Raw genomic sequence first — 89,787 nt, 5'->3', positions numbered from 1 at the left:
ACCTGCCGTAACTTCGAGACAATCTCTTCGGGCTTCGGTCGCTTGTTTGCCATTCGTGGTCCTCCGTTTCCTAAACATAGCGGTGGACCAGTTCAGTTGGGGAGGCTCAATGAACCATTCACCTTGATGTAAGTTTCGTCCATCCGCCAGGAGCGGTCACACGGTCCCTTGCGCCTGCGCGCGACTTCGGCGATTGCACTAGCGTATTTTGTCACCCACCGGTTCAGCGTCGTGTGATCTACCGCAACGCCACGCTCAGACATGATTTCTTCTAGATCACGATACGACACGCCATATCGGGCGTAGAAGAATACAGCAAAGAGGATCACATCCTTGGGGTATTGCGCGCCTTTGAAGGAGATCATGAGCCGGCTTTCGACTAGTTGGGACTGAAAGCCATCCACATGCTAATCTCAAGCGCGTCAACAGCCAAAACTTTGCAACAGATCCCCTTTCGGATCATGTGCGACATCTCGATGCCAGCAAGTGTTGCTGCAGCTGAGGCAAAGCTCTTGAAACCGAGCATCGGGCGAGTTCGCCTTTTGATGAAACGATGGTCTTGTTCTACGATGTTGTTCAGATATTTCCGCCTGACCATCTCGATCGGGATGGGGCAGCCAAAACCCGCAAGCATCTTGTTGATTGCCTCAACGCAGATCAAACAGAATAACCACAAGATGAAGGGGCTCGCCTAGCAATTGTTCCGGACAACTTAGCCTAAGTCGAAACCACTAGAGCTTCACCAAGCAGAGTGAGCAGCATGGAAAGTTCAGACGACGCTCTCATGAGGCCCATGAGATCATCTGGTCTTTCCTCGCGGTTTTGAATGCGTGTCGCAGCGTCTTTGGCTGCAACTGCTCGCTGCTCCATTGCCAGCAAGATGTCCTTGACTTCTTCTGGTGGACTGTCGAACAGATGTTGCATTGTATCGAGGCCAGGGGTGCTCGGGTCCAATTTCATTCCATCAAAGGCCGAGCTTTCACGCAAGCTCTGCAAACGCCCTGCCGCTGCACCGTACTGTTGGATAACGCCTCCCAACTGCTCCCTGGCAGCGTCGGAATTATTCGCCAGCGCGTTGGAAATAACCAAATTTGCGTTGCAAGCACCCTCAGCAATTTCTTTCGACGCCTCCGGCAATTGCTTGTCCGGATCATAGGGCTCGAGATTAAGTTTGCCCACACTGTCCAAACCGGCCTGACTTGACCCAGCGACAAGCGCGAGCAGCGCTGCAAAGATGAGCGTTCGAAGAGTGCCACGATGGATTTCTTTAGCCATAGTATCTTGTACCTCCTCAATTGGTGTTCTTTGGCTTCAAGCCCTTCGGTTTATTCTTGGGTTGAATTCCTACCGAGCCCAGTCACCCGCAGCTAAAGCCCGTTCGCACATCGCTTTGAAGGATTTGAACAAATCTTCTGCCCGGTCGTGGTAATTGGCCGCGTCCATCGGCTTACAAAGTGCTGATACAGTTGTAGTCCAATCGCTACCAACAATGATTCCGGCACTATTCAGCAGGTCAAGCAACTGTACCTGTGTGTCGAGATCTTCGGCATAAATCTCTGCCATTGCGCTAAGTCTCGCACGCTCGACCGGGTCTTCGGTTTTAGCGGCATTTGCCGACGCGATGCGAGAGTCCACAATCCGCCCTGAGATAGTCGAAAGCACTTCGTAATTACTGCGCGCTGACATGGCGTCTTCAGAAGCTTCCATCGACAGAAAGGCCACAATAGCTGCTGCCGCAGCAGCCACTGCAGTGATGCCGGTCAGGAAAGATGCCCCGAGCCCGGTTGTCAACTTACCAACCGCTTCCTCGACCCTAGCAAGTCCAGCCGCAAGGGGGTTCTGGCGCTGATTGAGTCCGCGCGCGGCAATAACCTTTTCAAGCGCTGCTCGGTCAAACGTCACCGTCGCCGGGCTCCCGTTTGTTTCAGCAACTTCATTCCGGTCAATGTCAAAATCTCTGACCGTTTCTTCTATCTGTTCGAGGCTATAAGGAAGCTCGGAAGCAGCCGCCGTCGCCGTAATTCGTGGCATAATCTCAAATCCTAACTGCATAACTAAATTTCTTATCAACGATCAAAGTGTGCGGCGGATCGTCTTTAAAGTCAAAGTTAAGCGGTGATGGTTCTGAAGGTGTAGACGCCCCGGTTGGCGTCTACACCTTCAAAGCCATCTCAAGGCAGTATGACATCTCCAGGATCTAAAATGGCATCAATCCCTGGAGGTGGGTCACTCTCGTCATCACCCGCACCTTCGGACACCGGGTTTCCGACAATAACCAAGGTTTTCACCACTTCACATCGGTTGAATACCGGGTTGTCCCCGGCTCTGCGAATAACCTCAAAGATTTCTCGCATATTGGCCTCCGAAACCCGAAGACACCCATGCGTGACACGCAGTTTCCCATCGCGCATCGCGCCAGAATGGATCAACAAACCCGTGCGTCCATTTTGTTTAGCTGTAAGAGCTTCACCGCCAATTGGATCAAGGACCAGCGCCCCTGCTCCTCCATAGCTGTGTTGTGAATAAATCGTCCCATCCCCAGTGGATATTGCTCTCGGGACAGCATATTCTCCTTCCGGGGTGTCACCATAAGGCAAGGTGGGTTGCCGGGTCGGATTACCTTCTGCAGCGGCCCTTTGGTTGTCTGATTTTCCCACCACGTCCACATCTGATAGCAGCAATTGTCCAGACGTGGTACTGACACTCAAAGTTCCGGTTTCCGTTCGATCCAAAGGCAAGTTCACCTTGATGATCAACTCATTTTGCTGTGCAAACGCGCGAGCACCGAACAGGCCTGCCAACATCGCTAAAATTGAAGATCTTCGTGTTAGTGTCATAACACCACCATTTTGTCGGTTGACTTTTGAAGCTACTCTAAGTCGCCCAAAGCAAATGCCACAAAGAACGTCAGGCCTGATTTAACTCGACCGCGGCATTTGTTAACGGCGGCTACCATTAGCAGCTCCTCTGGGTAACTTGCGAGCCGGAAATACTCGATTTCTTCCACCAGCAATTTCAGTTCCCCTTCAAGGCGTCGATTTTGTCGCCCCAAGCGAATATGAACGATCCCAGCAATTTACTTGCTATCGAGCACCCAGGTGAAGTCGACGGCGGTTTCGTGTTGCCTGCCGGTCCCGATGTCGCCCTTATTCGATGCTCCCGTTAACCCATCCAGCACAGCCACAACCGTGCTTCCTGTCTTTGGCACCAAGGTCGTGCCGATTGTGGGGATCACGTGATGGTCGTATTTGCCGAGTTTGGTCTTGAAAAGACGCGCCGCAGCGGGGCCGCCCACCGTCCAGGTATCATTGTCAGTATCCAAAGTGAGCCCAAAGTTCTTGGGCGAACCCGACTTCGCTGTACATAAAACCGTCCAGAATGCCATGATGAACTCTCCTATTCCGTCAACAATCCAACCATCTTTTTCAGATCCAGCCGCGTCGAGAACCGCGGCCCCGTTTTTTGCCAATACTCTTTTTTGAAATCCTCGAGCCGCTTCCTCGTCAGCGGTTCCTCGTCAAATTCTGCTGGCAAAAAATACTCGACCTCTTCAACCAGAAGGTTCAGATCGGACGACACAAGCGACATTGGAACCTCGGTGCGCCATACTCCTTGCCCAAATGGATCGACTTCAGCGTTTACCTCAATACTGAAAGATCCATCTGCGCCGAGCGGCACCGTGTCACGTGTTGCGACCCCTGCCGGGCTTTTACCCTCTGTAAACGCAGTGATCCGCATGACGGGGGCGATGCGACTGGCTTCACGTTGTTTTTCTGCATATTTTTCAATGCCTTCACCTTCGATTGCGCGCCCTTTTGACGCCGGACCCGTAACCGTCAAAACCGCTGTGTCGCCTCCAGGGGTAACGGCCAGTTCGACCTTCCGCTCCGGCAGAGTTTGCGCCCATTGCGTCACCGGTTGTGAGCATCTCAGATCGGGGCGTGTATGCGGCTGGTAGCGAACCAACCCGAACCGTACAAAGGGATCGGACGATTTTCCGGGCTGCAACAAGACGTCGGCGTACCATTCTTCGCGTTCCGGATCGAAACGCGGACGATAAGTAACAAGGGCGACCGACAGAGGCGGTGTGGCCTCCTCATCAACTTCCCCCGGCAAAGTGTTTTCCGTCTTGGCAAGGGGCATCTCGGCATGCGGTACGAATTCCGCCCGACCTGCAGTCCCTTCTGGCAGCCAAAGGTCCGAAAAGGTTTCCTTGGAAAGAAACACCTGCGTTTCATCGGCAAACGGTGTCTCACCCCGGCGCACAGGGTCGCCACCCCGCCGGGTAACAAATGCACCCCCCGGTCCAAGATCTTCGTCCGAGAATTGCGGGAGGTCCGCGATGCGTGTCGGCGATTCCGCCTGCCCGGGCTTGCCGAGCTCGCTCACTGCCGCAAAGCCACCTGGGTTCACGACAGGACCACATGCATCGCGGTCGCGCAATGGCACTCGATTGATCGCCAGCCACGCTTTGTCGGCGAGCATCTGGTCAGGCGGCCAAAGTACGACGCCTAGACGCTCATCCTCGCCGCTTGAATACCAGCCGCGCCCAAGAGGAATGCGCGTGCGTGCGCGTCGCACTGATGTCAGAATGACCTGGTCACCACGTCTTTCCAGCTTCTGCTCAGTCTCGAAGACAGGCACGGGTGCGCGCGCGTCCGGCACCGCTGGCCGTAATGTAGCGGGTAGGATGACCTCGACCACGTTACTCAGGCGACGCATCGCCGCTGGGCTAAGGGGTTCTGACGGGATAAGCTCACCATTTTCATAGACGACACCGGAACCGCCCGCCCAAGGATCGCCTCTTTTCATCTCGCGTGCTGCGGATTTCATCTCTTCCGCTGTCCGTGCCATGCCGTTGACCCAAACCTGCATTCGCCGCGCCTTGCCGTCGGGGAACGCGTGCCGTCGAGAGGTCACGCCTTCATCATGTGCCCGGCCGGTAACACTATTGTCCCCGAAGGCTTCCAGGAAGTAATCGTCCAGCAGAAAGTCCGATGCCCCTGACGTTTCCGGATAGGGCAAACCGTCAATTCGAAGCAGCGATACGGTTGCCTTCGGCAGTTCCGTTGTTCCATCGCGGTTCACCTTGAACCCAAAGATATCGGACGCCTTGCGGAAGGCGCCTGTATCACTGCCGGTCTGTTTGGGCCATGTACCAGCAATTCGATGAGCAAGGCTGCGCCCGCGTCTGAGATCATCGAAACGGTCCGCATCCGGCGACACGGTTCGCGCCATGATCTCAAGTGTGTCGATCCGCTCGCGATTTATCCTCACAGCGCCTTTCATCGCAAATAGTGTCGAACCCTCTGAAATGGCCTTCTGGTCTGAATAGTTGAATATCGGCTCGCCGAGCTCCGCTGGGCGGACTGCGCGCAGAACCGCCTGATCCTCGGGCACTATGCAAGCCGGATCGGGAAACGGTTCCTGGTTTTTGTCCAGAGCACGGATTTTAGGTTTGTTTGCCCTGGCGGGTACATTGACCGCGTGCGTCGCCGCAAGCGTACGCATCCCGGAAATCTCGGCAACCGGGTGCTCCAGCATGAACTTGTGAAGCGCATCGGCTACCGCGCGCAAGAACCCAGTGTCGGGCGTATGCGTGCCCTGGAGACCGATATACTTCACGCCGGTATTTGCCCCGCAGTTCAACGTTTCGGCCAGATAGGCGGCGAAGGCATCCGGTAGACCGGTTCGATCCACTGCATCAGCAACCTCAGCCGCTGTCGCCGGACGCCCGAAACGGGTCAATCTTGCAGCCAGTGACTGTACCGCTGCAAAATCATGGGCAAGGCGCCAGCCCGACGGAACATACCAGCATTCAATATCAAACTGGTCCCCCGGTTCGAGATGAAGCTCGACGTTATGTGCCTGCACACGTTTGTGTTCATCGACAATGATGTCTTGCGTGGATCTAGTATTCAGAAATCGGACACCATCATTTTTGATGATTTGCTCTTGTTGGGGTGCTACGCCACCGGATCGCGTACTACGATTGCGCAAGGTGAAAAGAACATTTGTTGCATTGGGATAGACGGATCCCACATCAATTTGGATGGGTTTTCCTGGCAAGATCGCCCGTGTTTTGTCATCGCTGGCGCGACGTGCCCGGATAATCAGCTTGTCCGCCGCTGGATCGGGATAATAGGTGTAAATCTTGGTCTGCGTTCCTCTTATGCGCTTGAACACCAGATCAGAAAGCGACTCGCCCTGCCGTGTTTCGCGCTCGTTCGCAGTGGCGACAATTTTCCTCGAAACCAGATGCGCCTCGCCGTTGAACCCGGGTCTCGTTCGCGTTTTGACTGCCGGAAAACCCAATTCGTTGTCGTAAACCAGCAGCCGGTGTGCGCCTTTCGGCGGACCATCCTCCGTACAATCGTCGAAGACCGCCTTGCTGCTTCGGGGCCCAACAAGGTGGCGCGCCGCCAATGCCTGGGGCAGGTTTGGCACCATCAGAATGCGTTGAGCAATCGTCGGCAGCGCCCGCGATGTATCTCGATCGTCTTCACTTTCACCGTTCTTCAGATCGGGAGTACGCCATGACCTGACAACCATCTTGCCAGCATGCTCATACCCCATCGGGCCATTTTTTCTTTTCGAGTGCCCCTCGGGGAGCATCACCGAGGGAGCGCCGATCCGAGATTGCCGCAGCGCGCGGAAATAGGGCTTGGCCGGTCCCTCGTTGTCTTTGCCCTTCGCTAATAGCGCCGACGGATAATAGAGCCTTTCGCGAATCCCTACATTATCGGATGCGTTGTTTGTCGGTATAGGGTCCGGCAGCAACGCACCGGGAGCCAGCGAATGACCACCCGCGTAAGCTACCGACATGGCAATGCGATAGGGCAATCCGTTTCTGAGGGGGAACACCTTGTAGCGCGAGGATCCCGTCGGCACGCGGTTGATCCGACCAAACGGCATGATGTCTTCCATATCCTGACTTTGGCCGCGTACCGCCGTGCAGTCCACACCGCCAGGCGACCCGTCCCAGATACCCACGGTTTCGTCAACGATGGTTTCAATATTTTCGCCTGTGTCATTCGGATCAGGGGCCTTCAAATCGCGTGTTGGCAATGCCTGAAATGCACTTTCCAAAGCGATACGCGGGTCGCTGCCGTTCTTTCCCACCGCGCTGCGCAGCACCCGCTCAATCGTCGGCCCGCCTTTGCCTGAGCCACCGTATTTCACAGAACGAGCCGTTAGCGGTCGCCAGTTGGTTTGCCAGGCCGACCCGGTGTTGCCCCCCTTCGGCATTCCGATCATCAGGCGGAACCCGAGGCTTAGGTCTTCGGCGTCGTGAATCACATATGTGCTCCCGTCGCCGCCGCATTCTTTGACGCAGCTTCCATTGACGCCGCATTTGGCATCGACCGCAGCAAGCCGCCGGATAGCATCGGACTGCGCGGATCGGCACAAAAGCGCAAGACCCAACGACTGGAAATCCGGTCCCGTTTCAACGCTCTCACGTTGAATAGCCTTCGTCGTCCTACTGTCCTCGCTTCCCACGCCGTCGGTCTGCATCGCGCGCAACCGCTGATCTTCAGCCTCAAGTGCCGCGCGAACATCCATCGTCGTCAGTTCATAGCGCGGGGCAACACCGACGCGGTCCCCATCCTTGAACACTCCCTCATTGTCGGCCCCCATAACGCACAGGCCGTCAAATTGACCGATGCAATGTTGGCTTTCCGGTGGCAGTTCGCCTTGGGCCTTATCTGCCAATAGGTACTCGGCCATGGTCACAGGCCAGCCGAACGGGTCCCCGTCAGCACCGGTCCTTAACTTGGTCAGCGACCAGGGCCTCGGCAACCCAGTGGCAGAGTCGCTCAATTCGGCCGAAAGGATGCCATAACGTGCATTGGCAGGCAGTTTTTCGATCTCAAGATAGACGTCAGCTGCCAATCCAAAGGCACGCGCCAGTGTGGGATTTCCTTCGATGCTGAAATACGCCTGGGCTGCACAGTCCAGAAGACCTTGTTCAGGAGCAATTTCTTCGCGAATACCGGTTTCGGTATGCTGCGGCCAATGCCCGTATTCAGAAGCGTCAGTTGCCCGCTGAATCTGTTCGGTCTGTGCTGCGTCCCGCTCAAGCTCACCTTCGTCATAGGCTCGGTACCGACACACGACGGTCGCTTTACCATTTGCAAGCGACGTCTTGGCCAATTCAAAGTTTTCGACGGCATCCTCTCGTTGGTCCATGAGTTTATCGGTCGATAGCGTTTTATGCCGCTTGACCTTCGTGGCTCTCCGAACTTCTCCAAAGTTGCCCTTGCGGGCTTCACTCAACTCTTGGGCAAACAAATCACGATACTTTTTGAGCGAATGAGACGCCTTCGTATCGGCCAAATCGATCTTCTTTTCTTCGTCCAACGCGGCCTCAAGGGTCGCATTGGCGTATTTCCACAGAACGACCCGATCGAACGCGCGGGTTTGTTTGTTTTCCTCGCTCTCACCGTCGGAATCTTCCGATACCGGAAACGAGCCTTGCATTTTGGGCGGTTCAGGCACGGTCACCTGCGTCGCTGCAAACCCGGTGAACTGCCCAATATAGGCAAACTGTTTTTCAACAGTATCTAGGCTCTGAAATTCAGCCTCGGCGCCAATAGCCGCGCCGGTTTTTTCCTCCACCATGACGTCTTCGAAAGGCGAGTCCGGCAAGGAAGGCAACTCTTTCTCTCCACCCAACGCCTTCTTGATCGACCCAATAAGAGCGTTTGTGCGCCGCTGGTCCAGTGCGATCGCAGTGTCTGCGTAGGGCACCGACAAAATGGAATCGACGGTTCGCGTATCTTTTGCCGGGCCTTTCACAAGTTGGCCTGACTTGCCAAAGTTGTCGTCTTCGAGCGGCGTGGCTGTAGGGTCACCGTCGATCTTACCAACCTTCGAGCGGTCGCCGTCTAGGCTGTTGCGGATGCAAACCAAAAGTGCGTTCCAGACCTGCGTCTTTTGGGTATCCGTAACCTTGGTACCCTGCCAGAATTCAGGGATCAGCGCCTTCTTCCAGTACCCTGTCAAGGCAGCTGCCTGACCCTCAAAAACGTCGGGGAAATCTTTCTCTGCGCCAAGCTGCGCGGATGTGAACGTGATTTCGGTGCCGTTGTCTGGACCGACACACTCGCCACTATCATCACCATGGGCCACAAGTCGAAACTTCAGCTTTTCACCGCTGAAAATTCCGGACACATTCGCCGGCCAATTCGACAAACGCAGTTGCGACGTCCCAGATGGATCGGGGATTGGCGAAAACAAAAGTGAGGCCCTCAATTCCAGCTTGCCATTTTTCAGACGCCGGATCCCTGCCGGTACAAGCCGCAAATAGGGGACAATCGGCGTTTCCGGATCATTCCCGTTCAAGTCGAAATTCAGCGCCATCAGATGTAGTCCTCCGGCAAAGTGATGTCAGTGAAATATGTATTGTAGGTTGCGCAGTCCTCGCTTTGGCAAACCGCGTCGACCTTGATCCGCGCATCCTTCAAGGTGCGCTGCGAACGACTGTCCTCACGCTGTAGGAAAGCAAAGCGGCGAAGGCCTTCCGGCCCCATGATGTTTGCCTGGCTTTGGCCGTTGAACCCTTTTTCTTCCTGCTTCCAGATGTCGACGCTGTACTCAAAATCAGCAAGGCCCATCGAGAACGAGAAGCTGAATGTGGCCTGACCCGACATGTTGCCATCTACCATGCCAAGATTGACCAAAAGCGAGGCCGCGAAATGGAAGATCCAGATTGATGCTGATCCGCCTGCAAAGAAGGTCATCGAAATTTCGGTGACCTTCATTTGGCCCATTTTGAACTGCCGGACATACACGCCCGACATCAAGCGACCCTTCCCTGATAGCGGACCAAATGCGAAAACGGCAGAGCCACCGAACTCAAACAGCGCTTCAAATCCAATAATCCCGCTTCCAGGTGTGGCTAATATGGCGAAAAAGCCCGACCCACCGTAGGGAGCGTAGGTCAGCGTGAAAGGGCTGGCGCGGCTTGAAAGGCTTGCACGGAACACAGCTTCTTGGTCCGAGAACGGCAAAACCGCCGATGTCTCTAGCCCGACGTTGGAGAAGGCCAAAGCGCCAACCGAGAAATCACCAAGTTGCAACCGGTATCCTGCTTCGACCCCCGGTTGAGAGGGGTCAAAGCGAACGAACGCGCCCGACCCTTCCTTGGGCGATAGGAAGGATTGCAGGTCTTCAAGGAAATCGAGCTCGGGCCCGATTTCATAGTCAAGATACTCGATATCAAAGCGTGGCTTCTGCTCTGATTTCGATTCGAACCGTGCCGAGGCGAATTTAAGCGTGAGCGCGTCGAACATGTCGCCCACCAGTTTGATATCAAAAGGCCCGAGTGTCCCGACCGACGCATAGTCGATGCTGGCGGACCCATCATCGAGGTTCAGCGCGACATTGATGTTCATTGCTACGTTCAATGCGGTGCCGGGCCCCGGCGTGAAAATCCCGCGCGTCGCCGAAGCAACTTCGCTGCCCAGTTCGATATCGAAATCGTAGCCCATACGGATGCTGGTCGGAACAAGCGACAGCAGGTAATCTTCGAACTCTTCACGTAATCGGTTGAAGTCGATCGCGCGGAAAAACTCGCCCTTCAATACGTCTTCGATTACATCCTGCAGGTTGAGCAGAATACGAACCGGTGTAGCCTCCCCGTTGACCCACTCCGTGACGAAAGCGCTGAGAAAGACAAAGCGCTGTGGGTCCGTCAGGGGGCCATGCGGGCCAGGTGCCTCGTTGATTGGTGTGTCTTGCGCAACCGTCGAAAGCCACGCGACATCGCCCGCCAGTTGGTCGTCCTTAGGTCCCGCATGATCATCGTTGCCGGTTGATTTGAACGGCACATAAACCGGCCGGGATTGGTCATTTCCTGGTCTTGCGGCGTTCGGTGAAATGAAAATCTTGCCTTTCACCTCATCGAGGAACGGAATGCCGCCCAATTGCTCACCCAAGGCGTCGCGGCCGTTCTTAAGTCTTTGGTACAAATCCGCCAGCGTATCGTCTGCCGCCTCAAGAAGCTGCAACGCATATGGATCAAGCACCACCATTACGCCGTCGCGCGGCCCCTTTTCGGCAATCGGTCGTAAAACGGATGCCACGGGTGAGAGAGTTTGGGCGACGCCGCGAACGCCATCGGCCACGCGCGACAACGCGCTATCGGGCGCGCCGATGTAATCCAGACCACTCTCATTGCCGATCTTGATGTCGGCCAATGCATCGATTGTCGGAAACTCGGGCGGGTCGGTTGGCGGGCAATATTTGTCGCGCAATTCGATGATCCGCACGACGTCGTCCCCAATCGCGCTGATCTGACGCAAAAGCCGCTCGGTATCAACGTTCTTGGAAAGGAAATCCGCAATCTGTTCTGAATAATTTCCAGATTGCTGCAAAGTGCTCAGCAGGTCTTGAAACCGGTCGAGGTGAACCTGCAAATCGTCAAGAACTGCCGCGTAACTGCAGACGGTCTTGGCGTATTGCGTCAGCATTTCTGTTATCTGAGCACCCGCATCGCGGATCTCCTCGAAGTACCCTTTGACCTCGTCAGCCACATCCGACAAACCGGCATCGACCGTGATCATGTTGTCTTCGGCCACAGTTCCCAGCCCGAGATCCTCAATGAACGGTTTCAAACCAACCACAATCGGGATGCCGCGCCAGCATCCGCTATCGTCCTGAAGCATTTGGACAATCTCGACAAAGAAGCTGTTGATCCGTTTCAACACGCGTTCGCGTGCATCCAGGAACGCTTCAAAGTCGCGCGGCAAATTAGCCAGAGCCTTTATCTGATCGAATGCCTCTTGGACGTCCTCAAAGTCATCCATAGCGCAGAAGTCGATGCTTGACGCAGCCTTCAGATCCCGTGCCAGCGTATTCAATCGCGCTGTATCGGCCTGAATATCGCAATAAACGGCCTCACTGCGCGCTCGGATCAAACCCAGGCATCTGCTGGCTTCATCCATGTCTCGAAGGGCCGCGTTGATGCGCCGCAATGCTTCCTGGTGTTTAGGCGTCGCAGGCGGCAGATCCCTTAACTCATTGCGCAAATCTATCAGCTTTGGCTTAGCCTCCTGATCGAGAACCCCGCGCAACTCATGTGCACTGGTTGCAAAGCGCAGTGCCTCGGTACACAGACTGACATCCTCGGCAGGAAGGGCGATCGTCCCATCGGCAAGATTATCATAGATCTCATAGCTGAGAGGGCAACTCGGAAGCGTTGAGCTTTCCAGGCAAAGAGCGCCCCCCTCAGCCACCGCGCTCAGTTCGGACATGAACGTTCGGGCGACCTCCCATGTCGGGCAGAAATATGCCTTGAAGGATTCGAGATTGATATTAGTAGTCGGCAGACTTATCGGTGATCCGATCTGTTTCAGGAACCCCCTGACCGCGGAAAGGAACCGACCGACATCAATGTCCGGTATCAGCGACGCCTGCACCTCTCCGATCGCTCCAAGCAAACGTCCAAGAGGGTCGAATAGCCGCGATAGATCGGGTAGGAAATCGCTCCAGAAATCCGTCGGACTGGCCACAAGCCGCGGCAGAAACTTCAATAGATCAATCCGGAATTGCCGTAACTCGATCGGCTGCAGAGAGCCAACCTTGTCAGAGCCATCAGGGAAGGCGATGATCAGACAAACAATGTAATGATTGCGGATCCTTTCGCCGACTGTACCCTGATTCAGAACCTCAGATCCCGCATCACCAACCGATATCTCGTCTAAGGCGCTGGACACGTCATCAATGATGCGTTCGACATCCGCCTCAAGCGCGCCACCCAATCCCCAGCCGGAGGATGCAGCTTTGATCTCATCTAAACGGTCCTTCAAGTCCTGCGTGAGTGCTTCGGCTGCTCCAGTCTTGTAGGCCACGTCCAATTGGACATGTTTGTCGCGAATGCAGGACAAATAGCCACTTAAATTGTCCGGGGTCAGAGGGCATTCCTGTGGCGGTTCAACGGGTTCATAGCTCAGAAACTGCCCAACCAAAGCGTCCAGATTTGGCACCTGGCCTGTCGACAAAACCTCGGTTGCGGTGAAAGCGACAAAAGCCTCAACTGTTTTCTTGACCAGCTCTTCGCTAGGTAACAGCAAGTCAAGGCATTCCAACAGAGTGTCATCTTTGTCCGGATCGAAAGTACCATCGCTTGCATACCAATAGGACCCGCGCGGCAAGGCAATCATCTCGCGACGACGATGCAGGCCGGTCCCGGCGATTAACTCTGGAAGTTCGGCCAGAAGATAGTCCTCAATAAGGGCTTTACGGGCTTTTTCCAGGCTGTTTTCAAGCTCAAATTCAAGCTTAAGCTCATCCAGCAAGGCCGCCAGCACATCGATACGTCCAGACAGGGCACCTTGGAACAGACCTAGCAGTTGACCGAATTGCGCACTAAAGGCAGCTTCGATCCGCTCGCCCGGGTTCGCGGCGGCGCGCTGTATTTCGGTCAGGAAACGTTGCCCCGCTGTGTAGCAGACACTCAACTCGAAACCGAATTCTATTGGGTCGGTGGTGGCCTCGGCACGTGTCAGAGCCTGGGAAAGATTGGTCAGCGCCTTGTCCAGTTCCGGGAACACATCGCGGATCTGAATCGAGGAACCGACGCCGACCTGAGATTGCGCGACCCGAATGGTTTCTTCGATCCGGTCCCACCCGCTGCGCACCTCGCGTGCACCCGCAGCCAGAGGCGAGATGACTTCCTCACGAACAGTATTTGCAATGTCCGTTGCGCCCTCCGCAACATTTGCTCCGAATTCCTGAGCTTCTGACAGAGCGGGCAACCCTTCGCCCGGAGAAGACAGCGCCTGATCCTTGATCAGTTCGATCAAATCCCGCATTTTCACGATGCCCAGTATTTTGGCATCTCCGCTAAAGAAGTTGCGATAGATTGCACGGACCTTGTCGATCAGTTCCTGGGTTTTTTGATCGCTGGCTTGGGAAACGCTCGCAACCTCACCAGCGCTCACACCAAGTGTTTTGTATGCCTCTTCGTCGAATGCAAAAAGTGACGACATTCCATAAAGGATGTCGTTGTCGTGTCTGGGCAGTTGCATGTCGACGTTTTCAGTCAACGTCATCAGGCCTTTTTTGCGAGACAATGCAACGACATGACCGGAGGGCCGATAAACCCCACCCGACTGATCACCCTTCTGACCCATGTCCAACCGACGTTGATCGCGGACCGCTAGGAAGATTTCATTAGGGTTGAGCGTGTCCAGCGGTTCTGCCACTGCGCTTTCAGAGGGTTCCAACCCGTGAAGAACATATCGCGCATCAAAGTGCACACGCACAGGCCCCAACGGTCTTGCCGCAAGACGCTCAGCCTGAGTCAGCCGGATTCGTGCTGTTTCAATCGCGGGATAGAACGGTGGCTGATCGGCCCCGGTCCGAATTGGACCAAAGACGAAATCATGGTTCAAAACGCTCAGCTTTTCGCGCAGATTGATTTCGGCGGCCATGCTGGGACCATCAACTTCCCGTGTCACATCACCGTAGCCATCCGGCCCGCCGGTTGCCCGCAAGGTCCAGTGATAAGTCTGGAACGTCGCGCTTCCGGCTTCCAATTCCGGCGCATAGCGACGGTTCTCACCCCGGAAATTGATCGTCCGTAGATGCCGAACGGGATTCAGCTGTTTCAACTCCCTGAGCCGCTCCTGCCCCTCTGTCAATTGCTCTACGTCATTGTCCGGCGAAGGTATGCCAGCGCCCGACACGCCGGGCATATCCGTATCTCTGTTGTAGTAATCAATCAGTTCGCGCAACGTGTCCTGATCGTTCACGGCCGTGTTGTCGACGAAAATCAATGGCAGGTCCGTCTTGACACCGTCAATTTCCAGTTCGAAACGGATATTGCCTTCGGCTGCCTGTACGAAACGCGGCCAAAAGGCCAGCCCTGTTGCAGACGCGGTATCGATCCGGCCATTTGCGGCAACACGCGTTTCAGATACAGCAGCACGCGCTGGCGACTGAGGATCCACGATATCCGGTGTCGTCGTCGTCAGCACCCGAAGCCGGTCCACCGGGAACCGCCGGCCCGCATGTGGGTGTTTGATACCAGGATAACTTCGCTCGGGGTTGGCGACGCGAATGAACATCCGCTGGCGCAAAGTGGCCGTGATCGCACCGGTGCCCTGTTCGATCAGGAACGTACGTTCGGTGACCTGAACAAGCGACGCACGGATACCCAGAGGAAACAGGTAGCCCTTGAAAACGATCTCCGTGTGGATGTCGCGCCCAAGATTTGTCCATTGCTGCCAGCGTTCGATCGCAAGCGCATCGAAAAGCGACTTGTTGTCCAACCAGAACAATGCTCCAGCGGGCGGTTCAAAGCCGGTGTCGTGGCGTAGGATACCACCAAGCGACGATAGCCCCAATTCACTGACGTCCATAGCACGCGGCCGGTACATCGCCGTACCCGGCATAACATCGGTCAACTTGTGGCGCTCATCCGGCTCAAACTGGCTGGCGCGCTCCTGATAATCACCGTTTTCGTTTGTCGCCCCTACGACGGGCAATCCCCAGGCTGAACTCAGCAACACCAGTTCGTGCCGCATATAAGCATCCAACCCGCTTCTAAAGCCAGTGGGCATGCCGCTGCCGGGCGCGTTCAGTTTGAATATCCGACACAGATCGGCAACGATCTTGGGATAGCGTTTACGCACAATTGGATCGCTCAACAAACCTTCGCAGGTGGTCGTTGTATCGTATTTCAACAACGCATCTGCCCGTTTGATTGCGTCCTCGCCGTTCATCAATGGTCGTTGAGTTTCAAGCCGCGACATCAGCCAAGGGGCAACCGGGCCGCGTACGGGTGCTCCATTGCCGGGACTTCGCTGATCATTTGACAAGCTAACCCGTTGCAACAGCGCCTCGGGGCGCAGGTCAGGCGAATGCACCGCACGTAGACCTGGGTCCATGCCGACGTCGTTCTTGCTTGTCAGAAACGACGTCACCCAAAGCCGCGAAGCGCCTTGCTTTTCAGGGACTGCGATACCCGGCACATGGTCGTCATAAACAGACGCTTCAACCTGACCAGGTGTCAGAACAATCGCATCCTGATGCGGTGAGAGTGTCAACCGCGACGGGATTTCGATTGCGGTCTCAAGTGGGGTCGGAGGAACCAGGGATACCGCCACTTCTGCAAGTCGCCGCGCGGCCGTTACACCAGGCCCAGACGTGAATCCCAGATGGTCCAGCATTGCGCCTGGCCGCCGATCGGGAACCCTCGGGTGGCGCGTGTCGATCAAGCCCAACCGTCCGCCGTCATAAACTGTTTCCGCACGCGCGGTCACGGCCAACTCATAATCCTTGAAATTCGTCAGTTCCCCAAGGCTGAACTCCAAAACCTTGCGCGGGAAACGTGCACCGGCATCTTCATCAAGGTCGAGATCTTCTCTGAACCGGATCTCTGCCTCATCTATCCCATCGGGGCAATTGATCCGGAACGCAAGCCGAGACGGCTTAGCCAGACGACCACGCAGTGGCCCGACGCCATCATCCCGCCCACGCAGCTCGCTTGGAAACAGTGCTTCGACGGCCTCAGAACGCCTTTTCAGAATATCGCGTCGGCCTGCTTCAACCCAAACAGGGCCAGCGCCACGGCTGGCCTCGAAAAATTCGATCTCCGCGGGTTCAAGGCTTTTTGCAGCTCGAACATTGATTGAATTCGGATCGAAGTAGGATGCAATCATCACTTCGCGATAGAATGTTCGGAAGAGTTGATAAGTTGGAATCGCGCTCTCAAGACGGCGCTCTTGACGAAGTGCGGCCTGCATGTTGTCCGGCGGTGTCGCACTACTATGGCGCGCTACAGCCGTGAACATATCAGCGGCAAGACCCTTCAGGATGTCATCGAAGTTAGCCTCGTGGACAAGGCGCACGGCCTGCATCGCATCGGCATCCAATGCAAAAGGCCCTATGTAGATGTGCTGGTCCTTGGGCAGTTTGGATGTTTTGCCCAGCTTTTCGAGAGCCTTCTTCGCGGTGCTATTGCGGCCCGGGCCTTCGACAAAATCTTTCAGTTCCCGGCGTTTTCGAAGGGCGAAGGCCTGATCCTCAGGCGGCGGGTTTGGTACCCAGCATTTCAGCTTATAAAGCGCATCGCGAAGTGCCACACGCCCATCCTCATCCAGCAGCGCCAACGCTTCGACAACATGCACACGGTTGTTCGCATCTAGCGTGATACCGTCCTCAGTGACGGCGAAGTCAGGCTGATCCTTGATCCCGTCTTCCATCCCGTCATAGTCACTAAGAATCGCATCAGCCTCGTAGAGAAACTGCCTACGGACTGAGCCGTCCATCCTCTTGATCTCAAATCCAACCGGAATTTTCACATCTGCCATCGGTGGTGGATTTGGCAGAAAACGTGCTTCTTCGAACAGGTGCTGCCCAGGGTATTCGACCACGACGACGGGCCGTGTGTCATGAGGTGTCAAATGACCCGTCGCATCCGGTCGTGTGCTCAGATCGCACAGCGCATTCAGCTTGATGACCACGGCTTTCTCGCGGCTGAACGACAATGCAAGATCGGAAAACCGGAAAGCCAGCGATACCAGATCGTGTGACCTGCTGGCCCTCAACGTGGCGCGAGACAGATCAAATCGCGCCATTTCACCTGCGGCCGGTGCAGAAAGATCAATGTAGCTTCCCAAAGGTGGCGAGGCCAACCCATCATTTTCATAGAAAAACCGCAGTTCCGAAGGCTCAAAGAAAAGACGACTGAAGTCAGCTTCGCGAAGCTCGACACCCGATTCCAGCATGGCGACGCGGGCGTCGATCCAGCGTGTCACAGGCGCGCTACGTGTCCCTGCACCGTTACGCGCCCAACTGAAAAGCGCTTTGACCGGCCAGCCCACACGCTCGGGGAAATCCGGGTGACGCTCTGCCAGGACCTTTTGTTTTTCCGGTGTCACGGCGGTTGCCACGATCTTGCCAACGACCGTTTCCATCGAAATTGGTGCAAATGCGTTTTCGGAATCGCCGTTGTCGCGATAACCATAGCTGCCCTGAAAACTGATTGTGCCTGCTCGGTCACTATAGTTCGTACCGTTCAACGATACGGGCGCTTCGACACGCTCCAAGATTGCGCCATAGAGCCGGGGAAACGGTCCGGTCGCACTGCCCGTGCCTGTTCCAGACAGGTTTAGATTGGTGAACGCGCCGGATAAGACAGCTTCGGCCCGCACCCGTCCTGTGGGTTGGTCCTCCTTGCCTCGCAGCCGCTGCATCCGCAGCTTTACGGTTCTATCTTCACCCTCTGGCCCTGGAAGGCGGCTAACCGACAATCCCGGCCCGTTCCGCCCGCCGATGCGATATGTTCGTTCGGGTGCATTCTCTTCGGGTCGACAGATGCCGAGCAGCGGGGTTTCTCCATCTGCATCGCCTTCGCCGCCGCTCTGAGGTGGTTGCCAGTACGCTTCCAGCGATGTAATCGCGTCGCGCCCACCAAACACTGTGAACGGCTCGGTCGAACTGTCATTGACCGGCTCGACTGTCCACTTGCCGTCGCGATCAAAGCGAACCCACACCTTTCGCCGACTTTGGCCGGGGCCAAGCCCCAATAGTCCGTTGAACATCAACTTGTAGGTGTTCGTTACCGACCTCGCCGTCGTATCGCGCGCCAAGGCTCTTTCGCCGGAACCAAATTGCCGTAAGTCAAGCGACGCCCGGGCTGAGCCTGGCTTACCGTTTGGCGTTTCATCCTCAAGTGTAAACTTGTGGGTAACCGTAGTGCTGGCTGCAGTGCTCCAAACACCGTCCTGCAAGGCTATGCCGTAGAAAAAGAACGGTTGAGCCCGTTGTTTCTTGCGTGTCAGGCGATAGAATTTGAATGTCAGTTCACGGTCGCGCACCCTGCCATAACCGACATTGGACAGACGCAATTCGTGATTGTGACCGTCCACGGGTTTGTAGGTGACAACAGTGTCCGGGCCAAAGGTTTCGGGTCGCAACCGCCAAACCGCCTCGCGTCTTTCGACCCTGTCTTGCCTGGTCTCGCGGCGCAGGCTCCGCGCTTCAGCCCCTTCCGGCTCCGAAAGCGCCTCTTTCCGTGTCCCTACAACAGCGACAACTGTCAGATAGCGCCCAAATTCATCATCGCTCCAGACAAATTCAAGCGCCAGATCGTCTTTCTCATCGGCCTCCTCTGCGAGCGCTCCCGAAGCTGTAGCTGCAATTGCCGCAGCGCTGCCAATGAACTCGCGGCGGTTTATAAGAAAGTCATCATTAGCCGCGGGTAATTCTTCGTCTTCATCAAATGGAACCATGCTCTCCCTCAAAAGCTTGGTTCACAGATCAGTTAATCTGAACGCGCGTTTGCCTGCCCAAATGGCCGGATAATGTTCGTTTCAAATGCACTTACTGCGAAAAATTCATACAACATAATCACCAAGTTGATGTATCGAAATGCGTTCTGTCAAGAAATTACTGACGCGCCGATCGCACCGTAGGCCAAACCCGCTGCATGTTCTGCGACTGCAATTCAGGCGCATATCCATCGGCAAGACCGGCCCATGTCAAAGCCCCCATCGGCACGATCCACTGCTCTTGCACAACGGGCGTCATAGGAATGTCCGACATAGCGTGACCATAAGCCTCGACGACAAATCCTTCATGCTCGGAGCTAAGCGTAGATTTGCTCGCGGCTGCTTCTAGCGCGTCGGAAAAAGCTTCGGCCGCTGCTCCCGACCATTGAACGTCGCCGTTTTGCAAATACGCAAGATGTGGAACAACAGAAACGACATCATCGCAAGATGGTGCCGCCAGATAAGCGGAAAACTCGCCCCGCTTCATTCGATTAGAAATGTGTTCCGGTGCTTCGCTATCAACCTTTGAAAAGATACCAGCCCGGCAAAGCTGCCGACTGATCGTGCGTGCGGCCAGAATCGTGCGTGGTCCCCTCTCGTTCACCAAAATGGGAAACTCCAGAATTTCCGGTGTACCGCCGAAACTGCATTGGTAGAGCGGAATTTGCTCCATCCCGTAAAACCCGCCACACACCGGCATTTCGGCATCACGACAGGTGGCAAGCGGCACGTCCTCACATGACTGATCCCCGGCTGCGCACTGCAACGCACTGACACAAGACTGGTTCCCACCCACAGGGATTTCGACACACCCGGCATCCTCAAGTATCGCTTGGGCCGCAGCAATGTCACCCGCCACAGGTGCAGTCAGTCCGCGCAAGGCCGCCGCAAGGCTCAGGTTTTTTGGATGCGTCCGAAACAGGTGACCAGAGGCCAGGTTAGGATCTGTAAAAAGGGAATGTGCCACTGCCTGCCGGTGGGTCGCCTGATGCACGGCAAGACGCACTGCAAGCGGTACCGGTGAGGCTTCTCCGAGATCGAATTCAAGGGTAAGAGGACATGCTCCTGTCGCACTTTCTACCGGCTCGGCCATCGACCACAAAAAGAGATCTGGGCGGGCAGCAACGACACCGTGAAATGCCGCGCGACTGATCGGCGCGGACGCATCCAACGCTCCGCTGGCAAGGTGCGTCAGGCGCTCTTCTTCCGTGCCCACCGGAACCCAACTCAGACGTTTAGGGCGGCTGAGGTTGACACGATGCCAACGCAGGTTTCGCATCCAGACCGTCTTTTCCCCGGGTGCGAGCTTATATGGTCCAGTACCGATTGGAGACGGGTTGTCGAAATCAACAGGGTCCACAGCGCTCCAGACATGTTCAGGCACAATCGAAAAGGAACCTCCGTCCGACGCTGCGAAAGCCTCGAGGATCAGGTTGGGGTCGGGCTTGTTCAGTATCAATTTGACGGAATACAGATTTACCCACTCAACCTCCTTAATAGAATGGCGCAGCCGTTTTGCATACTTCCCGTCAAGATCAGTGTTTGAAATCGCCGTTTGGATGCTAAACACCACGTCGTAAGCATCAAACCGTCGATTGTCAGACCAACGTACCCCGCGTTTCAACTTAATCGTTATGGCATCCCCTGCAGGGGAATACTCATAACTATCGGCCAACCAAGGGGCGACAGTACGACTCTCGGCCTGCCACATGAATAGCGGCTCCAACATTGCCTGGTATGCGCCACGATTGAAGTCGGCCCCCGTACGGAACCAATTGAAATGGCTATGTGTTGCCGCCGGCGCCTCGATCACCAGCGTATCGGAACGTTCCTCAGCATTGAGTTCGAGTGCATTTGCCGTGCTAAAGGTGACGGTCAGAATAAGTATCGAAAAAAAATTGCGAAACTGCATGGCTTCTCCCACCACTTACGTCAGAATCGTAGCTTACAAATAAGGATCTGCCAATTCTGGTATTTTCTATGGCGCTCAGCACGCCGCCAACGATCCAAATTTTTCGGGCGGCAATTCTCAAAGATCAAGAAGGATATGGGGCTTTGTTGCAAAGTTTTGAGCTTACCGAATTGTCTTGGCGATCAGAACGAAGTTAGGCTGCCAGTTCAGCGAATTGTTTAAACGGACAGAGTCCGGGCGCGAATTGGCCCTTTCGGATCATGTGCGACATCTCGATGCCAGCAAGTGTTGCTGCAGCTGAGGCAAAGCTCTTGAAACCGAGCATCGGGCGCTGCGTGGCCGGTTTCAGCGACGTGACATTCGGAGAAAAGAAACCCATTGCGACGGCCAACGTGCCGACACAGCAGGGTAAAGCGCGGGTGCAGGTCGTGATTCCGCCTGCAACAACCGGCGTGGGGTCCGTGGCGATCCGCCTGCTCCGCGTGAAAACCGTCGATCTGGGCGCGTTCAGCTTCGCCAGCAGAGAGGCGGCGTTGGCAGAAAGCAACGATCACAGCGCGCTTGAGAATGCACGGCAGGCTCTCGCAGCAGGCACAATGAGCTTTGACGAGCTGGCCAACCTTGCGATGCTTAGCAAATGGAACGTGATCATTGCCGGGGGCACGTCGTCCGGCAAAACCACTGTTCTCAATGCAATGTTGAAGCGCGTCGATCCAGGCGAACGGATCGTGACGATTGAAGAAGTGGCCGAGCTGGACATCGAGCAACCCAATTCTGTTGATCTGCTTGCCGACCGTTCAGAAGAAGATGGCCCTCGATCACCAACAAAGCTGCTTGAATCGGCGCTGCGTTTGCGGCCCGACAGGCTCATCTGCGGTGAAATCCGGGGCGATGACGCAAATATGTTCCTGGAACTGGTGAACACCGGCCACGATGGATCTGTGTGCACCATGCACGCCAACTCACCCGTTGATGCCATTGGACGGATGAGCAAAATGGTGCGGCGCGGATCTCCAACCGTCCAAAAGTCAGAGGTGGTCGATGACATCCGAGCGACCATTCACATGATCCTTCACATGAAGAAAATCGGGGACGAACGGAAGGTCAACGGAGTGATCTTCCCACCCCTGTTGGCCGCTGATCAACTTATCTGAAGGAGTACAAAGATGAAGAAATTCGAGTATCGAGACGTGCCTTTTCGGAACGCGACGACGCCGGCGAGAAATTCGCAAAGCTGGGCAGAGAAGGTTGGGAATTGGTCGGTGTCGCCCGCGCTGAATTTGGCATCGTGTGCTTTTTCAAGCGTGAGCTGACGGATGGCTGAGTTTCAAGATCTACCAAAAGGCAAGAAGGTAGCGATAGCCGGTACTATGGGCTTTATCGCTACCTCGACTTGCGCGGTATTGGTGGTCGGTCTGGCTCTCGAATACATCAACACCAGGGGCTTTCGCGGGCTGGACATCTGGGCGATCCCAGAGAAGTTCATGGCACAGCCTGCAGAGACGCAGCAGATCATGGGTCTGGTGGCGGTGGTCGCGGTGGGACTTTTGACCTTTGCATTCGTGGCGGCTGCACTGCGAGGCCCCTCAACGAAATACGGTGATGCAACCTTTGCAAAGGCCCCTCAACTCGTCCAGGAGGGCTATGCTTCGATGCTGAAGCTCAAAGACCAACTGGATAGTGAAATCGTGTTTGCCAAATTTGGTCAGCCTAAAGAGAAAAGCGCGATCTACTATAAGCCCGGCCCCGGTGTCCAAAAGCCACACGCGATGTTCATTGCCCCGTCAGGTTCGGGTAAAACCAGCGGCTTTGTGATCCCCAATATTCTGCGGTTCAACGGCTCCTGTGTTGTTCTGGACATCAAGGGCGAGATCTTCCAGACAACCGGCGCACGGCGGGCGGCCATGGGTGATGAGGTCTTTGTGTTCGACCCTGAGAACCCGGAAAAAAGCCACAGCTATAACCCGCTGAGGCGCGCAGCTCGCGCAGACAATCTGGATCGGCGATGGGAAGAAGTGATTCAGGTTGCAACCCAGATGTTCGACACGCCCAGCTCGTCCGCACAGGGCTTTATGGGTGGTGTCTGAGCCTCCCCAACTGATCTGGTTGACCTGCCCCCCGAAATCTCCCTCACCGTGATGTAGAGTCTGCCCAACCTTTGAAGGAGCAGACGAATGCGAAAGAGCCGTTTCACCGAGGCCCAAATCATCGGGATGATCAAGGAACAGGAAGCCGGGATGCCGACTGCGGAGGTGTGCCGCAAGCACGGCCTCAGCCAGGGCACGTTCTACAAGTGCAAATCGAAATACGGCGGCATGGAGGTGTCGGATGTCGCCAAGCTGAGGGCGATGGAAGACGAGAACACGAGGCTCAAGCGCCTTCTGGCGGACACGATGCTGGACAATGCTGTTTTGAAGGACTTGCTGGGAAAGAGCTGACGACGCCAACCGAACGGCGGGATGCAGCGCTGAGGGCGATGCGGGATCACGACATCTCGCAACGCCGAGCGTGCAGGCTCGTTGGTGTCGATCCCAAAACCGTTAGGCGTGAACGCCCGCCCGACAATCCTGAGATACGCAAGGCGATGAAGGCCGTCGCGGCCAAGCGGCGCAGGTTCGGCTATCGGCGGATCGGCGTGATGCTGGAGCGCAAGGGGATGATCATGAACCACAAGAAGCTCTATCGGCTGTACACTGAGGAGAAGCTGGGCGTCAGGCGACGACGGGGCCGGAAACGGGCGCGGGGATCGCGGACGCCTATGCCAGAGGCTCTGCGGCCAGGTGAGCGCTGGTCGCTGGACTTCCTGTCCGACACGTTCGGGGTGTCGCGCCGGTTCCGCATCCTGGCCGTGAACGATGATTGCTGCCGCGAGAACCTCTGCCTGATGGCCGACACCAGCATCTCAGGGGCTCGGGCTGCGCGGGAACTCGATGCCCTGGTCCGGCTCTATGGCAAGCCGTCCAGCATCGTCAGCGATAACGGCACCGAGTTCACCAGCCGGGCGATCCTGAAATGGGCAAACGACAACGGCGTGGACTGGCACTACATCGATCCGGGCAAGCCGCAGCAAAATGCCTTCATTGAGTCGTTCAACGGCAGCCTGCGTGACGAGCTTTTGAACGAGGAGTTGTTCGACAGCCTCGAGGACGCAAGGCGAAAGCTGGCGCTATGGCGATACGACTACAACAACGTCAGGCCGCACTCATCGCTTGCGAACATGACGCCCGCAGAAGCGCGCCGGACGCTTGAGCAAAATGAGGGCTCCGCGCCCGACGCGCTTGCCCAGCCCGAAGCCGAAGACTATGAAATCCAGACCCGCAGACTCTCGTGATGAATGAGGGAGCATCGGGGAGCAGGTCAAAGGCGTTCAAGCGCCGCGCCGGCGTCGTGGGGAAGCCGTCAATTGCTAATCGAGTTAACTTGCGGCAATAGTTCTGGAAAGTCGTCTAAGACCCTGATCCTTGAAGTGGCCTTGCCAAAGACAACTTCAACGCCGCTCAATCGAAATTAAGCGTCTTTTTGTCCTCAGTATAGTGGGGGCCAATTACATAGTCTTCTAACTCAAGTTCCGGGTTCATCATTGAAGTCGTGAATATGACCTGGTTGGGCACTGGGGTTTCCGTTGTGAGCTTTACAATGAGCTCCTGAAATCGGTGGCTCCGTGATGGCGTCATACCCTTGTCTTCAATGTTGTCAAAAAGTGCGAACCTAGGGTGGAAGAAGTCTTTGTCTGTACATGCCGCAAGGTGAAGACCAAGTATGGCTGAGTTCTTAAGGAAGACGTTGCTGCTCTCAGAGAAATTTGCCAAACCGTCCAGCAAGATCGCATCATCTTCAAAACTTAGATCGACATGATCTGCGACTTTAAACTCTTCCTGTGCACCACTGTCATCCATTCTAAGAATGGCTGCAGATTTAGAAGATACGAGGCGCAAAGCACTGCCTCGACGCCTTGCCGCTGCTTTCTGCAACGCCGTTCTTTGATCTTTCGCGCGAGTAATATCTGCATTCAAGCGTTCTTTTTCTGCTGAAAGTTCGTCTAGCTCCGTCGCTCGCTGAATGCTGCGCCGTAGCTGTTCGAGCTCTTTATCGATCCGGCCAATCGCACTGTACCGTTCTGCCAAGAACGCTTCGCGGGGAGAATTACTCATTTCGAACTTCAACGCGAATTCCGCGGTAAGCTGCTCATAATCTCGTTGCAGTCTACTGTAGTGCCGCTTCGCGTCGCTAAAGCCTTGAAGCTCCTGCGCCAAAAGTTGGCGCGATTCTTTGATCTGAAGCTCAATATCGACTCGGATGTAGTTGTAGCGGCTAGCCGATTCCTCCTGATCAATCTCTTGTCCGCACAAATGGCAGGTGTCGTCATCCACTTCGCTCGGAAGGGTTTGTAGGCATGATGGACAATGAGAAAATTCTATACTGCCAAGCACCTGTGCGGTGCGCTCCGCACTTTCAAGTATCGAGAGTGATTGGTTGAGGTGATCGATGAACCTATTCAACTCCATCTGTTCAAGCTTGCTGCTCTCCACTTTGCGCGAAGTGGTCGTCAAGTTCTGGCGGAGTTTTTGTAGTCTTGCTACGGCCTGTTTTCTGTCTTTGAGAAAGCTCGCATTCTGGTCGCTGCTCACCGCATCATCAACACTTTCGATTTCTGCAGTAAGCTCGCGCTTCTTTTTCTCCAGCCCGTCTATCTCGCTCTGGATCGCCGCTACGGTAACTCCAATCTGATCGGGGAAGGAGTTCAGCAACGCAGTCCATTTGCTATCAACCGCAGCAAACTCGGTCTCAAGTTCTCGAATTAGAAGCTCAACTTCAAACAGGTCAAAGCTTCGAATGCCACAGACGAGGTCTCCTACTGCGGTTCTGATCGTAGCTTTGTCAAAACTTTCAAAGCGAAACAATCGCGGCGCGGGAGTGCGTTGATCGGAATATAACAAGCGCAGAAGTTGGTGGCTTGTGATGTTTGAAGCACCATCGCTCTGAGCTTCGGGCAAAAGCATTGAGCGGAAAAGAACTTCCGTGAAACTCAAATTGCTTTGTCCGCGATAGATCGGGTACTTCTCCCAACCTTCAATACCGTGCTCACCGCCAGCTTCAATGTCTCCAAAGTACACCCAGACCGGAGGGCGTCCTTCGATCTTTTCTCGCCTTAATGACAACTTTCCACGGGGTGTCGATATCTGTGCTTGAACTTCTTCTACACGTGCTGTCGCAGGCTTCCATTCCTTAAACTCACCACCAAGGATAAAGAAAATGAAGTCAGCAATGGTAGATTTGCCAACACTATTATCTCCTCGAATAATATTGACCCCGGCATGAAACTTTTGGTCGTAAACGGGCTTACCGCGCGCCATTATGCGAAGCCTGTCCAACCTCAAAAAACTATGATCGAAGTCAGTCATAGTAACGCAGCCCTGTTCTACTTCTAAGGTCAGATTTTGACGCAAATTCGTCTGTCACCATTAGACTGGCTATAAAATCCAGAGCGATGGTTTCCGCCTCTCCTTCGTATACATTTGACAAATCGCTCGCGGTTTGTTGGCCAAATTCTGTCAACGCAACAACGCCAGCATCATAGCTTTCCTTACTCAAGACTTTCTTTGCGACGAGAGAAAGGAGCGCGCGTTTTTGAATGGGAGTCATCGAGTGAAAAAGCAAAGTTGCAGGGGGAAAAACAACAAATTCATCCTTCTTCTTCGGAAGGCCGAGTTCACCATATCTCTTGCGATAGGTATTTGTCATTTTGATGTCACCGATCAAAGCTGGTGTCGCAACAAAATAGTCAAACACAAACAACCGTTCGACGGAGAGCGCGTCGCCTTGCCAGCGATCAAGAATTCTAACGAACCTTCTTGCCGCTGATGCAACATCCAATTGAGGGTACCAAAGTCGGGACTTCATTGTTCGGCATCCCAACGTATATGGCACTGCTCTGTGAGGAAATAGATAGCACTTTGGATGTTGGTCGCACCAAAAGTCGTAACCCCTATCTTTTTGTTGGCAAGGGGCTCGATAACCTTCTCTTGAACCGCATTATCGATTTCCTCTTCTGTCGCCCCTTTGCATACCAATGGGAAATAAACCTGCGCCTGAAAGCGTTGCTCAACTTCACTCAAGAGGAGATCGTAGTCGGCGCGCGTGCCTGGCTGCAAACCAAGACTCATATACTTGCGCGCAAAACCATTCTGACGGCTGTTCGCATAAGTGTATCTATTTTCGCGGTCCGCGGCGTTCATTTTTTCCCACAAGTCTCGGCGGTCATACTCCGCTTTGTCAGAATAACCTTCCGCAGCGATCTGGGTATCGTGATCGCTGAGCTCCGGTGTGTTCGATGCGAGTTTCTTGGCCTGTTCGATGTGCCTATTCACGCTGGTGTAAATGGCGCTTTCCTTGGATTGAGGTTTACAAATGTTGATGTGATCAGCCTCAATCGGAATTGGATCAGTGCCGCTGATCCCTGGATTAGCGCAGTTCATGGGAACCACCTGAACGACACCAGAAAGCTTCTGCGACTCATAATATGCAACGTTCTTTAAGTGCTCGTTGCTCGCCACATACTTACCGTAGGCCTCGCGGATGTTCTCAAGGACAGTGGTCTCGCCCGACAACGCAGTTATGTGAGACGAAGACCAGCCAGGGAGTTCTTTCTTAACAACGCTCGGTAACGGGGGAGCTGAATGCGGTGTTGCCAAAAACATTACGCGCAACGTCCGAGCAGCAAGAGCGGCGGCTTGCTCATCGCTAGAGCCATGGCAATGGTTCAGCAACAGTTTTGTGATGATTCCGCCAAGACTGTGCGCGACAAAGATGACGGGTCTTTTGCAAACGCCGTTCCCACACAAAAATTCTGTTGCCAGTTTGGCGAGCTCAAAGATATCGAGTTCCTTTTTGATCCATTTCTTGAGCTTGCTGGCAGGGTAACCAAATGTGCACACACGGATGTCAGGGTGATCTTCTGCCATCCAGTCTGGCCAGTAGCCTTGCTTCGAAGTCCAAGTCTTTTCCGGGTCTCCGGTCAGCCCGTGAACGAATATCACGTCGAGCAGTGCTTGTTCCGGGTTATAGACTATCTTGAACGAAACTTCTTCTGGCACTGGAAAATCTATCTCGAATATTTTCCTCACTCTCGCACAACATATAGTAGAGTGCCAACCCTCCAACTGCCCTTTTTCGAAGTTCGTTAGCGTGGTTCACGGTAAGCTAGCAGCCAGAACATCAAAGAAATGCGAACAGCAGATGTCAGCTTATTCAAGTACGCCATGTTTATATCGTGTTTGCAGCGAATGTCTGCTTCCCGCCCATTCTGTTGAAAAACAACGGTTGCTGACGCAGAAAGTGGTGCTTTGAACAGAGCGCGAGTGCGTTTCCATTCAGGCTTTGCGCATTTGCTGCGGTGCAGGGAATATCTTGGCCAGTTTGCGGAGGTTTTGGGCTGTGGCGGCGAGGAGAAATTCGTCATTTGCACCGCATGGGCCACGTAATCGGAGCCGTCCCATCCCGAGGATGCGTTTGAGGTGGGCGAAAAGCATCTCGACCTTCTTTCTGAGTTTCATCGAGATCTCGTATTGCTTGGTCTTGGCGATGTCGCGTGCGACCTGACGGGCGTCTTCGTGCTCCTCACGGGTGATCTTGCGAGCTTCGGTGTTTGGACAGCATTTGGCTTTGGATGGACAGATCTGACAGACCTCTTTCAAGGCGCGATAACGTGCAGTGCCCTTGCCAGTCGGCCCCCTGTTCGGGTCTGAGTAGTTACGGCGGAACTGCTTCAGGGCGTGACCTTCTGGACAGACATATTGATCGTTTTCTGCGTCCCACTCAAAGTCGGCGCGGGTCCAGGTGCCATCGTTGCGGCCGGACTTATCGAAGACCGGGATATGTGGTGCGATCTTGCGGTCGACAAGCCAACCCAGGAGCGGCCCGGTGCCATAGGCGGTGTCCGCGATCAGCCGTTCGGGATGCAGATCGAACTTATCCTCTACCCGGTCCAGCATGGTTTTGGTTGATCCGACCTCGGCTTGTCGGATCGAACGGGTCGCCTCGACATCCACGATGACGCCATGGTCGGTGTCGATCAGATAATTGTCAGAATAGCTAAAGAATGCTGGCCCTTTACGCGCTGCCGTCCACTGGCTGGCAGGATCGGAATGGGATGTGAACTTGGGCTGGACTTCGCTGGCGGCACCGAATGCAGCTTCATCTAACGTATCGAGATACTCGCGAACGGCGCGAGGCGCATCTGCCGGGTCGATGTCGGAGACGCACCAATCTTCTTTGGGTGTCGAATTCTGCTTGTTGGCATCCGCCTCGATCAGGCTGGCATCAATTGCCAGGCGCTGGCCGCTGACCAAACCTTCCGCGATGCAACGCGCAACAGTCGTCTCGAACAGATGACGCAGCAGCTCACTCTCACGGAACCGACCATGTCGGTTCTTGGAAAACGTCGAATGATCAGACACGCAGTCAGTCAGATCGAGGCGACAAAACCAACGATAGGCCAGGTTCAAATGCACCTCTTCACAAAGCCGCCGTTCAGATCGGATGCCGAAGCAATATCCCACCAGCAGCATCCGGATCAGCAGCTCAGGATCGACGGATGGCCGACCGGTGTGGCTGTAGAAATCTGCGAGATAGGCGCGGATGCCACCCAGATCGACAAAGCGATCAATCGAGCGCAGCAGGTGGTCTTGGGGAATATGATTCTCAAGAGAAAATTCGTAGAACAACGCCGCCTGCGCTTCCTGCTTCGGTCCCATCATGGCTGGTCCTCCCCCCCCCCACTAAAGGAATTGAATCAGCAGTTCAGCCCTCGATCAAGGAAGAGTTTTTCAACAAAATACGCCGTTCGGACCCAATGACCAAGGTTTCGCTGGGCGGTTCTAGGCCGACTACCGGCCTCGAACTTTGGTTTCTGTTCTACCGCCGTCTGATCCGCTCGCGACGGCGCTCGCGACGTTCGATGTTTATCTGATGATCATGGCCTAGCGCGCGGTAGAATCCCAATCCCTTGGACCAGTTCAGAAAGTGGGCAAAGCTGTCGACCTGATCGTCATTGCGACCGCGTGGAAAGGACTGCAGTTCCCGTTTGAACGCCGCCAGCCAGGGCGCGTCTGCAGGCAGATACACCTTGCCCTCTTCGATAGGACCGCACGCGGACTGGAACCGGGTTTCCTTGTCCTTGTCAGGTCTAATGCGTTCATAGCGCCGACGGTCATCACGAAACAATTCGTCCAAAAGCGGTTTGCCAGAAGCGGCATCCTCGATCAGAACTCGATCCGGATCCCAGCGACTGACAAGCTGCAGTGCCTTGGCTTTCAGGTCTGGGTAGTCCACCTGCCCACGCCAGACGTCGAGAAGGTACCACGCATTTTCTCGGAACCCCCAGGTTGTACAGACCGAGAAGTCGGACCGGGGATCCGCAGACATCCCCGTATCCCAGCTTTGAACGACAAGCTGATACCAGCGGCGATCTTGGATAGTCTTGTAGGTACCAAACCACTCCCAGCGCAGGGGTGACCCGTCGGGAGCAATGGGGTTCTGCTGATACTGGCAATTGAACACGGCTGCGCCCATTTCACGACGCTTGGTATCCAGCGTGTCCTGATCCAAACGGGACGGGCAAAGGAGATCACCCGGTTTGCGGCACATGACCCTTCCACGCCCAAGAGGCACTGTCTCATGGTCTTCGGCGATGGCAGGCAGGTTCAGGTGCCGATAGGTACCGCGGTCCAGCAGATAACCCGGCGGATCCATCTCGTGCAACCGCTGTGCAACCATAACCACACGCCCTTCGGACGGGTTGTCAAAGCGCGACAGCAAGGTCCCCTCAATGAACTCCTGTGCCTTGACCAGTTCAGCTTCGGAGCCCGCATCGCCGGCTTTCAGCAGGTCATCGATGATGATGTAGTCAGCGCCATGTCCAGTCACAGAACTTCCGATGGAGACAGCCTTACGGCTGCCTCCCTTTGTGGTGCGGATTTCTTCTGAGGTGTTGCCCTTTTTAGCCAAGACCGTTTCAGGGAACATTCCCCGGTACCAGCGCGCAGACATGATCCGACGACAATCCTCGGAATGTTTGCGTGCCAGATCCAGCCCGTAGCTGGCAACAATAATCTTGGCGCTGGGGTTATGACCGAGAAGATAAGCGACATAGGCAACGGCCACGGTGACCGATTTCAGGCACCGGGGCGGAATGTTGATAATCAACCGCTTGTTCTCGCCGACGCGAACGTTGTCCAACTCATGGCACATGGCCCGCACATGCCAAGCCGGATCAAAACTGTGGTCAGTTCCTTGGTGCAGCGTGTCAAACACACGCCAAACAAAGGGAAAGAAATTGTCCCGGCAAACCTCGCGCGCGGCTTGCAGGACCATTTTTGGATCAGGAGCCGTCATCTTCCGCCTCCTCATCTTCCGCACCGCCGTCACCGTCCAATTGGCTGGAAAAGAAATCCCGGAGGATGTCGTAGTCGACCTTATCCGGCCCTTCCAAAGCAGCGCTGGCCTGTCCGCTCCCATCATCTGAACCGCCAAACAGATCAGAGTCGACCTTAAGAAGCGCCATCAGCAATTTCGTGTCGCCCTTCAAAGCACCTGCCATGAGCCGCTTTGCAATTGCCTCCGCCTTGGAAATTCGGGTTTCGTGGTTGCCTTCGCGGACTGTGATCTTGGTTTCCAGTTCGCGTTTCAGGCTGGCATTCACGCCTTTGGCAGCTTTCGGTCGTCCTTTCGGATTTCCGGATCGCCCTTTTTGGAACCGGGTTGCTTTGGGCGGCTTGCCGTAGCCGACCTCATACTCTTTCGTATTGTCATACATGACCCACCTCCAGCTCTGAGGTGGCATCAGTTGCCGCAGAATGCGCATCGAACGTCTGGCCTGTTACCGCGTGCACGGCGCTCTCACCGGTCATCTCCTGCCAACGGCGGATAGCGACATCGACATAAGCCGGATCGAGCTCAATCAGCCGCGCCCGGCGCCCAGTTTTCTCAGCTGCCAACAACGTCGCGCCGGATCCGCCAAAGGTATCCAGCACAACATCACCGCGGTGGCTCACATCCATGATGGCATCTGCAACCAAGGCTGTCGGCTTCACCGTGGGATGATCAGCGAGATCCGCTTCACGCCCTGCCCCAAAGCTGTTCACACCGGCATAGTCCCAGACATTGGTCCGGTTGCGCCCGTGTTTTCCCAGTTCGACATTGTTGATATGCGCCGCACCTGGTTTCTTGAAGATCGCGACCAGCTCGTGCTTGGAACGATAAAGGCTGCCCATCCCGCCGTTCGTCTTGTTCCAGACGCAAAGATTGATGAGATCAAAGCCGCCTGCCTTGCCGGCCGCAATCAGTTCTTCAATGTGACGCCAGTCCATGCAGATCATCGCGATGCCTCCGTCCGGCAGGCAGTCAATCAGCCGGTTGTTCACGTCCGAGAGAAAGCTACGGAATTCGCTGGCCGACATTTCTCCTGACGCCATGGCAAACTCGCGATGATCGCCACCGGTGCCACAGCGAACATGCCCATTGACCGCTACATTATAAGGAGGATCTGTGAACACCATCTGCGGGCGTTCGCTCTTTAGCAGAGTGTCGTAGCTCTGGGCTTGCAAGGAATCCCCACAGAAGATGCGATGATCTCCGAGAACCCAAAGGTCGCCCGGCTCCGTGACTACGGGTGCCGCAGGGTTCGGCGTCTCAACAGATTCTGCTTCGGTCTCCGTGGCCTCGCCCGTGCCGTCGATGATAATGTCGATCTCCGGTGTTTCGAACCCGGTGATGTCCAGATCAAAGTCCAGCTCGCCATCAAGGCTGAGATCCATCAGCTCGGCAAATTCAATCTGCAGAGCAGCTTCGTTCCAGTCGGACAACTCCGCCAGCTTGTTATCCGCAATGCGCAGAGCGCGCACTTCCGCGTCTGACAAGTGATCCGCGACAACAGTCGGCACCGACATCAACCCCAGAGCCTTGGCGGCTTCATAGCGGCCGTGACCCGCTATGATTGTGCCCGAACCATCCAACAGGATCGGGGTGACAAAGCCAAACTTGGCCACCGACGCCTTCAGCTTGTCGATGTTCTTGGCCGTATGCACGCGGTTGTTATTGTCGTAGAGCTTGATCTGGCTGATCTGGGATTGAATGACTTTGTCCGCCATCCAGATCGGCGTTTTGGACGCCTTGGCGTCGCTCTGTGTTTTCTTAGTAGGCATTGCCGCCTCCTTTCGTTTGACGCTCGTTAGCGTCGACAAGAAAGGATCGTGTTGGGAATTCGGAGAGAGCACGAATAGCAACTCTCCGGACCAATCGATCCGGTTCGTTGCCCCTTCGAATGCTCTCGGTCTTATCCGCTTCGAAAAATGCGGCGCCGAATGCTGCCTGGGAGATGTATTCACCTCCCCGTGGGACCTTGTCCCTTGCAGGGCTGGCTAGAATCTATGCGCGGGCTTTTGCAATTGCAGCCCCCAAGCAAAAAGTAACCAATTAAGATTGTTGACGAATAATCGGGGGTACAGCAGCAACACCCGACATAACACAGCCCTCTTCGGATTGCCCCAGAAAGAGCTGGACTGTTGCTGCGAACCACGCATCACTGAACCCACGCCCGAGCCATTCGGGCGCTCCTCGGTACGGGGGTTCGGCATTCCGCCAGCCCCAGATCAGAGGAGACAATACATGTCCAAATCCAAACCAACAAAATTGACAAGGTGCAAGCTTTGTTGCGTCGCCCGAACGGTGCCAGCCTTGAGGCGCTCTGCAAAGCAACGGGGTGGCAGCCTCATTCGGTCCGAGCGGCATTGAGTGGGTTACGGAAGAAAGGCGCGACGATTGAACGGCGGACATCCGACAAACAAAATGGATCATCCACGTATCACCTGACGGCGGGAACTGGAGAAACGTCATGACCAAGACGAGCGATGTCGCCGATCTCGCCGCCATGGGTCGATCGGATCTGGTCACGCTCTGGCAGAAACTGTTTGATCAACCAGCCCCCGCCATGCTCAGCCAACCCTTCCTGCGCCGTTTTATCGCCTTTGAGATGCAGTCCCGCTGTCATGGCGGGCTACCCCGGCAGGTCAAAGCCACGCTGGAAAAGGGTTCCGAGAAAAAACCCCGGCCAGCCTGCCCTGCTCTTAAACCCGGCGGGCGCCTGCTGCGCGAGTGGAATGGCGTGACCCATATGGTCGATGTGACAGGGGACGGCTTCACTTGGAACGGTCGGTCCTATCGCTCGCTCTCAGCCATAGCCCGAGAGATTACCGGCGCGCATTGGTCAGGGCCGCGTTTTTTCGGACTCACCCGAAAGACCGCCAAATGAGCCCGCGCCGTAAAATCCGATGCGCGATCTATACGCGCAAGTCCTCAGAAGGTGGACTGGACCAGGACTTTAATTCGCTGGACGCTCAGTATGAGGCCTGCGCGGCCTATGTCGCCAGCCAGCGGCACGAAGGTTGGACCCTTTTGCCAGACCGCTACGATGACGGTGGCCCGTCGGGCGGCACCCTAGAGCGCCCTGCCGTTCAGCGCCTTCTTGAAGAGATAGATGTCGGGCGCATCGACATGGTTGTGGTCTACAAGATCGACCGGCTGACCCGATCGCTCGCCGACTTCTCCAAGCTGGTCGAACGGCTGGAACAAGCGAACTGTTCTTTTGTGTCCGTCACACAAGCATTCAACACCTCCTCATCCATGGGTCGGTTGACCCTGAATGTACTCTTGTCCTTTGCTCAGTTTGAACGGGAAGTCACCGCGGAACGTATTCGCGACAAGATTGCAGCGTCTAAGAAAAAGGGGCTTTGGATGGGCGGCAACCTGCCGCTCGGCTATGACCGCCACCCCGACCCAAAAGCAAGAACGCTGGTCGTGAATGAGGATGAGGCCAGAACGGTCCGGCATCTCTTTGGGCTCTATGATGAGCTGGGTTGCCTGCGCAAAGTAGAAGAGCGGGCAACGGCAGAAGACCTGCGATCAAAACGGGCTGTTCGGGCGGATGGAAGCGTGAAGGGGAATTGCCCGCTGTCACGCGGCCAGATCTATTATCTGCTGCGCAACCCGGTTTACCTCGGAAAAATCCGGCACAAGGATAAGATCTGGGACGGGCAACATCCGGCGATCATCGACCAGGACATCTGGGACCGGGTGCAGGAGAAAATGCGCGAAGCGTCGCAGCGATCCCGTGCAGACCCTTCACCTGATGCGCGCCAACGCACCAATGACCCCGGCGCCTGGCTCACTGGTCTGCTGCAGGACGAAACTGGTGATCGGTTGACGCCAACCCACACCACGCGCAAAGGCCGACGGTTGCGCTATTACGTCTCCAATCGACTGATCTCGGGCGGCAAGGATACCTCCGGCTGGCGACTGCCCGGCCCGGCGCTGGAAAACGCAGTCATTGATGTCATCGCCAGACATCTTCAAGAGGCCGCCGCCGCGCACCAAGTACTGGCGCAGCCCGAGGCTGGGTCAGCCGCGGTGATCCAGACGTCAATTGCCGATTTGGTGACTCGGCTTCAACGCCAAGGCGGTTATGTGGGCGCTGCTCTTCTGGCCAGCGGCGAAATTGCACGAGGACACTTTGAACTCGAGTTAAACCCCAAGACTCTGGCAAGCGCAGTTGGTATTGCTGCGGACCATCTGCACCCGGATCTCACCCACGTCACCGCATCTTTCGATCTGCGCCGCCGCGGCGTCGAGGCCAAGGTCATCGCCGGAGATATGGCACCCCAACCTGATCCCCACCTCCGGTCCATGCTGATCCGCGCCCATGGCTGGGCCCGAGATCTGAAATCCGGAGTTCAACTGATGGAGATTGCACGCCGCGAGAGCGTTCCCTGCGCCTTCATCCGTACCCGTTCCCAGCTCGCGTTTCTCTCACCGAAGATTCAAGCCGCGATTCTCGACGGCACTCAGCCGCCCGAACTCACACTCAAGCGTCTGGTCAGCGTGACCCACCCAGTTGACTGGACCGAACAGGAACGCCAGTTCGGCTTTTTATTGCTTCAAATCCTGCGTCCCTGATATAGGGTTTGCCCTACCTGATCCGGTGGAACAATTCTCTGTTCCCGCGAGGAAGTTCCCTGTTCCACTTTTTAGGGAATTTGCAACATAAACCTCTGAAAAACATACAGTTCCGACAGGTGAAATAACGGAACTCAGACCTGTTTCGCGAAAATTCCCTGTAAATTGCAGGTTATCAGGGAAATCCAGCCCAAAGCGACCCCGCCAAAATGCGGCACTGAGACTGCGGCCGGAATTGCGCTCTGAATGTACAGTCCGCTCCGTCTCTGATTGAAAGCGCACGCGCCAACTCGCGGAAATTGCGACACAATTTCGGGTCAGAAAACACAACTGAAGTGAGACAGGTATGAGTGGCGGGGAGACAGGGATTCGAACCCTGGGGACGCTCTCACGCCCAACGGTTTTCAAGACCGCCGCATTCGACCACTCTGCCACCTCCCCGTCGAAGGCAGGGTCTAAGCGCAAGTTCGGTCAGAGGCAAGTCGAAATCGGGATTTCTTGCCGAAGCCCGCGCAGCGGTCTTTCCATGACTCTTCAGCCGCGTTATGATCCCCGAAATAGACCGAAACAGGCTGGCAAGCAGAACCAGCAGACCGGCAGCGGGGTTCCGAGAACGAGACCCCTTCAGGCAAGGGATAAGCAGATGAAGCGAGCGATCATGACACGCCCGGGACCGAAACGGTTGGCGTATCTGGCGTTGACTTTGACAGTTTTGAGCGGGTGTGAAGACATTCTTCAAGAGGCTGAAAAACCTGAAGAAAACTCAAACAAAACCGAACTCCTTCCCGAGGTAGCCTCGGGCTCGCAGCGTGACGTCGAAGCCCCCGAGGTTTTTCAGGTCACCGAAGCGGGGCTTTGGGATGGCAGGCCCTCGCTGGGCGGGATCTGGGTTGCCTATCCGGAAGTATCCCAGCCCGAGCGTGTCGTAATTACGAACACCGCAAACAACAAGTCTGTAACAGGGGCCCTGTTCCGACGTGAACGCAACCTGCCCGGCCCGGCGCTACAGGTCTCATCTGCGGCTGCGGAACAGCTCGGAATGCTGGCGGGCGCGCCGACAAAGGTCAGTGTGGTCGCTTTGCGCCGTGAAGCTGTAAAGGAATCACCACCCGAGGACGCGCCCAAACCGGAAGACGAGGCGGCAGATACGGCTGCGGTATCGGACACCGCGGCCACCGACGATCCATCCGCGGCAGATACCGAAAAACCGGCCAAGCCGAAATGGTGGCAAAAGAAGGCGCCAGCGGCAGCAGCCGGTTCGGCAGTGGTTGCGGCGGATGCGGCAAGTTCTGCCAACGCAGCGACCGAAGGTACGGACACGACCACAGCTGCGGCATCAGCCACTGAGGACCCAACAGAGCCCGCTGAAGAAAAACCCGCCAAGCGGAAGTGGTGGCAGAAAAAAGAGCCAGCAGCAGCAGCGGCTGCGGGAGCCACCGTGGCTGCGGCGGACGTCGCGACAGACAGTGTTGATGTGGCCGCAGATGTAGCGGTAGCCGCAGCTGCACCGGCGTTGTCGGACGCGCCGGTCGAAGCCCCCGCTGAAAAGCCTGCAAAACGGAAGTGGTGGCAAAAGAAAGACCCCACTGAGATCACCGAAACGCCACTGGATCCCATCGAAGGCGCTGCATCCGCGATTGACGCGACCGAAGCGGTTCCGGCCGCAGCGGCGGCAACAGGCGCTGCGTCTCCGCTGAGCAAACCATTTGTGCAGATCGGCACGTTCAGCGTCGAAGCAAATGCGAATGCCGCCGCCGAGAAAGTGCGCCGGAATGGCATGTCGACTGTTGTGCGGGAACTGAAAACCGAAAACAAAACAGTATGGCGGGTCCTGGTTGGCCCTGCCGCAACCCGGGCCGAACGCAAGGCCATTCAAAAAGATGTAAAGGACCTTGGTTTCAAAGATGCGTTCACCGTGTCCGACTGATACAAGGAGGCATAACATGCTATCCTCATTGCGAACTTCTGTTCTGGCCATTGGGCTTGCCGTTCTGGCAATCCCGGCTCAGGCTTTTGATACATCTGCCCGCGCGGCTTATGTGATCGATCAGACCACCGGTACGGTGCTTTTGGCGAAAGACGCCGATCAGCCCTTGCCTCCTGCATCCATGTCCAAGCTCATGACGCTGTATGTTGCTTTCGAAGCGCTGCGTGACGGAAGACTGACGCTGGACGAAACCCTGCCCGTGTCCGAACACGCGATGAGCTATGGCGGCTCGACCATGTTTCTGAACACGCAGGACCGGGTTCGGGTCGAGGACCTGCTGCGCGGCATCATCGTTCTGTCAGGCAACGACGCCTGCGTGGTCCTGGCCGAGGCGCTAAGCCCTGACGGGACAGAGGCCGGGTTTGCCCGCTATATGACCCAGCGCGCAAAGCAGATCGGTATGAACAACTCGAATTTCGCGAACTCGAACGGTTGGCCTGCCGCCGGACATATGATGTCGGTTCATGATCTTGCGGTTCTGGCCGACAGGCTGATTACCGACTTTCCCGAATACTACCCCCTGTTTTCAGAAGAGGTATTCGAATTCGATGGCCGTGCGCCGTCGAATGCCCGTAACCGCAATCCATTGCTGAAACTGAGCATTGGCGCGGATGGCCTGAAAACCGGCCATACGCAGGAGGCCGGATACGGCCTGGTCGGGTCTGCCAAACAAGGCGATCGCCGTGTCATCTTTGTCCTCAGCGGGCTGGACAGCACCGGTCAACGGGCAGAGGAGGCTGAGGCCGTGGTTAACTGGTCGTTTCGAAATTTTGTCGAGAGGACAGTTGCCAACGCGGAAACGCCGATAGCCGAAGCCAAGCTGTGGATGGGCGAGAAAAAGACTGTTGGTCTTGTACCTGACGGCGATCTGACGGTTCTGTTTCCGGTTCTGGGCACACAAAACGTCAAGGCTGAAGTTGTCTATCAGGGTCCTATCAATGCGCCGGTCAAGAAAGGCCAGCAACTGGCCGAACTTGTCATCAAGCCTGAAGGATTGCCGGAAATTCGACGTCCACTGGTGGCAGCGGAAGACGTTGCAATTGGTGGATTTGTCGTCCGTATGCTGACCGTTGGCGGCATAGTTCTGAAAGACGTGATCAATAACCCACTGGAGTCGATGTGACCAAGGCGGGGTTATTTCTGACTTTCGAAGGCATTGACGGATCAGGCAAGTCAACTCAGGCGCGGATGCTGGCGGATCAACTGCGGGCGCAGGGTCATGAGGTCGTTTTGACGCGTGAACCGGGCGGCTCACCCGGCGCGGAGGAAATCCGCAGCCTGGTATTGGAAGGTGATCCCGACCGCTGGTCGGCCGAAACGGAAATCCTGCTTTTCACGGCCGCCCGCCGCGACCATCTGGAACGTACGATCGAACCCGCACTTGCCGCAGGGCAAGTGGTGATCTGCGACCGCTTTGCCGACAGCACACGTATGTATCAGGGCCTGTCGCGGGGCGATCTGCGCGGCCTTGTTGATCAGCTGCACAGCCTGATGATCAAGCGCGAGCCGAACTTGACGCTGCTGATCGACATGGACCCCGATACCGGCCTGTCCCGCGCCAAAGGGCGGCAAGGCGCGGAAGAACGGTTCGAAGATTTCGGCCCGGACCTACAAAGGAAAATGCGGGCTGGCTTTCTGGCACTGGCCCATGAGTTTTCCGACCGTTTCCGCGTGGTGGACGGTAACCGGGACATGGACAGCGTTGCGCAGGATGTGACAGAAATCGTCCAGGCTGCTTTGCGATAGACGATGAATGACGAAATCCCCTCTCCGGATCAGGTGCCCGGTGCGCCGCATCCCCGCGAGACTGTCCGGCTTTTTGGTCAGGATGCGGCGGAACAGGCGTTTCTGACCGCCTACAACTCGGACCGGCTGCACCACGGCTGGTTGCTGACCGGGCCGCGTGGCGTCGGCAAGGCAACGTTGGCCTGGCGGATTGCGCGGTTCTTGCTGGCTACACCTTTGGCAAACGACGGTGGGCTGTTTGGCGCGCCGCCACCGCCAGAGACGCTCGACATTGATCGCGACCACCCGGTGTCACGTCGCATTCTGGCCGGGGCCGAGCCGGGATTGGCCGCGATAGCCCGGTCGCTGAATGATCAGGGGCGGCTGCGCAACGAAATCGTTGTGGACGACATCCGAAAGCTGGGAAAGTTCTTTGGCCTGTCCTCTGCCGATGGTGGGCGCCGGGTCGTAATCGTGGATTCGGCGGATGAGATGAATGTCAGCGCCGCCAATGCTTTGCTGAAGATGCTGGAAGAGCCTCCGGCGCGTACAACTCTTTTGCTGGTATCGCACCAACCCTCGCGCTTGTTGCCGACCATCCGCTCTCGGTGCCGGACCTTGCGTCTTGGGCCCCTGAGTGCCGGGGATATGCAGGACGCGCTGTCGCAAACCGGGACGTCCTTACCGACGCATCCCGAATATCTCGCCGCATTGGCCGCTGGCTCGGTCGGGGACGCCGTTCGCCTGATCAATCTGGGCGGGCTTGAAATCTATGCCGAACTGATTGCCATTCTGGGCACCCTGCCCCGCCTGGACCGGCAGCGCGCGCTGGCCCTGGCCGAGGCTGCGGCACAACGTGGCGCGGCCGAGCGCTTTGATCTGCTGCTGACACTGATCGATATCGCCTTGTCTCGGCTGGCCCTGACTGGGGCAACCGGAGCACCGCCGACCTCTGAGGCCGCCCCGAACGAAGCTGAAACGCTGGCCAGACTGTCAGATTCTTCGGATCAGGCCCGTCGCTGGGCCGAAGTCGCAGCGACAATCACAGCCCGCACGCGACATGGTCAGGCGGTGAACCTTGACCCTGCCGCTCTGGTCCTAGATACGGTGTTCAAGATACAGGAAACCGCCGGCCAGGTCAGATGAGCGACACCCCCCAGATCACCGACAGTCACTGCCATCTGGACTTCCCGGATTTTGACGGTCAGTTGGACGACATCATCTCGCGCGCGGCCGAGGCTGGCGTGACCCGGATGGTGACGATTTGCACCAAACTGCGCAATGAACCCGCAGTCCGTGCAATTGCCGAAGCCCATGCACCGGTATTCTACGCCGCAGGCACCCATCCGATGAGCGCCGCTGACGAGCCTATGGTCTCGGTCGATGAATTGGTTGCGCTGGCACAACATCCCAAATTTGTGGGCATCGGTGAATCAGGTCTGGATTACCACTATACCGCCGACAGCGCTGAGCTTCAGAAGCAATCCCTGCGCATTCATATCGAAGCAGCCCAGCGCACAGGGTTGCCTTTGATCATTCATGCCCGCGCGGCAGACGACGATATGGCCCAAATTCTGGCCGAAGAGTATCGCAATGCGCCCTATTCCTGCGTGATGCACTGTTTCTCGTCCTCGGCCGAGTTGGCCAAAGCCGCGCTGAATCTTGGGTTTTATCTGTCCATGTCCGGCATTGCGGCCTTTCCCAAAAGCCAGGAGTTGCGCGACATTTTCGCAAGCGCGCCGGTGGATCGCATTCTGGTGGAAACCGATGCGCCCTATCTTGCGCCGCCCCCTTATCGTGGCAAGCGAAACGAACCGGCCTATACCGCACATACAGCCCGAAAAGGGGCTGAAGTGTTCGGTCTGGAGTATCCGGCTTTTGCCGCCCAAACTCAGGCGAACTTTGACCGGCTGTTCAGCAAGGCGGCAACGAACAGGGCCGCTGCATGACCGAATTGCGATTTACCATTCTGGGCTGCGGATCGTCAGGCGGCGTACCCCGGTTGGGTGGCCACTGGGGTGCTTGCGATCCTGCTAACCCCAAGAACATTCGCCGGCGCTGTTCCCTGCTTGTCGAGCGTAACGGCCCCGGCGGCACAACCTCAGTGTTGATTGATACGACCCCGGACATGCGCAGCCAGTTGCTGGACACGGGCACCGGGCGGCTTGATGGTGTAGTCTATACACACTCTCACGCGGATCATGTCCATGGAATCGACGACCTGCGCATGATCGTGTTCAACATGAAAACCCGTGTACCGGTCTGGGCTGATGGTGATACCCAGAACGCCCTGCTGGGGCGGTTTGGATACGCCTTCATTCAACCCGAAGGGTCACCTTATCCTCCGATCCTCGACCTCAAGTCCATCGACGGACCGTTCGAAATTGATGGACCCGGCGGGCCCATTCCGTTTCGTCCATTCAAGGTCAATCACGGCTCGATAGATTCTCTAGGTTTTCGCATGGGACGGCTCGCCTATTTGCCGGATGTTGCCGAAATATACGACGACGCATGGCCTGAAATGGAAGGGTTGGAATATCTTATAATCGACGCCCTGCGCCGAAGCCCTCATCCCACACATGCACATCTGGAAAAAACGCTTGAGTGGATTGAGAAGCTGCAACCAAAACAGGCGATTCTAACCAACATGCATATCGATCTGGATTATATGACCCTCGATGCAGAAACTCCGGACAATATCACCCCCGCCTATGACGGGATGGTGATACATCACGCGTTTCAGGCCCCTGTTCCTTTTGCATAAGATATCGCAACCTGGCCGTTGCACGGGGGCCAAATGCTGCAAAGTCTGATTGACGTCATTCTTCCTGTCTTTCTTGTGATCGGTGCCGGCTACACGGCAACACGAACAGGATATTTCAAAGAAGACCATGTCGACGGGCTGATGAGATTTACGCAAGGGTTCGCGATCCCATGCCTGTTGTTTCTTGCCATCGCGCATCTGGACCTCAGCGCCAGTTTCGATCCCCGGCTTTTGGCCAGTTTCTATTCCGCCGCCGCCTTGTGTTTCATCGCTGGTCTTTTTGGTGCGCGCATCATTTTCGGCCGCGAATGGGAAGACTGCGTGGCAATCGGGTTTTGTTGCCTGTTCTCTAACTCGGTTCTGCTGGGATTGCCGATTACCGAACGCGCTTATGGTCCCGAGAACCTGACAGGCAACTATGCGATTATCGCCTTCCATTCCCCGTTTTGTTACGGCGTAGGGATCACGGTGATGGAGGTTGTCCGCAATCGCGGAAACGGTGGCGTACGCATGGCGCGTTCTGTTCTGTCGGCAATGTTCAAGAACGCGCTGATCCTTGGTATTGCACTGGGATTCGTGGTTAATCTATCCGGTTTGGACATCCCGGCTGTGGTGGACGAAGCCCTTGGTCTGATCACGCGGGCCGCCCTGCCTGGCGCCCTGTTTGCACTGGGCGGGGTACTGGTCAAATACAAACCCGAAGGCGATCTGCGCACCATCGCTTTTGTTTGCTGTATCTCGCTGATGCTGCATCCCAGCCTTGTGTGGATATTCGGCAAATCCACAGGGCTGCCTCAGGACCTGTTCCGCTCGGGCGTGTTGAACGCAGCCATGGCGCCGGGGTTCAACGCCTATATCTTTGCTAACATGTATGGCCGCGCCAAGCGGGTGGCAGCTTCGGCTGTTCTCATTGGGACAGCCACATCTATCCTGACTGTCTGGCTTTGGCTAACGGTTCTGGGCTAACAGTAGTGTTGACTTCGGTTCGCACAGAGGCACCTAACGCATTTCGTGTCAGGAGATCCAAATGCCACATGCCATCATCGTCGCACATGGTCAGCCGTCCGATCCAGAACCGGCCGAGGCTGCTTTGGCTGCGTTCGCGGCTACGGTCGACGCCCTGACCGAGCATGTAACGGTGCATGCCGCAACTCTGGCCGCGCCCGGCGCGTTCGAGGCTAAGCTGAGCAGCCTGCCGGAAAACACGGTCATTTATCCGCTTTTCATGGCAAATGGATGGTTTGTCACCAGCGCTTTGCCCAAACGATTAGGGGATCACAAAGCGCGCATTCTAGACCCGTTGGGTGTTGACCCAGAGCTACCGGAATTGACCGCACGCGCCCTGCAATCCGAATTGTCCGAAAGGAATTGGGCAGCTGCGTCGACCGACCTGGTCTTTGCAGCACATGGGTCAGGGCGTAGCCGAAACCCCTCGGTCGTGGCTCTGAACTTCGCATCGCAACTTCAAGAAATGCTGGCTTTCAAATCTGTCCGCGTTGGGTTTGTTGAAGAACCGCCATACATTTCCGAAGCCGCAACCGGCACGGGGGCTCAGGCGCTGTGCCTTCCGTTCTTTGCCTGCACCGGGGGGCACGCAGTGGACGACGTGCCCGCCGGATTGAGCCAAGCAGGGTTCAAAGGCGTTCTGCTGCCAGTGGTAGGGGAACTGCCACCCATCCGGCACCAGATTGCCAAGCAGTTAACAAAGGCCGTTCAGCTCGCTTGAAAATTCGCCTGAAATCTCCGACCCGGAAACAGGAAAAACTCAGGTTTGCGCTTTGATCAGCGTGGAATACAGGCGGTGACAGGACCGGCCGTCTCGCTTGGCCTGATAAAGGGCGACGTCGGCGGCGTGAAGGATGTCGGCGGCTTTGGGAACCTTGAACTGGGTGGACAAGGCCGTTCCGATACTTGCAGAGATACAGCACGGTTGGTCCTGAAACATCATGGGTTCATTCAACCTTGCGATCAGACGGCCGGCGATGGACTCCAGAGTTTCTTCCCGCGTCAGGCCCTTGAAAATTATGACAAACTCATCCCCTCCAACCCGCGCAACCGTATCGTCTCCACGCGTCTCTTCAAGCATGATGCGGGCCGCCTGTTGCAGAACGTAATCCCCAGCGGCATGGCCCAGCCGATCATTCACGGATTTAAAGAAGTCTAAATCCAGATGCATAAGGGCAAATGTAGAATTTGCCAGGATCAGATGCCCCAACAAATGATCCATCGCGCGGCGGTTCTTCAATCCTGTCAATGTATCGGTATATGCCTGCTCTTCCGCGGCTAGCATTGCCCCCTGAAGCCTGAGATTAAGTGAACGAGACGCTTCCATCGCGGCGGATTTGGCTTCGACCAGATACAACAGCTCGATCGCCAGGTCAGTGCCGGAAAAATCAGCGCTTGTCAGGGCGTAATCCCGAACCGCATCCAAAATCGAAATACCGAATGACAGATTGATGACTGCACCGCCCGAGTCGGGCAAGGGCGCGACCAGGCCTTTCAGGGTCGTACGCGGTTCATCGCGAAATCTCAGATGCAGTTTGGCACCGGCCATCGACATCAACGCGGGAAGGGTGGTGACTGTTCTGGGGCGGATCAGCTCGAACACGTCCAGAACCCCCAGCCCGACCAAAGGCAATTCGGGCCGCAGCTTTTGCAGTGTCGGACCCGCTTGTTGAATGCATCCGCTTCGGTCCACCAACAGGAACATCGGGCAAAGCGTTTCCAGAAGATCTGCCAGTTCCTGAGTATGTGTCATCTGTTCCGAGCCCCCAGATCAAAATGGCGCCCCTCGGCAAAGGCGCTTTCTACCAAAATGATTGAAATAATTTCACAACACTCCTGACGACCCTCATGCGACAGCATCACCAGCGCACCATAATCATCGGCCATCGCGCGCAGGACCCCGACCATAACACTGGAAAATCCTGGTAAGTCCGGAAGGCAGCACAACTGGTATTCCGTGGCTGAAAGCTCTCTCAACTCAAGCGCAGGCAAATTCAGATCAGAGACAGCCAGTCTTACACGATCCGCAAGATCATCAAGGGAATGAAGGAACTCAACATAGGTGACACCCCCAAACCTGAGCAGTCGGCGCAGCCCTTCCATGTTCGGATGGGACACCAGATATGTTCCCAGATCTTCGAGGATTTCCGCCTGTGGTCGGTTGAGGTCAATACTCAGGGCCTCGAGCAACCGGGTCGTCATGTCATCATCATAGATGAGCATGGCTTCAAACTCGACAAACCCTAGCCGCGCACCTTCGGTCACGCGAACCCAGCAGGATTGCCCGTAGGTCGCGCCGACAAAGGACTGTATCGCCCGATTGATCAGACCATGCATCGGATGCCTCAGATTGGTGTCCTTGGCACTGTGGTCTGAGAAACCTTAACAAATAGCCAAAATTCGCCCCGAGTTGCTGTGAAAGCAACGGAGTATCAAGTCGACACTACCCGCCCTGTCAGAAGTCCGTCGGCGCGCCGCCTTCAGCCTTGCGGCGTTCAACGAACTCGGCCAGTTCCTCGCGGATACCATCGTCCATCGGAGGTGCCTCAAAGCTCGAGATGATCTCTTTGAACATGTGATGCGCACGCTCAGCCGTCCAGATGCCTCCGGCGGCCTCCCAGCCCTCATAGTTCTTCCAGTCGCTCAGGAAGGGCTGGTAGAAGGCCGTGGTGTAGCGATCCTGTGTGTGTTGGATTCCAAAAAAGTGACCGTCATTGCCAACCGCGCGGATGGCATCCAAAGCAATCTCATCCGGTCCGGTCGCGGTTAGATCAGGGTTCATATAGCGCTGAATTTGCTGCAAAACCTCGCAATCCATAATGAATTTTTCCGGGCTTGCGATCAGGCCGCCTTCCAGCCAACCGGCGGCGTGGTACACCATGTTGGTGCCCGACTGCACGGCCGCCCAGAGCGAATTCGAGGTTTCCCACACGGATTGCCCGTCTGGCACATTGGCCGCACACACACCGGATGAACGCAGCGGCAGCCCATAATATCGCGCCATCTGCCCGGTCATCTGGGTCGAGCGCATGTATTCCGGCGTCCCGAAAGCGGGCGCGCCTGATTTCATGTCCACGTTCGACGTGAACGTTCCGATTACGCAGGGAATACCGGGGCGCACATATTGGAACAAAGCGATAGCGCATAAGGCTTCGGCCAGGGATTGGGCAACCGCCCCCGCCATCGTTACCGGTGCCATTGCCCCCGCCAGCGTAAAGGGGGTTACGACAATTGCCTGCCCGCGCCGCGCCAATCTCAGGCAGCCATCAATCATCGGATGGTCATGCTTCAGCGGCGAGGTCGAGTTGATGTTGGTGTACATCCGCGGCGAGGCTTCGAATTCCTCATGGCTGAGACCGCCCGCGATGCGCACCATTTCCATCACATCTTCGACACGTTCCTTACCCAACGAATAAGCGTGCATCGCCTTGTCGGTCAGGGTCAGCTTGTCATACAGCACATCCAGATGCCGGACGCTGGCATGAATATCGACGGGTTCTACAGGATATCCGCCTGCGAAGTGAATACAGTTGAAGTACTGCGTCAGTTTCAGAAGATTCTGGCACATCTCGCGATTGCCGGGCACTTTCTTTCCAATCTCCATGTCCCAGTAATTAGGCGGCGACGAAACGTTGCCGAACAGGATGTTCTTTCCACCGATCTCGATCCTGTGGTCAACATTGCGGGGCGTGATGGAAAACTGGCTGGGCGCCTTGGCGATCATCTCCATGACGAAATCACGCCCCATGCGGACGTTGTCACCATCGATCGTGCACCCCGCCTCGCGCAGGATGCCGATTGCCTCTTCATTGTAGAATTCGATCCCGATCTCTTCCAGAATACGCATGGCCCCTTCATGGATCGCTTCGATCCCGGCCTGATCCAGCGGTTCAGTCGGGCGATCTATATTGATGGGTGGGTCCCACGGCATCTGGTCAATCACCGCGCTGCCCCTGCGTGCTGCCGCACCTGCGCGTCCTCCGCCGCGGCGTTTGCGTGTGTTGGTCTCGGCCATGGTTGCCTCCGTTCTGGCTTGATACAAGCAAGACCCGAAGACGCATTTCTGGCCGCTCCATCTGCGACAGAGCTTGTCGGTTTTCTATAATTGTGCGTTGATTTTCCGGATCAACGCATCATTTTTCGGCCAGCCATGCAGGAATGTGACCGATATCCGGCAGGACCACATCCGCCATCGGTGCCAGCGCATCTGCTTCTGCCAATCCGGTCAAAACGCCAATGGTGATCATCCCGGCTGCGCGCCCCGCTTGCAGGTCATGAACACTGTCACCCACCATTGCAATGCGCGACGGCTCGACCCCGACCTGTGCGGCAAAGGCCAGCAACTGACCTGGCCCCGGTTTGAACCCATGACCACTGTCATACCCGGCGATAAAATCGAAGTGTTCGCGTATTCCAGCAGATTCCAGATGCTGCAATGCCGGATGCTCGCTGTCATTTGTCGCAACGCCCAGTTTGATCCCGGATTGCTGCAACCCTTTCAGGAATGGGCCCAACGGCACGGCAGGGGATTGAGGAGCCGCCGCGGCCTCGGCATTCATCATGTCCACAACTTCCTGCAATGTCACATCGTCAACATGCGCAATAAGCACCTCGGCGATTTCTTCGACCGTTGCGGCGATCACAATGCTATCTGTGGCATACCGCTCTTGCTCGTAGTCAAACCCGATGACGCTCCCGAGTTCCACCGCCCGGTCTACATCCCCCTTTGTCAGACGCATCAGCAACGAGCGCCCGAAGGTTCCCCAGGTTTTGGCAAAATCGAACAAAGTGCCATCCTTGTCGAAGACGATTGCTTCTATTGGCATCGCGTGCTCCTGCGGAAAAGGTGCTCAGGTCCAGTGTACATCGCCACCGCCTGACAGAACGGCCCGCGCTTGGGCCGGGTGATCATAGGCGATCGAGTTGGCGTCACAAAACGCCATGACCCACGAATCGTCAAGCACCAGAAAATCGAGAACCGAAGCCAGAAAGTCCCTATCACCGGCCCGATTGCGAACATCCCCGATCGAAGCGCCTGTCGAGCCAAGAAATACAGGCAAAAGCTCGTCATTGCTGACCAGCCACCCCAGGGCTGTCAGAGCAAGAGTCTCGGCTAAATCGGGCGATAGGGGCATAAACCGCGCTCAGAGAATGGTGTTGGAAAGAGTTTGTTAACCAGACTCATAAACAATTTGTTCACGCATGCAATCAACGGTGAACGACTATGTCTGTGCAAGGCACCATCCTTGTCCTCGACGGGGTATCAACCAACCGCATAATGCTGAAGGTTCAACTGACTGCTGCCTGGTACCACGTGGTGCAGGGTGGAAAACTTGAAGGGCTACAAGCCCTTGCCCGTCGCGTGCAGCCAGACCTTGTTCTGACGGCCCAAACATTGCCCGATGGAACAGCCGCAGATGTCAAGAAAGCCCTCACCGAAGTATCAGGCCTTGATGACGTGCCCGTTGTCGTACTGGCAGCACAGAATGACAAAAACGCGCGCCTGCGTGCCCTGAAAGACGGGCTGGACGATGTGTTGACGCACCCTTTCAAAGATACGTTGCTACTGGCACGCATTCGCAGCCTTTTGCGCGCGCGTGCAGCTACTCAAGATTTGCAGGTCAGCAACGGATCGCAACCTATTGGGTTTGGGGAACCCGCCCCTGTCATGATCAGCCCACCGAACGCGGCCCGGGTTGATATCTTGACCGATACTGTCCGAACTGGTGCCCTTTGGCACAAGGCCTTGCAAGGCCACCACCATTTCGATCTGTCCTGGCATCTTCAATCGAACCTGCAAGGCGTTTTGTCCGGGCCGATACCGGACGCGATTGTGGTCGAACTGGGCTCGCCCCCGTCCGCGCTGAATATCCTTGCAGATCTCAGGTCACGCGCAGCAACCCGGAACACTGTCCTGATTGGCATCCTGCAGGACAACGACGCCGTGCAGGCCTCGGAAGCGCTGGACAGAGGAGCGGACGCCGTATGCCTGGGGGGGTTCTGCGCGCAAGAGATCCTGTTGCGGCTGAACAATCAGATTGCGCGCAAGGCACGGCTTGATCATTTGCGCGTATCACTGAGAAAAGGGATCGCCGAGTCCTGGATTGACCCGCTGACCGGGCTGCACAATCGTCGTTACGCCATGCGGGCATTGGATCAGATCGCGCGCCAGTCTGCCCGTACCGGACGTGGCTTTGCCGTCATGCTGGCGGATCTGGACCACTTCAAGACCATCAATGACTGCCATGGCCATGGCGCCGGTGATTGTGTTCTGACGCAGGCCGCAAAACGCATGCAAAGCGCACTTGGATCCAAAGGTTTTGTCGCCCGTATCGGAGGTGAAGAGTTCATGTTTGCAGTACCTGATGTGTCACAAAAGCAAGCCAGAAAACTGGCTGAGACCATCTGTGACAGCATTTGTCGCGCCCCGTTCCGACTATCGGACCAAGGTTTGCGGGTTAACGTCACGATCAGCATTGGGCTGGAGATGCCGCAATCGGGTACGCCGGGAAAAGAACGCACACCCGTTCCTGTTGAAGATATCCTGAAAGCCGCCGACAAAGCCCTTTACGCGGCAAAAAAAGCGGGGCGCAATCAGGTGAGTATCAGGCAAAGCGCAGCCTGAACCCGTCAATCCTTTTTCTTGTGCCCATGCGGCCCGCGTTCGACGATCTTTTGCAACCTGTCCGCATAAGACTGCCGCTCTGCGTCACTCATCGCGGTGACGCGAGCCAGCCATTGTGTCTGCAATGCTAGTTGCAGTTCTGCCGTCGCCTGCGACTGTTGCTGCAACAACACTTCAACGGCGACCGGATCGAAGGGCACCCTGCGCAGCGCCAGGCTCAGGGCTTGAAAGTCCTGTTTGCGCCCCCTTAAGTCTTTTTCGCGCAGCGCAGACAGTTCCCCTCGCATCGCTTTGCGGTCATCTTTCGGCAAAGCGCGATACAGCGCAGGACCGAACCCCGGCGGTGCCTCGGTGTGATCTCCATCCTTCAGGCGCAGCACGGTTCCGACTGCAACACCGACAACCAACAGGTTCAGTGCCAATGACGAAACCAGCAAAACCGTCATCCACCGGCGTTTCGGTTTAGGGGCAGCATTCATTCAGTGCTCTCCAGAAAACTCGTGTCATACCCAAGGTCCGCCACAAAAAGGACCGTCTCCTGCGATGCCAGCAGATTGGCGGGATCAGGCAGGAACCCCGGCGCGGAAAAGCCGATCCAGAGCCCCGCCGCACTTGCGGCGATCAAGCCGCCCAACCCCTGCCAGCCACCTACGTTGTCCATCATTCGATGCCAGATCGAAGATTGAGGACGCGGTTCAGGCCTTAAGCGACTCAGGCGTAGTTTTTCAGCATCAATCTGAATGCGCACGGCCAGATCGTCGGGCAGCGCCGGTCGGTTTTGCCGAGCCTGCGCAAACAAATGATCCAGTTCCAGGTTTTCATCCGTCATCGTCATACCCCAGTTCTTCACGTCGCCCGGCCAGTATCGCGGTCAGACTTCGTTTGCCCCGCGCGGTCAAACTTTCAACCGCTTCTACTGAAATTCCCATGATCCCGGCAATTTCAGGGTTGGGCAACTCTTCGATGTGGCGCAGAATCACTGCCTGCCTCTGCCTTTCGGGCAGCTGAGACAGGGCAAGCTGCAACGCATCCACGCGGGCCTCATCCTGCAGTCGGTCGGCTACGCTGGCTTTGCCATCTTCTGGCTCAGGAATATCCGACAACCTGCCGGGGGACTTCCTGCGCCGAATGTCCACACACAGATTCAACGTCACGCGATACAGCCATGTCGACACTTTGGCCTGACCCGGCACCCATTCCGGCGCCATCTGCCACATCCGCATCATCGCCTCCTGCGTTACGTCTTCTGCCTCGGCCCGATTGCCCAACATACGCAACGCGACGGAATAACAAAGCGGCCCAAGGCGATCTGTTAAGACCCGCGCAGCCTGTGCGTCACCCTCAGCAAATTGGCCCAGCAACACATCGTCGCTGAGAGAGCTCGCGGTGCAACCCGCACCGCGAACATCGTGTAGGTGGGAGGTCAGGTCCTCCACCCTGCATCAGTTGTCGATTGCACCCGACTTGTGGTGCTTTTTCTTATGGTGCCGTCCCATCCGGTCTTTGGCATCGGCAAATTCCTGTTCCGATATTCCACCACTGTTATCTGCATCCATCCGGTCAAACATCTTGTCACCCCGGCGCGGTTTCGGCAACTCGTCCTGGCTTAGGAACCCGTCTTTGTTCGCATCGTTGTTTTCGAACATTTTGGTGACGCGGTCGTTTGCTTTTTTCTGAGCGGCGGCCTGCATCTCCTCAAGGCTGAGCTGGCCGTCCCCATCAGTATCAGCGGCCGAGAAACGCTCGGTGCGATGTGCTTCCATTTCCTGCTGTGTCACTTGACCGTCGCCATTGGCATCCAATTCCTGAAAGGACACTGGCTCACGACCACCCGGGCCAGCCGCCAGAACAGACGTGCCGGTGATTGCAACACCCGACAGGACAATCGCCGTGATGAACTTTGCGTTTTTCATTTCGGTTTTCCCTTGTTGACGCGGCCTGAGTGCCGCTGCTCATATCCATTCAAACGCGCGAGGCAGGGAATTCCGTCGCAGTGTCAGCAACTTTTTTTGAACCATCTCGGTATTTCACGACGTGGTTCACCTTAGATGCGTTGCAAAGCGACGCACCCCCCTTTAAAAACCACCCGTTCAGGCGCATTATCCGCCAAAGATTACTGCGCGAGTTATATTATGACGGATCAGACGATCGACACCACAACCCAGAGCGAGCGTGAAACCTGGCCCGCTTTGGTCAAAGGGTTTCGGTGCAAGTGCCCTAGTTGCGGCGAAGGCAAGCTGTTGCACAGCTACCTAAAAGTGAATGACACCTGCTCGAACTGTGGACAGGAACTGTTTCATCATCGCGCCGATGATGGGCCCGCCTATCTGACGATCCTGCTGGTCGGGCATTTGTTGGCCCCGGCCCTGCACGTCTCGTATGTGAACTGGCGCCCGGACCCATGGGTGATGGCCATCGGGTTTTCCATTGCTTGCGTTGCACTGTCGCTGTTTTTGCTCCCCCGTTTGAAAGGCGCTGTGGTCGCCTATCAGTGGGCGCGTCGTATGCACGGTTTTGGCAACGATTCATGAGCCGGAAGAAGCGATTGTTTTAGGCATGATGACCGACAAGACCGCCATCCGCGACGCCGCAACCGTCATCGTGCTGCGGAACAGGTGGACCAATCCGTCGATCCTGATGGGTCAACGTGGGTCCAAGGCTGTGTTCATGCCCAACAAATTCGTGTTCCCCGGTGGAGCGGTCGATCCGGCGGATGCGGATGTACCGCTTGCGACCGCACTGCCTGACCTGTGTTCTGAGAGGTTGGCGGAACAGGCGGAATCCGGAAAACAACACGCCCTTGCCGCCGCAGCAATTCGCGAGCTTTGGGAAGAAACAGGACTTGTCCTGGGCCAGACAGGACGCTGGCCGGGCAACGTTCCTGACGACTGGCAAAGCTTTTCCGCCATGGGTTACGTGCCGTCGGCCGCTGCGCTGCAATTTGTTTTTCGCGCAGTCACACCGCCCGGCCGCCCCCGCCGGTTCGATGCGCGGTTTTTTCTGGTCGATGCCGATGCGCTGCAGGGCGATCTGGATGATTTCAGCCATGCCTCGGACGAGCTGTCGCATCTGCAATGGGTGGAACTGGATCGGGCGCGCGACCTGGATTTGCCGTTTATCACCGAGGTTGTTCTGGCCGAGGTCGCAGCCCGGGTGACCTCACCCGAGCCGCCAATATCGGTTCCGTTCTATCAGAACAACGAAGAAGCCAATCTATTCCTGCGGCTCAGAGGCTATCCAATGCCCGAGCAGGATTGACCGGTCAGTTTCACCGCATCCGGCTGACAACTACCGTCACTTCGGGCTTTTTGCCGATTTCCGCTTTTGCCGTCTGACGCACGATCCGGCGCATTTCGTCTTCAAGCTTGTCGTCATCCCGTAGGGTCTTGGCTGCCGCCCGCATCAGGAACTGGTTCAGGTCTTCTTCCAACACCTCGACCAATCCGGCCCGGGACGTTCCGACCTCGGGCAGACCCATCGTATCGCACCACGGTTCGCCCAGCGGCTCGTCTTCTTCGTCCAGAACGACTGTCACAGTTACGTGGCCGTTCAGCGCCATGCGAATACGGTCACGTACCACACCGTCCATCGCACCGATTTTCACCGTACCGTCCAGATAGGTACGCCCGGTTTCGACATAGTCGACCACCACGGGTGCATTGCCGCTGAGATTCAGCATGGTGCCGTTCACGGCCAGCACGCCCGTTCTGCCACCCTGCTCAGCCAGTTTGACATGCTCGCGCAGGTGCCGGTGCTCTCCATGCATTGGGATCACAACTTGCGGATCGATCAGCGCGTGCACCTTCTCAAGATCGGGCCGGTTCGCATGGCCAGAGACATGATAGAGGCCCGAGCTGTCATCCACTACATCCACGCCCTTTTCACTGAGCTGGTTCATGATGAAAATCACGCCACGTTCATTTCCGGGAATGGTCTTTGACGAGAACAGGAACAGGTCGCCTTCGGACAGTTCCAGACCACGGTACTTGCCGCGGGCCAGTTGCGCGCTTGCCGCACGGCGTTCGCCCTGGCTGCCGGTCACGATCAGCATCAGGTTCTGGCGCGGCAGGTCCAGCGCCTCTTCCGCGCTGATCACCTTGGGGAAGTCCGACAGGATACCCGTTTCGGTCGCGGCCTCGATCATCCGCCGCATTGCGCGCCCCAGCAACACAACTGAACGCCCCGCGCGTGCGCCCGCCTCGGCCAATGTTTTGACCCGTGCCACGTTCGACGCAAAGGTGGTAGCCACAACCATGCCCTCGGCGCTTTCGACTAGCTTTGTAATCTCTGGCCCGACCTCGGATTCCGAACGGCCCGGATGCGCCGAGAAAACATTCGTGCTGTCGCAAACCAACGCCTTGACACCCGGCTTGGCAATCTCGGCCCACAGGTCGGGATCGAAGGGTTCGCCCACTACCGGGTTTGCATCCAGCTTGAAATCACCCGAGTGCACCACGCGTCCTGCGGGCGTGTCGATGACCAACGCAGCACTTTCCGGGATCGAGTGTGAAACCGGAAGGAAACCGACGGTAAACGGTCCGACTGAAACCGTTTCAGGCCAAGCGGACACGGTTGTCACCGCATCGGTCGGGTGCACATATTCTTCCATCTTGCGACGCGCGATATTGGCCGTGAAAGCCCGGGCATAGATCGGAGCTCCCAGAGCCTCATAGCAATGAGCCACCGCGCCGACATGATCTTCATGCGCATGGGTGATGAAAACGCCATCCAGCCGGTCGGCCCGTTCTTTCAACCATGAAATATCCGCATAGATCAGGTCGACGCCCGGAGTTGTGTCCATATCGGGAAAGGTGACGCCCAGATCCACCAGGATCAGGCGTTCCTGCCCGGGCTGACCATATCCGTACACATAGGCATTCATGCCAATTTCGCCCGCGCCACCCAGCGGCAGGTAGATCAATCTTTCACTGCTCATATCGAGCCATTTTCCTTGTTGTAGCGATGAATCACGGTCAAGCCGTGCATCGTCAAATCATCTTCGATTACGTCGAACCCCACGTCGGCCTGATCGAACAAGGGGGCCAACCCTCCGGTTCCCACGACTTTCATCGGCATTCCATATTCGGCCTTGATCCGCGCGATCAGCCCCTCGATCAGGCCGGAGTATCCCCAATACACGCCCGACTGGATACAACCAACCGTATTTGTACCGATCACCTTCTCGGGTCGCGTGATGTCGATATGCGGCAGTGCGGCTGCGCCCTGATGCAAAGCCTCAAGGCTGAGGTTAACACCCGGAGCGATGACGCCCCCTACATAGGCACCGTCCGCGGCGACAACGTCGAAATTTGTTGCGGTACCAAAGTCCACCACGACGACATTGCCGCCATGACGGTCAAATGCGCCAACCGCGTTGGCCAGTCGATCCGGGCCCGGCACAGTTCCTTGATCCACACGCGGAGGCACGGGCAACAGGCAGTCCGGCCTACCCACCACCAGCGGCCTGCACCCAAAAAAGCGATCAGCAAAGATGCGCAGGTTGAACACGACGCGCGGCACAGTCGAGGCAATGATGACATCCGAGATATTCGCCTCGATCCCGTAATGTTTCACCAGCGTCGAATACCAAGTGAAATAGGCGTCCGCCGTGCGTGCGTGATGGGTCGAGGTACGCAGGGTGCACAGAAATTCCTGACCGTCCCAGATTGAAAAGACTGTATTGGTATTGCCGCAATCAATGGCCAGAAGCATTTGCGCCCCTTTCAGAAATAGACATCCGCCGCAGGAATGCTCACGCGGCCTTTGGCGGTGTTTAAGACAAGGTTACCGCTTGCGTCTACCGTTTCGAAGGTCCCAACCGTCTCGGACGTTCCGGTACGGGCCGTGATAACCTCGCCCAGCCGGGCAGCACGGGACAGCCACGCAGTGCGAATGGGTTCGAACCCGTAGGTAACAAACTGAGTTTCATATTTGGCATAGGCCGAGGCAAGCTCGGTCAGAAAATCCTCGGGCGTGACGTTTGCACCGGTTTCCGACAACAGCGAGACGGGACGGACCGCGCCCGGTTCTACCACGTCGGCGTCTGGGGCGCTGGCCAAATTCACGCCAATACCGATCGACAGATGCGTTACACCGCGCCCCTGACCGGCGCTTTCCAGCAAAATACCAGCAAGCTTACCACCGTTCAGCAGTACGTCATTGGGCCATTTCAACGACAACCCCGCGGCACGCCCTGTCACAGAGACGCAAGCGTCAAACAGAGCCAGTGCCGCAACAAAACTGCGCAGTGCCGCTTGTTCTGGTGCACCTTCGGGGCGCATCAAAAGGGTCGCGGCAAGGTTGCCCATGGGGTTGGCCCATGACCGTCCGCGTCGCCCACGCGCAGCCGTCTGATGATGCGCCATGATCCAGACAGGACCACGGGCATTGGGGGCAATCCGCGCCGCTTCGTTGAGTGTGCTATCGACTTCCTGCACCTCGTGCAGGCCATAGCCTTGTGGCCACTTGGTCATATCAAAAAGGCCCGGTCACGCGACCGAGCCCCTCTCTCAGATTGTGCAAAACGTTCAGTTGACAAGAGTCGCCGCCGCGGCAGCGGCCGCGCCCTCGATCCCGAACTGATAGAAGACCCCGATCAGCATCAGCGCCGCGGATCCCATCAGGGCGACCCATAGAACGGGTGTCGACCGCGTTTCGATCGGGTCCTCGTTCTCGGCCCCGAAATACATGTAGAACACGATCCGCAGGTAATAGAAGGCGCCAATTACCGATGCGATGGCTGAGACCACAACAAGGCCGGTCAAATCGGCACTTACACCAGCCCGCCAAACACCAAACTTCGCAAAGAAACCCAGCATCGGTGGGACACCGGCAAGCGAGAACATCAGGATCAGAACAGCAAGGGCCTTGCCCGGATCACGTTTGGAATACTGGCGCAGCGCATCAATGTCAGTGACGGGTTTGCCGTCGCGTTCCATCATCAGGATAAACGCAAACGTGCCAATGTTCATGGTCACGTAAATCGCCAGATACATCAGCATCGCCTGAATACCCAACTCGGTACCAGCCGCCAGACCGATCAGCGCATAGCCCATATGGGCAATCGACGAGAACGCCATCAGTCGCTTGATGTCGCGCTGACCAATTGCGGCAACCGCCCCCAGCAGCATCGACAGCACCGACAGCAAAACAATCACTTGCTGCCAGTCTTTGACCACGCCTCCGAAGGCGTCATGCAGAAGACGTGCAAACAAGGCCATTGCTGCGACTTTCGGCGCGGTGGCAAAGAAAGCCGTAATTGGCGTCGGCGACCCTTCATAGACATCTGGCGTCCACATATGGAACGGAACCGCCGACACCTTGAATGCCAGACCCGAGATCAGGAAGATCAGGCCAAACAACAGACCAACCGAGACGTCCCCATGATGGACCGTCTGAATAATGCCCGAGAACAGTGTCGTGCCGGTGAACCCATAGACCAGCGACGCACCATACAGCAGCAGACCTGAACTGAGAGCGCCCAGAACAAAGTATTTCAGCCCTGCTTCGGTTGATTTCGCACTGTCACGACGCAGCGCGGCAACAACATACAGCGCAAGGGATTGCAGCTCGAGCCCCATGTAAAGAGACATCAGATCGCCCGCGCTGACCATCATCATCATACCAACGGCAGCAAGCGCCACCAGCAGCGGATATTCAAAGCGCAGCAGACCCCGGCGTGCCATGTATTCCTGGCTCATCACCAGAACGGCACCTGCCGACAAAAGGATGGCAACTTTGGCAAAACGCGCGAACCCGTCATCTACGAACATGCCGTTGAAGGCCACGTTGGTGCCACTGCCCTGGGTGGCGATCCAGATCGCCAGGACCGCCATCAGGCCCGCCGTGGTCCAGACCAGAACCGAAGCCAGCCCGTCTTTCGACGTGTAGACTGCCCCCAACAGAGCCACCATCGCATAGATCGCCAGAACGATTTCCGGCAGGATAATTGTCAGATCAGCCTGGATCATGTCTCCAAAGCTCCCTTAATGCGAAGCGGCAGTCTGGGTCGCAGCCTCAGCCGCGGCCAGAGCCGTGTCATAGTTCGAAATGAGTGCCGTCGTCGATTGCCCGATCACATCGGTCACCAGCGACGGGTAGACCCCCAACAGGATCGTCATCACGATCAGCGGGGCAAAAATCAGCCGCTCGCGAGAGCTCATGTCGGTCATCGCCTTCAGGCTTTCCTTGATCAGGTCCCCAAAGACAACGCGGCGGTAGAGCCACAACGCGTAGGCTGCCGAGAAGATCACACCGGTCGCCGCAACAGCAGTCACCCAGGTGTTGACCTGAAATGTGCCCATGAGTGTCAGGAACTCACCAACAAACCCGCTGGTGCCCGGCAGTCCGACATTGGCCATGGTGAACAGCATGAAGACCAGTGCATAGGCGGGCATCCGGATGACCAGACCGCCATAGGCATCGATATCGCGGGTGTGCATCCGGTCATAGATCACGCCGACACAGAGGAAGAGCGCGGCCGAAATAAACCCGTGGCTCAGCATCTGGAAAATCGCGCCGTCAATGCCTTGCTGGTTCGCAGCAAAGATGCCCATCGTGACAAAGCCCATATGCGCGACAGAGGAATACGCGATCAGCTTTTTCATGTCTTCCTGCACCAATGCCACCAGCGAGGTGTAGACAACCGCTATGGCTGACATCCACAGCACAAGATCAGTCATCACCGCCGAGCCAACCGGGAACATCGGCAGGCTGAACCGCAGAAAGCCGTAGCCGCCCATCTTCAACAGGATCGCCGCCAGCACAACCGAGCCCGCCGTCGGCGCTTGAACGTGCGCATCGGGCAACCAGGTGTGCACCGGCCACATCGGCATTTTCACCGCAAAAGATGCGAAGAAGGCCAGGAACATCAGCGTCTGCATACCGCCGGTGATATAGATGCCCAACACGCTGAAACTCTCGGATGCGAACTGATGGGCCATCAGCGCTTCAATATCCGTAGTGCCTGCGTCAGCATACATTGCAACCATGGCTACCAGCATCAGCACCGAGCCGAGGAAGGTGTAAAGGAAGAACTTGAAGCTGGCATAGATACGGTCCTTGCCGCCCCAGATCCCGATGATCAGGAACATCGGGATCAGACCCGCCTCAAAGAACAGGTAGAACAGCACCAGGTCCAGCGCCATGAACACGCCCAGCATCAGCGTTTCCAGCAGCAAGAAGGCAATCATGTATTCCTTGACGCGGTCTGTCACATTCCAGCTGGCCAGAATAGTCAGCGGCATGATGAAGGTGGTCAGCAACACGAACAGAACGCTGATGCCATCCACACCCATCTTGTATCTCAGACCCATCAGCCATGCGCCCTCTTCCACCATCTGGAAGCCGGTGTTCGAAGGATCAAAGCCTGTGTAGATGCCAATAGACACCAGAAACGTCACAGTTGTCGCCAGCAATGCAATCCACTTGGCGTTGCGCTGCGCTGCGACGTCGCTGCCATGCAGGAACAGCGCCAGAATGCCTGCTGCGATGGCGGGGATAAAGGTGACAATAGATAGGATATTGTCCATTAGTGTGCGCCTCCGCCGATCGACATCCAGGTGACAAGGGCCGCGATGCCCAATACCATCCAGAAGGCGTAAGTAAAGATGTACCCGGTCTGCGCCTTGCCTGCGAGGCGGGTGAAGAAGGGAACAACGCCCATTGCAACCCCATTCAGGAAGCCGTCGATTGTATTGCCGTCACCGCGTTTCCACAGGAACCGGCCAAGGGCGACAGTGGGTTTGACAAAGATCGCGTCGTAGATTTCGTCGAAATACCATTTGTTCAGCAGGAACAGGTACAGCGGACGCTGGTTTGCCGCCAGACGTGCGGGTAGCGACGTGTTCACGATGTAGAACCAATAGGCCACGACAAAGCCAAGCACCATCGCAACAAATGGCGAAACCTTGACCCATTTCGGAGCCGCATGCGCATCGTCCAGAATGTGGTTGTCCGGCGCCATATAAAGCGCCCCTTCACCCGGCTCACCCGCAAACACATAATGGTGGTCCCCGCCCACTGCGGCATTCTCACCATGCGCGGCCTCATCAGCATGGCTGTCAGCCGCTTGGCTGTCATCGGCATGGCTGTCTTGGCCGTGCGACGCATCCGCCGCCGCGTGATCACCGGCCTCGGCATGCTCTGAAGCTTCTGCAACCGGAATACCGTAGAATTTGCCGACCTTGTCGGCATGGCCAAAGAAGTTTCCGTACCAGATCATGCCTGCGAATACCGCACCCAGCGACAAAACTCCCAGCGGCACCAGCATGACCATCGGGCTTTCATGAGCGTGATCATGCGTATGCTTGTCCCCACGCGGCTCTCCATAGAAGGTCAGGAAGATCAGACGCCAGCTGTAGAACGAGGTGAACGCCGCAGCGACAACCAGCAACCAGAAGCCATAGCTTGACCCGCCCGCATAGGCGCTTTCGATAATTGCGTCCTTTGACAGGAAACCGGCAAACCCAAAGGTGGTCAGCGGGATGCCAACACCGGTAATCGCCAGGGTACCGATCATCATCGCCCAGAAGGTATAGGGGATCTTTTTGCGCAGACCGCCATATTCGGTCATCTCCTGTTCGTGATGCATCGCGTGGATCACGGAACCGGCCCCAAGGAACAACAGCGCCTTGAAGAAGGCATGCGTGAACAAGTGGAACATCGCTGCCGAATACATGCCGACGCCCGCCGCCACAAACATGTAACCCAACTGGGAACAGGTCGAATACGCGATGACACGTTTGATATCGGTCTGAACCAGACCAACAGTGGCCGCAAAGAACGCAGTCGAGGCCCCAAGAACAGTGATGAACCCTGTCGCGCCCGGTGCGAACTCCATCAGCGGGGACATGCGGCAGACCAAAAAGACGCCTGCGGTCACCATGGTCGCAGCGTGGATCAGCGCTGACACAGGCGTCGGGCCTTCCATCGCATCCGGCAACCATGTGTGCAGGATCAACTGCGCCGATTTACCCATCGCCCCGATGAAGAGCAGAACGCAGATCACTTCGATCGCGGTCCATTCCCCCCACAGGAAATGCAGCTTTTCTTCGGCCAAGGCAGGGGCAGAGGCGAAGATGTCCGAGAAATTGATACTGTCGGTCAGGAAGAACAGCGCGAAGATGCCCAGAGCAAACCCAAAGTCGCCGACCCGGTTGACCACAAAGGCCTTGATCGCCGCCGCGTTGGCCGAAGGCTTGCGATAATAGAACCCGATCAGCAGGTATGAAGCGACGCCGACGCCCTCCCAGCCAAAGAACATCTGCACCAGATTATCCGCCGTCACCAGCATCAGCATGGCAAAGGTGAAGAAGGACAGATAGGCAAAGAAGCGCGGTTTATAGCTTTCGCCTTCGCGCCATTGCGGATCGTGGTCCATGTAGCCGAAGCTGTACAGGTGCACGAGCGCCGAGACGGTCGTCACCACGATCAGCATGATTGCCGTCAGTCGGTCCAGACGGATGGCCCAGCTTGTCGAAAGCGAGCCGCTTTCGATCCAGCGCATGATCTCGATCTGCTGCGTGTGGCCGTCGAAGGTGAAGAATACGAGCCAAGACAGCAGACAGGCCAGAAACAGTAGGCCCGTGGCCGTCCACATGGCGGCTTTCTCGCCAATGAACTTCCAGCCGAACCCGCAGAGCAGCGCGCCCACCAACGGGGCAAAGAGGATGGTGGTTTCCATGTTCCCTTACCCCTTCATCATATTGACGTCTTCAACCGCGATGGTGCCACGGTTGCGGAAGAAACAGACCAGAATGGCCAGACCAATCGCCGCTTCGGCCGCTGCAACGGTCAGCACGAACAGCGTGAAGACCTGCCCGACCAGATCGCCGAGGAAACTGGAGAACGCCACGAGGTTGATATTCACCGCCAGCAGCATCAGTTCGATGCTCATCAGCAGGATGATGACGTTCTTGCGGTTCAGGAAGAGACCGAAGATGCCGATGACGAACAGCGTCGCCGCGACCGTAAGATAGTGTTCAAGTCCGATCATAGCTTCGCTCCTGGCGAGTCGGGGTAGTAGAGTTTGCAGCCGCAGGTGTAGTCGATACGTTTGTGGTTTTTGGTTCGAGCAAAGAACTTCCGGATATCTTTCGTGAATGAATATCGATGTTCGGATGCAATCTGCTTCAGTTCGGCTACTGTTGTCTCAGCGGTTAGTCCGATGGGACCTTCTGGCTTTTGTATCAGATCAATAGAACTTGGCACGTAACCGGCGATGTTGGTCGGCCTATATTCTCCATAGATAACGATACCTTCTCCGCTGCCGCAGTTTTGAAAGAACAGGCTTTGTTTCGGGCTGCAACCGTCTCCGGCATTCACACGTTGTCCAATGCGTCCATTGCCAATATTGACTACGGCTTCTCCGGAGAACGTTTCGAATTGCCCTCTACCGCCATTTACAAAGCTGCAATCGGAGTTCATTCGTTTTAACTTGTAACCCTCGTTCTGCGGCGCACTCTCACACGCCAACAGCGACGCCGGAGCTAGCGCAAGACAAGCCGTCATGGCTAAAACTTTCAAGAGTTCGCCTCTCACAACCCCTGCCCCGGTTTCACGTCCTTCAATTCCATCGCCTTGGCCGGGTCGCGCATCATCTGGCCTATGATGTCCTGACGCTTGATGTCCTTGCGGTGGCGCAGAGTCAGAACGATGGCGCCGATCATGGCCACCAGCAGGATCAGGCCCGCCAGTTGGAACAGAAGGAAGTATTGATCATAAAGAATGACGCCGAGCGCCTCGGTGTTGTGGCGGTCCGCTGGAACGGGTTGCGCCAGATTGGCCGCCGCGCCCTGCGCGCTGTCCCATGCCCCGAAGGCCATGACAAACTGCATCAGGATGATCAGACCAATCAGCAGGGCCAGCGGCATATAGCGCGCCATTTCGGCCTTGAGCTCGGCAAAATCCACGTCCAGCATCATCACCACGAAGAGGAACAGAACCGCGACCGCGCCGACATAGACGATGACCAGCAGCATCGCCACGAACTCGGCCCCCAGCAGCACGAACAGCCCTGCCGAGGACAGAAACGCCAGGATCAGCCACAGGACCGAGTGCACCGGCTGGCGGCTGATCACCGTGAACAGCCCGCCGGTGATGGCGCTGATGGCAAACAGGTAGAAGGCAAAGACGGTCATTGATCCTCATCCTCGTTGTCGCCCATGACCTCTTGCGCCAGATCCAGCGCGCGGGTCATGGCCGGGATGCCGGCAAAAACCGACATCTGACCGATCGTTTCCACGATCTCTTGTTTCTTTGCGCCCGCTTCCAGCGCATGACGTACGGTCTGGCGCACGGCCGAATCCGCCTGAGCGCCCTGACAGGTCAGCCCGGCCAGCGTCAGCAGCAGGCGTGTTTTGGCATCCAGCCCGTCCTTGTTGACGGTGTTGCCGAACATCATCTCCATGACCTCTTTCGGCATGGTCGGCCACAGCGCCTCGAACCCTTTGGGCGAGAAGCTTTCCATCGCCGGGTTCATCGCCTTGGCCATGTCCTGAGCCTGCTTCATCATCAGCTCGAACGGATTTGTCGGGCTGTCAGTCATCGGTACGGTGCGTCCAGTTCCAGATTGCGCGCGATCTCGGCTTCCCAGCGTTCGCCATTCGACAGGAGTTTTTCCTTGTCGTAGAACAGCTCTTCCCGGGTTTCCGTGGCGAACTCAAAGTTCGGGCCTTCGACGATGGCATCAACCGGGCAGGCCTCTTGGCAGAAGCCGCAATAGATGCACTTGGTCATGTCGATGTCATAGCGCGTGGTGCGGCGGCTGCCGTCTTCTCGCGGTTCGGCGTCGATGGTGATGGCCTGCGCCGGGCAGACCGCCTCGCACAGTTTACAGGCGATGCAGCGCTCTTCGCCATTCGGATAGCGGCGAAGTGCGTGTTCACCGCGGAAACGCGGTGACAGAGGGCCCTTTTCGTGCGGGTAGTTCACGGTGGCTTTGGGAGCGAAGAAATACTTCAGACCCAGTTTCATTCCGACCCAGAAATCCTGCAGTAGGAAGTATTTGGCAGCGCGGGTGTAATTGATGTTTGCCATATCAGCCTCCTACGCTCCAACGGGCAAATGCGCCCCAGAACCAGTCGAATTTCGCCGCAAAGGCCACGAACACCACCCAGACCAGCGAGAATGGCAGGAACACTTTCCAGCCCAGCCGCATCAGCTGGTCATAGCGGTAGCGGGGCGTGATGGCCTTGACCATCGCGAAGATGAAGAAGAAGAACGCCATCTTGGCGACCATCCACAAAACACCATCGGGCAGGCCCGGGATCGGCGACAGCCAGCCGCCGAAGAACAGCAGCGAGGTCAGCGCGCACATCAGGAAAATTGCAATGTATTCACCCGCCATGAACAGCAGGAAGGGCGTGGCCGAGTATTCGACCTGATAACCCGCCACAAGTTCCGATTCCGCTTCGGGCAAGTCAAACGGTGGCCGGTTTGTCTCAGCCAGCGCCGAGATGAAGAACAGAAAGACCATCGGGAAGTGCGGCAGCCAGTACCAGCTGAAGAACCCGAACGACCCATCCTGCGCCCGCACAATGTCACCAAAGTTCATCGACCCGGTCGAGATGATCACACCGATGATGATCAGGCCGATGGAGACCTCGTATGAAATCATCTGCGCGGCAGAGCGCAACGAGCCGAGGAACGGGTACTTTGAGTTCGACGCCCAACCGCCCATGATCACGCCATAAACCTCAAGCGAGGATACGGCGAAGACATAGAGGATTGCGACGTTGATATCCGACAGGACCCAGCCATCGTTGAATGGGATCACCGCCCAGGCGATCATCGCCAGCACGAAAGAGGTGAGCGGCGCGAGTATGAAAACCGTGCGGTCGGCTCCTGCGGGGATAACGACCTCTTTGACGACGTATTTCAACGCATCCGCCACCGATTGCAGCAGACCGTAGACGCCGACCACGTTAGGGCCGCGGCGCATCTGGACAGCGGCCCAGATTTTGCGGTCGCCATAAACAAGGAACAACAGCGAGATCATCACAAAGGCAACAACAGCAAGCACTTGCGCCAGAATGATGATGGCTATTCCGCCGGGGGTGTTAAAGAATTCAGCCATTGGTCCTCACACCGTGGGTATTCCGTTTTTCGCGCGCGATGCAAAGGCCAGATGCCTGCGCAAACTGCGGCTGGGTCGGCGCGTTGGTGTAAACAGCATCTGCCGCCATAGCGCCACCCTTTTTCTTTCGTTTCCCGCACATTTCCGGCGCAGTCAGGTGCGACCCAACCGCAGCACTGGCTTGCGATATGAAACTGCTATGGTTCATTCCGCCGCAATCTTCTCGGCTTTGCGGACCTGCGCCTGCGCCGACAACTCGGCCATCAGTTGCGAGGCCCGTGCGATCGGGTTGGTCAGATAGAAATCCTTGATCGCGTTGCGGAAGGTCGCTTGGCCCAAAGATCCGGCCTCAAGCGCTTGAACCTCGTTCTCGATCACCTCGTCGATGCGGGCCAGATGGGGGACCGCCTCGATCAAGGCTGTGCGCAACTGCGCCAGCGAGTCATAGGGGAGCGTCGCCCCCAGTTCAGCCGACAGCGCACGAAGGATGGCCCAGTTTTCCTTGGCCTCACCCGGCGCAAACCCGGCGCGCATCGCCAGTTGCGGACGGCCTTCCGTATTCACGAACAGACCGTTTTCCTCAGTATAGGCCGCACCCGGCAGGATCACATCTGCGCGGTGTGCGCCCCGATCTCCGTGGCTGCCCTGGTAGATCACAAACGCGCCTTCGCCGATTTCGACCTCATCCGCACCAAGGTTATAGATCACATCCGCAGCATTGATCGCTTCCATGCCGCCTGCGTTTGTGGCGTCCACATCCATCGCGCCCACGCGCGACGCCGCAGTGTGCAGAATGATCAGGCCGCTTTCCGTATTTGCGGCAATTGTTTGCGCGGCAGCCAGAACAGCGGCTCCATCCGCCTCCTGCAGCGCTCCCTGCCCGATGATGACCAGCGAGCGTTTGCCCCTGATTTCATCGTCGCCCCCCATGTCGACAACCTTTTGCAGCGCCGCGCGGTCATCGCCCACATGATGGTACGCATAAGTCAGATCGACCGCTGGACCTACCAAAGCGACTTCGGCCCCGTGCGCCCACGCCTTGCGGATACGCGCGTTCAAAACCGGTGCTTCATCGCGCGGGTTGGTGCCAATCAGAAGAATACGCTCGGCCGTATCGATGTCTTCAATCGCGGCGGTCCCGGCATATGCGCCACGGTTCCCGACCGGAAGCTTGGCTCCATCGGTGCGGCATTCGACAACACCGCCCTGTCCTTCGATCATCTGTTTCAATGCGAACGCAGCCTCGACCGGTGCCAGATCACCGACGATACCGGCTGGCTTCTCAGCGCTTTTCAGCGCCTCTGCGGCCTTGGTCAGTGCTTCGGACCATGAGGCCGGGCGCAGCTTGCCGTTTTCACGGATGTAAGGCTTGTCCAGACGCTGACGCCGCAACCCGTCCCAGACAAAGCGGGTTTTGTCGCTGATCCACTCCTCGTTCACTCCGTCATGATTGCGAGGAAGGAATCGCATCACCTCGCGCCCTTTGGTATCGACACGAATGTTCGATCCCAGCGCGTCCATGACGTCGATGCTTTCGGTCTTGGTCAATTCCCACGGGCGCGCGGTAAACGCATAAGGTTTCGAGGTCAGTGCCCCAACCGGGCACAGGTCGATAATGTTGCCTTGCAGGTTCGAATCCAGCGTCTGGTTCAGATACGAGGTAATCTCGGCATCCTCACCGCGCCCTGTCTGACCCATCTGAGTGATCCCGGCGACTTCGGTGGTGAAGCGCACGCAGCGGGTGCAACTGATGCAGCGGGTCATTGCGGTGCCCACAAGCGGTCCCAGATCCAGATCATCAACCGCGCGTTTGGCTTCCTTGAACCGCGAACCGGACAGGCCATAAGCCATCGCCTGGTCCTGAAGATCGCATTCGCCGCCCTGATCGCAGATCGGGCAATCCAGTGGATGGTTGATCAGCAGGAACTCCATCACACCCTCGCGGGCCTTCTTGACCATGGGAGAGTTCGTCTTGACTACCGGTGGCTGCCCTTCCGGCCCCGGGCGCAAATCGCGCACCTGCATCGCGCAGGAGGCAGCCGGTTTCGGCGGACCGCCCACTACCTCAACCAGACACATCCGGCAGTTTCCCGCAATCGACAGACGCTCGTGATAGCAGAAACGCGGTACCTCGACCCCGGCTTGTTCACAAGCCTGTATCAGGGTCATCGCACCATCGACTTCGATTTCCTGCCCGTCGATATTGATCTTGCGGAGGTCAGACATGGCTCTCAATTCGCTCTCAAATAAACGCCAATGGCGCTGTTTCTTTGGATTTCCTTCTGCCCCAGAGAGCAGAACGTTTTGGGGTTGTCGTAGGACACGCCGTTTTTCGCCAGATAAGCCTCGCCCTTGGCCCGCATCCGACCCTTTTCAGCATCCGACTCGACATAGGAGCGGATTTCCGTGTCCGAGTACCCCAGATTATTCGCTTTGGACCGCAGTCCCCACATCACACTGATCGCTTTCAATCGCCGCCCGCTGATCGACGGGCAGAACTCGGAAATCTCATTTGCAATGGCGATGTAGTAGAGTTCGTTGTCGATCTCTTTGACATCCCTCAAGGGCGGCTTTGCTTCTGTCACCGTCGGCAAGGCCATCAGCGATGCGAGGGCAACTAGTTTTACAACAGACATGGGTTTTCCTTTCGTCTTGGACTGTCCAAGACGAAGCGGTTTGCGGCTGCTAGGCAATAACACCCTGCCCGCCCACCGAAGATATGGAAAAACACCGGTCATGGCCGCTGGCAGGTTCCTGCAAATGTCAGTTGATCATTGCTGACGCTGAGGTTCTGCGGGTCAGTATCCGGACCCACCTTCCAAGCAATCCGAGACGATCCGAAGTTCTGGATGCAGAATTTGGTACCTTCATGACGTCCGGCCTCGCGCGCACCATCGAGTGAAGCAGAGACGCCTTTGACGACAACCGTAAAGTCCGCGGGCGAGGTTTTCTTGTTGACCACCTTCGCCTTGGCCCTGAACGACTTGCCGTCGAACAAAAGCCGGTCTGCCGACGGCTTCACCAGACCGCATGCAGAAACACCAGCCAGCGCCAACACAACAATAAGGGCTTTGGGGGCCTTCATACTTTCCCTCTTTGTTTTCTGTTCCGCTGCGTCGCCATCAAAACGCCGCCACCAATGCCATAAGCCCGATCACGACCATGCACACCCAGCCGATCACATACAGAATTGTCCGCGGACCACTGCTTGGCTTGCCAATCCCTTTCAGATGCACCACCAGCATCGCCAAGCGCGCAACCAGCGCCACCGAGGCCAGCAGGTTTACCCAAAACGGGCTGACACCAAGCAAAATCGCCGCTGTAATTACTGTCACAAATGCCGGAAGTGTTTCCGTCCCGTTCAGATAGGCCCGGTTCAGACGATACGCCTTGTCGGCATAATCCTGGTCAGGCGTCGCACCGGGTGCCAGCCCTTTGGCTTGTTTGGCCAGTGCCGAAAACGGTGCCAGAAACAACACAACCAGTGTGAATAGCACAACCGACGCAATTGCGTGGCTATATTCAGCAAACACTTCCATCTTGTTCACTCCGCTGCCATGGCACCCATACGGCCCGATTTCTGAGCCTTGATGCGGTCTTCGATCTCTTCCCGGAAGTTGCGGATCAGGCCCTGGATCGGCCAGGCGGCCGCATCACCCAACGCACAGATCGTGTGTCCTTCGACCTGTTTTGTCACGTCAAACAGCATGTCGATCTCTTCCAGTTCAGCCTCGCCGCGCACCAGACGATCCATCACACGCATCATCCAGCCGGTGCCTTCGCGACACGGCGTACACTGACCACAGCTTTCATGCTTGTAAAACTTCGACAGGCGCCAGATCGCCTTTATGATGTCGGTGGATTTGTCCATCACAATCACCGCTGCCGTGCCCAGACCCGACCCCAGATCATTGCGCAGGTAATCGAAATCCATGATCGCGTCGCGCATGTTTTCACCGCGCACGCAGGGAACCGAGGATCCACCGGGGATAACCGCCAGCAGATTATCCCACCCGCCGCGAATGCCGCCGCAATGGGTTTCGATCAGCTGTTCGAACGGGATCGACATCGCCTCTTCGACGACACAAGGATCGTTCACGTGGCCCGAGATCGCAAACAGCTTGGTACCAGCGTTGTTCTGACGACCAAATCCAGCGAACCAATCCGCTCCCCGACGCAGAATGGTCGGCACCACCGCGATGGATTCCACGTTGTTCACAGTGGTCGGACATCCGTACAGCCCCGCACCCGCCGGGAACGGAGGTTTCATCCGCGGCATACCCTTCTTGCCCTCAAGGCTTTCGATCAGGGCGGTTTCCTCGCCACAAATATAGGCCCCTGCCCCGTGATGAAGGAAAAGATCAAAATCCCAGCCCGAACCAGCTGCATTTTTGCCAAGAAGCCCCGCGTCATAGGCCTCATCAATCGCGGCCTGCAATGCCTCACGCTCGCGGATGTATTCGCCGCGCAGGTAGATATAGCAGGTATGTGCGTTCATCGCGAAAGACGCGATCAGACACCCTTCAATCAACGTGTGGGGATCATGGCGCATGATCTCACGGTCTTTGCAGGTGCCGGGCTCGGATTCATCGGCATTCACAACCAGATAGGAAGGGCGACCGTCGCTTTCCTTTGGCATAAACGACCATTTCAGGCCAGTTGGGAAGCCCGCACCGCCGCGTCCGCGCAGCCCCGAATCCTTCATTGTCTGAATGATCCAGTCCCGGCCCTTTTCAATCAGGCCAGCTGTGCCGTCCCAATGCCCGCGGGCTTGCGCGCCTTTCAGCGTGCGTTCGTGCATCCCGTAGATGTTGGTAAAGATCCGGTCCTGATCCTTCAGCATCATTCGTTACCTTCAGCTGTCCTGACGCATGCGCCAGAGTTGAAAAATGTTCACACCCGCATAAATGAATGCCGCCAGAGCGGCAAAATCAAACAGCAGCGCGTGCCGGGCCGTTAAACCCAGCGCAGGGCCAATGAACAGGTTCATGGCAAGCCAGATCACCATCGTCACCGCAATGACGATGCCGATATGTCGGCCCTTTCGGGCTATAGCCTGATCCTTGTCCTTGTCCATCATCCCCCGATGCCCGGATAGGGCACCCGTTTAGTCTTTGTAGGTGCCATCTTCCTTGGCACGTTTGGCAAATTCGGTTTCCTCACCCGCCGCAAGCATGGCTGCCTGTTCAATCCAGCCATCGCGCTCGATCCGGCCCTTGAACTTCAACCGTGCATCGACCCAGGCGACCTGTTCCGGTGTCCAGGCAGCGATCTGATCATAGTGGAAGAAGCCCAGCTCGTTCAGCGTCTGCTCCAGCTTGGGGCCTACGCCTTTCAACAGTTTCAGGTTATCTGCCTTGCCGTCGCGCGCGCCTGCCAGTGTTTCGGGCTGGTCCTCTTTCGCTGCCTTCGCCTCAGCGGCCTGTTTCGCAGCAGGTTTCGCCGGGGCTGGCGCTTTGGGCGGCTTCGGTGCCGCTTTGGTCGCAGCCGCTTTGCCATCCTTGCCCAACCAAGGGGTCAGGATCGGAACCTCGGTCCCGTCGATGCGTTTGACCGTATCGCCAATACCGGTGGCCAGTTCGACGCTGGCGTTATACCGGGCCTTTCCAGCCTCATGATCGGTCAGACTGGTCAGCCCTCTGAGCGGTTCAGCCGCATAACGTCCGTTTTGTGGGCCCGGCGTCGGAACTTTCCCCGCCACCAGATCATCGAGGATCTTGCCAAAGCTCTCGGCGGTCAGGTCTTCGTAGTAATCCTTGCCGATCTGCGCCATCGGCGCATTGGTGCAGGAGCCAAGGCATTCGACCTCTTCCCAACTCAGCTTGCCATCAGCCGACAGTTCGTGCGGTTTCGCCGAGATCTTTTCCTTACAGACCGCAATCAGGTCCTCTGCTCCGCAGATCATGCAGGAGGTCGTACCACAAACCTGAATATGCGCAGCCGACCCAACCGGTTGCAGTTGGAACATGAAGTAAAACGAAGCAACCTCAAGCACACGGATATAGGCCATACCCAGAATGTCGGCGACGGATTCAATCGCCGGACGGCTCAGCCATCCCTCTTGTTCCTGTGCGCGCCACAGAAGCGGAATGACCGCGCTGGCCTGACGGCCTTCGGGGTATTTGGTGATCTGCGCTTCGGCCCATTGCTGGTTGGCAGCGGTGAAGGCAAAGCTTTCGGGTTGTTCGGGATGAAGACGGCGGAGCATTAGCGGTCAATCTCTCCAAATACGACGTCCATGGTGCCGATGATAGCGGCGACGTCGGCCAGTTGGTGGCCTTTGGCAACGTGGTCCATGGCTTGCAGGTGCAGGAAGCCCGGTGCGCGCAGTTTGGCGCGGTAGGGTTTGTTGGTGCCGTCGGCGACCAGATAGACGCCGAACTCGCCCTTGGGGGCTTCGACGGCAGCATAGACCTCACCGGCAGGCACGTGGAAGCCTTCGGTATACAGCTTGAAGTGATGGATCAGGCTCTCCATCGAGGTCTTCATGTCCGAGCGTTTCGGTGGAGTGATCTTGCCGCGCGCCAGAACGTCACCGGGACACTCGCGGATTTTGGCGATGGCCTGACGAATGATCAGCAGCGACTGGCGCATCTCTTCCATGCGGACAAGGTAGCGGTCATAGCAATCGCCGTTCTTGCCGACGGGAATCTGGAATTCAAACTCATCATAGCACTCGTAGGGCTGCGCGCGACGCAGGTCCCAGGCCAGACCCGATCCACGCACCATCACGCCCGAGAAGCCGTATTTCTGGATGTCATCCTCGGACACCACGCCGATATCGGCGTTGCGCTGCTTGAAGATGCGGTTTTCGGTCAGCAGCCCATCAATGTCATCAAGGACGCTTGGGAATTCGTGACTCCAGGCCTCGATATCGTCCAGCAGTTCGGGCGGCAGGTCCTGATGGACACCACCGGGGCGGAAATAAGCGGCGTGCAGGCGGGCGCCACAGGCACGCTCATAAAACACCATCAGCTTTTCGCGTTCTTCAAAACCCCACAGCGGCGGGGTCAGAGCGCCCACATCCATCGCCTGCGTGGTCACGTTCAACAGGTGATTCAGGATGCGTCCGATTTCGGAATACAGCACCCGGATCAGCGAGCCCCGGCGCGGCACCTCGACCCCGGTCAGCTTTTCGATGGCCAGACACCAGGCATGTTCCTGGTTCATCGGTGCCACATAGTCCAGACGGTCGAAATACGGCAGGTTTTGCAGATACGTCCGGCTTTCCATCAGCTTTTCGGTGCCACGATGCAGCAGGCCGATATGCGGGTCGCAACGTTCGACAATCTCGCCGTCCAACTCGAGCACCAGACGCAAAACTCCGTGCGCCGCGGGGTGTTGCGGGCCGAAGTTGATGTTGAAGTTGCGGATCTTCTGCTCGCCGCTCAGCGCGTCCGTGCTGCCGTCATCATATCTTGAGCCGTCCATCAACGCCCTCGTTTCTTCTTTGCTTCGGCCCGAACCCGGACCTTTTCGGCCTCGACCGCCTTGACCGCAGACCCGGCCAGTAGAACCCCAAACGCGCCCAGAATGATCAACTCACCTATCATCTCAGCGGCGCTCCAACTCTTGCAGTTTCAGCCCGACCCACCACAGCAATGCGATCGTGCCAAAGGGAACCAGACACAGCAGGCACCAGTATTTGTTGATCCCGAAGAACGGCAAAATCTTCACCATCGGAATGATGGTCAGCGCAGACAGGATCAGCCACCAGATGCCACCCATTATTCGGTCTCCTGTTTCTCATCCCCTGGCAGAATGTAATTCGCACCTTCCCATGGGGACATGAAATCAAACTGACGGTACTCCTGCACCAGACTGACCGGCTCGTAGACGACGCGTTTCTGCGCCTCGTCATAACGCACCTCGGTGTAGCCCGTGGTCGGGAAATCTTTGCGCAGCGGATGGCCACGGAAGCCATAATCCGTCAGGATGCGCCGCAAGTCTGGATGGCCCGAGAACAGGATGCCGAACATGTCGAACACCTCACGCTCGAACCAGTTGGCCGAGGGGTGGATATCGACTATCGAAGGCACCATGTCATCTTCGCGGATCGAAACCCGCAGACGGATGCGCTGGTTCTGGTACATCGACAGGAAGTGATACACCACGTCGAACCGCTTGGCGCGTTCGGGGTAATCGACGCCGGTGATATCCACCAGTGTCGAGAACTTGCAATTTTGGTCCGACCGCAGGAATTCTACGAATTCCACGAGGTTCGACGGCGCCACATCGACGTTCAGCTCACCATGGGTCACATCCCAGGACAGAACACAATCGGCTCGTTTCAGTTCAAGCTGGGTGCCGAGTTCTTTGAGTGCTTCGCTCATCTACCCTTCCCCTCAGCGTACAATTGTGCCGGTGCGGCGGATTTTGCGTTGTAGCTGTAGCAGACCGTAAAGCAGCGCCTCGGCGGTCGGAGGGCAGCCGGGCACATAGATATCCACCGGAACTACCCGGTCACAGCCACGCACGACAGAATAGGAATAGTGGTAGTAACCACCGCCATTCGCGCAGGACCCCATCGAGATCACATAGCGCGGCTCGGGCATCTGGTCGTAAACCTTGCGCAACGCAGGGGCCATCTTGTTGGTCAGCGTGCCGGCCACGATCATCACGTCAGATTGGCGCGGAGAGGCGCGCGGGGCGATGCCGAAACGTTCCGCATCATAGCGCGGCATCGAGGTGTGCATCATTTCAACCGCGCAGCAGGCCAGACCAAAAGTCATCCAGTGCAGCGAACCGGTACGAGCCCAGTTGATGATATCCTCGCTCGAGGTCAGCAGAAAACCTTTGTCCTGCAACTCGGCATTCAGGGCCTGGGTGGCGACTTCCTTGTCGACGCCAGCGGTGTTTGCACCGGTCATCACTCCCATTCCAGGGCCCCTTTCTTCCACTCATAGGCAAAGCCGATGGTCAGCACGGCCAGAAACACCATCATCGACCAGAAGCCGACATCGCTGATATCGCGGAACCCGACGGCCCAGGGAAACAGGAATGCGATCTCAAGATCGAAGATGATGAAGAGAATCGAGACCAGATAGAATCGGACGTCAAATTTCATTCGCGCATCGTCGAAGGCGTTGAAGCCACATTCATATGCGCTGACCTTTTCGGGGTCGGGATTGCGGACAGCCAGTACAACGGCGGCAAGAATCAGGACGATTCCAAGGCCTACGGCAACGGCCAGAAACACCAGAATCGGGAGGTACTCCCGCAGCAGGTCTTCCACGAATAGCTCCTTTCTTGCGCACGCATCTTGTCGGGTGCGCCGTCAATTGGCGTGTTGACTGGACATTCTCTATCCCCGCCGGGTCAGAGGGTCAACCGAACACAGCCCCGTTCACCATCAAACATACGCTTGACAGCGCGGCATAGAATCGCATTTCGTGCGTTTTGCATTGGCTTGCGGAAACTCGGTAAACTTACTTATTCCATGCAGGTTTACGTTTTTCGAAGAACGCCGCGATCCCTTCACGCGCCTCTTCCGTTTCCCAGCGTTCGACCAGTTCGTTGATGGTCTGGTCGATTGTGGCATCATCAATACGAGGTCCCAGAGTTCGAACCAGCGCCTTGGCAGATGCAACCGCCCCCGGCGCGCACGAAAGATAGGGCCGAACTTCCTCTTCTATCGCGGCCGCAAGCTGCTCGGAGGGCACAGCCTTTGCCAGCAATCCCAGATCAACCGCTTCGGGCGCATCGAACAACCGGGCCGACATGAACACACGCCGTGCCCGCGCCTCACCCATACGAGCGATAACATAAGGGCCGATTGTCGCCGGAATCAGCCCCAGCCGGGTCTCGGTCAGTCCCATCTTCAGACTATCTACACCGATGGCAACATCGCACACGGCGGCCATCCCAACGCCTCCGCCAAAGGCGTTGCCTTGTAGTGCCCCGATCAGGGGTTTGGGCATTGTGTTCAACGCCTGCAACATCTCGGCCAGCTTGCGCGCCTCGACAAATCGCGTCGCCTTGTCGGCCGCCATCTGGTCCTGCATCCACCCCAGATCACCGCCGGCGCAAAACGTCTTTCCCGCAGCGGCCAGAACGACCACCCTGACAGAGCCATCCTGACCCAGTTGCGACGCGGCCTGTGTCAGCTCGGTGATCATTTGACCCGACAGCGCGTTGTGCTTTTCCGCCCGGTCCAGAGTTAACGTGGCAACACCGCGTTCGTCTGCTGAAATCGAGATTGTTTCGAACATGTTAGCCTCTCAACGCCTTGGCCATCTGCGCGGCCTCTTCGACCACATCGATATCCAGACCGGTTTGGTAGCCCAACCGGTGCAAATGCGCTGCAACGGTTTCAGTCGCGACATTGCCCGCGGCCCCCGGAGCATACGGGCAACCGCCAAGCCCACCCACGGCCGCATCGAACACGCGCACCCCCAGCGAAAGTGCCGCATCGATATTGTCGATTGCACGCCCATTGGTGTCATGAAAATGCCCGGCAAGCCGCGTCACAGGAACCCTTTCCCGCACCGCCAGAAGCATATGAGCGATCTTGTCTGGCGTGCCTTGCCCGATCGTGTCCCCCAATGACACCTCGTAACAGCCCAACGCAAACAGCCGGTCGGCAACTTCGGCCACTTTCTCGGGCGGGGTCGGGCCGTCATAAGGGCAATCCGTCACGCAAGAGACATAGCCGCGAACCGGAAGGTCGATATGGCGCGCCGCTTCGAGAATCGGCGTGAACCGTTCGATTGACTCGGCGATCGAGGCATTGATGTTTGCCTTGGAAAACCCCTCGGAAGCAGACGCAAAAATGGCAATCTCCTCCGCTTTGGCGGCCAGCGCATCCTCGTATCCGCGCATATTCGGCGTCAACGCCGCGTACCGCACTCCGTCCGCGCGGGTAATACCGGCCAGAACTTGCGCCGACCCCGCCATTTGAGGAACCCATTTAGGAGAGACAAAGCTTGCAACTTCGATCCGTCGAAATCCGGCGCGGCTGAGGCAATTGATCAGCGCCACCTTGTCGGCAACCGGTATCTCACGTGTTTCGTTTTGTAGCCCGTCGCGCGGTCCAACTTCGTAGATTTCGACCAGATCACCCATGTCAGAACCCCTTATGGCTTGTTCTCATTCCAAATACGGATCGCGCGACCGTGCCACGTCAAACCGCGCGGGTACAGATCACTCTTCTTCCAAACGCACCAAAGCCGCCCCAGCCTCGACCTGCGCGCCATCTTTGACCAGCACCTCGGCCACCACACCATCTCGCGCGGCCAGCAACGAATGCTCCATTTTCATCGCTTCGAGAATAGCCAAACGGTCGCCTTCTTGAACGGTTTGCCCCGCGGTGGCAAAGACTGCCTTGACCAGACCCGGCATCGGCGCCTCGATCACGTTGGTGTCACCCGTCGCGCTGGCATCCCGGTCAAGCGGATCGATAACGTCGAAACTGCGACCGTAGTCAGTAAATACGGTCAAAGTAGTTCCGCTGACAGCCACCCGGGGCATCGGTGCGCCGCTCAGCGCCCACCGCCCCGAGATCCGCTCGGCCACGACACGGTGTTCGCCCAGCTGCCAAAGCTGGCGATCCGACCCGTCGACTTGCACGTCCAGATCAAGAACTTCTCCCTGATCGGACAATTGCACCGCCCGATGCAACGGAGCCCAGAGCGAAAACCCGGTGTCAGGCGCGACATCCACCAGATTCAGTGCGGTCATCGCAGCCGCAACAGCGGTTGTGGCCGAAGTCGGCGATTCCTGCACCAACCCGTCAAGATCGCGCCCGATCAGGCCCGTATCTACATCGCCCGAGGCAAATCCGTCATGGCGGGTCAGCGCGCCCAGAAAGGCGAGGTTCGTAACGGTGCCCGCCACTTCGGTCTCCCGCAGCACTCGGTTCAACGTCTCAAGCGCGACGGCGCGGGTCGGACCGTGTACCACCACTTTGGCAATCATAGGGTCATACCACGGGCTGATCGTGTCGCCTGCGCGAACGCCACTATCCGCACGGCAGTTGGCCGGGAAAACCAGATGGGTCAGTGTACCTGTCGCCGGCAAGAATCCTTTCGGCACGTCCTCGGCATAAAGCCGGGCTTCGAAGGCGTGGCCCGAGATCGACAGATCATCCTGTTGCCTGGGAAGGCTCTCTCCTGCTGCAACGCGCAACTGCCATTCCACCAGATCGACGCCAGTGATGGCTTCTGTCACCGGGTGCTCAACCTGCAGGCGCGTGTTCATCTCCATGAACCAGAATCTGTCGGGGCGCAGCCCGTCCGAGGCATCGACGATGAATTCAACCGTGCCTGCACCCTTATAACCTATCGCCTCGGCGGCGCGCACACCGGCCTGCCCCATCGCCTCGCGCATCTCAGAAGTCATGCCCGGGGCTGGTGCCTCTTCGATCACTTTCTGATGGCGGCGTTGCAACGAGCAATCGCGTTCGAACAGATGCACCGCATGGGTGCCGTCACCAAACACCTGCACCTCGATATGGCGGGGTTTGGCCACGAATTTCTCGACCAGCACGGCGTCGTTGCCAAAAGCGGTTCTGGCTTCGCCCCGTGCGCTGTCCAATGCGGAACGAAAATCCTCGGGGCGTTCGACCAGACGCATACCTTTACCGCCACCGCCTGCAACCGCCTTGATCAACACCGGATACCCAATCGCATCAGCCGCACCCGCCAGGTGTTCGGGATCCTGATTGTCGCCGTGATAGCCGGGCACCACGGGCACGCCAGCCTGTTCCATCAACACCTTGGCCGCATCCTTGAGGCCCATTTTGCGGATCGCATCCGCTGATGGGCCGATAAAGGTCAAACCCGCGGCCTCGACCGCGTCGACAAAATCGGGGTTCTCTGACAGGAATCCATAGCCGGGATGAATCGCCTGCGCGCCTGTGTCCAACGCCGCCTGAATGATCACATCGCCCTTCAGATAGCTTTCCGCCGGGGCGGGGCCGCCGATATGAATGGCCTCATCCGCCATCTGCACATGCTTGGCCGCCGCGTCCGCATCGGAATAAACAGCAACGCAAGATACGCCCATCCTCTGAGCGGTTTCCATAACCCGGCAAGCAATCTCGCCCCGGTTGGCAATCAGGATTTTGTTGAACATAGCTTACCCCTCAACCGCCAGATCTTCGACAAGTCGAAATCGCTCGCATAGCAGCTCCATCTCCGGATCAAATCCGCCATTGCGTTCGAAATACTGGCGATGACCCTCTCTCCATCCCTCAAGCGTTTCATTTTCGCCCTCTGCCAACGCGAAATCCTCGGTTACGTCGCAGTATCGGCAGGTCGAGACCTCGACCGTTTCGATCACCAAGGCCGGACGATCATCCCATTCCATCGCAATATCCCTCCGACCGACCACAGGAGTGTCAGGGCTGCCTTCGGGATAGTCGCGCAACGCACCACAGGTTGCCGTTTTCCGCCCTGATCGTACCAATGCCAGCAGCTCAGCACTCAGCCGGGCATTGTCACCAAACTTGAAAGTCTGGGCACCCGGATAGCGTGCCATGACGTCATTCAATGAAACGTTCATCTTACATCCTGAACACGCCGAAACGTGTCTCCTCTATCGGGGCGTTCAGTGCGGCGCTCAGAGACAAGGCGAGCACATCGCGACTTTTGCGCGGGTCGATGATGCCGTCATCCCAGAGACGGGCCGAGGCATAAAGCGGGTGCGATTGCTCTTCGAACATCTCCAGCGTCGGACGTTTGAATTCGGCCTCTTCCTCGGCCGACCAGGTGCCGCCCTGTCGTTCGATCCCATCGCGCCTGACGGTGGCCAGAACACCGGCTGCCTGCTCACCCCCCATCACAGAGATGCGCGAGTTGGGCCATGTCCACAGGAACCGTGGCTGATAGGCGCGTCCAGCCATGCCATAGTTTCCGGCCCCGAACGAGCCGCCGACCAGCATGGTGATCTTGGGCACGTTGGTGGTGGCCACGGCGGTCACCATCTTGGCCCCATGCCGCGCGATGCCTTCGTTTTCGTATTTGCGACCAACCATGAAGCCGGTGATGTTCTGCAAAAACACCAGCGGGGTTTTGCGCTGCGAACACAGTTCAACGAAATGCGCGCCCTTTTGCGCAGCCTCCGAGAACAGAACGCCATTGTTGGCAATGATCCCGACGGGACACCCTTTGACATGGGCAAAGCCGGTGACCAGTGTCTCGCCAAACCGGGGTTTGAACTCATCAAACCGTGACCCATCGACAAGCCGCGCAATCACTTCACGGATGTCATAGGGCGTGCGCAGGTCGGCGGGAACGACTCCCAGAATTTCCTCCGGATCATAAGCAGGCTCCTCGGGTGCGTCGAACCGTAGGCCGGGCTTCAGCCCGGCACCCCCCAATGATCCGACCGCGCGCCGCGCCAATGCTAGCGCATGTGCATCATCTTCGGCCAGATAGTCTGCCACCCCCGACAGGCGCGTATGCACATCGCCGCCACCCAGATCCTCGGCGCTGACAACCTCACCCGTCGCAGCCTTGACCAGCGGCGGCCCGGCCAGAAAGATCGTGCCCTGTTCCTTTACGATGATCGTCACATCGGACATCGCAGGAACATAAGCCCCACCCGCCGTGCATGATCCCATGACAACGGCGATCTGAGGGATACCCTTCGCGCTCATCCGCGCCTGATTGTAGAAGATACGCCCAAAGTGGTCGCGGTCGGGGAACACCTCATCCTGATTGGGCAGGTTCGCGCCGCCGCTGTCGACCAGATAGATGCAGGGCAGATGGTTTTCCTCGGCAATCTCCTGCGCGCGCAGGTGCTTCTTGACGGTCATCGGATAATAGGTGCCGCCCTTCACGGTGGCATCGTTACACACCACCATGACTTCGCGCCCCTGCACCCGGCCAATCCCCGCGATGACCCCGGCACAAGGTGCTGCATCGCCATACATCCCATGTGCCGCCGTCGCCCCGATTTCAAGGAACGGAGACCCCGGATCAAGCAGGTTCGCCACCCGTCGTCGGGGGAGCATCTTGCCTCGGGATTCATGCCGCGCGCGGGATTTCTCGCCCCCGCCCATGCGGGCTGCTTCGGCAGCAGCAGAGATTTGCGCCAGCGCATCGAGATGAGCGGCGCGGTTTGCCTTGAAGCCCTCGGAGCCGGGCATGGCATTGGATGTGAGTTTCATGGAGCCTCTATTCTAAGTTGTCAGTATCGAGTGCCCAGACTCGTTCAATTATTCGGGACGCGCGCCAACCTGCCAGTGCATCGGCGTAAGAGCATACTGCCTCTTCCGAAATATCCCCGACGTCAATTTCCCTGCAATCAGGCAGCGGCAAACTGGGCCCAAGAGCAATTTCGCTTTCGGACATTTCTTTTGCTGTAGGCGGGTTTTCGAAACCTAACTTTTGCTCGTCAGGAAGCCGCTGCCAGCGAATCTCTGCGTCAAGCCGCATCCACGCAGTGACCTCACCAAGACAGTATTCGTTCTTTTCTAAATCATATGCATATTCGCACATATTGCGAACGTGGTTAACGCACTCCCCATCCATGATAATCGCCAATTCAGTATTTGGAATACTGTCTGAACAGAATTGCAGAAGGGTACCGACGCTGAGTTTGTCCTCTTTGGCAGCCAGTACGTTAGACGTCTGGGCGAAGCCCAACATTGCCAAGAGGAGTATCTTCACAATTGCTTTCACAGACTCACCTCCCGCGCCGCCAGCGCTTTTAATTCCTTGCGGATTACCTTCCCCGTGACCGTCATTGGCAATTCCTCCAGGAACGCCACCTCGCGCGGATAAGAATACTGCGCCAGACGGTCCTTGACCCAATCCTGCAATTCCTGCCCCGAAGCCTCAGCCCCCGGCTTCAACACCACATAGGCCTTCACGATCTCGGTCCGCAGCGGGTCGGGTTTGCCGACCACGCCAACCGTCGCCACTGCCGGGTGGGTCAGCAGGCAATCCTCGATCTCAGCTGGGCCAATGCGATACCCGGCTGAGGTGATCACATCATCATCGCGGCCGACAAAGCGCAGATAGTCGCCCTCCCACGCGCCGCGATCACCGGTGATCAGCCAGTCGCCCCGGAACTTCTCAGCCGTCGCCTTGGGCCGGTTCCAGTATTCCAGCAGCATCGAGGCCGAGCCGCGCCGGATGGCCACGTCGCCCTCTTCGCCGGTCGGGTTTCCGTCCTCATCAATCACCGCAACCTCATGCCCCGGCACCGGTTGGCCGATACAGCCGGGGCGCACAGGGAAATCTTCGGCGCAGGAGGATACGACCATGTTGCATTCAGTCTGGCCGTAAAATTCGTTGATCGTCAGGCCGAACGCCTTCTGACCCCATGCCAGCATTTCGGCCCCCAGCGGTTCACCCCCGGACGCGACCGAGCGCAGACCGGGGATCACCTGATCTGCTGCCTTGAGCATTCGCAGCGCCGTTGGTGGGAAAAAGACGTTCCGTACCCCGCCACGCGCGACGATGTCAGCGCAGGCCTCGGGGGTGAATTTCTCAAGCCGTGCCGCGACAACAGGAATGCCCAGCGCAAGACCCGGCATCAGCACGTCGAACAACCCGCCGATCCACGCCCAATCCGCCGGGGTCCAAAGACAATCGCCTTCGCGCAAGTGATTATGGCTGATCGAAACCCCTGGCAAATGACCGGTCAGAACCCGGTGCCCATGCAGCGCGCCCTTCGGGCTGCCGGTTGTGCCCGAGGTATAGATCAACACAGCCGGATCGTCAGGGCCGGTCGCGGCAAATGGTACAGCGGGACCGTCTTCGCCAATTTCCGCTGCAATCAAGGGCGTGGCCAGATCACCCAACAGATCAGCCCCTTCGGCGTCGGTCAGTACAATCCCGGCACCTGCGTCACTGACCCGCGACCGCAGCGCGTCCTGCTTGAACAGTTTGAACAAAGGGACCGACACAGCCCCGATCTTCCAGATCGCCAGATGGGCCGCCGCACACCATGGCGACTGGCTCAGCAACACTCCGACGCGATCACCGGGCTGCACATGGCGCAATAATGCGCGGGCTATTCCGTCTGTCATTTGCGACAGCTGCGCAAAGCTGATGTGCTGCGGGTCAGGTCCGGTCAAATCGATCAGCGCGACCCGGTCCCCCGCATGCCGCAGGCACTGCTGCGCCATGTTCAGCCTGTCCGGCAGATCCCAGCCTCCATCCGGGCGCAAACCCGGTATGCGCTCAGCGGTTAGCACGGCGAATTTCCCTTATATTTCCTGCACTTCTCGGTTCAACTGCACCCAACTCCTTCACATAAACTTGATGCAGATCAGAGTGGGCAGTTCCAATCGCTGCAACACCAAGGTCATCAACAGAACCAAAGGCAAGACAATGACCAAGAAACTCGCCGCATTGACCCTTTCCACCGCGTTGGTGGCTCTGGCTGCTCCTGCGTTTGCCCAATCTCAGGGGGATTGGACGCTCGGCATCGGTGTGGGGTACCTGGACCCGAAATCCAACAACGGAACACTGGCCGGCCTGAGCGCCGATATCGACTCGGATACGCGCCCGATCTTCACCGCCGAGTATTTCATCCAGGACAATCTGGGGATCGAGCTGCTGGCCGCGACCCCGTTCAAACATAACGTCACCTTGGGCGGAAGCGTGGACGCTGGCAGCGTCAAGCATCTGCCGCCCACCTTGTCGCTGAACTATCACTTCCCGACCAATAGCGCCTGGAAGCCCTATGTCGGCGCCGGTCTGAACTATACCATCTTCTTTGACGAGCAATCTGCCCTTGGCAACCTCAAGGTCGATGATTCCTTCGGCGTTTCGCTGCAAGCCGGTCTCGACTACATGATCACCGACAAAGGTGCGGTCCGTCTGAATGTACGCTGGTTCGACATCGACTCGGACGTCACTCTGAACGGAGCCGATATTGGCACTGCGAACATCGACCCTTGGCTGGTCGGTATTTCCTACGTTCATCGCTTCTGATCCTTTGATCGAAACGCCCCGCTGTAACCTCGTCTGCGGGGCGTCTTCATTCAGCGCATTTCGTTCATCATTTCCCGGCCGATCAGCATCCGTCGAATCTCGCTGGTACCTGCGCCGATCTCCATCAGCTTGGCGTCCCGGAAGATCCGGCTGACCGGTGCGTCAGACAGAAACCCTGCCCCGCCCAGCGCCTGAACCGCCTGATGCGCCTGAACCATCGCCTGTTCGGATGCGTAAAGACAGCACGCCGCTGCATCCTGCCGGGTGACGTCTCCACGATCACAGGCCTTAGCCACCTCATAGACATAGGCCCGCGCCGAGTTCATCGCGGTATACATGTCGGCAATCTTGCCCTGCATCAGTTGGAAACTGCCAATCGGTTTGCCGAATTGCTTGCGCTCGGCCAGATACGGCATCACCTCATCCAGACAGGCGGCCATGATGCCGGTGCCGATCCCGGCCAGAACCACGCGCTCATAGTCCAGACCTGACATGAGCACGGCTACGCCCTTGCCCTCTTCTCCCAACACATTCTCGAACGGCACTTCAACATCTTCAAAGATCAGTTCAGCTGTGTTCGACCCGCGCATCCCCAACTTGTCGAAATGGGGCGAGGTCGAAAAACCCTTCATCTCTTTTTCAATCAGAAATGCCGTAATGCCTTTTGATCCGGCATCGGGGTCCGTCTTGGCATAAACCACCAGTGTATCCGCGTCCGGCCCGTTTGTGATCCAGTACTTGTTGCCGTTCAGGCGGTAATGGTCGTTGCGTTTTTCCGCCCGCAGCTTCATCGACACCACGTCCGAACCTGCGGAAGGTTCCGACATTGCCAGCGCGCCTACGTGTTCGCCCGAGACCAAGCGCGGCAGGTATTTCTGTTTCTGCTCTTCCGAACCGTTCAGCTTGATCTGGTTCACACACAGGTTGGAATGCGCCCCATAAGACAACGAAACCGAGGCCGAGGCGCGCGCGACCTCTTCGACAGCAATTGTATGCGCCAAATAGGACATGCCCGCACCGCCGTATTCTTCTGGCACGGTGACACCCAAAAGACCAAGCTCTCCCATTTCTTTCCACAGTTCATTCGGAAAGCTGTTCTTGGCATCAATCTCAGCCGCCATCGGCTTGACGCGCTCCTGCGCCCACCGATGTACCATCTCGCGCAGGGCGTTCACATCCTCACCCAGATCAAACTTCATCGTGGCCATGAACATCTGTGTCCTCCCTCCGCATTAATGAACAAGTGTTCAATAAATCTCTAGCAGCGAATCTATCTTCGGTCAATCTTTGTGAAAGCCTGGACCAAAACACAAAACGCCGCCTGGACCGGGCGGCGCTCTCAAGGGTCGAGCGTGCGCTGAAAGCGCACTCTGTTTGGCTAGGATTGATAAACTGCGCCCACTTCGGCTCGGATGATGCGCGCGATCACTCGGCAATCCTCCAGCGAAAAGGTCAGCGGCACACGCATATCCATGATGCCTGCCAGAACACGGTCACTTTCCGGCATCTGTTCACTTTCGAAATATCTCCAGCTGTCATAGCGCGACGTGAACCCTGTTGGTTCAGCCCCGCCAAACCATTTGATCTCGACCCCACGCGCGGCGCAGCGGCTGATAACGTCAGCAATCTGCTCAGGCGACCAATCCAACAGCAGAAACTGGATCGAAGACCCGACATAGGTTTCCTCTTCGGGGCGCTCGACAATCGTCAGGCCCGGAGTGCCACGCAGTCCGGTTTCGATCTCGCTATAGCGCTCGTTCCACCGTTCCACCTGCCGGTCCAGATCCCGCAACTGAGGGCGCAGGATAGCGGCGCGCAAATTGTCCATGCGACCGGACACATTGGGTGTGGTGTACTTTATCCGCTCGAACACTTCAGGTCCCGGCGCTGCCAGATGGCGTTCATACAGCATGTATGACCCCGACAGCATTGTAGCCTTGGCCGCCAGTTCCGCGTCATCTGTAACCAGCAAACCACCCTCGCCCGAGTTTACGTGCTTATAGGTCTGGCAGGAATAACACCCGATTGCCCCCTGCCGTCCCGATAACTGACCGCGCCAAGCCGCGCCCATCGTGTGTGCGCAATCCTCGATCACGATAACGCCCGCCGCGTCACACATCTGCATCAGACGATCCATATCACACAGATGCCCGCGCATATGGCTAAGCATCAGGACACGGGCCTGATCCAGTTTACCCTCAAGATCCTCCAGATCGATGGTCAGGTTTTCGGTGACGCCGACAAAGATCGCCCGCGCCCCGACCGAGGCAATTGATCCCGGCACCGGGGCCAGAGTGAACGCGTTGGTCAGAACCGGGTCGCCCGGCTGCACACCGACGGCCCGCAACGCGGTGGCAAGCGCATAACCGCCAGAGGAAACCGCCAAGCAATACTTGGCCCCCATCTGTGCCGCAAACTCCTGCTCCAACAGGGCCGTTTCCCCCAACTCACCGGGGACCACGTTATAACGATGCAGCCGCCCGTGACGCAGAACAGCCAGCGCTGCCTCGATTGCATCGTCTGGAAGGGGTTCCTGCTGCGTGAAATTACCAGTGAATGTTTCCGTCATGGTCTTTTTCTGGCTCTCCGACAGGGTCCGGTCAAGGTTTCAGGCTGCCGCACCAATCAGATCAGGCACAAGATCGGGCAAGTCATCAAAATGATGCAGCAGCGCTTCGGGCTCCAGCGCTGCCATGTCCTCCCCTGACGGTCCGAAAGTCACCAAAACCGATGGGACCCCTGCCGCCCGGGCGGTATTGCGGTCAGTATCCGAGTCGCCGATCAGCACGCAACAGGCCGGGTCGCCACCGGCACGGCGCGCAGCCTCGCGCAGAGGGGCCGGGTCCGGTTTGCGCACCGGCAGCGTATCCGCACCGACCAACGAGGCAAAACGATCCCGCACTCCCATGCGCGTTAGTAACAATTCGGCCAGATGTTCCGGCTTGTTGGTGCAAATGCCGACACCGTAGCCCGCGTTACTCAGCATCTCGACGGCTTGTAACGCTCCCGGATAGAAGCTTGTGTGGGTGTCGATATCCTGCGCGTAAGCCTCAAGCAGAACAGGATAATAGGTCTGAACGGTGTCCTCGTCGTAAGCTCCAACGCGTTTCAGCCCTTGGGTTAACATCATGCGCCCGCCGCGCAACGCAATGCCTGCATCCTGCCCATGGACCAGCACATCACCATGCCCCATTTCGCGAAAACAATGGTTCGCCGCAGCCAGCAAATCGCCCGATGTATCCGCCAATGTGCCGTCCAGATCGAAGATGACGGTCCGCATGTAGCCTCCTGTTTCGGCAGGTTTTCGCCGTGCCCTGTTTCAATCGGCAATCTTGTTTGATGGCCGAACAGCTTGCGCCTTTGCCCTCAGCGGATAAAACGGTCGGCAACAAAACACAAAGAGAAAACGATTTCATGACCATTGCCCTTGTCATCCTTGCCGCCGGAAAAGGCACCAGGATGAATTCGGATCTTCCCAAAGTCCTGCATCCCATCGCTCAGGCTCCGATGCTTGTTCACGCGATGCGCGCCGGGTCTGTCCTGTCGCCCGAACGTACGGTGATCGTTACCGGCCACGGGTCCGATGCTGTAGCAAAGGTTGCTCAGGACGAAGACGAAGATGCCCGGATAACCGTTCAGGAAGAACAGTTGGGTACGGCCCACGCGGTCGGTCAGGCCAGGACGGCACTGGACGGGTTCGACGGTGATATCGTGGTTCTTTACGGCGACACCCCGTTTTTACAACACGACACGCTGGAACGGATGGTCGAGGCTCGATCTGGGAACGACCTGGTCATCCTTGGGTTCGAAGCGGCTGATCCGGCCCGCTATGGCCGGTTGGTCATGAATGGCGACACGTTGGAACGCATTGTCGAATTCAAAGACGCATCAGATGAAGAGCGCACCATAACATTTTGCAACTCGGGCCTTTTAGCTTGTAATGCCCAGTTGCTTTTTTCGCTGATTGACGCCGTTGAAAACAACAATGCCTCAGGCGAATACTACCTGACAGACGTAGTTGAGATCGCCCGCAAACGCGGTCTGAACGTAACCGCCGTCGCCTGTGACGAGGCCCAGACGCTGGGCGTGAACTCACGCGCTGATCTGGCTGCCGCCGACGCGGTGTTTCAGGCGCGCGCGCGGGCAGAACTGCTGGATATGGGTGTCACATTGATGGCACCGGATACGGTATACTTGTCCGCAGACACTGTGATTGGGCGTGACACAGTAATCGAACCCAACGTGGTCTTCGGCCCCGGAGTGACCGTCGAAAGCGGTGCAACCATCCGGGCCTTTTCCCATCTGGAAGGGTGCCATGTCAGTCGCGGCGCCATTGTCGGCCCCTACGCGCGGCTGCGCCCCGGCGCGGAACTGGCCGAAAACACGCGGGTTGGCAATTTCGTCGAGATCAAGAATGCAGAAATTGCCGAAGGCGCGAAGGTCAACCACCTCAGCTATATCGGGGACGCATCAGTGGGTGCTGCGACGAATATCGGCGCGGGAACAATCACCTGCAACTATGATGGCGTGATGAAGCACAAGACCACCATTGGTGCGAATGTCTTTATCGGCTCCAATACCATGCTCGTGGCCCCGGTCACTGTGGGCGATGGCGCAATGACAGCGACAGGCACCGTGGTGACCAAAGACGTGGCGCCCGAGGCGTTGGCCGTGGCGCGTGCCAAGCAGGAAAACAAACCCGGCTACGCGAGAAAACTGTTTGATATGTTGAAGGCGAAGAAGGCTCGCCGCGATAACGAGGCCTGAGATATGTGTGGAATTGTAGGTGTCTTGGGGCAGCATGAAGCGGCTCCTATACTGGTAGAAGCCCTGAAACGGCTGGAATATCGCGGCTATGACAGCGCCGGGATTGCAACCGTTAATGACGGTGTCCTGGGTCGTCGCCGTGCGGTCGGCAAACTGGTCAACCTCAGCGATCTGTTGGTGCATGATCCGCTGCCCGGTAAATCCGGCATTGGTCACACCCGATGGGCCACACATGGTGCGCCTTCCGTCAACAACGCGCATCCCCACAAGGCGGGCCCGGTGGCCGTGGTTCACAACGGAATTGTCGAAAACTACCGCGACCTGAGGGCGGAACTGGCCAAACACGGCGTGGCCTTCAAGACCGAAACCGACACTGAAACCGTCGCGCTGATGACGGAACATCACCTCAACACAGGCATGTCCCCGGTCGAGGCCGCTTTCAAGACCATCGACAAGTTGGAAGGTGCCTTCGCCCTTGCATTCCTTTTCGATGGTGAGGATGACCTGATTGTAGCGGCCCGCAAAGGATCACCCCTGGCCATCGGCCACGGCGATGGTGAAATGTATGTGGGCTCGGACGCCATTGCCCTTGCGCCGCTGACCAACCAGATCACTTATCTTGAGGAAGGCGACCGCGCGGTTCTGACCCGAACATCGCTGGAAATCCGCAACGAAGCCGGTGAACTGGCCAACCGGGAAAAGCGCAAGATCAAGCTGGATCATGCGCGCGCCGACAAGGGCGAGCATAAGCATTTCATGGCCAAGGAAATCGCTGAGCAGCCTATCGTCGTGGCCGAGGCCATCCGATCCTACCTGCCCACGGGCGGTGATCAAGTGGTGTTCCCCGACGCCGAGCTGGATTTCAGCAAGCTGGACCGTCTGACCATGGTCGCCTGCGGCACCGCGTTTTACGCCTGCCTGACCGCGAAATACTGGTTCGAACAACTGGCCAAGATGCCGGTTGAGGTCGATATCGCCAGCGAGTTTCGCTACCGCGAACCTCCGATCACGGCTCGCACACTGGCGCTGTTTGTCAGCCAGTCAGGAGAAACCGCCGACACCCTGGCCGCGCTGCGCTATTGCGAGGGCAAGGCGGACAAGATCGTTTCTGTCGTCAATGTCCCTGAAAGCTCGATTGCTCGGGAAAGCGATATCGCCCTGCCGATCTATGCTGGCGTTGAAATCGGTGTGGCTTCGACCAAGGCCTTCACCTGTCAACTAAGCGTTTTGCTGATGCTCGCGCTCAAGGCGGCGACAGATCGCGGCACCCTGACGGATGAGGAAATCGCCGATCATGCCGCTGCGCTGCGCGGATTGCCGACCGTGCTGAACACAGCACTGGATCAGAACCGGGCGATCCGCAAAGCAGCCCAACGCCTGTCCGAGGCGCGCGATGTTCTGTTCCTGGGCCGTGGCCTGATGTATCCGCTGGCAATGGAAGGGGCGCTGAAGCTCAAGGAAATCAGCTACATCCACGCCGAAGGTTATGCATCGGGCGAGTTGAAACATGGCCCCATCGCCTTGATCGACAAGCATATGCCCGTGGTTGTCATGGCCCCCCGTGACACTGTGTTCGACAAGACCGTGTCAAACATGCAGGAAGTGATGGCGCGCAAGGGCAAAGTGATCCTTGTGTCTGATGATGATGGAATTGACGAGGCCGGAGACGGAGTCTGGTGCACGATCCGGATGCCGCATGTTCACACCAGTCTTGCGCCGATCCTTTATTCGGTTCCCGCACAGTTG

General features: G+C 57.1%; 78 protein-coding genes, 1 tRNA gene and 3 pseudogenes (1 of these 82 only partly in view). 20 read left to right on the top strand and 62 right to left on the bottom strand.

Annotated features, from left to right (window positions below):
* Nucleotides 1-113 precede the first annotated feature (113 nt).
* The 10 genes and pseudogenes from ACR0EK_RS06560 to ACR0EK_RS06515 form a co-directional block, all read right to left on the bottom strand.
* Nucleotides 114-365, bottom strand: a pseudogene (locus ACR0EK_RS06560) (IS6 family transposase); the annotation flags it as partial.
* Nucleotides 366-379: 14 nt separating this feature from the next.
* Nucleotides 380-595, bottom strand: a pseudogene (locus ACR0EK_RS06555) (DDE-type integrase/transposase/recombinase); the annotation flags it as partial.
* A gap of 122 nt (nt 596-717) precedes the next feature.
* Entirely contained in the window at nt 718-1,275 is a 558-nt protein-coding gene (locus ACR0EK_RS06550) for a hypothetical protein (RefSeq protein WP_480967679.1), read from the bottom strand.
* A 69-nt stretch (nt 1,276-1,344) separates the two neighbouring features.
* Entirely contained in the window at nt 1,345-2,031 is a 687-nt protein-coding gene (locus ACR0EK_RS06545; RefSeq protein ID WP_480967678.1) for a hypothetical protein, read from the bottom strand.
* A 140-nt stretch (nt 2,032-2,171) separates the two neighbouring features.
* A complete protein-coding gene (locus ACR0EK_RS06540) occupies nt 2,172-2,837 on the bottom strand; it encodes a L,D-transpeptidase (RefSeq protein WP_480967677.1) in 666 nt (221 codons plus the stop codon).
* A gap of 239 nt (nt 2,838-3,076) precedes the next feature.
* A complete protein-coding gene (locus tag ACR0EK_RS06535; protein ID WP_480967676.1) occupies nt 3,077-3,385 on the bottom strand; it encodes a hypothetical protein in 309 nt (102 codons plus the stop codon).
* Between the two features lie 11 nt (nt 3,386-3,396).
* On the bottom strand, nt 3,397-9,363 hold the full coding sequence (locus tag ACR0EK_RS06530; RefSeq protein ID WP_480967675.1) for a hypothetical protein: 5,967 nt from the start codon (nt 9,361-9,363) through the stop codon (nt 3,397-3,399).
* Nucleotides 9,363-19,244 (bottom strand): hypothetical protein, encoded by a 9,882-nt coding sequence (locus tag ACR0EK_RS06525; RefSeq protein WP_480967674.1) that lies wholly within the window; start codon nt 19,242-19,244, stop codon nt 9,363-9,365. Before ACR0EK_RS06525 ends, ACR0EK_RS06530 begins: the two co-directional genes overlap by 1 nt.
* A 157-nt stretch (nt 19,245-19,401) precedes the next feature.
* Entirely contained in the window at nt 19,402-21,195 is a 1,794-nt protein-coding gene (locus ACR0EK_RS06520; RefSeq protein WP_480967673.1) for an ABC transporter substrate-binding protein, read from the bottom strand.
* A gap of 193 nt (nt 21,196-21,388) precedes the next feature.
* Nucleotides 21,389-21,526, bottom strand: a pseudogene (locus ACR0EK_RS06515) (IS6 family transposase); the annotation flags it as partial.
* On the opposite strand from ACR0EK_RS06515, the gene ACR0EK_RS06510 reads away from it, so the two are divergent.
* The 3 genes from ACR0EK_RS06510 (at nt 21,471) to ACR0EK_RS06500 (ending at nt 24,526) form a co-directional block, all read left to right on the top strand.
* A complete protein-coding gene (locus tag ACR0EK_RS06510) occupies nt 21,471-22,349 on the top strand; it encodes an ATPase, T2SS/T4P/T4SS family (RefSeq protein ID WP_480967672.1) in 879 nt (292 codons plus the stop codon). The pseudogene ACR0EK_RS06515 and the gene ACR0EK_RS06510 sit on opposite strands and share 56 nt — an antisense overlap.
* A gap of 162 nt (nt 22,350-22,511) precedes the next feature.
* On the top strand, nt 22,512-23,282 hold the full coding sequence (locus tag ACR0EK_RS06505) for a type IV secretory system conjugative DNA transfer family protein (RefSeq protein ID WP_480967671.1): 771 nt from the start codon (nt 22,512-22,514) through the stop codon (nt 23,280-23,282).
* An 87-nt stretch (nt 23,283-23,369) separates the two neighbouring features.
* Nucleotides 23,370-24,526, top strand: a protein-coding gene (locus ACR0EK_RS06500; RefSeq protein ID WP_480967670.1) for an IS3 family transposase whose coding sequence is annotated in 2 segments (ribosomal slippage) — nt 23,370-23,619 and nt 23,619-24,526 — 1,158 coding nt in all. Because the reading frame shifts where the segments join, the coding sequence is not laid out codon by codon here.
* A 166-nt stretch (nt 24,527-24,692) separates the two neighbouring features.
* On the opposite strand, the gene ACR0EK_RS06495 is transcribed toward ACR0EK_RS06500, so the two are convergent.
* The 7 genes from ACR0EK_RS06495 to ACR0EK_RS06465 form a co-directional block, all read right to left on the bottom strand.
* Nucleotides 24,693-26,597 carry an ATP-binding protein gene (locus ACR0EK_RS06495; RefSeq protein WP_480967669.1) on the bottom strand — a complete coding sequence of 635 codons (1,905 nt, stop codon included), beginning with the start codon at nt 26,595-26,597 and terminating at the stop codon, nt 24,693-24,695.
* The gene (locus ACR0EK_RS06490) at nt 26,590-27,096 is read right to left on the bottom strand and encodes an ABC-three component system middle component 5 (protein ID WP_480967668.1); all 507 of its coding nucleotides are present in this window, start codon (nt 27,094-27,096) and stop codon (nt 26,590-26,592) included. The genes ACR0EK_RS06495 and ACR0EK_RS06490 overlap by 8 nt, the downstream gene beginning before the upstream one ends.
* The gene (locus ACR0EK_RS06485; protein WP_480967667.1) at nt 27,093-28,289 is read right to left on the bottom strand and encodes an ABC-three component system protein; all 1,197 of its coding nucleotides are present in this window, start codon (nt 28,287-28,289) and stop codon (nt 27,093-27,095) included. Before ACR0EK_RS06485 ends, ACR0EK_RS06490 begins: the two co-directional genes overlap by 4 nt.
* Nucleotides 28,290-28,565: 276 nt before the next feature.
* Nucleotides 28,566-29,951 carry an IS1182 family transposase gene (locus tag ACR0EK_RS06480; protein WP_480898938.1) on the bottom strand — a complete coding sequence of 462 codons (1,386 nt, stop codon included), beginning with the start codon at nt 29,949-29,951 and terminating at the stop codon, nt 28,566-28,568.
* Between the two features lie 157 nt (nt 29,952-30,108).
* On the bottom strand, nt 30,109-31,587 hold the full coding sequence (gene terL, locus ACR0EK_RS06475; RefSeq protein ID WP_480898941.1) for a phage terminase large subunit: 1,479 nt from the start codon (nt 31,585-31,587) through the stop codon (nt 30,109-30,111).
* On the bottom strand, nt 31,574-32,008 hold the full coding sequence (locus ACR0EK_RS06470) for a DUF5681 domain-containing protein (RefSeq protein WP_480898944.1): 435 nt from the start codon (nt 32,006-32,008) through the stop codon (nt 31,574-31,576). The genes terL and ACR0EK_RS06470 overlap by 14 nt, the downstream gene beginning before the upstream one ends.
* A complete protein-coding gene (locus ACR0EK_RS06465; protein ID WP_480604333.1) occupies nt 32,001-33,395 on the bottom strand; it encodes a site-specific DNA-methyltransferase in 1,395 nt (464 codons plus the stop codon). The genes ACR0EK_RS06470 and ACR0EK_RS06465 overlap by 8 nt, the downstream gene beginning before the upstream one ends.
* 399 nt (nt 33,396-33,794) lie before the next feature.
* Here ACR0EK_RS06465 and ACR0EK_RS06460 point away from each other — a divergent pair, with 399 nt between their 5' ends.
* The 3 genes from ACR0EK_RS06460 to ACR0EK_RS06450 are packed head-to-tail and all read left to right on the top strand — an operon-like array spanning nt 33,795 to nt 36,201.
* Nucleotides 33,795-34,088, top strand: coding sequence for a DUF3489 domain-containing protein (locus tag ACR0EK_RS06460; RefSeq protein ID WP_480967681.1), 294 nt, complete (start codon nt 33,795-33,797; stop codon nt 34,086-34,088).
* Nucleotides 34,085-34,501: a DUF2924 domain-containing protein gene (locus ACR0EK_RS06455; protein WP_480898946.1), complete on the top strand. Its 417-nt coding sequence runs from the start codon at nt 34,085-34,087 to the stop codon at nt 34,499-34,501. The genes ACR0EK_RS06460 and ACR0EK_RS06455 overlap by 4 nt, the downstream gene beginning before the upstream one ends.
* Nucleotides 34,498-36,201 (top strand): recombinase family protein, encoded by a 1,704-nt coding sequence (locus tag ACR0EK_RS06450; protein ID WP_480898959.1) that lies wholly within the window; start codon nt 34,498-34,500, stop codon nt 36,199-36,201. Before ACR0EK_RS06455 ends, ACR0EK_RS06450 begins: the two co-directional genes overlap by 4 nt.
* A 351-nt stretch (nt 36,202-36,552) precedes the next feature.
* Here ACR0EK_RS06450 and ACR0EK_RS06445 read toward each other — a convergent pair.
* Nucleotides 36,553-36,642 (bottom strand) — tRNA-Ser (locus tag ACR0EK_RS06445).
* 202 nt (nt 36,643-36,844) lie between these two features.
* On the opposite strand from ACR0EK_RS06445, the gene ACR0EK_RS06440 reads away from it, so the two are divergent.
* The 8 genes from ACR0EK_RS06440 to ACR0EK_RS06405 all read left to right on the top strand — a co-directional run bounded on the left by ACR0EK_RS06440 (nt 36,845) and on the right by ACR0EK_RS06405 (nt 44,403).
* Nucleotides 36,845-38,128: an SPOR domain-containing protein gene (locus ACR0EK_RS06440; RefSeq protein WP_480481761.1), complete on the top strand. Its 1,284-nt coding sequence runs from the start codon at nt 36,845-36,847 to the stop codon at nt 38,126-38,128.
* 16 nt (nt 38,129-38,144) lie between these two features.
* Nucleotides 38,145-39,311, top strand: a complete 1,167-nt coding sequence (locus tag ACR0EK_RS06435) for a D-alanyl-D-alanine carboxypeptidase family protein (protein ID WP_480486176.1) — start codon at nt 38,145-38,147, stop codon at nt 39,309-39,311.
* Nucleotides 39,308-39,934 carry a dTMP kinase gene (gene tmk, locus ACR0EK_RS06430; RefSeq protein ID WP_480486178.1) on the top strand — a complete coding sequence of 209 codons (627 nt, stop codon included), beginning with the start codon at nt 39,308-39,310 and terminating at the stop codon, nt 39,932-39,934. Before ACR0EK_RS06435 ends, tmk begins: the two co-directional genes overlap by 4 nt.
* Nucleotides 39,935-39,937: 3 nt before the next feature.
* Nucleotides 39,938-41,059 (top strand): DNA polymerase III subunit delta', encoded by a 1,122-nt coding sequence (locus tag ACR0EK_RS06425; protein WP_480869859.1) that lies wholly within the window; start codon nt 39,938-39,940, stop codon nt 41,057-41,059.
* Nucleotides 41,056-41,862 (top strand): TatD family hydrolase, encoded by an 807-nt coding sequence (locus ACR0EK_RS06420; RefSeq protein WP_480537461.1) that lies wholly within the window; start codon nt 41,056-41,058, stop codon nt 41,860-41,862. Before ACR0EK_RS06425 ends, ACR0EK_RS06420 begins: the two co-directional genes overlap by 4 nt.
* Nucleotides 41,859-42,677, top strand: coding sequence for an MBL fold metallo-hydrolase (locus ACR0EK_RS06415; RefSeq protein WP_480773252.1), 819 nt, complete (start codon nt 41,859-41,861; stop codon nt 42,675-42,677). Before ACR0EK_RS06420 ends, ACR0EK_RS06415 begins: the two co-directional genes overlap by 4 nt.
* Before the next feature lie 33 nt (nt 42,678-42,710).
* The gene (locus ACR0EK_RS06410) at nt 42,711-43,643 is read left to right on the top strand and encodes an AEC family transporter (RefSeq protein ID WP_480486182.1); all 933 of its coding nucleotides are present in this window, start codon (nt 42,711-42,713) and stop codon (nt 43,641-43,643) included.
* A 61-nt stretch (nt 43,644-43,704) separates the two neighbouring features.
* Nucleotides 43,705-44,403, top strand: coding sequence for a CbiX/SirB N-terminal domain-containing protein (locus ACR0EK_RS06405; protein ID WP_480967666.1), 699 nt, complete (start codon nt 43,705-43,707; stop codon nt 44,401-44,403).
* A 39-nt stretch (nt 44,404-44,442) separates the two neighbouring features.
* Here the strand turns inward: ACR0EK_RS06405 and ACR0EK_RS06400 are convergent, their stop codons facing one another.
* From ACR0EK_RS06400 to ACR0EK_RS06380, 5 genes are all read right to left on the bottom strand, one after another.
* On the bottom strand, nt 44,443-45,435 hold the full coding sequence (locus ACR0EK_RS06400) for a diguanylate cyclase domain-containing protein (protein ID WP_480583226.1): 993 nt from the start codon (nt 45,433-45,435) through the stop codon (nt 44,443-44,445).
* A complete protein-coding gene (locus tag ACR0EK_RS06395) occupies nt 45,432-46,019 on the bottom strand; it encodes a heme NO-binding domain-containing protein (protein ID WP_480481768.1) in 588 nt (195 codons plus the stop codon). Before ACR0EK_RS06395 ends, ACR0EK_RS06400 begins: the two co-directional genes overlap by 4 nt.
* 118 nt (nt 46,020-46,137) lie before the next feature.
* On the bottom strand, nt 46,138-47,697 hold the full coding sequence (locus tag ACR0EK_RS06390) for a trimethylamine methyltransferase family protein (RefSeq protein WP_480481769.1): 1,560 nt from the start codon (nt 47,695-47,697) through the stop codon (nt 46,138-46,140).
* A gap of 118 nt (nt 47,698-47,815) precedes the next feature.
* Complete coding sequence (locus tag ACR0EK_RS06385; RefSeq protein ID WP_480481770.1) at nt 47,816-48,508, bottom strand: HAD family hydrolase; 693 nt, start codon at nt 48,506-48,508, stop codon at nt 47,816-47,818.
* A 24-nt stretch (nt 48,509-48,532) separates the two neighbouring features.
* Nucleotides 48,533-48,817, bottom strand: a complete 285-nt coding sequence (locus ACR0EK_RS06380) for a DUF3572 domain-containing protein (protein ID WP_267362783.1) — start codon at nt 48,815-48,817, stop codon at nt 48,533-48,535.
* An 89-nt stretch (nt 48,818-48,906) separates the two neighbouring features.
* On the opposite strand from ACR0EK_RS06380, the gene ACR0EK_RS06375 reads away from it, so the two are divergent.
* Nucleotides 48,907-50,307, top strand: coding sequence for a diguanylate cyclase domain-containing protein (locus tag ACR0EK_RS06375; protein ID WP_480898019.1), 1,401 nt, complete (start codon nt 48,907-48,909; stop codon nt 50,305-50,307).
* A gap of 5 nt (nt 50,308-50,312) precedes the next feature.
* Here ACR0EK_RS06375 and ACR0EK_RS06370 read toward each other — a convergent pair whose 3' ends face one another.
* From ACR0EK_RS06370 to ACR0EK_RS06355, 4 genes are read right to left on the bottom strand one after another with little or no spacing between them, the layout of a single operon-like run.
* Nucleotides 50,313-50,786 carry a periplasmic heavy metal sensor gene (locus tag ACR0EK_RS06370; protein WP_480898963.1) on the bottom strand — a complete coding sequence of 158 codons (474 nt, stop codon included), beginning with the start codon at nt 50,784-50,786 and terminating at the stop codon, nt 50,313-50,315.
* The gene (locus ACR0EK_RS06365; protein WP_480869854.1) at nt 50,783-51,136 is read right to left on the bottom strand and encodes a hypothetical protein; all 354 of its coding nucleotides are present in this window, start codon (nt 51,134-51,136) and stop codon (nt 50,783-50,785) included. The genes ACR0EK_RS06370 and ACR0EK_RS06365 overlap by 4 nt, the downstream gene beginning before the upstream one ends.
* Nucleotides 51,126-51,743 carry an RNA polymerase sigma factor gene (locus ACR0EK_RS06360; protein WP_480481774.1) on the bottom strand — a complete coding sequence of 206 codons (618 nt, stop codon included), beginning with the start codon at nt 51,741-51,743 and terminating at the stop codon, nt 51,126-51,128. Before ACR0EK_RS06360 ends, ACR0EK_RS06365 begins: the two co-directional genes overlap by 11 nt.
* 6 nt (nt 51,744-51,749) lie before the next feature.
* The gene (locus tag ACR0EK_RS06355; RefSeq protein ID WP_267362793.1) at nt 51,750-52,220 is read right to left on the bottom strand and encodes an EF-hand domain-containing protein; all 471 of its coding nucleotides are present in this window, start codon (nt 52,218-52,220) and stop codon (nt 51,750-51,752) included.
* Nucleotides 52,221-52,439: 219 nt separating this feature from the next.
* Between ACR0EK_RS06355 and ACR0EK_RS06350 the strand changes: the two genes are divergently transcribed.
* Both ACR0EK_RS06350 and ACR0EK_RS06345 read left to right on the top strand, forming a co-directional pair.
* Nucleotides 52,440-52,838, top strand: coding sequence for a DUF983 domain-containing protein (locus tag ACR0EK_RS06350; RefSeq protein ID WP_267362795.1), 399 nt, complete (start codon nt 52,440-52,442; stop codon nt 52,836-52,838).
* Nucleotides 52,839-52,863: 25 nt separating this feature from the next.
* Nucleotides 52,864-53,565 carry an NUDIX hydrolase gene (locus ACR0EK_RS06345; protein ID WP_267362909.1) on the top strand — a complete coding sequence of 234 codons (702 nt, stop codon included), beginning with the start codon at nt 52,864-52,866 and terminating at the stop codon, nt 53,563-53,565.
* Between the two features lie 10 nt (nt 53,566-53,575).
* On the opposite strand, the gene ACR0EK_RS06340 is transcribed toward ACR0EK_RS06345, so the two are convergent.
* From ACR0EK_RS06340 to ACR0EK_RS06185, 32 genes are all read right to left on the bottom strand, one after another.
* Nucleotides 53,576-55,243, bottom strand: coding sequence for a ribonuclease J (locus ACR0EK_RS06340; protein WP_480898973.1), 1,668 nt, complete (start codon nt 55,241-55,243; stop codon nt 53,576-53,578).
* Nucleotides 55,240-56,019 carry a type III pantothenate kinase gene (locus ACR0EK_RS06335; RefSeq protein WP_209504438.1) on the bottom strand — a complete coding sequence of 260 codons (780 nt, stop codon included), beginning with the start codon at nt 56,017-56,019 and terminating at the stop codon, nt 55,240-55,242. The genes ACR0EK_RS06340 and ACR0EK_RS06335 overlap by 4 nt, the downstream gene beginning before the upstream one ends.
* Before the next feature lie 11 nt (nt 56,020-56,030).
* Nucleotides 56,031-56,780, bottom strand: coding sequence for a biotin--[acetyl-CoA-carboxylase] ligase (locus tag ACR0EK_RS06330; RefSeq protein ID WP_267362801.1), 750 nt, complete (start codon nt 56,778-56,780; stop codon nt 56,031-56,033).
* Between the two features lie 54 nt (nt 56,781-56,834).
* Entirely contained in the window at nt 56,835-58,277 is a 1,443-nt protein-coding gene (gene nuoN, locus ACR0EK_RS06325; RefSeq protein WP_480476104.1) for an NADH-quinone oxidoreductase subunit NuoN, read from the bottom strand.
* A gap of 15 nt (nt 58,278-58,292) precedes the next feature.
* Complete coding sequence (locus ACR0EK_RS06320; RefSeq protein WP_480898976.1) at nt 58,293-59,837, bottom strand: NADH-quinone oxidoreductase subunit M; 1,545 nt, start codon at nt 59,835-59,837, stop codon at nt 58,293-58,295.
* The gene (gene nuoL, locus ACR0EK_RS06315) at nt 59,837-61,990 is read right to left on the bottom strand and encodes an NADH-quinone oxidoreductase subunit L (protein WP_480967665.1); all 2,154 of its coding nucleotides are present in this window, start codon (nt 61,988-61,990) and stop codon (nt 59,837-59,839) included. Before nuoL ends, ACR0EK_RS06320 begins: the two co-directional genes overlap by 1 nt.
* A 6-nt stretch (nt 61,991-61,996) precedes the next feature.
* Nucleotides 61,997-62,302 (bottom strand): NADH-quinone oxidoreductase subunit NuoK, encoded by a 306-nt coding sequence (gene nuoK, locus ACR0EK_RS06310; protein WP_005984024.1) that lies wholly within the window; start codon nt 62,300-62,302, stop codon nt 61,997-61,999.
* Complete coding sequence (locus ACR0EK_RS06305; RefSeq protein WP_480506313.1) at nt 62,299-62,832, bottom strand: hypothetical protein; 534 nt, start codon at nt 62,830-62,832, stop codon at nt 62,299-62,301. The genes nuoK and ACR0EK_RS06305 overlap by 4 nt, the downstream gene beginning before the upstream one ends.
* A gap of 11 nt (nt 62,833-62,843) precedes the next feature.
* On the bottom strand, nt 62,844-63,446 hold the full coding sequence (locus ACR0EK_RS06300) for an NADH-quinone oxidoreductase subunit J (protein ID WP_480506312.1): 603 nt from the start codon (nt 63,444-63,446) through the stop codon (nt 62,844-62,846).
* Nucleotides 63,443-63,853, bottom strand: coding sequence for a carboxymuconolactone decarboxylase family protein (locus ACR0EK_RS06295; protein ID WP_152458579.1), 411 nt, complete (start codon nt 63,851-63,853; stop codon nt 63,443-63,445). Before ACR0EK_RS06295 ends, ACR0EK_RS06300 begins: the two co-directional genes overlap by 4 nt.
* On the bottom strand, nt 63,850-64,344 hold the full coding sequence (nuoI, locus tag ACR0EK_RS06290; RefSeq protein WP_480481782.1) for an NADH-quinone oxidoreductase subunit NuoI: 495 nt from the start codon (nt 64,342-64,344) through the stop codon (nt 63,850-63,852). The genes ACR0EK_RS06295 and nuoI overlap by 4 nt, the downstream gene beginning before the upstream one ends.
* Nucleotide 64,345: 1 nt before the next feature.
* Nucleotides 64,346-65,383 carry an NADH-quinone oxidoreductase subunit NuoH gene (gene nuoH / locus ACR0EK_RS06285; protein ID WP_117868407.1) on the bottom strand — a complete coding sequence of 346 codons (1,038 nt, stop codon included), beginning with the start codon at nt 65,381-65,383 and terminating at the stop codon, nt 64,346-64,348.
* Between the two features lie 204 nt (nt 65,384-65,587).
* Nucleotides 65,588-67,609, bottom strand: coding sequence for an NADH-quinone oxidoreductase subunit NuoG (nuoG, locus tag ACR0EK_RS06280; RefSeq protein WP_480869848.1), 2,022 nt, complete (start codon nt 67,607-67,609; stop codon nt 65,588-65,590).
* Between the two features lie 5 nt (nt 67,610-67,614).
* Nucleotides 67,615-68,019, bottom strand: a complete 405-nt coding sequence (locus ACR0EK_RS06275; protein WP_480898981.1) for a DUF5333 domain-containing protein — start codon at nt 68,017-68,019, stop codon at nt 67,615-67,617.
* A 98-nt stretch (nt 68,020-68,117) separates the two neighbouring features.
* Nucleotides 68,118-68,468 carry a hypothetical protein gene (locus tag ACR0EK_RS06270; RefSeq protein WP_267362834.1) on the bottom strand — a complete coding sequence of 117 codons (351 nt, stop codon included), beginning with the start codon at nt 68,466-68,468 and terminating at the stop codon, nt 68,118-68,120.
* Nucleotides 68,469-68,505: 37 nt separating this feature from the next.
* Nucleotides 68,506-68,922, bottom strand: coding sequence for an MAPEG family protein (locus ACR0EK_RS06265; protein ID WP_480919343.1), 417 nt, complete (start codon nt 68,920-68,922; stop codon nt 68,506-68,508).
* 5 nt (nt 68,923-68,927) lie between these two features.
* The gene (gene nuoF / locus ACR0EK_RS06260; protein ID WP_480919460.1) at nt 68,928-70,226 is read right to left on the bottom strand and encodes an NADH-quinone oxidoreductase subunit NuoF; all 1,299 of its coding nucleotides are present in this window, start codon (nt 70,224-70,226) and stop codon (nt 68,928-68,930) included.
* A gap of 12 nt (nt 70,227-70,238) precedes the next feature.
* Entirely contained in the window at nt 70,239-70,460 is a 222-nt protein-coding gene (locus ACR0EK_RS06255; protein ID WP_209598087.1) for a DUF5337 domain-containing protein, read from the bottom strand.
* Between the two features lie 30 nt (nt 70,461-70,490).
* The gene (gene nuoE / locus ACR0EK_RS06250) at nt 70,491-71,591 is read right to left on the bottom strand and encodes an NADH-quinone oxidoreductase subunit NuoE (RefSeq protein ID WP_480967664.1); all 1,101 of its coding nucleotides are present in this window, start codon (nt 71,589-71,591) and stop codon (nt 70,491-70,493) included.
* A complete protein-coding gene (locus ACR0EK_RS06245; RefSeq protein ID WP_267362846.1) occupies nt 71,591-72,814 on the bottom strand; it encodes an NADH-quinone oxidoreductase subunit D in 1,224 nt (407 codons plus the stop codon). Before ACR0EK_RS06245 ends, nuoE begins: the two co-directional genes overlap by 1 nt.
* On the bottom strand, nt 72,814-72,936 hold the full coding sequence (locus ACR0EK_RS06240) for a hypothetical protein (RefSeq protein ID WP_267362849.1): 123 nt from the start codon (nt 72,934-72,936) through the stop codon (nt 72,814-72,816). The genes ACR0EK_RS06245 and ACR0EK_RS06240 overlap by 1 nt, the downstream gene beginning before the upstream one ends.
* Nucleotide 72,937: 1 nt before the next feature.
* The gene (locus ACR0EK_RS06235) at nt 72,938-73,111 is read right to left on the bottom strand and encodes a hypothetical protein (RefSeq protein WP_010442775.1); all 174 of its coding nucleotides are present in this window, start codon (nt 73,109-73,111) and stop codon (nt 72,938-72,940) included.
* Nucleotides 73,111-73,716, bottom strand: coding sequence for an NADH-quinone oxidoreductase subunit C (locus tag ACR0EK_RS06230; RefSeq protein WP_267362853.1), 606 nt, complete (start codon nt 73,714-73,716; stop codon nt 73,111-73,113). Before ACR0EK_RS06230 ends, ACR0EK_RS06235 begins: the two co-directional genes overlap by 1 nt.
* 12 nt (nt 73,717-73,728) lie before the next feature.
* Complete coding sequence (locus ACR0EK_RS06225; protein ID WP_209504454.1) at nt 73,729-74,262, bottom strand: NuoB/complex I 20 kDa subunit family protein; 534 nt, start codon at nt 74,260-74,262, stop codon at nt 73,729-73,731.
* Nucleotides 74,253-74,618, bottom strand: a complete 366-nt coding sequence (locus ACR0EK_RS06220; RefSeq protein WP_209504455.1) for an NADH-quinone oxidoreductase subunit A — start codon at nt 74,616-74,618, stop codon at nt 74,253-74,255. Before ACR0EK_RS06220 ends, ACR0EK_RS06225 begins: the two co-directional genes overlap by 10 nt.
* 193 nt (nt 74,619-74,811) lie before the next feature.
* A complete protein-coding gene (locus ACR0EK_RS06215; RefSeq protein WP_267362859.1) occupies nt 74,812-75,594 on the bottom strand; it encodes a crotonase/enoyl-CoA hydratase family protein in 783 nt (260 codons plus the stop codon).
* A gap of 1 nt (nt 75,595) precedes the next feature.
* Nucleotides 75,596-76,447, bottom strand: a complete 852-nt coding sequence (locus tag ACR0EK_RS06210) for a hydroxymethylglutaryl-CoA lyase (protein WP_480898986.1) — start codon at nt 76,445-76,447, stop codon at nt 75,596-75,598.
* A 78-nt stretch (nt 76,448-76,525) separates the two neighbouring features.
* Nucleotides 76,526-78,457 (bottom strand): acetyl/propionyl/methylcrotonyl-CoA carboxylase subunit alpha, encoded by a 1,932-nt coding sequence (locus tag ACR0EK_RS06205; RefSeq protein WP_480898988.1) that lies wholly within the window; start codon nt 78,455-78,457, stop codon nt 76,526-76,528.
* Between the two features lie 3 nt (nt 78,458-78,460).
* Complete coding sequence (locus ACR0EK_RS06200) at nt 78,461-78,886, bottom strand: ASCH domain-containing protein (protein ID WP_480583170.1); 426 nt, start codon at nt 78,884-78,886, stop codon at nt 78,461-78,463.
* Nucleotide 78,887: 1 nt separating this feature from the next.
* Entirely contained in the window at nt 78,888-80,495 is a 1,608-nt protein-coding gene (locus ACR0EK_RS06195; protein ID WP_480898990.1) for a carboxyl transferase domain-containing protein, read from the bottom strand.
* Between the two features lie 7 nt (nt 80,496-80,502).
* Nucleotides 80,503-81,009, bottom strand: coding sequence for a hypothetical protein (locus ACR0EK_RS06190; RefSeq protein ID WP_480898992.1), 507 nt, complete (start codon nt 81,007-81,009; stop codon nt 80,503-80,505).
* The gene (locus ACR0EK_RS06185) at nt 81,006-82,532 is read right to left on the bottom strand and encodes an AMP-binding protein (protein WP_480898995.1); all 1,527 of its coding nucleotides are present in this window, start codon (nt 82,530-82,532) and stop codon (nt 81,006-81,008) included. The genes ACR0EK_RS06190 and ACR0EK_RS06185 overlap by 4 nt, the downstream gene beginning before the upstream one ends.
* Before the next feature lie 136 nt (nt 82,533-82,668).
* On the opposite strand from ACR0EK_RS06185, the gene ACR0EK_RS06180 reads away from it, so the two are divergent.
* Nucleotides 82,669-83,274, top strand: coding sequence for an OmpW/AlkL family protein (locus ACR0EK_RS06180; protein ID WP_209504463.1), 606 nt, complete (start codon nt 82,669-82,671; stop codon nt 83,272-83,274).
* A 50-nt stretch (nt 83,275-83,324) separates the two neighbouring features.
* On the opposite strand, the gene ACR0EK_RS06175 is transcribed toward ACR0EK_RS06180, so the two are convergent.
* The 3 genes from ACR0EK_RS06175 to ACR0EK_RS06165 all read right to left on the bottom strand — a co-directional run bounded on the left by ACR0EK_RS06175 (nt 83,325) and on the right by ACR0EK_RS06165 (nt 86,554).
* On the bottom strand, nt 83,325-84,488 hold the full coding sequence (locus ACR0EK_RS06175; protein WP_480481794.1) for an isovaleryl-CoA dehydrogenase: 1,164 nt from the start codon (nt 84,486-84,488) through the stop codon (nt 83,325-83,327).
* A 164-nt stretch (nt 84,489-84,652) separates the two neighbouring features.
* On the bottom strand, nt 84,653-85,843 hold the full coding sequence (locus tag ACR0EK_RS06170; RefSeq protein WP_480898998.1) for a DegT/DnrJ/EryC1/StrS family aminotransferase: 1,191 nt from the start codon (nt 85,841-85,843) through the stop codon (nt 84,653-84,655).
* 39 nt (nt 85,844-85,882) lie between these two features.
* On the bottom strand, nt 85,883-86,554 hold the full coding sequence (locus ACR0EK_RS06165; RefSeq protein ID WP_480506297.1) for an HAD-IA family hydrolase: 672 nt from the start codon (nt 86,552-86,554) through the stop codon (nt 85,883-85,885).
* A 134-nt stretch (nt 86,555-86,688) separates the two neighbouring features.
* Between ACR0EK_RS06165 and glmU the strand changes: the two genes are divergently transcribed.
* Nucleotides 86,689-88,041 (top strand): bifunctional UDP-N-acetylglucosamine diphosphorylase/glucosamine-1-phosphate N-acetyltransferase GlmU, encoded by a 1,353-nt coding sequence (gene glmU, locus ACR0EK_RS06160; RefSeq protein WP_480773229.1) that lies wholly within the window; start codon nt 86,689-86,691, stop codon nt 88,039-88,041.
* A 3-nt stretch (nt 88,042-88,044) separates the two neighbouring features.
* Nucleotides 88,045-89,787, top strand: partial view of a glutamine--fructose-6-phosphate transaminase (isomerizing) gene (gene glmS / locus ACR0EK_RS06155; protein WP_480899002.1) — the 5' portion only. The gene runs 81 nt beyond the window's last position; only the first 1,743 of its 1,824 coding nucleotides appear in the window; it begins with the start codon at nt 88,045-88,047; its stop codon lies beyond the right edge, outside the window.

This window comes from Ruegeria sp. AE4 (assembly GCF_056542185.1).
This window is presented reverse-complemented; position numbering and strand designations above follow the sequence as displayed.

Coding starts and splice junctions, on each gene's coding strand:
- ACR0EK_RS06550 (WP_480967679.1), bottom strand. CDS start 1,275: ATGGCTAAAGAAATCCATCGTGGCACTCTTCGAACGCTCATCTTTGCA.
- ACR0EK_RS06545 (WP_480967678.1), bottom strand. CDS start 2,031: ATGCCACGAATTACGGCGACGGCGGCTGCTTCCGAGCTTCCTTATAGC.
- ACR0EK_RS06540 (WP_480967677.1), bottom strand. CDS start 2,837: ATGACACTAACACGAAGATCTTCAATTTTAGCGATGTTGGCAGGCCTG.
- ACR0EK_RS06535 (WP_480967676.1), bottom strand. CDS start 3,385: ATGGCATTCTGGACGGTTTTATGTACAGCGAAGTCGGGTTCGCCCAAG.
- ACR0EK_RS06530 (WP_480967675.1), bottom strand. CDS start 9,363: ATGGCGCTGAATTTCGACTTGAACGGGAATGATCCGGAAACGCCGATT.
- ACR0EK_RS06525 (WP_480967674.1), bottom strand. CDS start 19,244: ATGGTTCCATTTGATGAAGACGAAGAATTACCCGCGGCTAATGATGAC.
- ACR0EK_RS06520 (WP_480967673.1), bottom strand. CDS start 21,195: ATGCAGTTTCGCAATTTTTTTTCGATACTTATTCTGACCGTCACCTTT.
- ACR0EK_RS06510 (WP_480967672.1), top strand. CDS start 21,471: ATGCCAGCAAGTGTTGCTGCAGCTGAGGCAAAGCTCTTGAAACCGAGC.
- ACR0EK_RS06505 (WP_480967671.1), top strand. CDS start 22,512: ATGGCTGAGTTTCAAGATCTACCAAAAGGCAAGAAGGTAGCGATAGCC.
- ACR0EK_RS06495 (WP_480967669.1), bottom strand. CDS start 26,597: ATGACTGACTTCGATCATAGTTTTTTGAGGTTGGACAGGCTTCGCATA.
- ACR0EK_RS06490 (WP_480967668.1), bottom strand. CDS start 27,096: ATGAAGTCCCGACTTTGGTACCCTCAATTGGATGTTGCATCAGCGGCA.
- ACR0EK_RS06480 (WP_480898938.1), bottom strand. CDS start 29,951: ATGATGGGACCGAAGCAGGAAGCGCAGGCGGCGTTGTTCTACGAATTT.
- terL (WP_480898941.1), bottom strand. CDS start 31,587: ATGACGGCTCCTGATCCAAAAATGGTCCTGCAAGCCGCGCGCGAGGTT.
- ACR0EK_RS06470 (WP_480898944.1), bottom strand. CDS start 32,008: ATGTATGACAATACGAAAGAGTATGAGGTCGGCTACGGCAAGCCGCCC.
- ACR0EK_RS06465 (WP_480604333.1), bottom strand. CDS start 33,395: ATGCCTACTAAGAAAACACAGAGCGACGCCAAGGCGTCCAAAACGCCG.
- ACR0EK_RS06455 (WP_480898946.1), top strand. CDS start 34,085: ATGACCAAGACGAGCGATGTCGCCGATCTCGCCGCCATGGGTCGATCG.
- ACR0EK_RS06450 (WP_480898959.1), top strand. CDS start 34,498: ATGAGCCCGCGCCGTAAAATCCGATGCGCGATCTATACGCGCAAGTCC.
- ACR0EK_RS06440 (WP_480481761.1), top strand. CDS start 36,845: ATGAAGCGAGCGATCATGACACGCCCGGGACCGAAACGGTTGGCGTAT.
- ACR0EK_RS06435 (WP_480486176.1), top strand. CDS start 38,145: ATGCTATCCTCATTGCGAACTTCTGTTCTGGCCATTGGGCTTGCCGTT.
- ACR0EK_RS06425 (WP_480869859.1), top strand. CDS start 39,938: ATGAATGACGAAATCCCCTCTCCGGATCAGGTGCCCGGTGCGCCGCAT.
- ACR0EK_RS06420 (WP_480537461.1), top strand. CDS start 41,056: ATGAGCGACACCCCCCAGATCACCGACAGTCACTGCCATCTGGACTTC.
- ACR0EK_RS06415 (WP_480773252.1), top strand. CDS start 41,859: ATGACCGAATTGCGATTTACCATTCTGGGCTGCGGATCGTCAGGCGGC.
- ACR0EK_RS06410 (WP_480486182.1), top strand. CDS start 42,711: ATGCTGCAAAGTCTGATTGACGTCATTCTTCCTGTCTTTCTTGTGATC.
- ACR0EK_RS06405 (WP_480967666.1), top strand. CDS start 43,705: ATGCCACATGCCATCATCGTCGCACATGGTCAGCCGTCCGATCCAGAA.
- ACR0EK_RS06400 (WP_480583226.1), bottom strand. CDS start 45,435: ATGACACATACTCAGGAACTGGCAGATCTTCTGGAAACGCTTTGCCCG.
- ACR0EK_RS06395 (WP_480481768.1), bottom strand. CDS start 46,019: ATGCATGGTCTGATCAATCGGGCGATACAGTCCTTTGTCGGCGCGACC.
- ACR0EK_RS06390 (WP_480481769.1), bottom strand. CDS start 47,697: ATGGCCGAGACCAACACACGCAAACGCCGCGGCGGAGGACGCGCAGGT.
- ACR0EK_RS06385 (WP_480481770.1), bottom strand. CDS start 48,508: ATGCCAATAGAAGCAATCGTCTTCGACAAGGATGGCACTTTGTTCGAT.
- ACR0EK_RS06380 (WP_267362783.1), bottom strand. CDS start 48,817: ATGCCCCTATCGCCCGATTTAGCCGAGACTCTTGCTCTGACAGCCCTG.
- ACR0EK_RS06375 (WP_480898019.1), top strand. CDS start 48,907: ATGTCTGTGCAAGGCACCATCCTTGTCCTCGACGGGGTATCAACCAAC.
- ACR0EK_RS06370 (WP_480898963.1), bottom strand. CDS start 50,786: ATGAATGCTGCCCCTAAACCGAAACGCCGGTGGATGACGGTTTTGCTG.
- ACR0EK_RS06365 (WP_480869854.1), bottom strand. CDS start 51,136: ATGACGGATGAAAACCTGGAACTGGATCATTTGTTTGCGCAGGCTCGG.
- ACR0EK_RS06355 (WP_267362793.1), bottom strand. CDS start 52,220: ATGAAAAACGCAAAGTTCATCACGGCGATTGTCCTGTCGGGTGTTGCA.
- ACR0EK_RS06350 (WP_267362795.1), top strand. CDS start 52,440: ATGACGGATCAGACGATCGACACCACAACCCAGAGCGAGCGTGAAACC.
- ACR0EK_RS06345 (WP_267362909.1), top strand. CDS start 52,864: ATGATGACCGACAAGACCGCCATCCGCGACGCCGCAACCGTCATCGTG.
- ACR0EK_RS06340 (WP_480898973.1), bottom strand. CDS start 55,243: ATGAGCAGTGAAAGATTGATCTACCTGCCGCTGGGTGGCGCGGGCGAA.
- ACR0EK_RS06335 (WP_209504438.1), bottom strand. CDS start 56,019: ATGCTTCTGGCCATTGATTGCGGCAATACCAATACAGTCTTTTCAATC.
- ACR0EK_RS06330 (WP_267362801.1), bottom strand. CDS start 56,780: ATGACCAAGTGGCCACAAGGCTATGGCCTGCACGAGGTGCAGGAAGTC.
- nuoN (WP_480476104.1), bottom strand. CDS start 58,277: ATGATCCAGGCTGATCTGACAATTATCCTGCCGGAAATCGTTCTGGCG.
- ACR0EK_RS06320 (WP_480898976.1), bottom strand. CDS start 59,837: ATGGACAATATCCTATCTATTGTCACCTTTATCCCCGCCATCGCAGCA.
- nuoL (WP_480967665.1), bottom strand. CDS start 61,990: ATGGAAACCACCATCCTCTTTGCCCCGTTGGTGGGCGCGCTGCTCTGC.
- nuoK (WP_005984024.1), bottom strand. CDS start 62,302: ATGATCGGACTTGAACACTATCTTACGGTCGCGGCGACGCTGTTCGTC.
- ACR0EK_RS06300 (WP_480506312.1), bottom strand. CDS start 63,446: ATGACCGTCTTTGCCTTCTACCTGTTTGCCATCAGCGCCATCACCGGC.
- ACR0EK_RS06295 (WP_152458579.1), bottom strand. CDS start 63,853: ATGACTGACAGCCCGACAAATCCGTTCGAGCTGATGATGAAGCAGGCT.
- nuoI (WP_480481782.1), bottom strand. CDS start 64,344: ATGGCAAACATCAATTACACCCGCGCTGCCAAATACTTCCTACTGCAG.
- nuoH (WP_117868407.1), bottom strand. CDS start 65,383: ATGGCTGAATTCTTTAACACCCCCGGCGGAATAGCCATCATCATTCTG.
- nuoG (WP_480869848.1), bottom strand. CDS start 67,609: ATGTCTGACCTCCGCAAGATCAATATCGACGGGCAGGAAATCGAAGTC.
- ACR0EK_RS06275 (WP_480898981.1), bottom strand. CDS start 68,019: ATGTCTGTTGTAAAACTAGTTGCCCTCGCATCGCTGATGGCCTTGCCG.
- ACR0EK_RS06270 (WP_267362834.1), bottom strand. CDS start 68,468: ATGAAGGCCCCCAAAGCCCTTATTGTTGTGTTGGCGCTGGCTGGTGTT.
- ACR0EK_RS06265 (WP_480919343.1), bottom strand. CDS start 68,922: ATGGAAGTGTTTGCTGAATATAGCCACGCAATTGCGTCGGTTGTGCTA.
- nuoF (WP_480919460.1), bottom strand. CDS start 70,226: ATGCTGAAGGATCAGGACCGGATCTTTACCAACATCTACGGGATGCAC.
- ACR0EK_RS06255 (WP_209598087.1), bottom strand. CDS start 70,460: ATGGACAAGGACAAGGATCAGGCTATAGCCCGAAAGGGCCGACATATC.
- nuoE (WP_480967664.1), bottom strand. CDS start 71,591: ATGCTCCGCCGTCTTCATCCCGAACAACCCGAAAGCTTTGCCTTCACC.
- ACR0EK_RS06245 (WP_267362846.1), bottom strand. CDS start 72,814: ATGGACGGCTCAAGATATGATGACGGCAGCACGGACGCGCTGAGCGGC.
- ACR0EK_RS06240 (WP_267362849.1), bottom strand. CDS start 72,936: ATGATAGGTGAGTTGATCATTCTGGGCGCGTTTGGGGTTCTACTGGCC.
- ACR0EK_RS06235 (WP_010442775.1), bottom strand. CDS start 73,111: ATGGGTGGCATCTGGTGGCTGATCCTGTCTGCGCTGACCATCATTCCG.
- ACR0EK_RS06230 (WP_267362853.1), bottom strand. CDS start 73,716: ATGAGCGAAGCACTCAAAGAACTCGGCACCCAGCTTGAACTGAAACGA.
- ACR0EK_RS06225 (WP_209504454.1), bottom strand. CDS start 74,262: ATGGGAGTGATGACCGGTGCAAACACCGCTGGCGTCGACAAGGAAGTC.
- ACR0EK_RS06215 (WP_267362859.1), bottom strand. CDS start 75,594: ATGTTCGAAACAATCTCGATTTCAGCAGACGAACGCGGTGTTGCCACG.
- ACR0EK_RS06210 (WP_480898986.1), bottom strand. CDS start 76,447: ATGGGTGATCTGGTCGAAATCTACGAAGTTGGACCGCGCGACGGGCTA.
- ACR0EK_RS06205 (WP_480898988.1), bottom strand. CDS start 78,457: ATGTTCAACAAAATCCTGATTGCCAACCGGGGCGAGATTGCTTGCCGG.
- ACR0EK_RS06200 (WP_480583170.1), bottom strand. CDS start 78,886: ATGAACGTTTCATTGAATGACGTCATGGCACGCTATCCGGGTGCCCAG.
- ACR0EK_RS06195 (WP_480898990.1), bottom strand. CDS start 80,495: ATGAAACTCACATCCAATGCCATGCCCGGCTCCGAGGGCTTCAAGGCA.
- ACR0EK_RS06180 (WP_209504463.1), top strand. CDS start 82,669: ATGACCAAGAAACTCGCCGCATTGACCCTTTCCACCGCGTTGGTGGCT.
- ACR0EK_RS06175 (WP_480481794.1), bottom strand. CDS start 84,488: ATGTTCATGGCCACGATGAAGTTTGATCTGGGTGAGGATGTGAACGCC.
- ACR0EK_RS06170 (WP_480898998.1), bottom strand. CDS start 85,843: ATGACGGAAACATTCACTGGTAATTTCACGCAGCAGGAACCCCTTCCA.
- ACR0EK_RS06165 (WP_480506297.1), bottom strand. CDS start 86,554: ATGCGGACCGTCATCTTCGATCTGGACGGCACATTGGCGGATACATCG.
- glmU (WP_480773229.1), top strand. CDS start 86,689: ATGACCATTGCCCTTGTCATCCTTGCCGCCGGAAAAGGCACCAGGATG.